Origin of the sequence: Bradyrhizobium sp. CCBAU 051011 (genome assembly GCF_009930815.1) — a bacterium.
Classification (GTDB): domain Bacteria; phylum Pseudomonadota; class Alphaproteobacteria; order Rhizobiales; family Xanthobacteraceae; genus Bradyrhizobium.
On record NZ_CP022222.1, the window covers coordinates 7,882,798 to 7,998,140 of the forward strand.

Here is a 115,343-nt window from a genome sequence, read left to right on the forward strand (position 1 = left end):
GACGGGACGTTTCCATATTCCTGGAGCATGTCCTCCGGCGGGGCGAATTCTGCGTCATCCGGGGCGCTCTGGCGGGGCGGCTTTAACACGGAAGTTGGCTAGCGAAAACGCGACAAAGGCATGACTGCACTGATTAAAACCAAAGTCTTATGGGGGTCATAAGGCGAGCTTACGCCGCGGCAATGGCGCCCTGAAGCTGGTCGCGAACCCTGGTCCCGATGGCCCGGTAGATCGCGGCATGCGGCCCGGCCGGCTCGCTCACCACCACCGGATTACCTTCGTCCGAGGTGGTGCGGATCGACATGTGCAAGGGGATCTCGCCCAGGAAGGGGACACCCAGCCGTTCCGCTTCATGCCGCGCGCCGCCATGGCCGAAAATGTCCGAGCGCGTGCCGCACTCCGGGCACTGGAAATAGCTCATGTTCTCGACAATGCCGAGCACCGGCACGTTGACCTTCTTGAACATCGCAAGGCCCCTACGCGCGTCGATCAGCGAGAGGTCCTGCGGGGTCGAGATGATCACCGCTCCCTTCAGCGGCACGTTCTGCGCCAGCGTCAGTTGCGCATCGCCAGTGCCGGGCGGCATGTCGACGACGAGAATATCGAGCGTGCCCCACGCGACATCGCGCAGCATCTGGGTGATCGCCGACATCACCATCGGTCCGCGCCAGATCATCGCGGTGTCTTCCTCGACCAGGAAACCGATCGACATGATCGACAGCCCGAAGCGCTTGATCGGAATCATCTTCCTGTTGTCGTCGAGTTGCGGCTTCTCGCTGATGCCGGTCAGCCGCGGCACCGACGGGCCGTAAATGTCGGCGTCGAGCAGGCCGACGCGCGGGCCGAGGTCGCGCAGGCCGAGCGCCAGGTTGAGTGCGGTGGTCGACTTGCCGACGCCGCCCTTGCCCGAGGCGACCGCAATGACGGCGGCAACGCCTGGAATTTCGGCTTGCCGGGACATCGGCGAGGCCGCGCCTTGCGGGGGACGATGGGCAGAAGCGGGTTGCACGCCGTGTGAATGCCGGTGCGCCGCGGGCGCCGCCTGCGGCGACCCCGGCTTGCGCTCGGCGGTGAGCGCGATCATGGCGGTGCTGACGCCGGGAATTGCGCGCACCGCCGCTTCGGCCTGCGCGCGCACGCTTTCCCAGGCTCTCGCTTCGGCGGCGTCGACATTGATGGAGAAGAACACCTTGCCATCGGTGACCGAAATCGCCGACAGCACGTTGGCATTGGTCAGGGGCACGCCACGGGGCGAAGCCACCTGCTTAAGGGAATCGAGAACCTGTTGCTGCGTTACGCTCACTCGCGCATCTCCTGAAGCCCCTGCGGCTCCGATTAAGAACCGGGCCCTACTCGCTTGTATCGACGCGCTTTCTTGACGCGGCCCGATCCGCCCACGGAGCAAATCCGCGAGCGGGGCTGCGTTCCAAAACGCCTTGCCCGTCCGATGCGACCCAATAGAGCGGTTCAGCGCAAAAGGCTACCTCGCGCCCACGTCGTCCTGCCGCTCGGCGGGGGCCGCAGCGGTCTCTTCCTTGGCGGCCTCGTAGTTCAGTTCGATCATGACGCCGTTGGGGTCATTGACGAAGATCTGCCAGAGGTCGCCGCCCGGAACCTGCCGGGAGTCGTAGGCCATGCCCTTCTGTTCCAGCCGCTGCTTCATGCCATCAAAGCCGTAGCTCGCGAACGCGACATGGTGGACGACGCCGGAATCCGGCTTCTGCGGTTCCTCGGTCTTGGAGATATCGACGAGGTGCACCACCGCCTTGCCCTCGCTGTACATCCACGCCCCGGGGAATGCGAAGTTGGGCCGGGCGCCCTTTTCCAGGCCCAAAATGTCCTCATAGAACCGTACCGTATCGGCAAGGTTGCGGGTCCGGATATTGAAATGATCGAGCACGCCGACGCTGACGCCCATGCGATGTCACTCCCTTTTTTGTGAGGTTCTTGAGGGACCTATCCTAGCACGAATCCGGCCCCGCCAACCAACGAAGGCGTTGCCCTCCCCTGCGCAGCGGGTATGGTGCGGCTCCTCCAAAAACATCGTCCGGCCGGCCCAACGTCGCCGGCCAAAACTCCAAGGTATCGCACATGGCTAAAGTCGCTTTTCTCGGTCTCGGCGTAATGGGTTTCCCCATGGCAGGCCATCTGGTGAAAAAAGGCGGCCACGAAGTGACCGTGTACAACCGGACCGGAGCCAAGGCGAAGGAATGGGCGGACAAATTCGGCGGGCGCACCGCGCCGACGCCGAAGGCGGCCGCCGAAGGTCAGGATTTCGTAATGTGCTGCGTCGGCAATGACAACGACCTGCGTGCGGTCACGATCGGCACCGAGGGCGCGTTTGCCGGCATGAAGAAGGGCGCCATCTTCGTCGATCACACCACCGCCTCCGCCGAGGTCGCCCGCGAGCTCGATGCCGCCGCCGTCAAGGCGGGCTTCAAGTTCATCGACGCGCCGGTGTCCGGCGGTCAGGCGGGTGCGGAAAACGGCGTGCTGACAGTGATGTGCGGTGGCAACGAAGACGCCTATGCCGCTGCCGAGCCGATCATTTCCGGCGCCTACGCAAGGATGTGCAAACTGCTCGGGCCCGCCGGCGCCGGCCAGCTCACCAAGATGGTCAATCAGATCTGCATCGCAGGCCTGGTCCAGGGCCTGTCCGAGGGGATTCACTTCGCCAAGAAGTCGGGGCTCGACGTCCCCTCGGTGATCGAGACCATCTCCAAGGGCGCGGCGCAGTCCTGGCAGATGGAGAACCGCTACAAGACCATGAATGACGGCAAGTTCGACTTCGGCTTTGCGGTGGAATGGATGCGCAAGGACCTCTCGATCTGCATCGCAGAGGCTCGCCGCAACGGCGCCAACCTGCCGGTGACCGCCCTCGTCGACCAGTTCTACGCCGAGGTCGAGAAGATGGGTGGCAAGCGCTGGGATACGTCGAGCCTTTTGGCCCGGCTGGAGCGCTGAGTTAAAGAATCAGGTTAAGGCGACGAGCCAGACCCCCGCTTCTTGTCCTGTCGGAAGCGGGGGTTCCCTCCACTCGACTGGTTAATTTTAACTTCCCGTTAACGAGAATTTTTAGCTCTTTAAGTCATCGCTTAATGATTTCGCTGCACAGATAGACAATGCAAGAGCCCGCGCGGTTCGCGGGCAGGATTTGTGTTGTTCGATGAGTAACGCGGCAGAAAAGCCTGAGGTTGTCCAGCTTCCGGCGGAAGCGCAGGTCGCACCACCGGTGAATACGCGGCGCGTGGCAGCACAACGGGTGCGCGAGGCGCGCGATCGGTTAACGTCGACCAGCGGAACGCGCCCCGCTTTCGATACCGAGCTGCTCCGGCAATACGCCCAGACCCGGGTATCGGCTTCCTTCGTCGTCATGCTGCTGGTGGTTGCGACCGGCGTGCTGTTCGGCCTCTGGAAGTATATCGTGCCGGCCGCGGTCTGGACCTTCGGCATGCTCTGCATCCATGCCGCGATCATCCGCAACTGCAAGCGTTTCCTTCGCGAGCAGCCCACGCTTGCCGAAACGCGCAAATGGCAGACGCGGTTCGTGCTGCTCGACCTGCTCTACGGCCTGTGCTGGACTGCGATCCTGCTGCATCCGGCCGGCCTCGACACCGTCTCGAACACGATGATGATGTTCCTGATGCTGCTGGTGATCGCGGTGTCGAGCATGCTGGCGGCGACACTGCCGATCGCGGCGGTGGCGGCAACCGCGCCGGTGACGGCCGCGATCGCGCTCAACTTCGTGATGGGCGGCACTTTCGATAATTACGCCCTCGCGCTGCTGGCGGTCGCCGCCGAATGCTATTTTGCGCTGCTGGCCCATCAGCTTCATTCGACGACGCTGCAGACCCTGGAAGCGCGCGCCGAAAAGGACGCGCTGATCGGCGAGCTCGAACAGGCCAAGGCGATCTCGGACGAAGCGCGGCACCGCGCCGAATCCGCCAACGTCGCCAAGTCGCGGTTTCTGGCGCAGATGAGCCACGAGCTGCGCACGCCGCTGAACGCGATCCTCGGATTCTCCGAGGTGATGAAGAGCGAGATTTTCGGCGCGCACGCGGTGGCGGTCTACAAGGAATACTCCGCCGACATCCACCATTCGGGCGTCCACCTGCTCAATCTCATCAACGAGATTCTCGATCTGTCGCGGATCGAGGCCGGCCGCTACGAACTCAACGAGGAAGCGGTGGCGCTCGTGCACGTCGTCGCCGACTGCCATCATCTCTTGAAGCTGCGCGCGAGCAGCCGCGGCATCACGATCCACGAGGTGTTCGAGCACGGCATGCCCCGGATCTGGGGCGACGAGCGCGCCACGCGTCAGGTCGTGCTCAATCTCATATCCAACTCGATCAAGTTCACCCCGCCGGGCGGCGACATCTGGCTCAAGGTCGGCTGGACCGCATCCGGCGGCCAATATCTCAGCGTCAAGGACACCGGCTCCGGCATTGCCGAGGACGAAATCCCGATCGTGCTGGCCTCGTTCGGCCAGGGCTCCAACTCGATCAAATCAGCCGAACAGGGCGCAGGCCTGGGCCTGCCGATCGCCAAGAGCCTGATCGACATGCATGGCGGCACCTTCACGCTGAAATCGAAACTGCGGATCGGCACCGAAGTCATCGTCACCTTCCCGCCGGAGCGCGTGATGAGCGCGCTGGCGCCGATGGCTGAGGAGGCCCCGCCCCTGCAGCCGGAACCGGCCGTCACGGCGGCCGACGAGAAGCGCCGGGCGCGTCACAAACCGATCATGAGTGCCGGCACGGGACTATGACCGCAAGCGCTTGCGCAAGGGATGTAAACCACTTCACTATCCACGAATGAGCAAAGAAACGCCGTGTATCGCAGTCTGTATGATGGATCCCAAAACCAAACTCTGCTTCGGCTGCGGACGAACGTTGCCGGAGATCGCGCGCTGGCACCGCATGGAAACGGCGGAGCGACTGGCCGTAATGGAAGGGCTTGCGGCGCGCATGGCGGACGCCGGTCTGGTGCCGATACCGCCGCGCAGCGAACGCGGCTGACTACCGGACCAAGCTGCGGAGGCGCCAGGTGATCCGCATCCTGCTCGTTCTGGCGATGCTCGCGGCCACCGCCGGCGCTGTCGTCGCCTATGGCGATCCCGACCAGCTCGCGCGCGCCGGCAACTCGGTATCGAAAATGCTGCGGCAACGCAGCCTGGAGCCGGCGCCCGCCGTGGAGATCGCGCGCGGCAGAGCCGGCGAATTCGCGCTCCACGCCAAGATCAACGGCGTCAAGGCGCCGATGGTGATCGACACCGGCGCAACCTCGGTGGTACTGACCTGGGAAACGGCGAAAGCGATCGGCCTGCCGATCGAGATGCTCGAATATAATGTCGATGTCGAAACCGCCGGCGGTCACACCAAGGCGGCGCGGCTGACGCTCGATCGTCTCGCAGTCGGCGCGCTCGTCGAAAAATCGATCCCGGCGCTGGTGGTGCCGCGCGGGCAGATGAAGACCAACCTGCTCGGAATGAGTTTTCTGGATCGCCTGGAAAGCTGGGGCGTGCAGGCCGACAAGGTGATGCTGCACGGCTATCCCGACGTCGCCGGCCGGAGCAAGCGCCGCACGGCGGCGAATTAGCGCGTCGGCTCATAGTTGATCATGTCCGCTTGGCCTCCAAGACGGCGCAAAAGCAGACATGCCGATATCGACGCGATGGGCCAATAGGTGACATCAGTCCGGACTGAATGCAGGGCTCTGGGAGCTGCATTTCCTGCAGCATCCGGACTGATGCGCACCGTTGCTCTGATCGCTCAAGAACGCACTTCGAAGATCATGTTGAACGGCGTCTCGGTCGCGCGGCGGAAGCGCTTGAAGCCCGCTTCAGTCGCCACCTGCCGCAATCTGCTTTCACCCGCTTGCGCACCGAGCCCCAAGCCCACTTCCTGAGAGAGTGAGGCTGGCGTACAAATGAATGTCGAGGCGTGATAGAAGATGCATCCCACCGGGTTGAGATTATCCTTGAGATTATCATGAGCAAACGGCTCGACGATCATCCACGACCCATCCTTGGCTAGCGTTTCCTTGACATGCTTGCCTGCACCCACGGGGTCGCCCATGTCATGCAGGCAATCGAAGAACGCCACCAGATCATAGTCTTTCGCCGGAAAATCCTTGGCACTGGCCTGCGCGAACGTAATGCGGTCCCCAACTCCCGCTTCCTGCGCCAAGACCTTCGCGCGTTCAATCGAAGGTTTGTGGTAATCGAACCCGAAGAACTCTGAATTGGGGTAGGCCTGCGCCATCACAATCGTGGAGGCGCCGTGGCCGCATCCGACATCGGCCACCCTGGCGCCAGCTTTCAATTTCGCTTCGACGCCTTCGAGCGTCGGAATCCAGTTCGAAACCAGATTGGCGTTATAGCCCGGCCTGAAGAAACGTTCGGTGCCGGAGAAAAGACACTTCGAATGCTCGTGCCAACCAACGCCTTTGCCAGTTCGAAACGCTTCGGCGACTTTTGGTTCATCGAGATAGGTGGCCTGCACGACATCGAATGCACCGGCAAAGAAAGCTGGCGACCCCTCTTCGGCGAATGCCATGGCTTGTTCCGCCGAGAGTGAGAACGCATTTTTTTCGGGGTGGTAGTCGATGTATCCAGAGGCGGCCTGCCCGGACAGCCATTCGCGCACATAACGCTCATGCAGACCAGTCTTCCTGGCGAGCTCGGACGGAGTGACCACAGCACCATCCGCCATCGCCTTGTAAAGCCCGAGGCGATCGCCGAGCAGTATGCTTGCGCCGCCCAGTGAGATGCCGAGGTCGCCGACCAGCTTTGCTACGAGCGCGTTCAACTTTTCAAGATTTGGTTCACGCATTGCAGCTTTCTCCACTCTTTGAGAACAGCCCCAGCGTTGGTTAAACAAACCTAGGACGACTGACGGATTTCAAATGTGAAGGGGTTCACGGTTCCACGAATGGCCGTGCGCCGACATCGACCATCACCGGATCGATGTACGTTTTGTGCCATAACAGGACCCATGCACCGCATAACGGCACCTCCGCTCATGCGCAGGCGTTCGTCGCCAGAACACCGCATCCGCTAAAGAGATGGCTGCCGCCGGCAAAGCCAAACGGTTAACCCTGTCGGCAAACGCCCTGTACGAGGGTCGGGTTGTTAAGTCAGCCGCCGCCAAGTTGCCTCATTAGATCGGAGAATTTTCACCGGCACAAATTTAAGCCGGAGGACATCATGCTGAGAATGGTGTCGTTGGGCCTCCTCATCCCATTGGGTGTAGGCGTACTGGCGGCAATGGAACTCAGAGCTCCACCGCGTAGTGCAGTGGTGATCGTCCAGCCCCTCGCCGAGACAGGCGCAGGCATTTCCGATTCACATGGTGCGCTGGCGAAGGCTGATCGACTTGAAAGTACCGCTGCGAGCAGCGAGACGCCAGCACAGCCTGCTCTAGTCGACGAACGCATTTCTCCGTCGGAAGGCGTCAGTATCGGTTCTTCGGAGCCCCCGAGGGTGATCAACCGCCATCGGCACGATCCCAAATCAAAGAAGGTCGCTACTGCTGCCCCTCCTAAGCCGAAGCCAAAGCCAACCGATATCAAGCGAACTACCATTTCCGAGCGGTCAAAGGCCGCCAGCGCCACCGAACCCTGTCGGCTGAGCGCGTTTGGTGGCTTGCGCAAGGCTTTGAATTCAGTCGACTGCGAAATTTGATTCAGCGAGCATAATTCCTCCTGGAACGGCTTCGGTCGCTCTCTTCAGAACTTGGTGAGCAAGCCCGACCTCAGGCCCAATCCACCCGAAGCGGACGAGGTCTGCTTCGGATCACTCGCGTCGTTTTGGTGTACCGATCACCTCTGGTCTGCCCCGACAAACAGACATCCGCTGTCGCTGTCGGACGTCTCAAAGGTGCCAAGGGCGGAAGTGATGCAGACCCGCGGCGTCGCGAAACGGCGATTGTGCGACATATCGAAAGCGGCTCGGTTACATCACTTCCCTGTCTAAGGAGAGTAGCCGCCGCGCCGGTCCCTCCCCATCTTGGATGCGGGGGAAGCACCTCCTCGTGTGCCATCGGAGATGGGCAATGAGCATGAGAACCTTTTGCACGCTTGCCGCCGCCATCTTTGCCCTGATCGCAGTTCTGCAGTTGATCCGGATTGTGATGGGATGGTCCGTCACCTTGAACGGCGTAGATGTGCCGTTCTGGGCGAGCTGGATTGCAGTTATCGTAGCGGGCGCGTTGAGCTTCGTCGGCTTCCGCGCCGCCATGCGCAGCTAATGGCCAGCAGAGCCTGATCGCGCTAATGCGAAAAAGTCAGGCTTTCTTTGCCGCCTTGCGCGCCTTGTTCGCTTCCTCGATCTCGGGTTCGAGCGATTTCAGGCTCTCGTAGATCTCGGCCAGGACCGTCTTCAGGTCGGAAATGTTCTTCGACGGGAAATCGCGAACCGCGACCTCCTCGAAGTGGATGGCGATCGGGATCAACTCCTCGACTAGTGTGCGCCCCTTCGGGGTGAGGTTGATCGCGACGGTGCGGCCGTTGTCCTTCAGCCGCGCGCGCGTGACGAGGCCACGGCGTTTCATCTCGCCGACCAGCCGCGACAATGTCGATATCTCGATCGTCGTCATCGCTGCGAGATCGCCGAGCCGCTGATCGCCGGTTTCCCACAGCGCGGCCATCACGCGATACATCGGCAGGGTCACGCCATAACCGGCAATGCGCCGGGAAAACAGCTCGCCCATCTGCACGCCGACGCGGTTGAGCAGATACGGAAAGGAATTTGTCAGCCTGTACAAGGTCTTGCAATCCGTGCTGTCGCAATTGTTGCGACCTTCCAATAGCTGGGCGCCGATCGCTTTTCAAGGCAATTGTTGCATTTGAAAATTTCCGCTTGACTGATATTTGCAACTGCAACTATTGTTTTGGAAAGTTAAGCCGCCGGAGAAGAGCGGACCGTTCAGTGGAGGAAACCATGTCGCTGGATTCGGCATCCGACGAATTGCGGGAAACGTTCAAGCGCGCGTTGCGGCGATTTCCCGCCGCCGTGTCGGTCATCACATCGTCAGACCAGAACCGCCGCCACGGCATGACGGCAACCGCGGTAACCTCGCTGTCGCTTGACCCGCCTTCCCTGATCGTCTGCGTCAACCAGCAGACGCTGCTGCACGACATCATGCTGCTGGCGCGCCGGTTCTGCGTCAACGTGCTGCGCCGTGATCAGGTCACTCTTTCATCTGCCTTCAGCGGCGCGCTCCCGGCCGAAGAACGGTTCGGGCTCGGCGACTGGATGACCTCTGCAGAGGGCGTCACCTATCTCGCCGATGCCCAGATCAACATCTTCTGTAAGAAGGCAGCCGCCGTCCCCTACGGCACGCACACGATTTTCATCGGCGAAGCCGAGACCGTGAACGTCCGCGATCCGATCGAACCCCTGATCTATCAGGATGCGACCTACTGCTTCTCGGTGCCCCACGACAGCCAGGCTGCGTGAACCCGACCCTGCCGCCGAGCCGCCTTTCAGACAATCGAAGACACGGAGCAAGCCAATGGTTTCAGTCGCCCAGTTGAAGGACGTGCCGGCACAGGCGGCCCCTCGCCCCGACCTTGCCGAGTTGCGCAGCCGCGTGGCGCAGATCGCGCCGCAGATCAAGGCGCGCGCCCACAATACCGAAAAGGCCGGGCGCGTTCCCGAAGAGAACATCACCGCATTGCGCCACATCGGCTATTTCGACATCGTCAAGCCCGCGATGTTCGGCGGCTACGAGTATGATTTCGACGTGCTGGTCGAACTGAACATCGAGCTGGCGAAAAGCTGCGCCTCGACGGCGTGGGTCGGCGGCCTGCTCGCGGCCCATCAATGGCTGATCGCGGGATTTCCGGAAGCCGCGCAGCGCGACGTCTGGGACACTAATCCCGATGCCGTGGCCTGCGGCTCCTACGCGCCGGCCGCCAAGGCGATCGAGGTCGAGGGCGGCTATCGCTTGAGCGGCCGCTGGTCGTTCGCCAGCGGCTGCGACAACGCGCAATGGTCGCTCTGCGCGGCGCTGTTGCCGTCGAAGACAGACAGCGGCCAGTTTGCGCCGGCCTTCCTGCTGGTCCCTGCCTCCGACTACGTCATCGACGATACCTGGAATGTCGTTGGCCTCAGCGGCACCGGCAGCAAGACGCTGGTTCTCGCGGACGTGTTCGTACCGGCGCACCGCCTGTTGTCATTCGCCGACACCACGTCCGGAAAGACGCCGGGCGCCGCACTCTATGCCGCCAACCCGGCCTTCTCGATCCCGATGCTGTCGAACATTCCCTCCTGCCTGGCATCCACCGCGGTCGGCGCCGCCGCCGGCGCGCTGGAGGACTATCTCGCCGTCACCGCGCGGCGCGTCACCCGCGGCGCGGTGGCCGGCCACAACAATCGCATGGCGGAATTTCCAACCATCCAGTTGCGGGTGGCCGAAGCCACAGCCTCCGTCGACGCCGCGCGCGAAGTGCTGCTGCGCGATCTTCGCGACCGTGCGGCAACCATCCGTGCCGGCAACCCGGTCTCGGTCGAGGACCGTATCGTCAGCCGCCGCGGCCAGGCGTTCTCGGTCGCACTCGCGATCCGCGCCAGCGAAGCGCTGAACGCCTCGACCGGCGGGCTAGGCCTCGATCTCTCCAATCCGGTGCAGCGCGCCTGGCGCGACGCCAATGCCGTGGGCCGCCACATCAGCATGAACTGGGACGCGGTCGGCACGATGTACGGCCAGCTCGCGCTCGGACTGACGCCGCAGGGACAGTACTAATCAACATCAGACATCAGCGAGGACGACATGCAGGGCAAGATCGCACTAGAGGAACATTTCGCCATACCGGACACGCTGATGGATTCAGCGGGCTTCGTCCCGGAATCCTATTGGCCGGAATTGAAAGACCGCCTCCTGGATATCCAGGACAAGCGGCTGGCGCAGATGGACCAGCACGGCATCGAAATGATGATCCTGTCGTTGAACGCGCCGGCGGTTCAAGCGATTCCCGACGTCGCCCGCGCCAACGAGATTGCGATCCGCGCCAATGATTTCCTCGCCGAGCAAGTGGCGAAACGGCCATCGCGGTTTCAGGCCTTTGCCGCGCTGCCGATGCAGGATCCGGATCTCGCGATCAAGGAGCTCGAGCGCTGCATCAGGACGCTCGGTTTCCGCGGCGCGCTGGTCAACGGCTTTTCGCAGATTGGCGACGGCAAGCGTCCCGTCTATTACGACCTGCCGCAATACTGGCCGTTCTGGGCCAAGGTCGAAGAGACCGGCCTGCCCTTCTACCTGCACCCGCGCAATCCCTTGCCGGAAGACTGTGCGATCTATGAGGGACATCCGTGGCTGATGGGTCCGACCTGGGCGTTCGGACAGGAAACTGCCGTGCATGCGCTGCGCCTGATGGGATCGGGCCTGTTCGATGCCTATCCGAAACTGAAGATCATCCTCGGCCACATGGGCGAAGGCCTGCCCTACAGCATGTGGCGCGTCGATCATCGCAACGGCTGGGTCAAGGCACCGCCGAAGCACAAGGCCAAGAAGAAGATCTGCGATTACTTCAACGCCAACTTCTTCCTGACCACCTCAGGCAATTTCCGCACGCAAACGCTGATCGATTCAATTCTGGAGATCGGAGCGGACCGCATTTTGTTCTCGGTCGACTGGCCGTTCGAAAACGTCGATCATGCCTCCGACTGGTTCAACAGCGCCAGCATCAGCGAGAATGACCGATTGAAGATCGGCCGACGCAACGCCATCGACCTGTTCAAGCTCGATCTCGGCGAAACCACTGTCGCCGGGAACGGCATCCATCAAGCCGCGGAATAAGCGGTCTCACATGACACCATCACCATCTGGGAGGGATACGGGCATGACTGCGAAGGCAATCGATCTTCACGAGGAACTAGCCGAGGCAAAGGTCGGGAATTTTCACTGGCGCCTCGGCGCCATCATGGGACTGCTGACGCTGTTCGACGGATATGACACGTTCAATCCGGCTTACGTCATTCATTACGTCGCAAAACCATGGGGCCTTCAGGCCGGCCAGGCGGGACTGTTGATCTCCAGCGGGCTGGTCGGATTTCTGATCGGGGCTGCACTCCACGGCATCATTGCCGACCGGTTCGGCCGCCGCGGCACCCTGCTCGGGGGCCTGTGGATTACCAGCATCTTCACCCTGCTCACCGCGACCTCGGCGGACTCGTTCCTGTCGTTCTGCATCCTGCGGATCCTGACCGGCATTGGCCTCGGCGTGCTGTTGCCGCTTGCGACCACCTACATCAACGAGCTGGCGCCGCGGCGCGTGGCCAACACCTTTGCGCTGTGGGGCGTCGCGCTCGGCTGGGCGCTGGGCGGCACGCTCGCCGGTGTCGCCGGCGTGTTTGCGACCCCGGTGTTCGGCTGGACGTCGCTCTACTGGATCGGCTCGCTGTCGTTCCTGCTTCTGCCCTTCATGCACCTGATGCTGCCGGAATCGCCAAAGTTTCTGGCCCTGCAGGGCCGCGTCGACGAAATCCGCGACATGCTGACCAGGCTGCGGCCCGAGCGCGCCAATGTCTACAAATCGGCTGAGATTGCCGTGGGAGAGTCCGAGAAGCCGGTCAATTCGGTCGCGACGCTGCTTCAGGCCAAGTATCGCCGGACCACGCTCGCGATCTGGGCGTCGGCATTCCTCAGCCTGTTCTGCATCTTCGGCCTCTCGGGCTGGATTCCGACCGTGATGATGCAGCGTGGCGAGACCTTTGCCGCCAGCTTCGGCTTCGGCGCGCTGATGCAGATCATGTCGTTCGTCGGCGGCCTCGTGCTTGGCCACCTCGTCGACCGGTCCGGCTATAGCCGCGGACTGATCGCGACCTGGTGGGCGTTCGGCGGCCTCGCCGTGCTGTCGCTGGTGGCGATGAACGACCATATCGTCAACATCACCTCAGTCGCCGCCGCCGGCTTCTTCATCATCGGCGCGCAGTTCGTGCTGAACAATTTTACCGCGGCGTCCTATGAGACCGGCGTGCGCGCCACCGCGGTCGGCATGGAGCTCGGGGTCGCGCGGGTCGGCGCCATTCTCGGCCCGTTCGTCGCCGGTGCGCTCCAGCAATATTACCAGAGCCCGACGCCGATGTTCCTGTCGATCGGCATCTCGGCGATCGCCGCCGGCGCGATCATCCTGCTGGCGAAGCGGCCGGCGGCGATCGCTTCCAACAGCCTTGAAGAGACAGCCGGCTTGCGCAAGGTCGCACAACCCGCTTCCTGAGATGAGGCGTCGATGCGGAACGTCCGGCTCCGGGGCGATTGTCGCGGAGCCGGGTTTTAGTTTTGACGCGTTTTCTTCACGCGAACCGGTATCCACTTCGCTCGAAAACGCTACGCTTACGCCGCAACCGGCTCCGATGCGCGATCTTCGACCAGCGCGACCGCATCGCGCAGCACATTGACACCGGCGCCCGGCTTGACGCCCTTCTCCGCGAGATGGCGGCGGAAGGCGCGCGCGCCGGGGACGCCATGAAATGCGCCGACGAAGTGCCGCGTCATCGAATGCAGCTTTGCGCCTTGCGACAACTGGTCTTCGATGTAGGGCAACATCGCTTCGAAGACGTCCTTCATCGACGCGTGCGGCGCCGCCTCGCCAAACAATTCCGGATCGACGTCGAGCAGGCGCCACGGCTCCTGATAGGCCGCCCGCCCCAGCATCACGCCGTCGACATGGTCGAGATGCCGCTTCGCCTCCGCGATACTGCCGATGCCGCCATTGATGATGACGGGCACATCCGGCAGCACGGCCTTGAGCCGGTAGACCCTGTCGTAGTCGAGCGGCGGGATGTCGCGGTTTTCCTTCGGAGACAATCCGTTGAGCCAGGCTTTTCGGGCATGCACGACCAGCGTGTCCGCGCCGGCCGCGACCACACTGCGCGCCAGCACGTCGAGCGCCACTTCCGGATCCTGGTCGTCGATGCCGATCCGGCATTTGACCGTGACGGGAATCCTGACCGCGCGCTTCATCGCAGCCACGCCGTCGGCAACCAGCGCCGGCTCCGCCATCAGGCAGGCGCCGAAGCGGCCATCCTTCACCCGGTCGGACGGACAGCCGACATTGAGATTGATTTCGTCGTAACCGAAATCCTCGCCGATCTTCGCAGCAGTGGCGAGATCATCCGGAACCGACCCGCCAAGCTGTAGCGCCACCGGATGCTCGCTGGCATCGAACCCGAGCAGCCGCCTGCGGTCGCCATGAATAATGGCGCCGGTCGTCAGCATCTCCGTATAGAGCCGCGCACGCCGGCTCATCAGACGGTGGAAGACGCGGCAATGCCGGTCGGTCCAATCCATCATGGGTGCCACAGAAAAGCGATAGTCTTGCAATTCCAATGATTTACCCTACACTCTCAAGAGGATGAAAGAAGAACGTGTGCACTCCCAACTAGACGAAATTGCACACGTTTGTATCCGTTTTGACCTCTCAGTGCACACATAGTGCACACGAAAGCCGGAGTGCACACGCGTGGCGACCTTCACTCAGCTGGCATCTGGAAACTGGCGCGTCCAGGTCCGCCGCAAGACCCGTTATGTGGCCGAGACGTTCCGACGACGCAAGGACGGCGAAGAATGGGCGCTCGAGATGGAGCGCAATATCGACCGCAACGGATCGTCCAAGCCGCGTGCGCTGCGAACGGTTCGAACATTCGGCGACCTGATAGACCTCCATGACCAGGATATGCACGAGGTCGGCAAGCCCCCTCGCCGTTCGAAGGCCGCGGTCATGGAAGCACTCAAAGACGCGCTTGGGACCGTGAAACTACCTCAATTGAACCGCGAGCGCCTGATCGAATTCGGAAGGAAGCGCGCGAAACAAGGTGCCGGCCCCGCGACGCTAGCGATTGACTTGTCTTTCATCAGAACAATCGTATCGCACGCAGCAGCCGTTCATGGAATCGAAGTCTCGGCTGAGGAAGTTCGTTTAGCACGCATTGCATTGAAGCACCTCGATCTTGTGGGCAGAGGGATCGAACGCGACCGTCGGCCTACACAAGACGAAATCGACGAACTCATCGAGTATTTCGAGACCAATCCACGCCAAGTGATCCCGATGGGCCGCATCGTGCGCTATGCGATCGCGACAACTATGCGTCAGGAAGAAATATGCCAGCCGGAGTGGCCTGACGTCGATATCAGGAAGAGGCTTGTCTTGCTTCGAGATCGCAAAGATCCGAGACACAAAATCGGCAATCATCAAAAGGTCCCGCTACTTAACTTAACGGGATATGATGCATGGGAGATTTTGCTACAGCAACGGATCATCACACGAGGCCAAGGCCGCATCTTTCCGCACCATCATAAATCCATCAGCACAGCATTTACCCGCGCATGTGATGAATTGAAGATCGACGACCTGCATTTCCATGATCTTCGTCACGAAGGCACGAGTCGGCTGTTTGAGGCAGGACTTACGATCGAAAAGGTCGCGCTTGTGACGGGCCACAAGGATTGGCGAATATTGCAGCGCTACACCAATCTCAAGCCGGAGGATCTGCACAAACTGCAAAGAGCAGCGCAGCCTTCGATGGAAGAATTCATCGAGACGTTGGCCGCGTCCTAGCAGATCGCCGCCATGAATTATGTGGCCCAGGACTCGTCAAATTGCAGGCTCACTGTGGTTCCTCCATTGGACGACCGTTCCGATAGATCCCGGCTGGAAGATTTCACGGACATCGCGCGCGAGGCGCACACGCTCGCACCATGATGAAGAGCGTGGTCGACCTCTGGCGCCCAGTGCCGGACTACGATAACCACCCGGCGAGACCGAAGTTCACGGCATGCCGGGCCTCGACGACGTCGACCGCTAACGATCGAACCGATGACCGCCGTTGACGACACCGCCTTCACAGCACATATCAAGGTCAATCCGAACGTCCCACAATGCCTGCTTTGGCACTGGGTCCCGCACCGTTCACGGCGCGAATGCTTGTTTTTGATCGGGCGGCGCCGACAACTTGAGCAATTCGTCCTCAAAGCTTCCAAGTCCACGACGACCGGAAGACCCTCTCTACGGGACCGTTAGTCCACCGACGCTCTTCCCACATGGGACGCCCGTCAGAACTAGTCTTGGCCTCAGCGGCGGCGGCATCGTAGGCCGTGCCAGAGATGAACGTATTGAACGGAGGTTCCCGGAGGCTACAGAGCTTCGCGGCGATATTGGGAGCGCGTCCCACCCAGATTAGATCGTTACTATTGCGAACTCCGCCTCGTACCGCGAGCACATCGCTGGTGTCGACGCCAGTACCATGACCCAGCACATGGGTGCCGTCCCGCAAAGCCTCGTACTTTGCTTCAAAGCGAGGCTTTAGGATATTTTTGAACACATAGTTGATCTTCAGGGCGCACTTCACCGCCGATGTGTTCTTCGATCCACCGACGAAGACGCCCATAACTCGATCACCGTCGAAGCTGCGGACTTCCCCGCCAGAGACCTTGATCAGGCGGGACGATGCCGCCAGAAACGCCTTGCATACCCTTGCGGTTACTCTCCTGTCCCACATAGCCAGCTTGGTCGAGTCCGCGAGGTCAGCATAAAGGAAGGTCGCCGAGAGCTTTACCCCTCCTCCAGCAAGCGCAACTGTGTCCGTTGTCGGGACTACCTGGCCGTCCCTAATATTCCAAGCATCCTTCAGGACGCCGCCGACGTCACCTCCGATATCGTCAAGAACTCCCATGTGGCTACTTCAGCGGCCAGGTTGAGCGCAATTGCGCCGCAGCGGCCATTGTTGCGACCCATGGCACAATTGAAAGCATCGTGAGCATAAAGGCGCACTTCAGGAAATCGAACTTCTCTCTCAGAATCGTCGAATTTCGCCAGATCTGCTCGGTCACGTCGTTAACGTGGTCGATGTCGGTTCTCGACGTGAAGCGCTCGCCGAACTCCTTAGCTGACTGCTTTGCGATCGACCGAAAATAGATCATTGAGTTATCGTCGCCGACCAAATGGGGAAAAACGCAGCGATAGACGTAGACGATGCTCGCCACGGCAAGCGCCAGAAATGCCAGGGCAAGGGCTATGACATACCAATGTTCGAAGTCCTCCTTGCGCATGTTGAGGGCTACGAATCCCAGCATGCCCGTGTTGACGGCGAAGAGGAATGAAGCCTTGGCTTCGACCCGCGGAAAAAAGCCCAGAACGCGATCGAGTTGTTTCTCCGATCGTGCGTTTGCGGACTCACTCACCATAGTATTCTTCCCGTGGGCGGGGGCCGATTCGGGGATTCGAAACACGGTTCAATCTCGAAGAAGGCCACACGAAACCGCCACTTTAAAATAGTACCGAAAAGACAACGATATCAACATTTTGTGGCACGGTGGATGATCAGGGTCTTCATCTTGCATTTTCTCGCTAAGAGGTGCAAAAAATGGCCCGTCCCGATACCCTAGCTGATTCGCCACCATCGGTCGCACCGAAGGCGGCATAGGAAGGTGTCGGGCCGAAGTGCTTAGTCGAACAAAGGGTGAATATCGTTGCCCTCGAAGGAGCGTCCCGTGAGCAATTCCTGGAAGTACGACCGCGCCAAAGACGCGATCGACAAGCGTCTGGAAGAAGTGAAGACGGTCGAAATCGTCGACTACAAGCGCGACATGTCGCTGGAGTCGATTCCGACGACCAAGGCCTACCGCGTCGACGGTGTGCACATGTACGCCGACATTTTGAACCTGTCGGACATTCTCGGCACGACCGCCGCCGAGGGCGAGCGCTGCCACAAGCGGGCGCTTCGCTTCCTCAACCTGCATCAGCGGGCGGTTCGCCGGATTCTTGCCCGATGCGATGTCCGGCGCGTCGACTTCCATAACCAGCGCCTTCATTCGCTCGTGACCAAGCCTTACGGCGCGGATGAGGAGAAAAAGCGAGTCTGTCGCGGGGTCGCGATTGGGAAACTGATTATCGACGTGCTCGCCGAGACCGGCGACGACGATGAGGATATTCCGAATGCGAAGGTGCGGATCGGCATCGACACAGGTGTGACGCTCTCCGTCAACAACGGCCGGAGCGGCAACCGCGAGCCGCTGTTTCTGGGGTCTGCCGCGAATCTCGCCGCCAAGCTCGCATCGAACTGGAAAGCCGAGGGAGTCTTCCTGACGAACGTTGCCCGCAAGGCCGCCGGACTGTCGGAAGTCGATGCGGGTACCGAAGGGACGTCTCCCCTCAGCGCCGACGAGATCAAACAGTGCCAGGACGAAGCCAAGCTTGACGTCACTAAGGACGAGATCGTCAAGGAATGGCGGAAAGACAACGAGGAAAACCCCATCGGTTCGTTTGAATTCTCCCGTCCGACGCCACCCTTGCGTAACTTGGATATCTCGGTCCTGACCCCGGCGAACTCGCGACGGATGGAAGCCGTATCGACCTATGCCGACCTCGACGGGTTCACCAAGTACGTCGCCAAGCATATCGACAAGAATGCCGAGGATGTCGTCCGCTGCTTCCATGTAATCCGTTCCGAACTCGATCGCGTCCTTTCGTCCGATTTCGGCGGCCGCCGGATCCGGTTCATTGGGGACTGCATTCACGGGCTTTTGATGGAAGGGACAGCGCACACCACCGATGATGAGGAAACCATCTCAACGGCAACCATTTGCGCCGGGGGGCTGCGAAGCAGCTTCAATCTGGCGCTCGAGCGCCTGGAGGCAAACAAGATCGACATAGACGGGCTGGGTTTGGCCATCGGCTTCGAGTTCGGTGCAATGACGGTCACGAGATTGGGCATGCAGGGCGACCGGGTACGATGTTCCGTCAGCCGCGGCGTGCTGGCGTCCGAGGACGAACAGTGCCGGTGTTCTGGCACGGAAACGGCCATCGGGCAGGAGGCCTACGACGCCGGCAGTGGCGCCGTTCAGAAGCTGTTCGGAAAGAGCCGAAAGATCGCTGGCCTCGATTACGACTCGGCGGTCGATGCCCTTGCAGCCGATGGCGACAAGGTCGCCAAGGCGGCGACTGTTGCAGCCTTCTCGGTATCGGCGCCCGCGATGGCGAAGGCGGTCGAGCAGCCCTTCCGCCCTTACGGCGAACCGGCCTAGATGGCGGACAATCCGCTGAAATTTGTGCGGGACAACGCGAATGCGCACCACGCGGAGCCGATCGACGTCGCCTCCGATTTTGCGACGTTCGACGTCACGCCTCCCATGGTTTCGGGAAGGCCGGCAACTACGTTTCGTGTCCGCGTTGAGCCCGCAGGCGACAGCGTCAGGGTGCGGGAGGAGCGGCCCACACTGCTCCCTTCCGTATGCCCGGAGCGGCACATCAGCCACGATGGCTCGTTCTGCCTGTACTGGCCGGAGATGGAACCGATAACGACGCTCGAAACCGCCGGCGCGGAAGCCTGGTGGAGGAAGCTTTTGGTCTTTCTGAAAAGGCAACAAACAGCCTCCGCGCAGCGCCGATGGCCCGGCAGATCGGATGCCCGTGCTCACGGTCCGGAAGCTGCGCGAAATCAGATGGTGGCCGAAAAGGCCGCTTCGGAACTCGGCCCCCAATTCCGGTGCCTCCTGGATGAAGCACGGCTCTCGTCGGTGCGCAGGAAGGCGGGTGGCGAACCGCGTCTAAGACTGCTCCTCGACGGCCGGCGGCTGATGACGGTGAAGGAGCAAAGCCTTCGACTGATGACCAGGCGCTCGCGGTGCAAATGCGACCATGCCGATGACCTTCGTCTCCCGATTTGTGCGTGTGGTAACCATGAGGAGGCATTGAAGGATCTTACGATCGCGTTGCAACGATGGCGAAAGGCCGAAAGCGACTTCTTCCAGGCGTACAGGGTCCAGGGCGTCAAATGCTGCGGAACGCTCGACGACTGCCCGCTCGCAGCATGAGGACGGCATCGTGATCACGAGATTTCAGGGAGAGCGTGGACGCGCACTGCTGATCGAAGAACTCAGAAAGCACAAGATCGCGATCGGAATCCCCGATCTTCCCGAGGCGTTCGCGGACGCCGGAAAGCTCGAAGCCGTATGCAAGGACCAGTCCCTGATCGAGCAAAACGGTTCGGACAACGATACCTATCTGCTCATCGCCGGGACTTATCGGGTCATAGTCAACGGCAAGGAAGTGGCAAGGCGGTTTGCCGGAGATTCGGTCGGCGAGATGGCTACCATCTCCCCGATCCAGAGGCGTTCGGCGTCGATCGTCTCCGAAGACGACGGCGTCGTTTTGAAGATCACGGAACAGGAATTTTCTGCCCTAGCCGCGCGTTTTCCCGAGGTTTGGCGCCGGCTCGCGCAGGAAGTCGCACGGCGGCTCGAGCAGCGGAATATCTTGATCCGGCCGCCGAACGAAAAGATTCGCGTGTTCGTGATCTCCTCGGTAGAGGCATTGCCCGTCGCAAGGGCCATCGAAAACGCCTTCGCATATGATCCCTTCGCAACTATCGTTTGGGCCAACGGCGTGTTTCGCGTCACGAACTACACTCTGGAGTCGCTCGAGAATGAACTCGACCGGTGCGACTTCGCGATCGCGATTGCCCACCCGGACGACCAGACCAAAGTACGTGACGAGGATTGGCCGACCCCGCGCGACAACGTCGTGTTCGAACTCGGTTTCTTCATGGGACGCCTGGGACGCAGCCGTGCAATCCTGATGGAGCCGCGAGGAACGCGAGTGAAGCTGCCGAGCGACCTGGCGGGCATTAGCACGATACGCTACCGCTTCGATCCGAACGAGGCAGCCGCCAGCATGGGGCCGGCATGCAACGAACTGCGCGATCACATCATGAAATTGGGACGAAATATCTAAATTCAGGATCCGTGGGCGGCCGAAGGGAGGGGAAATGCCGAAGAACATCGTAATCTTCTCCGACGGTACGGGCCAGGACGGTGGCGCGCGCCCGGAGCAACGAATATCGAATATCTACAAGATGTATCGGATTTGCCGGGACCACGCCGACACCGCCATTGACCCGTCGCAGCAGGTGGTCTTTTACGACGCCGGGCTCGGGACCGACATCGGAACGACCGCCCTCACCGCTCCTGTCCGTTTCGTCCAGAAACTTCTTGGATCGGTGACGGGCGCCGGGATCAAGCGAAACATTGCCGACTGCTACGAATTCATCATCAACCACTACCAGCCTGGTGACAGAGTCTATCTGTTCGGCTTTAGTAGAGGCGCGTACACCGTCCGCAGCGTCGCGAACCTGCTGATGCTGTGCGGCATCCCAACGAAGACACCTGCCGGTCCCCTAATGCGGTTTCGAAAGGCCGCGCGCGACATCGCCTTGGAAGCCGTCGACACTGTGCTCGAGCACGGCGCCGGCCACCCTCGCGCAGAATTCGAGGACGAGCGCCTGGAATTGGCACGCCGCTTTCAGGTAAAGTACGGCTCGGGTGATGGATCGGACTCCAATGCCGCCCCCTATTTCATCGGTGTGTTCGACACCGTCGCCGCGCTCGGCGCCAGCGGAATGCGATATGTTATCATCCAGGCAGGGTTGTCAGCCGGCGTGTCGCTTGCGGCGTTCATCGGCGGCTTTATTCCCGCGGTCGGCCTTGCTGCGTTAAGTAGCTGGGCTTTCGGAACGGGATTCATGGTCGCGGGCTTCTTGCTTCAAGTCCTCATCGTGGCCGCTGCAAATGCCCTGTTTTGGTACTGGCAGAACAAGGCCACCACCAAGACCATCATGGATTACCCCGAACCCGGTCAATCGCGATCCCACAAGGCCATATGGAAGGGTGCAAACTTCGATCGTCTGTTGAGCAGGCACGTCTCGTTTGCGCGGGCTGCCAACGCGATCGACGAGACCCGAAAGGATTTCGATCGCGTTAGCTGGGGCGGCAGCGACAAGGGCGCTCCGCACTTTCCTGGGCATGCTCGGCTTGTTCAATGCTGGTTTGCTGGCAACCATTCCGACATCGGTGGATCGTACCCCGAACCGGAATCAAGGCTCTCCGACATCGTACTCCATTGGATGTGTAAGCAAGCAACCTCCGTACCGGACGGCCTGAAAGCCGGCCCGATCTTCGTCAATGGCTCCAAGATGCCGAACACTGGAGATGCGGGCCCTGCCCTCCACATCTTTCCAGCAGCGGACGGTGTGCAGCACTGCGAAGTAGCCGGCATGCGCGACACGCTAGATGCCTTCGCCGAGAAACTCCCCAAATGGGGTTGGCTACAGCGTTATGTCACAACCATGAATTGGGAGATCAAGGTTCGCGATATAACACATGACGCCCCCATTGATCCGACCGTTAAGACCCGAGCAGATTTCGTAGCCGTAACGCAATGCAGCACTGTAGGGCCGTACAGGCCAGAAGCACTCCGCAAGCACGACGATTTCAAGCTACTCTATAATTGACTGCCGCCGCCGCTGTGTGGCGTTGTGCGCAACTTGCATTATGAGAGCAGATTAAGGACGTCGGGCCGCGAGAGTGTACGAATACAGCTTACGAACACGCGCGTTTGGCGCGTGGAAAGGAACAAATGGCGGCAACTTGGTTGGTGAGCCCCCTGATGGCGTTAGTCAGGCCGGCGGTGTCGGCTGTCGCAGGCGATGTTTACCGCCGTTACCGGATTCAGAAGAAGTTCTCTGCAAAGGATCCCAGCGAGCAATCGCCGGTAATGCGGAAGGCGATCTCTGACCTTGATGTGCTGATCGGAAACGAAGGATTGCTGACGCAATCGGTCGCTGGAGTGATCGACGAACTCAAGTCGTCGGGAATACTAGAGCTCATAGCGAGAGACGCATTCTACGAGAGCGACGACCCCGGGGTACGAACATACTTCGAGGCACTGTTTGCCAGGCACTCTCCTGGACTGGATCGGGCAAAGCAGGAAGCCGCGTGCAAGACATTGTATGCGACCATTCGGTTCATGCTGAGGGAAAGCATTCGGCTGCAGGTGAACCCCGACCTGCTCTTCGTCTTCGACACCGAAATGAAGAACACGCGGACGAGACGTGAAGCTACCCCATCCGAACAGATCAAGATCGTAACCTCGGAAATGCGGCCTGACGCGCTCAAGCGGATCGCCTTGGCGGGGCAGACTCTGCTTGATTCCCGATCAGACGCGAGCGGCACGCTCTCCGGCTTGGAAAGAAAGCAATTCCCCGACTGGGTCTATCTTGCTCCAGCAGTTGTTGAACACAAGATCAAGCACGTCTCGGGATGCCTAATGGGGGCGTACGAATATGTCCGCATCGACGGCCCGGCGGAGCGCACCGTCAATTGCGAAATCGACAAGCTATACATTCCCGCACGGCTTTCAGAAGCCGAATTTTCGATCAAGACCCACGACATCAAGGCAATCGGCCTGCCCGAGGTATCGATCGAGGAACTCCTTTCGAACTCCAACCAATGCGCGGTCATCGGCGATCCCGGCGGTGGCAAGTCGACACTGTCGCAGCGGATATGCCTCGACACGCTGCGTAGTGCCCAGCGCGACGGCAAGTCCCCGATGGCCGTCCGCGTCGAGGTGCGCCGTTTCGTACGCCGAGATAATGCCTCATCGAATCAAAGCCTAATCGAATTCATAACGTCGGAAATCTGCAGACAAGCCGAGATCGAAAATGACGACGAGATGGAGATGTTCGTCCGGCATCTGCTCCATTTCGGTCGCATCATTATCGTGTTCGACGGTATCGACGAGATCATTTCGTCACCGAAGCGGCGGCAGTTAATCGACGTCACGCAACAACTCGCCAACCGTTTTCTCCAGGTCCATTTCATATTTACTTGCCGGACCGATTTCTTGGTCACCCCGATACGCGGTGTCCGCCTCTTCGAGCTGCAACCTTTTATCCCTACTGAAATCGATTCTTATTTCCGCTCTGCGAGCAAGCATGTCTTTCAGATGGACGATGTCGAGATCGACCAGCGGGCGCCGGAGTTCTCCAGACAGGCGTACCAATACGCTCCAGAGTTCGTCGTCAATCCGTTGCTGCTGGCACTGATCGTGTGGATCTACAACGTTGCGCAGAGGATACCCGACAACAGGATCGAACTATACCGCGAGTGTTCAGAACTTCTCTTCCGACGCTGGGATAGCTTGAAGGAAATCGACCCGGAACTTCCGGATTCGCACTGGCTATTTCAACTCGTGACAGAGATTGCCCATCGGCTTTACCTTATCGACCGGAAGAGCGAGGGAGATTCCGGCGCGGAGTGGCTTAAGCAGACCGCGCTGAATTTCTTCCGAAAGGTCTACGACGGCGACGTCGAAAACAGAGCGCGTGCCGCGGCGGAACGCTTCGTGGGACATCTCATCGGCCGTTCCTGGGTGTTGCAGGAACGGATCGGTGGAGTCTTCGAATTTACCCATCGGACTTTCATGGAGTACTATTTTGCACGGTGGCTCGACGACGGTTACGACGGCATAAAGACGCTGTTCGACTACGTCGCACGCAGGATCCGGGCCGGCGAGTGGACAGTGCCGATCCATCTGGCCTTCCAACTAAAATGTGCCGGAAAGCTGCGCTCCGCGGAATCTCTGACAGCAGAGTTGCTGCGCCTGATCGAAGAGACCAGGGCGTCTGATGCCGCATGGGAGAATGCGGACGGCGGGGAAAGGCGGCGGCTCAAAGCGGAAGGCAAGGCGCCAACCGTGTTCCCGGAGACGCCGAATGTACTGCAATTCATCGTGGCCAGTATTGGCTACATCCAACCCAGCGAGGCAGCCGTCGTCCGCCTAACGAAAGCTCTCACGAATGCGGTCGCATCCAAGAAGGACGCGAAGGATGAATGGTTTTCGGTCGTCGGCGGAATCGTGGCATCACCGACGCCCTTCCACGACGCGATCGCCGAAGGTGTATATCAGTCGCTGGCGGACGACATCGCCGTCGGGAAAGGTTATACGGTCGGATTCGTCGTCGACTGGCTGTATTCTTGCTACCTCTCGAAGCGAAGCAAGCATGCGGTGCCGTTCAGCGGCCATGTCCTCCGCTTCGAGTGGATCGGCAGGACGTCGACGGGAATATCCGAGACTTTGCGCTCGGTTGGATCGCAGGCAAACATTCGATGTTTCGTCCATCGGTTCGCACCGAGTACGTTAGCCACCGGCAAGCCTTTAGTGGCCTGAACCGATCATGACGAAGTTGCCGATATCGCCTCATCACGTGGCGCACGAGCTTAGTGGCCGAAATCTAAAGTCGGTCCGTCAAAATGATTCCGTATCAACCTGACCAGGGCCGCATGGGCCTTGGTATCGCCAGCGATGAGGCCCAACAATCTCTTGCCGTCGTCAACTTTATCGACACCAAATAGGGGTACCCGTACTCAGCTCAGCTGCTTGAAGGAAATCTTGTATTCTTCCAATTTTGGCGCAGGCATGCCGAGACTCAAGCACCAAATGTTCACGGCGCGCGTCCTTGCTCAGCCGAACCAGCATTAAGGGCACACTCCCCGCCAAGCGCCCTAGATACGCCAATCGCCGCCGCATGCTCCACAACAAAAGCGATAGGTAGCCGAAGCCCCGGCGACCAGAGCGCCGAACAAGATCAATAGGACCGTCCACTTAGCGAAGTGCCCCGCCGTCTAGCCATGAAAATCGCAACTTTGTCTAGCCGCGTCCCGGCCGCGTCTTTTGGCGGTCTTGAGGCTCCGAGATAGGAAAAGGGCGGCCCTCATTACTTTGCTGCCCCTACCCGGAAAGCGCTATCACCCCGGGGCATTGGATCTGCCCAGGCAAAACATCCACCGCGGAGTTAAGGAAGCTCGCACCGACGAACTGCGGGATTACGGCTCAATGTGGAGTTGAACCAAAAGCGGCCAAGTTACCTATTGGGCCTTGACCCAGTGTGACGAGCTGGGTTTGACGAACCTTGGTACCCCCGAAGGTTTCTCCCTTCTCGGAGCGAAACTGCTACGCTAATCGACTTGAAAAAACGAAACGGGGCTGACGTTCAGAGCAACTGACAGCTGTTCGAGAGCGTCGACCGTCGGCGAGTTTTCTTCGCGCTCTATCATCCCAACATAATTTCGATTGAGATTGGCGCGATCCGCGAGTTCCTCCTGTGTGAGGCCGCTCTGCTGCCGAAGCCTTCTGAGATTTCGAGCTACCGTCCGCCGCAATTTCATGCGGCAAGACGGCATCATCAGTTGCGTTTACTCCACCTAGTATACTAGGTATTACGAGGCATCTCTTTTGCACCCAATGCTATGGATTTCGGCAGATGTCTGGTCGAGGAATTCCGCCCATCGAACCCTTTGTCGAGCGAACTGAGCCCGGAGGGAATGGAGCGGGCAAGCGGGTATATCGATTCGGATACAGGCTGGAAGGAACGAAGGAAGTTCTTTCTGCGATCGATATTCCAGCAAAAATGTCGAACTTGCCCTAACCGATGGTTTTTCGGTGGGCACTAAAATGACGCCCACTGGAGATGTCTCGCCGATTCTCAGTGGTCGTGAAGAGATGGAATTTGCGCCGAGTGCCTTTTGGGCTAATGCGTCTGTCGAACAATTGGTGGCTGAGGCTCTTTCCTCGGAAAGCCTCCGTCTAGAAGAAGCCGGTAGCGCCGAGTTAAGCATTCTACAGCAGCGGCTAGAACGCGCGACGAGCCTTGTGAAGGAAGCCATCGAACGTCTAACTAACCCGAGCAAGGCTATTTCCTAACTAGTCTCGACGGCTTTTGCCCTTGGTCGTTCTAATAGCCTTATTGTTGGGGTTTCGAAGACACGCTGCCTGAAGCCTCCTTCGCCGGCCGGCTGGCTCGCCGGAAATCCGCATCGCTATCTAGAAACGCCTCAAGCATAGACGGTACGAGATCGGCCACCTCCTCCCGTGTACCGTAGGTCTCTGCGTAAAAGTCGGCGTAGTCGCGAAGCCGCGCCGCAAGGGTCGGCGTTAGCGTCGTGCTGAGCTTGACCGGGGTTCGGTCGGGCAGCTTCGAAAGCTTCATCAGCATTACCTCGCCTTGGCCGCCGTCTGCATGTCTTGATACGGCTTCAGCACCAGATCCTTTGAAACAATGACGCGCAACGGCCAACCAGGTCGCACTGTGATGGTGGGCTGTACGTCGAGTTGACGTTCGATGAGCCGCTGACCTGCCCTATTGGTCGTCTGCTGAATGCTCTCACGCAGCGCCTTGACGAGATCACTCTCGTCATTACCAAGCGAGAGCTGGGTCCCGATGCCGAGAAGCGTCGCCAGGCCAATTCCCTTGAGCAATTGCCACGTATGGAAATCGACCTCGTCCTCCAGCCCAGCATAGCCCGCCACGTCTGTGGCCGGCAAATTCTCGATCACGATCGAGTTTCCATTCGGCAGGATGAGCCGCGTCCACACAACGAGAGCCCTCTTCTGGCCAAAGGCAACGACGCTGTCGTATTTGCCAACGAGCTTCGTTCCCTGCGGCACCAGGAGATGCTCGCCAGTCACGGTGTCGAAGACGTTTTCCGTTACCTGGGCGATCGTCGATCCCGGCAGATCAGAATTCAAGCCAGTGATTAGGCTCGCCGGAATGATCGATCCCGCCATGATTGCGTAGGGCGACGGCGCGGCTGTGAGGCTGTGAGGGTTGGTCGTTTCCTTGTCGGCTTTGGCGCTAACGAAAGCGAGCTTGCGCGCCTGGGACGACGGAATGATTTCGCTGGAGCGGTCGTTCACTCCGTGGGCCCTTGCAAGGAGATCGGCTGTCGTCGGAGCGTTGTCCGCAGGTGCCGGACGAAATGCCGAAGGCTGCTCAGTGGTTGTGACCGCGGCCGCTGGCTGTTTGCGCCGGTCCTGCTTGTCGGACAAGCGAAACAGGAGGCCCGACTCCTTGGCCTGCTGCGCAATTCGGGCCTGGCGGATCCGCTCTGCCCGTTCAACATCCTGCTCCGGATTAGCCTGGAACGGCGTTTCGGATGGGCTTGCCCCTAGTTTCTTCTCACTCTCGGCGAAGGCGCGACCGACATCGCCGGGCGACGGTGGGCCAAGCTTCGGGGTCAAGTCCTGGTAGGATTTGGGCAGCTTGGTGAGCCCGTCAGCCGTCTGCTTGCGGTCGGTGTTGTACAACTCGGTTCGTTCGGAGGGCTTGAACATCCGAGGCGGACTGAGCGCGATGATCGTAGCACCCGCGATGAACAACGCTGCGACCGCGCAGCCAATCATAAGGGTGCGCTTGTTGAGACGGCGGATCGGCCGCGGCCGTGCCCGCAATTCCAGCCGCTCCGGTGGCACCTTGTCGGAATCCTCGGTCACGATGCGCCTCCAGTGCTGAAGATCTGCGAGACCGGGCGCGCATCGGTGCGGATAATCCGAACTGTGCGCTGAGGATTCTCGCCCAGGCGAAGCTCGGCGGCGCCGAACATCCGGTCGACGATGTAATAAGAGCCTCGCACGCGATAATTGACGAGGTTAGGCCGGCCATCGGCGCCGGCGATGAAGAGCGGGGGCGCTTCGCCTTGGGAGAGACCCGACGGCATCTGAATAAAGACCTTATGGCCATCGTCGAACGCGCGCAGCGGCCGCCACGGCGGATCGTCCCCCTCGATACGGTAGCGGAAGTTCAAACTGTCCAGCCGGACGCCGCGATCAGCGACACGCTGTTCAGTCTCCTGAGCCGCCTGGTTCTGCTTATGCAGCGCGACCAAGCTATCGGTTGGATAGGTCCAGGAGATTGAGGCCATGTAGGTTTGCTTGGTCGAGACGAGCTCGAGGTGGTAGGTGCGCCGGTCGGTCAGGACCACGAGATTGGTCTGAATGTCCGGCAGCGTCGGCTTGACCAGGATATGAACGCGCCGTGTGCTCCCCTGCCCGCTGATCGTATCAGCGATGACCCAGCGCACGGTGTCGCCGGTTGAGACGTCGATCAGCTCTTCGGCCGGCTGCAGCACGATGGTGGAGACCTTTTCCGGGCTGGTGTAAAGCCGATAAAGCGCGCCTTCAGTCCAGGGGTAGACCTGAATGGCATTGATATAGCCTGCCCGGGTCGGCTCGATCCGCGCGGCCTTGTTGGCAGTGGCAACGGCCTGCTCTGGCGGAACCGTTTCGCCTTTCTTGCCTTTGGCCGGCCAAGGCTTGAGCTGGCCAGGCAGGGGCAACACCTTGGGTACCTCCACGACCTGAACTGGCGCAGGCGGATCAGTTTCCGGAAGAGCCTTCTCGAAGCTCAACTCGTCATACGGCGCCTCTAGATTCAGTTTCGTGGCGCAGCCCCCAAGTGTGATGGCCAACGCAAGGATGCTGACCGACGCGCGGCTCTTCATGGCAAAGGACATCATTTTGCGTCTCCGATCAGGTCGCGCGACCAGTTGAGAGAATGAACGTAGAGACCGAGCGGATTTTTCCGCAACGTCTCGGCGGTGGTGGGAGGTTTCAGGATGACCGTTACGACGCCGGTGAAGCGCTCGGTCTTCGTCACCGCGCCGTTCTCAAAGGTGCTCTCCATCCAGCGAATCTCGAAACTGTCGCCGGATGCACGGACGACCGAGATCACGTCGGCGGTAGCGGTTTTCGTGCCGATCTTGGTGAAGGGGTCGGTTTCGCGGGCATACTCGTTGAGCGCCTGTGCGCCGCGATCGGTGACAAAGTCATACGCCCGAAGCCAGTTCATCCGTACAATGACCGGGTCGATCGACAGCGAGCGGACGTTTTCGATGAAGCGCGCCAGGAAGTGCGCGATCTGGGCATCGGACGGCCGGTAGGTCTCGAATGCCGGACCAACCGCGCGCACCTCGCCGAGGCGATCAACCTCGACCACGTACGGCACTACGCTGGACCGGCCGATCAACGCTGTCAGCGTGAGACCCAACACCGTTGAAAGCGCCGTAGCGGCCAGGGCCGCAATCCGCCAGTTGCTGGCCTGGACGCGGGCCGAGCCCATCCGCTCGTCCCAGACCTGCTGCGCCTTCTGGTAGGGCGTAACAGGTTCCGGCGTGTTGCCGTAGCGCACGGACGGACGCTGGAAGGGGTGGAACGCCATGCTTTCAATCCTCTCTCAGCCTTGGACCGGAGGATTGGCTGCCTTTGTCACCTTCTTTCAGGCTCTGGCTGACGACGCGCGCCGCTTCCTTGACGTGCTGCCCCCGGCGGAACTGGCTAGCAAGACCCGACGGCCTGCCACTGGTTGAGGCGGAGCCGTCACCGCCCGGCCCGCCCGAATTCGCTGGCTGGGAACCCTGGCGGGCGGCATCTGCCGCCGAAGTAGCCCCACTTGCCGACGTGCCGGCAAGCGAGGCAGCTGAACGCAGCGCGCCCATTGATCCGCCCGCCGCCATCCGCAAACCGCCGAGCGCCAGCGCACCGCCACCGATCGCGACCGCTGCGGCCCCCGCCACTGTGCCGGCAGCTGCACCCGCCCCAAGTTGAGGCGCGCCCGACACCAGACCTGCGGCAATGCCTGGCCCAAAGATGCCGAGCCCGAACAGTGAGAGCGCGGCGAGCAGCAGGCTCATGGCAGAAACGATATCGACCGGCCGGGTCAGCGTCCTGGAAAGCTCGCCGAAGATGGTCGATCCGATGCCGATGATGATCGCAAGCACCATCACCTTGACGCCGGATGCAATCACATTGCCGAGCGTCTTTTCCGCAAGGAAAGACGTTTTGCCCCAGAGCGCAAACGGCACCAGGATAAAGCTTGCAAGCGTTGTCAGCTTGAACTCGATCAAGGTGACGAAGAGCTGGACCGAGAGTACGAAGAACGCGAGCACGATCACGATCCAGCAGAACAGCAGGATCAGAATCGTCGGCAGGTTGGCAAGCATCTCGAAGCCCGAAAACTGGCCGGTTTCCTCGAGCAGCGGATGCGCCGCGGTGAATCCTGTCGAGGCCACAAAGCCCGGCCGCATCAGATCCGCCGCGCTCAGTGACCCTCCGCTTGCCTTCAGCCCGATGCTTGAGAACGAGCTGAAGACGATGCCGGCAAGCGATTTGAAATTGCCAATGATGAAGGCGAATGCCCCGACATAGAGCACTTTTTTGGCAAGCGTAACCATGATGTGATCGTCGGCCCGCAGGCTCCACGCGAGGCCCGCAAGCGTCAAATCGATCACAACCAGCGTGGAGCTTAGAAACGCAACGTCGCCGCCGAGAATTCCAAAGCCGGAATCGATATAGCGCGAGAATGTATCGGTGAAACGGTCGATGACCGCGAGATCAGCCATGGTCCCCTCCTCTACCGTGAGCCGTTGTAAGCCCGACCGTCTCCGATGAAGCGGGTAAAGCGCTCGCGGCCGGCCTCCGCGGAGGCCTGCTGCTCGACCGCTCGCAAGGCCTCGGCTCGGGCCTGTGTCGCGACCAGCGCTTGGGCCTGCAGCGACTGCTTGACCTGAAGCGCAAGCAGTTCGTTGCCGGACTGCTGGGCCTGCAGGGACCCGACGGCGCCCGAAGAATTGGCCATCAGCGTACGGAGCGTCTGCCCGTCCTGGGCGAGCGCGGAGACAATCGTCGCCTGGGTCACCAGCGTTTGCTTCAGCGCCTGATAGGTGTTGTCCCAGCGAGCTGTCGCGTCCTGCACCATCCGGTCTGAGGACACGGCTGCGGTATATTGGCGAGGATAAAACCGCTGAAGATCACCCTGGGTTTTCTGGACGTCGAAGGAGATGCCTTTGGCTTGGGCGATCAGGCTGTTGATCTCGTTAATCTTCGAAGTGAGTTGGCCAACAACGCTGCTCGGCAGGCTCGTCAGGTTCCTGGCGCCGTTGATCAGCATCTGCGCCTCGTTTTCGAGACTCTTGACCTGATTGTTGATCTGATCCAGTGCCCGAGCGGCAGTCAGAATATTCTGGCTATAGTTCGAGGGATCGAACACGACGATCTGCGCTCCGGGTCGTCGTGACCCACTCACCGTAACCACCAGTGCCAGTCCGATTGCGACGACGCTGGTCGCCAGTTTTCGTGGAACAGTTTTGCCGAGCAGTTTTTCCAGCATCAGATGGACTCCGGACTTGAGGATAAGGATCGCGGGCAACGCGTGTAATCACGCGTCCCTGACTTGTTCGAAGGTGCTGATCAGATTTGCGGCCCACTGTAGATCGCGGGCAGCGAGGTAGCTCTTCGCGAACTGGCCGGGACCGAATTTGGCGAGTAGCGCCTCAATCAGGCGCTGATCCTCGGGCGATGAAGCCGCCGCAAAGGCAAGCGCAACTGGACCGAGCCCAAGCTCGAACAGGCGATTGCCGGCGCGCGATTGCAGGTAGTAGTCCCGCTTCGGAAAGGCTTCCGCGATCAGGCGCACTTGCGTGTCGTTAAGACCGAAACGGCGGTAGGTCTCCGACTGTGAAGGCTCGAGCGCCCGCGGGTTTGGCAGGAATATCCGGGTTGGGCATGACTCAATGATTGCCGGCGCGATCTGGCTGTCGGCAATGTCACTGAGTGACTGGGTTGCGAAGATGACGGCGACGTTTTTCTTACGGAGTGTCTTCAGCCATTCACGTATACGGTCAGCGAACAACGGGTCGTCCAGAAACAACCAGGCCTCATCCAGGACCAGAAGTGTCGGCCGGCCATCAAAACGCGCTTCAAGCGCATGGAACAAATAAGTAAGCACGGGCGTCACCAATCCCGGCAGCGCCATCAGTTCTTCCATCTCGAACGTCAGCACATCGGCGCCGGACAGCCTGTCCGCGTCGGCATCAAGAAAGCGCCCATAAGGCCCTTCCAGCGTATATGGCGTCAGCGCCTGACGCAGTGCGTCGCGTGCCAATAGCGCCACCAGGCCGGTCATGGTGCGCTCAGCAACGGGGGCCGACGCTAGGCTTTTCAAGGCCGACCAGATCGTCTCCTTGACCTCGGGTGTGGTGAGAACCCGTTCATGGGCAAGAACGCCACACAACCAATCAAGCGCCCAGAGCCGCGCTCCCTCGTCGTCGACATCCCGGAGTGGCTGGAACGCAAGCCCACCCTTCACGCCCAGCTCAGACCAGGCGCCGCCGAGCCCAAGCGTCGCCGCGCGGGCCGAGCGACCTTTGTCGAAGATCACAAGCTGGGATCTTTGGTAGCGGCGGAATTGAAGGGCTAGCACCGACAGAAGGACAGATTTGCCGGCACCCGTCGGGCCAACGATCAGACTGTGGCCGACATCGCCGACATGCAGCGTCAGGCGAAATGGCGTTGCACCCTTGGTCTTGGCCAGGAGAAGCGGCGGTCCGTCCAGATGTTCGCAGCGCACCTCGCCTGCCCAAACGGCCGACAAAGGGCACATATGGGCAAGATTGAGGGTATGGACGATCGGCTGACGTAGGTTCGCGTAAGCCTGCCCGGGCAGGCTGCCGAGCCAGGCCTCCACCGCGTTGACGTTCTCCCGGATGGTGGTGAAACCACGGCTATTGATGGCTCGTTCCACCGCGCGAATCTTTTCGTCGGCTGCGTAGGAATCCTCGTCGTGAACCGTAACCGTCGTCGTGATGTAGCCGAATGCTACGAGGTCATCGCCGAGCTCCTGCAGCGCCGCATCCGCGTCCACTGCCTTGTTATCCGCATCGGTGTCGAGCAAGGCCGCCTGCTCGTTGAACATTACTTCCTTGAGAATGGCGCCCAAGGATTTGCGCTTTGCGAACCATTGCCGCCGATAGCGGGACAGTGCTGCTTGGGCTTGCGTCCGGTCGAGCGGCAGAAAGCGTGTGGTCCACCGGTAGGCGACACCAAGCCGGTTCAAGTCGTCGAGCACGCCGGGAAACGTGACGGCGGGAAAGCCCAGAACGGTCACGGTGCGGAGATGGCTGCGGCCGATCGCTGGCGAAAGACCGCCGGTCAGCGGCTCATCGCAAAGGAATGCGTCGAGATAGGCCGGAATTTCAGGAACTTTGACGGGATGCCGCTTTGTCGAGACACAGGAGTGCAGATAGGTCAGCGTGTCCTTGTCGTCGAGCGGGGCAATTTCCGGCAGAATCGACGAGAGCAGATCGATGGCCCTGTGGGTTTCCTGAATGAAGCGCTGGAGATGCTCCTGGTATCCGCCCGACCGCGCGGCGCGTCGCGGCGGTTGACCGTCGCTTGAGCTATCACCTCCCGGAGCATTTTGGTCGGCCACGTGCTGCGAGCGAGCGGCGTGCCCTCGCCGAAATAAGCGAGACAACGGATTCGAGCCAAACGTCTGATTGCCCGGATTTTCCAGAAACAGAGCTTCCAGCCTTGAGACCCGCTCGACCGGCGGCAGATACATCAATGTGAGATGCGCGATGCTCTCAAAATGCTGGCCGGCGCGACGCGAGGGGTCATCCCATGCCGCATCGACTGTTTCCTCAAAGGACGCGCGCCGCTCCTCATCGACCAGCCAGGACACCGCATCGGGAAATTGCGACCGAGGGTAATCCGAGGCCGGGACGCGGGTGGCGTCGAAGAACAGCGCCCAACCTGAGCCAAATCTTTTCAGGACATTGTTGACGCGGGATGCGGCGCTCATCAGTTCCGCTTCGGTGGCGCTGTCGAGATCTGGACCGCGGTAACGTACCGTGCGCTGGAAACTGCCGTCCTTGTTCAGGACAATTCCGGGCGCAATCAGACAGGCCCAGGGCAGCCAGTCAGCCAGCCGATGTGCGTGGGAGCGAAATTCGCGCAGGTTCAGCATGCGAGCCATCCCTTGTGCTTGGTGTGGCGGACAGCGACTTCGACAAAGGCCGGATCGCGCTTGGCAAGCCAGACGGCGATGCCGTGCCCGACGATCCAGAGCACGAGGCCCGCGAGCCAGAGCCTCAAGCCGAGCGCCAGCACCGCCGAAATCGTGCCAAGCAGGATCGCGGCGGCGCGCGGTGCGCCTCCAATCAAAATCGGCTCGGTCAGCGAGCGGTGAAGAACAAGTTCAAAGCCGTCGGGTCGCATCAGATCAGCGCTCCGCCGCCGAACGAAAAGAACGACAGAAAGAACGAGCTGGCCGCAAAGGCGATCGACAGGCCGAACACGACCTGGACCATCTTCCGAAACCCGCCGGACGTATCGCCAAAGGCGAGCGAAATCCCGGTCACCGTGATGATGATGACAGCTACGATCTTTGCGACCGGCCCCTGTACGGATTCCAGAATGCGCTCGAGCGGCGCCTCCCACGGCATGCCAGAACCTGCGGCGCCAGCGGCCGACGCCGTCAGCAACGTGACAATGAAGCCGGCGCCGAAGTCGACGATGACAGGTTGGACGGCATGGCGAAGCCGTCCAAAGCAACCACGCGCGGCTGAGACCTGAAGTCTGAATGTCATGAACTCTCTCCGGATCCTGATCAGAGATGATTGACGAGGTTCGGCAGTCCGGGCGGTATCTCCAGGACGTAGTCGCCTGAAAGATCGAGGCCTTTGACCTCAACGGTTGTCTCGATACGGCGACCGGGGCCTCGGCCCTTGATGAAGACGACGAGGTCGATCGCTTCCGCGACCAGGCGGCGTGGAACGGTCGTTACCGCTTCCTGGACCAGTTGCTCGATTCGATAGAGCGCCGCGCGCGCGGAGTTCGCGTGTACGGTTGCGATCCCACCGGGGTGGCCGGTGTTCCAGGCTTTCAGCATGTCGAGGGCTTCCACTCCCCGGACCTCGCCCACGACGATCCGGTCGGGGCGCAGCCGCAGGGTGGAGCGCACCAGATCGGCGAGCGTTGCGACGCCAGGCTTGGTTCTCAGCGCGACCGCGTCCTTGGCGTCGCATCGAAGTTCGCGGGTGTCCTCGATGATGACAACGCGCTGGTCGAGGCCCGCGACCTCGGCCAGCAGCGCATTGGCAAGCGTGGTCTTGCCCGAGCCGGTCCCGCCAGCGACCAGGATGTTTCGCCCGTCCGCAACCGCCTCGCTGAGGATCCTGGCCATCGCAGGCGAAGCGATCTGCGCCTTGACATAGTCCGACAGATGGAACGTGGTGGTGGCGGGCTTGCGAATGGCAAAACAGGCCGCAAGTGCCACCGGTGGCAACAGCCCCTCGAACCGCTCGCCGGTTTCGGGCAGTTCAGCTGAGACGATCGGAAACGACCCGCTGGCCTCGGCGCGGACGTGACTCGCAACAAGACGGATGATCCGCTCGGCTTCGTGAGGTGTCAGCACTACGCCGGTATCGGCCCGCCCAGAGCCGTGGCGATCGAGCCATAGCCGGCCGTCTGGATTGACCAGAACTTCAACAACATCTGGTTCATCGAGCGCCAAAGCGATTGCCGGCCCCATGGCGGTCCGCAGCATGTTACGGCGACGCTCGCGGGTCTCGGGCGAGAGGAGATCAGACATCGCCGATCCCCCCTCGTCCTTCCGGAGAATGCTCCGGCGGCTCACCCGTTGCCTTAACGGCACGGGAATCGGCTTCGGTTACGGCTGCGGCCTGGCCCAGCGGCGCACCCTCCTCCAGATTCCGCAAAAACAAATCAGGATTGGAGCTGTTGACCCGTTCCATCACGTCGGCCACGAGCCGGCCCCCCGCAGCGACACGTTTGCCGATCTGGGCGACGAACATCTCGAAGCGTTCGCGTCCCAATGCCCGCGCGGCGTCCTGGTCGCCCGACGGCAATGGCGGCGTGATGGTGAGGTAGTAGCGGACAAAGAGCGCAATGGTTTCAGCCGTGATCGAGAGATCGCGCTCGACCTGACCAAACTGCCGGCTCATGCGGTCGAGACGCCGCACCAGGGCTGCATCGCCGTTCTGATCGCGCTCCGGATTAAGAAAACGATCGAGTGCAGCATCGACGATTGCTGACTTGTTGGTTCCTGGTCGGCTCGCCGCCAGCGTGAGGCGTTCGGCAACATGGTCGGAGAGATAGACGGATAGTTTCGGTTTCATGGTTGATCCATCAAAAGGCTGGAAGTAGATCGTCGTCGTCGCGCGTCACCGCATGGGCGCGGCGAACCGTTGCTGACTGGCTGGCGGCCCGCTGCATCTGGCTGCGATCGGAGGCCGCGTCGGAATCGTCTTCAAAGAGGCGTTCCTCTCCTGGAGATGCGTCTCCGACGCCGCGCGCGGGCTCATCGAACGTTGGAAGTTGCGGCTTGAGCCCACCCTCTTCCTCGGAGTCTTGCATCAGATCGCGGAACGGAAGCGCTGCCAGCTTGAGATCGACCTGCCTGAGCTGGTCTTGCCAATCATGGGCTCTCGCGGGTGGGCGATCAGCGTATGGGCCACTATCAAGCCGTGGCGCCGGGAGCAGTCGCCAGGTGAAGTTTGCGTCCTCATAGTGCCGCAGCTTTTTGGCGCGGACAGGTGCGAGGCCGGACACGAGAACGATTGCCTCCTCCTGGGGGAGCTGCATTACCTCGCCCGGTGTCAGTAGCGGGCGCGCCGTCTCCTGCCGATTGACCATAACGTGCCCAAGCCAAGGCGCGAGCCGATGGCCAGCATAGTTGCGTTGCGCACGCAATTCCGTGGCGGTGCCGAGTGCATCTGAGATGCGCTTGGCCGTACGCTCATCATTGGCGGCGAACGCAATCCGCACGTGGCAATTGTCGAGAATGGCGTTGTTCTCACCATAGGCCTTGACGATCTGGTTGAGCGACTGCGCGATAAGGTAGGCACGGATGCCGTAGCCCGCCATGAACGCCAGCGCACTCTCGAAGAAATCCAGCCGTCCCAGCGCTGGAAACTCGTCGAGCATCATCAGGAGCTGTCGCTGCCTCGGCGCCCCGTCATTCGTGTTCAGCGTTTCGGTAAGGCGGCGACCGATCTGATTGAGGATCAGCCTGATCAATGGCTTGGTGCGGCTGATATCCGACGGCGGCACCACGAGATAGAGCGTGACTGGCCTCTCGGCGGCAACGAGGTCGGCGATCCGCCAGTCACAAGCCTCGGTATTGCGGCCAATGGTCGGATCCCGGTAGAGCCCGAGAAAACTCACCGCGGTCGACAGCACGCCGGAGCGTTCATTCTCGGACTTGTTGAGCAGTTCGCGCGCGGTCGCCGCGACTACGGGATGAACTTTCGGTGCGTCCGCCGTGCCAAGATGGTTGGTCGCCATCATGATCCGCAACGTCTTCTCGAACGATTGGGCGGGATCGGCGAGGATTTCGGTGACGCGGGTGAGCGTCTTGCTCTCCTCGGCATAAAGAACGTGAAGGATCACCCCGACGAGCAAGGCGTGGCTGGTCTTTTCCCAATGGGTGCGACGTTCAAGGGCGCCTTCCGGATCGACCAGAATATCGGCGATGTTCTGAACGTCCCGGACTTCGGCAGCACCCTTGCGCACCTCAAGCAACGGATTGTACCGGGCACTGTGTGTGTCGGTCGGGTCGAACAACAAGCAATGCGAGAAACGCGACCGCCAGCCGGCTGTCAGGTTCCAGTTCTCGCCCTTGATGTCATGAACTACGGCCGACGAGGTCCAGGAGAGCAAGGTCGGTAGCACCAGCCCCACGCCCTTGCCCGAGCGCGTCGGCGCAAAGCACATCACATGTTCTGGCCCGTCATGGCGGAGGTAGTCGCCGTCGATGCGGCCGAGGAAAACGCCCTTGGCCTGGAACAGTCCGGCGCCAGCGATTTCCTTGTGTGTCGCCCAACGCGCCGAGCCGTAGGTCGTGACCAGTTGATTTTGCCGGGCGCGCCAGACCGAATTGACGACCGCAAACAGCGCGCCTGCAATTCCTCCACCGGCAGACATAGCGCCGGCGCGCTCGAAGATCTCGGGCGCGTACGCTTCGTAGGCGTACCACCACTCGAACAGCCGCCATGGCAGATAGACCGGATAGCCCGACAGCATGAACCAGGGCGAGCCAAGACCGCCCTGATAGCCGAGCGCGCTGGCCGTCCACTGCGTCGCCCCCCACGTCGAGGCAACAACGAGACCGAAGACAACGGTGATCTGTCCCACGTAGATTTTTGCCGGAAACATTCTCTGCCCCATTCACAGCGCGACGTGAACGGCGTGATGAAAAGGACGAGAACGATGCGCATTCAATCGAAATAAAAATCGTGCCGCGCAACGAAAGCCGCGGTGATCAAATTCGCCGAGAGGAGAACAGCCGGGGTCCGATTTCGGCGTAGATGAGCTAACGCCTCAATAGAATGTGAGCGGTTTGATGATTTTGGATCTCTTGGCGGGGCCGGTACGAAGCAGGACAAATCAGCGCGCGTATCAGTCTCGGGCTCTCCGCGATTCGGCACATGACGAGATCAAGCGGTCGCTTGTCTTGGAGTCTCCACAGGTGCGGATGGTCCTGATCCCTCGCTTCAAGGCGCGAAGTTATACTATTCCCGCGAAACTAGTATAACTCGGCAGGCCTGACGCCTCTCCGCCTCCCCAAGCCTGCGGGATCTGCAAATCTTCATCCAGGACAGTAGTTGACAGGCGGTATTACAATACTAGACAAAGGTTGTCTAGGTTGACAAAGTTGTCTGGTATCCCCACACTGTCGGATGGAGGTCATGATGGCACACAAGGTCCAATCCAGGCCGGCCACCCCTGCGGCCAAAAAGCCAGTCGAGCCAACCGGCACGATGACGATGCTCATGCTGTCAGGCGCTGTGCTGAAGGGCGTTCAGCTTCCTGCCGGAGCTGAGGTCGCAATCGTATCGCAAAAGCCTTCAACGGTAAAAAAAATCCGGGATCGATTTAAGGGCAACTTGCGCACCGTTTGGAAGATCAAAGCAGCTGCAATTTCCGCGACTTCCAGCAAGTGGGACACTGCAATCAATCGGGCAGCGTACGAGCCGGATGCCCGATCGCTCGCAATCCTCGAGGGTGTCCGTATTGCGCAGGAAGATTTGCGCGAAGCCGGCGGCGCCTACGATCTCGATCAGGTCAGAACCCTGATGCATGGCGTATCGCGTCAGGCGATCGACAAGCGCGTGCAGGAAGGCAGCCTGCTCGCGGTCCCTGGCCCGAGCAACCGGCGCAGCTATCCTACCTTGCAATTCAATTCGGATGGGACAGTGGTTGAAGGTCTTAAAGCGGTCAGCGAGGCGCTCCCGACCCGCAATCCCTGGACGATTCTCAACTTCCTTGCGCAACCCGACGATCGATTGTCGGGGCGAAAGCCGATCGATGTCCTCAAGGAAGGCAAGATCAACCTGGTCGTCGAAGCTGCCCAGCGTATCGGCCAGCAGGGAGCGTGAGCGCGCCGCCACCGCCGCCGGATCTGGATTCACGCAAGCCGGAATTGCTCCGGGTGCCGGCCGGCACGATCATCCACCGGTTCTACACGAGCGAATATGAGCCGGTTTTCTTCGATCCCGGTCTGTCCGGCCGGCTGAATGCGCCCGACGGCAGCTACGGCGTGCTCTATTGCGCCAAGGAGCCTTCCGGTGCATTTGCCGAGACGTTTCTGCGTACACCGGGCCGGAGATTGATTGATGCTGACCTTCTCCGTCGCAAGGCTTATGCCCGCTTACAAGTTCGATCAAAGCTCAGCCTGATCAGGCTTGCTGGTCCCGGCCTTGCAATTCTCGGTGCAACAGCCGAGGTCGTTCATGGCGGCCTCCCCTATGCTGTTCCGCAGGTCTGGTCAAAAGCCCTGTTCAACCATCCAATTGCTGCGGATGGTATCGCCTATCATGCGCGACATGACGACGAGGCGCTCTGCTACGCAATATTCGACCGCGCGGGCGCAACCATTACCGAAGTTGGGCGTGAAAATGACCTAGATCAGGACTGGTTCTGGCAGCTTGCGCTAAAATACCGCGTCGGAATGGCGCCCCCCTAACGGATACTTGGCCTCCATTCGGCAACCCTCCCCGGCAAAACCAATTCCGCCAGGAAGCCCCGTTGCCACGGCGCCGATTAGCTCCCCGCCAACACTCCCGGCTGCGCCTTGGGTTCAAATCGCAGTCCCCGAGTTAATCCACAGGACTGGAATCGCGTGCGCTGCAAAATGATATCCAAACAACCTTTAAGTGTGTCATGATACGCCTATTGCATGTTCGGCTCGAGCCGAAGTTTTTTTTCGGGGGCATGTTTTGCAAACGATCATCATTCTATTTGTGCTGACGCTCGCGTTGACGCTGATACTGAAGCTTTTCGTCACACCAAAGTATGGCACTGACGTCGCAAGCCGCTTTCTCGAGCACCTGAAATACATTCCTTCGCAAACAGAGCTCCTGAGTTCGACCACGCTAGGCCGTTGGCTGGCCAACAAGGCAAACAGCGAAGCAATCCGCGGCTATGTTTATCCGGTGCTGTTTCCACTCGACGTTCTCTTCCTGCTCAGTCTCGGCCTCCTGTTAGGCTACGCATCGGGAGCTCTTGGAAGCCGACTGGAATTCCTGTCGAATGTTCCAGCGTGGATCTGGTGGGTGTTTCCGTTTCTCTACATGGCCTCGGACTTGGCCGAAGACACGGCGATCGCGGCCATATTCAAAACCAACATTCCGCTGAAACAGACGGTTCCTACAACGTGTTGCGTGCACTCACCGCGGTCAAGATCGTTGCGATCGCCCAGGCCGGCTTTCTAGCTGCGCTCAACGCACTGCTGTTCTTCTTTCCAGCGCCAAAACCCTTATGACCCACTAAGCGGAGAGTCGCCGCTGCCAGGAATTTGCACTTACTGAACGATTTTTTAGTCGATTGAAGAGGAATTGGCGAGGAGGATCTCATGGGGAAGAGGATTGTTCTGCTTTCCGACGGTACGGGCAATGCGGCCGGCAAGGTTTGGCGTACCAATGTCTGGCGCACTTTTCAATCGCTTGATCTGAAGACATCCGACCAGATCGCGATTTACGACGAGGCGTAGGCACCTCCTCGTTCAAGCCGCGGGCTCTTCTGGGCGGCGTTTTTGGCTGGGGCCTCAAGCGTAACGTGCTGAACCTCTATAAATTCCTCTGCCGGAACTATCGGGACGGCGACAAGATCTACGCCTTCGGCTTCAGCCGCGGTGCCTTCACCATCCGCATTGTGATCGGCCTCGTGTTGAACCAGGGGCTCGTCAAATTCGCCAATGAGGCCGAACTCGACAAGAAGCGTGCCGCCTATCGCGCCTACCGCCACGACAAATATCCGGGCTGGAATCTCCAGTACCCGTTTCGGCTAGCTCAATTCCTGCTCGACAAGCGGTTCTACAAACCCTGCGAGCGCACGGTTGATTCCATCGAATTCGTCGGCGTGTGGGACACGGTTGCCGCATACGGCTTGCCGGTCGACGAAATGACCCGCGGCGTGAACGACTGGCTCTGGCCGCTCGAGCTGCCCAATACGGAATTCAACAAGAAGATCGTCAAGGCGCGACACGCGCTCGCCATCGACGACGAACGCGCCACCTTCCATCCAGTGCTGTGGGATGAGGACCAGACCAACACCGAGCCGAGCGGTGCCGCTCGGGTCACCAGCGGCGAGCAACTGCTGCAGGTCTGGTTCACCGGCGTGCATTCCAATGTCGGAAAGCCCGCGCCAGGGCGAACGCCCGGGCAGCGTTCCCCATTATCGACCCATCCCACGCTTGATCCCGATCGTCCAGGATATCCCCTCGCCGCCCACAGCGCCGGTGACGACCTGGCCCTTGGCACGCTCGAGCACCGGGCGCCATGGCACCAGACTGAAGTCATGCGCACGCTCGATCAGGGCGAAGCGGCCGCTGTTCAGCGTCAGCGTTCGCCGATAAGTTCCAGTCAAGCGATCGCCTGACTTGATCTCGGAGTATCCAAGGCCAGTCTCGCGGGCTATCCGTGCAGCAGTCTCCGCAAGCTCACGACTTTCCAGGGCTTGCAACAGGTTGCGTGCATAGACGACACGACTGCCCTGCTCGCGCGCGAACCCTTGATCAAGCAGCCACTGGCGCCGCGCTTGGAGGGCGACGCCAACCTCTGACCCTAGCCCCGTCGAAGCGAGCGTCTCGGGTACCTTGCCGACCAATTGCCGGTCAAGCCAGGTGGCTCCGACGGCATTGGGCAGCCCCTCAAGTTCCTGCCAGGACAGGACCGTCATCCGCGCCGGCCGCAGCGACCGGTTTGTTTCCTCGAAACGCATCGCGCGATCGAGATGATCGGGCCCGACCTTCCAGCTGCCGTCCGGCAACCGGTCGGCTAGGCCCTGCCGCCGCATCGCCTCAAGTCGGCGAACATGGGTCTGAGCAAATTCAACGGACACCCTCGGGTCGGCGTCGCGATGCCGGTCGATGCTGTAGATGCCACGATGGCGGGATGCGATCTCCGCGATGGTGCGGTCAGCGGGCCGCGGGGCAACATCGCGGGCGCGCAGCTCGACAATCGTGTTGCGGACCAGCGCCTCGTCATCGACATGTCGAACCCCGAGATCGACGTAGTGGGTCCGGCCGTCAATGCCGTCGACGATCGCGTAGCGTCGTTCGCCCAACTCGTCCGAGAACCCTTCCGCGACCAGACGCCCCACGACGCGGACGCCTCGTTGCGGATCGAAGATCGCATGATCGCCAGCGGCGCGATCGAGGCCCGCAGCCTTGAGCTCGCGGTGCATGGTCTTGATGATGTCCCCGCGTTCGCCCATTCGACGCAGGGTCGGTTCGATGTCCCTTGCGACACGCCACCGTCCCGGAGCTGCCTCATCCGCCAGACCCAGGCGTTCCAGCGTCCTGAGCCGCCCGATCCGCAAGGCGTGCTGTCTGGGATCACGTTCCGGTTTGGTGGAGAGGGTAAAGACACCCGCGCTCAAATCCCGCAGGAGAGCGCGATCGAGCCGAGTAAAGTGCTCGGCGCCGACCTCCCGCTCAAGCTTGCGCCACTGATCGAGTTCGCTTTCCGGCCCCAGTTCCCGGGTGATCAGTTCGCTCGCCCGCGTTCGCATGCCGTGTGCGATATAGTCTCGGGCGATCACGAGATCCTGTCCACGGTCGTCCTTGCCACGCACCACAATGTGGCTGTGCGGGTAACCGGTGTTGAAGTGGTCGGCCGCGACCCAGTCGAGCTTCGTGCCGAGGTCCGATTCCATCTGCTGCATCAAGTCGCGCACAAACGGCTTGAGGTCGGCAAGCTCATTGCTGTCTTCCGGAGCGACGATAAACCGGAACTGGTGGCGGTCCTGCGCTCCCCGCTCTGCGAATGCCTTGCCGTCGGCTCGATCGCTGCTGGCGTCATACAACTCGCCAGGATCGCCTTCACGGGTGACGCCGTCTCGTTGGACGTAGCGCAGATGCGCTCTGACGGCGCCGTTGTCGCCCGCCTTGATGCGGACAATGCGCGCCTTGATGACCACGCGTCGCGCACCTGCCCGACGTTGGCTCGCCGACACCGTTCCCTGGGCATGACCGCGGCCGATCCGCGAGCCAGTAAAAGCCGAGCTTTGGTGCTGCCGCCCCGCGCCAGCTTTTGCGACGATCCTGCGCACGCGTTTGACGTAGCCGACGGCCTTCCGGCCGCGGGGGTCACCGATCCGCCCGAGCCGGACCCTGAATTCATCGTCGCCGTCCGACATCGCCGCACTCCGCCCTTCGCGTCGGAGCATGTGCGTGCTCTCCCGCCTTGTCGCAAGACGCAGACGTGTTTCGCCAATCGCGCCAAGGCGCTGTCGCCTCTTTGGCGACAATGCCGTTTCGGCTGGCGACAACTCTTGGATGTGCAGACAATGTACTTAGGCGCGCTTTAGCGCCAGTGCTTTTATCTTGCCCTCCTCGCCCTGCTCAGCCGCTGGTTCCGAGGGCCAACTTCCAGCCAACAGACTCTGGGTACTCGCGGCGATTCGCGACAAAATGCAATACGGGTCATTGTGGTGCATCATCCAATAGCGCCGAACACGTCGGATGGTGGCCGATTCATTGCGAAGAGCCGCCGCGACTTTGGCAGTTGACTTGCGAAGCCCCCCGCTGTTTGCGAGCGAAGCAAGCGCTTGCGATAGCGATCGTTACCCGGAGGGCCGAGACACCCGTAGGGTGGCTCGGTGAGGAGCGAAGCGACGAGTAGAGCGCGGGCCGAAGGCATCGCCAGTATGCCATCAGCACGTCAATATCGCCCTCCTCTGCGAACTCTTGCCTTGTCCAGCAATGATGTGACCACCGCGCGTTGAGCAAAATCGGCAGTCCACAGGCCGCCGATTGAACTCGAAGTATGACGACTTAACCAGGACCCGCATCCCCCAGTATCGGCCCGAACACCTCCCAGCGCTCGCCGTTGAACTTCATCATTTGAAGCTCCTTGCGGACGCGGTAGTCGGTTGGCGAAGTGTTGATGGCGATCCCGTGTAGCGTGAGGTCGCCCGGGACATCCTTGAGCGAGGTCGCCTGTTTCATGACATTTTTCGCGCGTAAGGTCGTCACCGCATCGCTCGAGCACCTGGACCAGAAGCTGCGCGATTTTCCGCTTCTCGAGCGGAGAGTTTTGCGTAAACTACCCCTCGTCGTCGATCACGAAGCCTATTGATCCGGATTCCAGGTCCATATCGGCCGGGCGACGCCCAGAATGTCGCATCTCAATACCGGCCCGAAATACCTGGAATCGAACGAATGAGGGTGCGGCTGCAGCAGGAAGAATTCGCCATCGATCAACCGGATGCAGCCATCCCACGACGGCAGCGGCCGCCCTTCCCGGTCCTTCTCCAGCACTTCGGCGACGACCCTGCCGTTCACAGAGAGAGTGCCTGCACTCTCCCTGGAGCGGCAGACTTCATCGCCCCCGACCGCCGTGACTTGTTTCACCAGCGGCACTTTAGCCGGCAGAATTCCACGCGCGGCCATTAAGGCCTCAAGCAGCGGCGGAGGCCTGATGACCGCGACTTCTTCACGACTGGGCAGGCGGTTCTCCAGGTAATAGAAGCCGAGCGGCGCACTGCCTGAGGCATTGTAGACGATCAGCGGTGCATGAACATATAAGCCAACGAGCATTGCAATATTGGCCGCCGACATCGCCGCCAGCACAGCGATGCGTAAACGCAGATGCCGATCAATCTGCATCGGATGTCGACCTCCGCAGACTGGCCTTCGAATAATCGACGAGATCTTCGATGTGATAGCGGACATAGCGTCCATGCTTGCGGTAGACCGGGCCTCGGCCCTGCACCCGCATTTTCTCGAGCGTGTTCTTGGTGAGCCGCAGCCAGGCTGCGGCCTCCACGGTGTTCAGGAATGGTGGGTCCTGATCTTTCCTTGCCTCTTCTGGCATGTCGATCGTTCCTGTCCGGCATCTCGTCAAAGTGCGAGTGCAAGAGCAAGCGTCGTCCGATTACCGCCTCAGCGGCAGTGGTGAAGAGAGGGAAAAGCGAAATCGCCACCCCTATATGGATCGAGGAGGTCAACGATCAAAGGAGCGACCGGCTAGAGCAATAAATCCCGGTAGCCGCCCTTCATCAACTCGGTCCCCTTGGCGACCAGCCGCCGCGTACGGTCCTTGAGGAACTGGCTCGGTCCTTGCCATTCCTCGGCCACGCGTTTCTCGCCATAGATGGTGATTGCGATCTGCCGGTAGGTCTTGCCGGCCAGGCTTTCATCAAGCGCGATCAGCGCATGATGCAGCCGTTCGTCGACCGCTAATGCCGATCGACCGCCTGGGATCGGCGCCTGCTCGGCAAAGCGGTGGAGACGCTTCAGCAATTCGGTTTGAGCCCCCAAATCGAGCAGGCCGCCGATTTCGAATACCGGCGCAAACGGCAGAGACAACGCCGCGAGGCCACGAATTTCGACGGGCACATGGCTTCCCGGGCCCTTCATCAGGACCAGCGGAACGTTATCGACGCCGATGGCAGCGACCCGGTCGACCCTGAAATCCGACAACGCAAGCAGCGCAGCGCTCTTGTGTTGTTCGGTGCGCTCGGCGGGAAGCTCCGCGCGAAGCCGAATAACCCGCTGCAACGCATCGAGATGCCAGAACGCAGGCGCGCGACGAGCCGGAAACGAGGGATCAGCAAACGCATACAATCCCCACCGCTCGGCACGGGGATAGCGCCGCCGTAACCGCAACAGCCGGGTGCCGTCCTTCAAAGTGACATGCGACAGGCGTCGGGGAACAGAGGCTTGCCAGTCAGCCCGGTAATCCGGATTGCGGCGCAGAAATTCCCAGGCCCAGTCGCTGGGATCGAACGCCGCCGGACCATCGGGGCTGGCGGTGGAACTTGAGGAAGCGGCGGCGGCGTATTTCACGAGAAATGCCCCAACGAATCTCCGACGAGGCGCTATCGTAAAGGCAAAAAATGGCGCGCGACGCCATTTTTGTTTTATTCAGTCCGATTTGTGATCCAAGCGCGCCGCTGTCGCCCTCCTGACCGCCTGATCTCAGCTTTCCAGCTCGGTCCGCAGGGCTTCACGGATCGAGGCGAAAAGGGTTCAGGCCATAGCGGCCTAACGCCGTATTGATCGGCGGCGGCAATCAGCCCGACCACCCGATCGTGCTCAGCAGGAGCGCCGCTAGGCGATAGATTCCCCCGACAGACAGATCCACCCCATCTGGTCGGGAGGCCGCTCGAGATGCGCAATCTTCGGTGACCGAGGAGGCCCGATTTGTCGCCAGCACATCAAGGGCACGAACCGCAATTGCCTGTAACTGCCGGCCTATTATCGGACGGCCCCCAAGCCATGGAGCAACTGTCTCGCGCTTATTTCAAACCGCACGAAATCGAACGCTACGGCGTTCGGCGCCGATGACGAAGCTCCATATCGGCAACAGAGTGGATGACCGCAAGCAACCGCGAAGCCGGCATTCATCTATCGTATCGACGCATCATCAAGCGTCGCGGCCAGCAAATCGCAATGGCCGTTTACCTTCTTCGAAACCTGCAGTATCGAATCTGTAATTGTGGTGTACGCTTCAATCATGCAGGTCGGCGCTCGACTTGCATTGAACCAACCTGAGATCACGGAGGGCAACATGGCCAAGAAAGCGAAGAAGGCAGCCGCAAAGAAGAAGACCGCGAAGAAAAAGACCGCAAAGAAGAAGTAGGTTCTTCCCTACGCACGAGCTGTTCTGAGACACATCAAGGCGCGCGCGGTCCTGTCACCGGGAGACTGAAATTGCCGCGACTTGATGTGGTTCAAAAGCCAGACCACGCGAAGCCGGATCTCGAGGCCCACGCGCTGAAAGTTCCGGCTTTCTTCTTTGATCAGGTCATACGCGGGCTTGAACCAGTCACAACAACGGCCGCGGGCCCAGGAGAGCAACTTTATTCCCGCTCCCTATCCAGCGAGCATTGTCGGCACCAGCTGGGCCAAAAGGATTGCCGTCGAGGCAAGCGTAGAAAGGCTCACAATCAGCAGGCTCAGGCAATTGCGGTCAATTGCCGCCTGCGGATTGGTGAAAAGGCGGAACGAGCTTCGCATTGGCCCTCCGTATCGTTCAGCGCACAGGTGTCCCAATGGGTATAGAACGAGTCGCGCCGCCGCGATCGGCGCAAACTTGACCAGCTGCCCTTGACTCTTGTGCGACTCAGAGACTCGCGGATTCGGCTTCGAATCAAGCCGACGGCGAGCACGTCAACGACGTAAACAATCGTTTAACAAACCCTAGCCTACCGAGATTTTGCACGTGTCGATGCGTGAAACTCGGCACCGAATGCCCTCTCCGCAACGCCGGCGTTGTGCGGCACCGATCTTCCGTTACCAGGCGGCCGCACACGAGACTCCCTTGCCATCTCCAAGGCATGCCATCGACGGCCGGTCGTTACGGCAGTTCACCGAGCGGCGCTGCGTGCGGATCATCGAGATAACGAAAAGCCCCGTCCGGCGGACCGGACGGGGCTCCCCGGGGAAGGCGCCTCAGTCGTTGCTCTTGCGCGCCCGCGACCAGATCAACGTGAAGCCGTCTCCTTCTTCGTCGTTGAAGAGGTTCGCGTAGATCGGCGCGTTGAACGACGGGTCGTCGAGCTTGAGCGAGAGGTAGTCGCGCCCCTCCTCGGAGCGCTTGGACCAGCCGGCTCCGATTTCCGCCCGCCCCACATAGATGCGGTGGCTCGGAGCGTTCTGGTTGGACGAACGGTTGTCTTCAGCGACGATGCGAACGCCCTTCGCCTTCAGGCTGAGGGTGGCAATTTCGCCCTGGAAATCATTGTCGACCTTCTTGAATGAACCGATGGTAGCCATGTCACTTCTCCTGTTGTGGTTCGAGCCCGCGACCACCGCGGCCTCGATGGCGATCTACAGGCCGAAGACGATCGACGACGCACCCGCCAGCGGGCCGAAGCACAGCGGAGGACACCGGGGTTGAGACTTTCTTGTCTCGCGAGGAATGGGCTGCAGCCCAGGGGAAGAACGTCGCAGCGGCGGTGTTGCGGCTCAGGCGATCGAGACGCAGTCGATCTTCGGCCAGATCAAGCCATCAAGAAGGTCCGGTGCGCTCGCGCGCTGAACCGTACCTAACGGAGAAGACGTGGTGGATGGCGTCGTGGCAGAAAAGAAGGTTAGCAGGGTCCGCAAGGGAAGCAACGATGTGCGGCATCGGCGGCGTCGCTGAAACAGAACCAGCCGTTTCAACCAGAGGGTTTTCCGGCTACCGGCTCTTGAGGGGGTCGGCCCGCAAACACGTGCGGACTGGGCGAGTAATTCGAGGAGCGCAGGCCCCCCTTGCGCAAGCTCGACGAGCCTTCGTTCAATGCGCCACCGCGGACGTACCTGTTCGGCGACGAAGACGGGGATGGATTATCCGTTCTGCGCGGATGCCATGACAACGAATTGGGGGCATATCCCGACGGCGATGGTGATAGCCCCGTTGCACAGATATAACGGCCCCGTCTTTCGTCACCACCACGGCGCCAATTTCTTAGAAGTGACGCATCGCGATATGCCGTATACGGTCGATCGAAATTGATCGAGCTCGGCGAGAAGTTTCGCTGCGAGTTGCACGTCGATGAGCAAAGCGGCGCTCAAGCGCCGCCAAACTCCCAGACGGGTATGCCGAGCTTTCTCGCCTTGTCGCGCAAATTGTGCTGGATGCCGTTGCCGGGGAACGCCATCACGCCGATCGGCAGTTCGTCAAGAATGGCGTCATTGCGCTTGAAGGGCGCTGCCTTGCCATGCCTGGTCCAGTCCGGCTTGAATGCGATCTGCGGGACCTTGCGGTTGCCTGCCCATTTGGCGGCGATCAGCTCGGCTCCCTTGGGCGAACCTCCGAGCAGCAGCACCATGTCCGGATGCCTCGCGTGAACCTTGTCGAGACGGTCCCAGATCAGGGAGACGTCGTTGAAATCCAGTCCGCCTGTCAGGGCGATTTTGGGCCCTGGCGGCATCATCGTTTCGGTTTCTCGGCGGCGCCTGGCGGCGAGAAAATCGCGGCTGTCGATGACTGCGGACGTAAGCGTGCGATAATTGACCAGTGACCCGGAACGGGGACGCCAGGGCGAACCGGTGTGCATTTCAAAGTGCTCGGTAGCGAGATCGCGGAACAGCTCCATGGCATTCCGGCGTTCGATCAGGGTGATGCCTTCGGCCGTGAGACGCTCCAGTTCGACCGATCTTACTTCCGAGCCATTCTGCTCGCGCTGGCTCTTCTGCTGCGACTGTTCGTTGTCATCGAGCTCCCGCTCGATGCGGCCGGTCGCGCGGTGGAACAGATTGACGGTCGACCAGAGCAGATCCTCCAGGTCGGGCTCGAGCCTTGTATCCCTCAGCGTTGCGACGAAGGCATCGAAAATATCGGCGACGGCAGCGGTGATGGCCTTGCCTTCGGGGAGCGGCCTCGGGTCGGGTTCATCCTGGAAGGGACGGTGGCCATAGAGCTGAAGCTCGTTGAGGACATGGTCGGTCGGAGATAAGTCGTGCGGCCGTTCGCAGTCGGTATCGTCGTGGTCGGTCGTCATGGTGAGTGGTCCTTTCGCCGGATCGGCCGCGCCCATCGCGGCCTTCGTGGCGATCACCTGACGGCGGGCGGACCGGACCAGAACCCGGAGCGTCTCGTCCCGCCGAAGCCCGAAAAGGGCGTGGCGGAAGCGCAGGGCCGGAGCGGAGCGGAGGATGGCGCAGGTTGCGGCTATTTTGTTTCGCGATGCAAAGGCCCGCAGGGCCGGCGGAAAATAGCCGTGACCGTAGCCATTGCCGGGGCGGACCGCCTGCCGTCCGATCGCCCTCTAGAAGGCCATGGGCGCAACTCTGTCCGGCCAAGGCTGACCGCACCAGGACAGACGATGGTGATACCAGATTCAAGCCGCCTGCCCTATCCCGCGCCTGTGGTCTCAAGGAAGGAAGCGTGCAACGTCATGTGGCGTGAGCTGTGTACATACCGCTGCCCGAAGTTCCTTAAGGCCCAACGCGCGCAAGTCTTCATTGAAGTCGCCAAGACTGGGCGACAGGACAATGCCGTCAATGCCGGCTTCGTCGGCGCGCAACGTCAAGGCCGCCGCCGCGCCCATGCCGGCTGCATCCGCATCGCAGGCAATGTAGAGGCGTCGCAGCGTCGGCGGGAACAGCAGCGCCGCGAGGTGGCTGGCCGAGAGTGCCGCCGCCATCGGCATGGTCCGCAGCACGCAACGAAGCGAGAGCATGGTCTCCAGGCCCTCTCCCGCAACGAGTACGTCATTCGCCACGCCAAAGCGAACGGCATTGCCAAGCAAATCACCCATTGCCCGTCGGGGCGTATCGATCGGCGCCTTGCCAAGGCGGTTCGGACCAAAGCCCTCGGGATCGAGCCAGGTGCGGTGCACCCCGGTGATCATGCCGTCGATATCGGTGACGCAGGCGATCATCGCCGGCCAGATCTCCGGAGGTAGTTCGTCGTCAGAGCTGTGGTAAAAGCAACGCGGCTGATGACGCAGACTGTCGCCATGGTGCACGTCCTCAATTCCACGACGCTGCAGATAGTGCTCCGTGAGAGTTCCCTCGATCGGCCGCGATACCGCAAAAAGCCGCCGTGCCGCTTCCCGCGACCCACGCGGCACCGCTGGACGAACGGGACTTGAGGCATGCTCTGAGGTCAAGCGAGGCAAATTCAGAAACCGCCTCGCTTCGTTGGCAACGTCGCGGAAATCGCGCAGCGCCAGGCGTTCCCGGATGATATCGAGCAAGTCACCGTGTTCGCCGGTCGCGGCATCGGTCCATTTGCCCGCCGGTCCCTTCGGCGACTCGTACAGCCGTACAAACAAGGAGCGGCCCGGCGTATTCCGGACATCGCCGACCAGCCAGTAGCGCCCCTGGCGCCTGCCATTGGAAAGATACTGACGACACACCGCCTCGGCCTCGCGCGCGAGACGGCGTGCCAGTTCGGAAGCCTCGCGCGGCATCACACGGCCTCCCGTTCGCCAATACGCTCGACCGGATACCGTTCGAGCACCCGGGCGAGGACGCAGACGCCACCGGCGTCGGTCGGCACGAACATACGCAGCTTCCAGGAGATGATCTCCGTGAACAGTCCATAGGCCCGCAAACGGTCCCGCATGGTCTCGGTGAAGCCAGATAGCTCGATACGGTGGGCGCCCATAATGCGGACCCGCCGGAGTTTCAGTCCTTCGGCAAGATCGAGAACCGTGCGGCCTTCGAGCAGCGCGGCAAATGCGTCCTCAGGCCCCATTGTCGGTCTTTCCCCGAGAAGCGTGCCGGCGCCCCAGGCCGATGAAACCTTTCGTCCAATAATCCGCTCGCCGGCATCGGTCTGAAGACGGTAGACACGCGTCGACTCGTTCGGCAGCCGCTTCCAGATCGGGAGAAGAAGTCCGGCAACGACGTGGATCGTGCTTTCCGTGAATTCCGGAACTTCGGCAAGCTCGGCCTGCCAGGCTGCGCTGAATCGATCGCGATCCGTCTCCAGCCAATGACCTTCCGCCATGGCCCGCAATGAAACATGATGGCTTTCCATCGGCCGCATCAACCGCACGCGTTGCTCGATCTCGCCATCATCGAGCATCAGGCTCGGCGCCGGCACCTGCACGGCGGCGCGGCCGGACCGTTCGTTGACCAGCAGGACGGTGCGGCGGTCTGAAAGACGGTCGAGGGCGTCCTTCAGGGTCAGCGGCCGGTTGCGCTCGCGCTGGGCAATCGTAAGCAGCCGGGTCTCCGCGCCGGTGGCGGGATGGCGGTAGATCGCACGGCGGCCCGTGACAACGAAGCTTTCTGCCCGCAGCGTTTCCAGCCCCGCGTCATAGATGCCTGAGGCGATGGCGCCTTCGACCCGCGCGGTCAGCAATTGCTCAAATGCCGTGAACAGAACGTTCTGCAGGCCGATGGTCAGTGCCAGCAGACGGTTGAGGAAAGTGGTGATCGGCGGCAGGTCATCCTTGATGCCGTTCGCGTCGACGAGCTTCAGCCCGGTAGCACCCTCGAAGGCCTCAAGGGAGCAACCCTCGACCTTGCCGCGGACCAGAAGCATGTAGAGCTGACGGAGCGCATCGCGGCCGTAACTGCTCTCAAGATTATCTTCGGGCCGAAACAGCCCCTGCCCGCCGGTCTGGCGCTGGCCGCGGGTTATGGCGCCGAGCGTATCGAGCCGGCGCGCGATGGTGGAGAGAAAGCGCTTTTCAGCTTTCACGTTGGTTGCAATGGGTCGAAACAACGGCGGCTGGGCCTGGTTGGTCCTGTTGGTGCGGCCGAGACCCTGGATCGCGGCATCGGCCTTCCAGCCGGGTTCAAGCAGATAGTGCACGCGCAGACGCCGGTTCCGGGCCGACAGTTCGGCGTGGTAGCTGCGCCCCGTACCACCGGCGTCCGAGAACACCAGAATGCGCTTGACGTCATCCATGAACGCTGCGGTCTCGACGAGGTTCGCCGAGCCGGCGCGGCTCTCGACCATAAGACGGTCACCCTTGCGAATGATCCTTCGCGAGCGTCCGGTGACTTCAGCGACGATATCGCTCCCGAAACGCTGAACGATCTGGTCGAGCGCGCCGGGTACCGGCGGAAGCGAAGCCAGTTTCTCGATCAGACGGTCGCGTCGCGCGACGGCATCCCTGCTCTCGACGGGTTGGCCGTCGCGACAGACCGGGCGGGACGAAAGATTGCCTTCGGAATCGGTAAAGGGCTCGTAGAGCTGGACCGGGAAGGAATGAGCCAGATAGTCGAGCACATATTCCCGAGGCGTGATGTCGACCTGGACGTCGTGCCACTCCTCGGTCGGTATCTCCGCGAGCCGGCGCTCCATCAGCGCTTCGCCAGTCGAGACGATCTGGATGACGGCGGCGTGACCCTGATGGAGATCCCGTTCGATCGAGCAGATCAGCGACGGCGTCTTCATCGAGGTGAGCAGATGCCCGAAGAAGCGCTGCTTGGCGGACTCGAACGCCGACCGGGCCGCGGACTTCGCCTGTGCGTTCAGTGTCCCGGTCTCGCCTGTGATGTTTGCCGCGCGCATCGCGGCGTTGAGATTGTTGTGAATGACGCTGAACGCGCCGGCATAGGCGTCGTAAATCCGGATCTGCTCGGCCGTGAGCTCGTGCTCGACCAGCTCGTACTCGACGCCATCATAGGAAAGCGAGCGCGCCGCATACAGGCCGAGCGCCTTGAGGTCGCGTGCCAGAACCTCCATCGCCGCGACGCCGCCCTGCTCGATCGCCTCGACGAACTCGGCCCGCGTCGCGAACGGGAAGTCTTCGCTTCCCCACAGGCCGAGCCGCTGGGCATAGGCGAGGTTGTGGACGGTGGTGGCGCCGGTGGCAGACACGTAGACCACGCGCGCGTTGGGCAAGGCGTGCTGGAACCGCAGCCCCGCGCGCCCCTGCTGCGAGGCGGCCTGGTCGCCGCGCTCACCCTTTCCGCCCGCGGCGTTCTGCATCGCGTGGCTCTCGTCGAAAATTATCACCCCATCGAAGTCGGGACTCAGCCACTCGACGATCTGCCGGACGCGCGAAAGCTTCTCACCGCGCTCGTCGGTCCGCAGCGTAGCGTAGGTCGTAAACAGGATGCCTTCCGACAGTGCGATCGGCGTGCCCTGGCGGAAGCGCGAAAGCGGCGTAACCAGAAGCCGCTCCATGCCGAGTGCGGACCAGTCCCGCTGCGCATCCTCGATCAGCTTGCTCTTGGAAATCCAGACCGTGCGCCGGCGTCCCTTAAGCCAGTTGTCGAGCAGAATGCCGGCAGCCTGACGGCCCTTGCCGGCGCCGGTGCCATCGCCCAGGAACCACCCGCGGCGAAAGCGGACGGCCTTTGAAGCGTCGTCTCGTGCCGCGGCCACGACGTCAAAAGTTGGATCCACAGTCCAGTAACCTGCGAGGCAGGCCGAGTGCGCTTCACCGGCGTAAATGACACTTTCGAGCTGGGCGTCCGACAACAGGCCCCCTGCGATGACGTTCGCCGGGAGATGCGGCCGATATACCGGCTTTGGTGCGACCGAGGCCATTGCCGCGGACTGGACAAGTTTGGTGGGATGGGACTGCGATCCGGAGATACGGATCGATTGCAGGACATATTCTTCGTAAAGCGCATCCGTGAGCCGGACGTCCCCCGGCGCCGTCCAGTCCACCGCATCGTAAGCAAGCTCTACCGGTTCAGAACGAGCGACCGGTGGAGCCGGAAGGCCCTTGCTGGAAAAGCCGCTGACCAGTCGTGGACGCGATGGAGATGTGCCGACCGGTGAAGCAACAGGTTCGGCGAGAGGAAGGCGTGGTGGGACATGATCGAGCACCCATGCCAACAGCGTGGCAACGTCCGGCGCCGTACCGCGAGATGGCGGAAACACGGTCCTGGCTTCGGCCGGCTGCTTATCAATGACGGTGAGCCGCGTATCGATCGTCGTGCCATGCCTGGCGAAGACGGTCCCGGCGATAGCCGCCGAGAAGACGACGCGGCCACGCTCCTGCAAGCGGCTGAAGGCAGATGTCCAGGAGGGATTGTCGGGCGCGACATTGGCGCCGGTTATCGCCACCAGGCGGCCGCCATCACGAAGCCGGGCCAGGGCCGATTCAATATGGCGGAGCGCCGCGTCCGCCATCCGCCGATCGACATTTGCCAGCGCCGAAAACGGCGGATTCGTCAGAACGACGCTCGGTGCGACGCCTCGATCGAGATAATCGTCGATCTGTGCCGCGTCAAAGCGCGTGACGGCAACGCTCGGAAACAGGACATCCAGCAGCCCCGCCCGGCCTTCGGCGAACTCATTCAAAACCAGCGAGCCGCCCGATATCTCGGCCAGTATGGCCAGCAGCCCGGTGCCGGCACAGGGCTCCAGCACGACGTCAGTATGCGTGACACCGGCGGCCCTGCAAGCGACGAAGCCAAGCGGTATCGGTGTCGAGAACTGCTGAAGCTCGACGCTTTCTTCCGAGCGGCGCGTGTGGGTGGGAAGAAGACTGGCTACCTTGGCCAACATCCGCAGCAAGGAGGCCGACGACTGCGCGCTCGCAAGCATCGAGTGGCCGTGCTTGCGCAGGAACAGAACCGTCGCGGCCTCACAGGCCTCATAGGCAGCTTTCCAATGCCAGGCGCCGGCGGCATCCGAGGCGCCGGCGGCCCGTTCCATGGCAGAGCGCAGGATACCCGTGGCATCTATCCGTCTTCCACGTTCGAGATCGGACAGGAGAAGCTGCGCCGCATGGGCGATGGTGGACGCAGCCGTGGCGGTAGCGGAGCATGAGAGGGTCATCATGGGAGGGAGGCCTCGAAGAGAGCGGGAACGGTTGAGCCGCCGGCGCTCTCTCGACCCGACCGGCTCAAACCGTTCCGGCCGCCCTCTGACTCTCATCAACCGCTGGGCCTACAGGCGATGCACGGCCGCGGCGGCCCAAAAAAGCAGAAGCCCGGCACGATGCCGGGCTTCTGTAGACGAGTGAAAACATGGACGCGGATGTGCCTCGCCGTCCCGCGCCGCCGGCTTATTCGGCGGCCACACTGTGTCGCTGAACCTTTTCAGGGCCATCGTGCTCATCTTCTGCGAGGAATTCGGGTAATGGACTCGCTTCCCCGTCTTGCCCCAACGAAGGCGCAGCGCCGGCAAGCCGCAGCGGTGCGGGCAGCCATCCCGTGCCATCGAGGAGACGCTCGGCTTCCCGCGCCATATCGGACTTTTTCAAGTGGTCGATCAGCTGCGCTGACGCCTCACCCTTTGCTTCCCTGACCGCATCCAGAATATGCGACTTGGTAATGCGACCGAGATAGTTGTCGATCGTCGGCCTCCAACCGGCCTGCACCATGTCAAGCCCGACCGCGCGGGCCAGCACGTCAGCCTGGTCGAGCCGGGAAGCGACACCATGAGCCGACACGCGACCCTGATTGTAGCGGTTCGCGGGCTCATGGAGGGCGTTGATGGCAAATGATGCGCAATGGGCAAACAACGACGATTGCGCATGGCCGTCCAATGCGGCGAGCGTATTCCAAAGGTCCTTCTCGTCGTTCGGGAGCCGCGCCTTCCAGGTTTCGTGTCTGGCATCGATAGCGCCGGCCGAGGCACTGTCCTTCAATCCTGGAGCCTGGGCGGGAAACGCCGGGGTACGAATTGAAATCTCAAGGCAACTGCCGGAAGACGCGAACCGATAGAACGTTGCAAGCGCGAAATTGTGCAGCACCGCCAGGAACGCGATTGACGGATGTTGCGCCAGCGCATCCCGTAATGCGAGCGTCCGGTGGGCCGTCAGTTCGGTAATCAACCGGTCCGGCAGCGGTTTTTCCCTTTCGTCCTCCTCTTCGGCCGGTTCGGATGCCATGCCTGCGACGGTAATGGCCGTGCGGTGCGCCGGCTCAGAACCCTTGTTCTCGTCGAAGGGGTGGCCTCCGTCGGCGACGTCGGACTCGACCACCAGCGTTTCATCTTCCGGGCGGACATAGCCGCGATCCGGGACTAGCCGGCCCTCGGAATCGATGCTGATAATGACGCCGGCACGGGCGATATCGGCCGAATCAAAGATCATCGGTTGGTCTTCAAGGCTGAGCAATAACGTCTCGATCTCGCCAAGCCGTTGGTCGACTTCGTCCGGCAGTTCGTTGGCATCCTGATACTCGGTCTCAAGCCTGTCTTGTTCGGCCTTGAGCGCATCGACCGCCGTCTGCTGATCGACGGTAAGCGCCGCCGGCGTTCCTTCAAGTTTCAGCAGGCCGCTGGCATGGCCAAATGGAAAATCGACCGCAACCGAAATCCACTTCCAGCCCTCAACGGCGATCGCATCCGCGGCAGCCTTCAGTTTTTCCGCAACCAGACGATCGAGCAGAGCAACGTCCTGCAACCAGCCGCCACCATCATCCTCGAACAAATCCCGCAGAACCGGACCTCCCGCCTGTTCATAGGCGGCGAGCCCGACAAACCGCGCGCGGCGATCGGATGCGCGGATCGCGTTCTCGGTCAGCATTCGGCGGATCTGGTACGGCTCGTCATATCCAGAACGGCTGACATTATCCCAGACCTGCTCCTGGCGCGCCTGATCGCCGTTGACCGAGAACGCCATCAGTTGCTCGAGCGTCATGCCATCCTCGGCGTAGACCTCCTGCAGTTTCGTCGAGACCGATGCCAGCCGCAGGCGCTGCTTGACGATGGCCGACGTCACAAAATGCCGCGAAGCGATCTCCTCCTCGCTCATGCCGAGATCGCGCAGTGTCAGGAATGCCCGAAATTGATCCAGCGGATGCAGGCCGATCCTCTCGTCGTTCTCCGCGATCGAATCGTCCTCGGCTATGCCACCTTCGCGAACGACGCAGGGGACCGCCTGTGTTTTCGACATCCGCTTCTGCTTCACCAGAAGCTCAAGAGCACGATAACGCCTTCCGCCCGCCGGAACTTCGAACATTCCGGTCTCGGTACCCTCGGCGTCGACGACGGCCCGGACGTTCAGGCTCTGCAGCAGGGTTCGCTGGGCGATGCTTTCAGCAAGCTGCTCGATCGAGACGCCCGCCTTCACCCGCCGCACATTGGACTGGCTCAGCACCAGCTTGTTGAAAGGAATATCTCGCGAAGGCGATAACGTGATCTTCTGGACGGTCTTTGTCATCTGAACTCTCCACGACGGGCGGCCGAGAGCCTCTCTCGACCTCAAACCCGTCGCGGCGCCCCGTACAGCCTCTCACTCTATCTCCACACCATCCACGGATGCCCGATGTGAGCTTGCCGATCTCGCGCGATAGAAGCGGTCGGCAAGGTTGGCACCGAGCCGAAAGACAGCCGGCAGCACTGGCCGCATGCGACGTGAAGCGCACTCGTGCTTACTTCGCAGGACCTTAATACGCATAGCCAGCGCGCCAGAGGTCGCGTGGCCATTGACCAATGCAGACCTCGATCTGCGTTTCACCGGGCGTGCGCCGCAGGCGCATCGCCCCCAATCGACATAGCGTGTCAGACGGAGCGCAGCGCAGTGAACCTGCGGACGCCGAGACCGGTTAACAGCGGCACCCGGCGACGGGGCAGTGATAGCGACCTGTCAAGCGCCAGCGCTTGACAGGGGCCCCTTCGACGAGTGCCCCCGGCGAGGCGTTCCTGTCTCTTGCGCGAGGGATTGTTACCCGAAGGGCCGAGACGAACCGGCTCGGTGTGCGCAGCAAATAAAGCCCGGTCCGCATCGCGGACGCCGCCAAATCGTCAAAACCGAAAACCCGTCTGTTGTGATCATCCGGACCAACCACATCGAAAAAGCCCGCGACGCCGCCTCACCTGCGGCTCGACCAGCGTCATCCTTTGACCGCGCAATCCGGTCGGGCCGGGCCGAGAAGAAAATGTTTGCGCCGATCTACACTCGCGGCAGCTGAACTTCCCTCCCGGACCTTTGCCTCAGCGTCATAGATTCTTATGCAAAGAAGAGGAAAGCGCTTCTTCAATTCTTCAGCACCTGCCCTGGCGCCATCGCTGGTCGCAAACCTGGTCTTCATGAGGCCATCCACCTCGATGGCGTAACCCGAAGCCGGCAATTCGTGGACAGCAGCAACCATTTTGATTCTTCCATAGAGCAAGGCAGATCGACGCAAATTGCTTAGCGCGAGTCGCCCGGATCGCGCCAGCGCCGCTTCGACCGGCAAGAGCGGCGAGCAGTAACGCGGCGAGCTCGAGGATTCGCTTCGGACCATTCAGCGATGGGCGTTCGCGTCATCCGAACAGTTCGTGGGGCTGCCCTGCGCGCGGAGACACGCGCGGTACAGCCAGGGTGCGACGTAGCTGCCTGCCCATACCCCTCGCCCCGCCCGGTCAGCCTCGCGCTGAACAACCGCGTACCTGCCTTTCGAAAATTGCGGCCAATCGAGCGCAAGGCCACTCCGCACCAGCCATTCGCCGAGATCTATTCCGTTCACGGAACAAGTCGCAACCGTGCGACCATACTGATCCTGGGAGAGCGGCGCGCAGGCCACCGGTCGGCCCGCGATGAAAGCATCGAGTTCGTTGGCGGCCTTCGCACCACAGCGGTACGGTCGACTATCATCAGCACGGCAAAGCTGGGTGCTCTCAGGCGTGTCGATTCCCCAAAGGCGAATCCGCTGTCCGCGAATTTCCAGCGTATCGCCACCGATGACGCTGGCCTGACCCGACAATTCTCCAGATAGCGCGACCCTGGACATGACAAGAAGCAGCAGAAAGGCGAGACCGACGGCCGCGCTTGCTCGAAGGCCGGGTACGTCGTTCGCCGCGATGCGACGGCAGGGCCTGCAGCCCGACAACCCCCAAGATTTGCTTTGAAAAAGTTCACTTACCCTATTGTAATTACAATATAAAAACAATCTTTCAAACAATGCTGCAGCCATAACCGCGCCATCAGGATTTGCCATTTGTTCTTCATATGTTCTATAGTGATCGCAAGCCTTCGTCCAGCCATTTGGCGTCTGTCGAGCTGCCGTGAGTTATTTTTTTGCGGTAAGAAGATCGATGACGATGACATTGCGCAAAACCACTGCCGGCTTTCTGTAAACCGAAGGTCGAGACCTTAGGATGCCGGCTTCGCTCAGCAGGCCCGCTGCGCGCCTGCGCGCGGCCGTTCTGTCACGACAGGAGCTTGATGACCCTTTGCATGGAATCGGGATCGTCCAGACACACCGCCCACTCCAACAAAGCCTGCCGAACGGTCGTCGTGAGCACGCCGTGAAGCGCCAGGCGATCAAGAACCAGCGAGCGGTCCGCCTCGCTGCGCGCCACCGAGAGATCGGCAAGCAAGCGCACATCGTAACCAAGCCTCACGGCCTCCAACGCGGCAATAAAAACTTCTTCTTCCAGGAAGGCTCCACCGAGAAAAATCACGCCCACATTCGAAGTCGCGATAGACGTCTTGAATCGCTCGTTTCGCCACAACGACAGACCATCACTTTCTAGCGACGAAATCGAACGAGCCAACTCGGCAGGCAATAGCGCGGCATCGAATTCTCCAATTGCATTCACGTCGACGCCAAGGATTTCAGAGACCGCCGGCAGCAAGGCCAGACTTTCACGCCACCGGGCGATGAACTCGCCCAAAGCGGCGTGAGATCCAACACGTGCGGGATTGATCAGAACGAGCCGGCTGTGCCGTGGGTCCGCCAGCATCTGGTCGACCTATCGTTTGTGAGGTCTGAAAACATGGCCATTACGCTGCGGTCTGAATGGCTTCCGGCCGGCTGAGAACCGGGCCTTCGATGCCGGCTTGACGGTACATGCTCAAGAGCGTCTCGCGAGATCCGTGCAGGACACCGGCAAGCGCCATGGTCTGACCTATCTTTTGGGGAGGCGCGAGACGCTCCAGCGCCCATCCCGCGCGCCGGAGAATGCGTTCCATTCTGGTATCGGTGACAGTCACGATACTGTCTGCGTCCATCAGGCCGAGGCTCTCGATCATCGCAGCAAACAGCATGAAGGTCGCACGATTAAGTCCGTTCCCCGCGAGCTGATCGGCGAGCCTGGTGTCAACGCAAAACCGCGAACTTTCCAGGATCCGGTTATTTCGAGGCGGGCTAGCCCCCGTCAGCAGCTGAGGGAACGTGTCGGCGAGCATCGTAGGCCCGGTTGTAGGAAGCAGCCTGACACAACCAACGACTTCTCGTCCGGCGGACACCAGCAGGAGATAGGTTGGATTCAAGGCATCGAAGACGTCGAGTTCAAGATCACCGGTGACGGACACGGTCCAGCCCAGACGATCCCTGAAAACGCGGCGGCGAAGGCGAAACATCGCGGCCAGCAGATCGAGGTTCAGCCCGAACTGATGTTGCGACAGCGCGATAACGTTCATGTAAATCTCCCGTTTAACAAAGGTGACACACAACCAGAGATCGCTTTTTGCGAAACCTGTTGTATTTTGCAGGTGGGTTAGACATTCGAAGAGGCGCGCAAGGTCCGCTTCGGGATGCGGAGAAACCAAGGAAGGGCGAACCAGAACCCCGCCACGATCTGGAGGGCCACGTTGAGAGCGAACGCGGCCTGATAGGCTACTTGCGGATACTGCCCGGCGTCGGACGACCAGTGCTGAAGCACAAGCCCGGTTCCGATTTGCACCGCGAACGCCGCGCCGATATGAAAAAAGTTCAGAAGCGCGTTGGCTCGCCCGGCGAGCTCTTTCGGAAACTGCTCGCTGAGGATCGCGTAACCGAGAACGGTTGCTGCGCCGACCGCGGCGATGACCGCCCACGGGAAGTACGACGGCAATGGCCATCGCAGGATGAGCGCGAGCTGCGCTGCGACGGCGACCGTCGCGGCGAACCCGAGGAGGGCTTGCGGAGCGATGCCACGCCTGCGAAGTCGATCGGCAGCTATCCCCCACAGCATCGCACCCAGGCTGACCGCGATGGCCATGACGAAGAGATGCCACACCATAGCGGCCCGGTTGAGACCTTCGACATCGGTGAGCCACTGCGCCGCCCATAAGCCCTGCAATGCCCAGGCAGTTCCGATCGTCGTCGCCGACAGCGGCACGAAGCGCCAGAAGCGGGGATCAGTATAGACCTGGTACAGCACTGCAGGGGCCGGGCCGGTTGCGGCCTTCGCGGTGTCGGGAACGACAAGGTAGATCACGGCCGCGCAGCCGACTGTCATGGCAGCGAACAAAGCGAACAGCCCGCGCCATCCGATCAAGGCAAGCAACAGATCGGCTGGCAAGGTCGCCGTAACGGCCCCCAAAGCGCCGAGCATGAGCATGAAGCCATTGAGAAGCGGCAGCCGATCGCTTGGAAACCACACAACGAGGGCTTTCAATCCAGCGTTCAGGGCACCCGCGACACCGAGCCCCATCAACGCCCGTGCTGCCAGCAGCAGAAAAAAATCGTCCGAAACAGCGAACAGTGCCGCACCTGAGGCGGCCGCTACCAGCAATGCGCTCTGGACCCGGCGCGGACCGTATCGGTCCAGAAGCACTCCGACTGGTATCTGCGCCGCAGCAAAGGTCAGAAAGAAAGCCGACGTCAGCAGACCAAGATCGCCGGCCGCAAATCCCAACTCCAATGTCAGCGGAGCAGCGACAAGGCCGTTGATGGTGCGAAACAGATAGGAAAGGTAGTAACCAGCCACGAACGGCAAAAGCACCCGCATGATCAGGACACGATTTTCCAGCAAAATTCGGCTTCCGTTACGGAACGCCGCCAGCCACGCCAGCGCGGCTCGCCCCGGTGAAGGCCGCAGCTCATCATCACGAATATCGCTGCCGGTAGCTGCGTCTGTGCACGGCCCGTCCAGGGTCGGCCGGAAAGTTGTCGGTGCTGCCGTCCTCCCGGACGGCAGCGGCGTTCTGAATCTCGTGGACCCAAGTCGATGCAGCGGAGCCAGTCCCGCAGGCGACGGACACATCGCCAGCAGGATCCCCCTCTACGTTTGCAGAAACAGCCGGCGCCGTGGCGTCAAGCCGGTCCATTGTCTCCTGCATCAGCGGCGTTCCCAGCTGGACACGCCGTTCCACCTGGGCCGCGAATTCGTCGAAACGCGCGGAGCCGAGCCGGCACGCGGCTGGCTGTGTCGCTGCCGGCAACTCCGGGGCAACCGCAAGGTGGAACCGGGCGTGAAGAGAGACGATCTCGCTTACGATGCCGAGATTCCGATCAAGCTGATCAACCTGGCCGCTCAAGTCGGCGAGCCGACCAGCCAGCATGGCAGCGTCAGTTGTGTCATCGGAAGCAAGAAACCGATCGATAGCGGCTTCGACCAGTGCCGATTTTGTGATTTCGCGGCGCTTTGCGGCCATCGTCAACCGCGCGGCTGTTCGCTTTGAGAGATAGACGCCGACCCTGGGTTTCATTGCGGAGCTCGCTTGAAGTCTGATGGAGGAGTGGCTGGCCTGTCCGCGAGCACAAGGCATTTGTGGTTCTCCACCACGCCGTGCGCGCAGAGCCGGGACTGCCGGGCTATCTCGAGCCAAAGCCATGTGTTAGTGCGACACCGAATCGCTCCGCCTTCTGCTGACCCTTCCGCAGCGGAACGAGCAGACGTCACGCTTATCCTGCGATGGGATGCGCGGCCCGAGGTGCATCTGCTGCCGATTGGAGTGCGGCAGACCAGCATCGATCAGAATGGATTTGACGTGATCGATAAAGCGATCCCAACGGACGTGTCGGAGCAAATCCCGATGGCAATAGCTGGAGGACGTGATTTGAACCCTCGGCTTCGGCATCACGACATCATCGACTTGAAGCATCGCTTCTCTCGCTCCTTTCGAAACATGGCGGTTTGACACCGCGCGCCGAACACTCGTGATCGAGACCAGTCAAATAATCTGCAATCACGATTGCCTTGACACCGATAACTATGTCGGAATGCTTGTCAGTCGGGAGGTGTCGATTGTGATAGCTTCACCTTTCGACACCCTCACCCCTCATCATATGGCGGCCAACGTGGCTGCCCGCTTCGGATGGTTTCGGACCTTCGAACAACACGGCTTGCAGACAGGCAGCCCCGATTGCCCGAAGCTGAATCCGGTCAGAGAAATCAACGATCAGTTTGCGAGAACGTGAACTGCGACCTGGCTGCCCGACAGGACGATGCAACGTCTGTACATCGTCATTTTTCAGGTCGGTGCCGTGTTCCTGCATCGTCGTCCTCGACGACCTATGCTGCAGATCAACGCCCGTCCGGACGGATTATCCAGGTTACGGAACCAATCGAGCCTTCAATTGCTCGAGCGAGAAACAGCCGTACCAGACGAGCACCCGTTTGGATGTGTGTCGTCCACTGAGAGGCAACGGCTGCACCGAAGTCTCAAATGATTCGACGCAATACCCATCGACGCAGTCAATCACTCCAAGGTATTCACCAGCAACAACTCGACGAGCGCGATCACCGCAAGGATCACTCGCCGAACGCGTTAGCGCAGCCAACCGCCTCGACATTCACGAGCCAGGGCGCCCTCACATTCCGTCACATCGACGATGACGGATTGTTGCCAGCCTGAAATGAGCACCATGGCGGATAGTCACCGCAAAACTCGAAAAAGTCGTCAAAATATACCAGCCCCAACTTTGTCAGACGAGACATGATCGTATTCAATGCCTCGCTTCCAAAGTGCGGTCCGAACGAGAGGAGATGGTCGTTAACGTCGAGTCCCTCCTCCACCTCCATGGCGGTGAACAAATCACGCAAATCGATTTGCCGCTCAACCAGAGCGTTTCGGCGTACGATCAAGCCGAATTCACTGGTTACGATGACGCTTGAATTATTTGTCATTAGGAAGCGTGACCCCGTCTGGAACAGTAATGATCACATTGTGAATGGGTGTATTTTGGATCGGTTGTATTATCGCGCGCCATTCGGCTCTACCCGTTTGGATCAGCGCAGCTTGGGGGACTGCAAAGTCGACGCGAACCGGACCCGTTCCGCCGGGCTGCCTTGCTCCCGGCAAGGTCACGTACAGGCGGTCGCCTCCGAGCCCCGACGGGATGGCAGTCCCAAAGTTTCTCAACCAGGCGCGCGCCTCTTCCAATGAGGCCCATCTCGAGACTTTGGCGTAGCCGTAGGGAGCGGATCCGGCGGACGCCCCTCGCCCGCGCGGGTACACAGCGTAAAACCCGCCACGTTGCATACTGCGATTGCTGGATTGCAGCTTCACGGGGTCGGAAAGGGCTTCATCAAACCCGCTTCCAGGGTGGTTGGCAAGATGATGGACCTTCAAATCCCTGACCCCTGATTCGGATCGAAATTCATCAGGGGCAACAATTCGATCTGCGGAGCTTTCACCGTGGTGGTGCAGCTTCACGCCCGAAGCGATGCGAGGCATTCTGGCCCTTCCGGTTTCATATCCCAGCCGTTCGAATATGGAGTAAGGCTACCCATCTGCGGCGTGTCGATAGCCGATTGAATAAAATTCGACACCCCTGGCCCGTTATTCCGAGTGAGCCTCCAGGAGATGCACGAGTTATAACAACTGACCACGACGAAACGCCTCCGCCACACAATGCGCGATCGAGCCAGCGTCAAGCTTTCGCCTTGCGTTCTCGAGATGAAACGCGACCGTCCGCGGCGCGATCTGGACGAGTACCGCGATATCGGAAATTGTCTTGCCACAAGCAACCCACGACAAGCATTGTCGTTCACGCTGCGTCAAAGCCGCTCCGTCGAGCGGTTTGCCGAGCTGCCGGTCGATCCGCGCCGACACATGAGCATGAAAATACAATCCGATCAGGCGAAGAACGTCGGTGGTTTCGGCAAGCAGGCGGTCGGTGCCGGCGAATGATTCGGCAGTCGCGAACGTGAACGCGGCAATCCGTCCAAAACCCATCCTGATCGGGACCGTGATGCCGGATTTGATCCCGAAGGTCGTGGCTTCGTCAAAAAACCTTTGCCGTTCTTTTGCTTCGCCTATGATGGGCGCACCACCCCAGGTAAACAAATCGTATTCCTTTGCGGCGCGCTGGACGACCGGGTCGATCTTTTGATAGCGAAGGTCGAAATACCTTTTGGTCCAGGATTTTGGGTAAGAGGACAACAGAGTTGGCGTGTCATCAGCGATACGTAGATAAGCGAATCGTTCAAACCCAAGTCTTCTGATGACGCGTGAGGCCACCCGCTCGAATCCCTCTTCGTCCGTGGCCGTCTCGAGCGCGTCGACGAATTCCTGAAATGCCTCTTCAGTGAGCTTCATCTGGGCTTTCCGGGCGAACCCGACACTCAATGTCCGGTGCGGGCCGAACGAACGAAAACTGACCTACCGTTGCCGGGTAGGGCTATCGCATATGGCCGAGAGCGGAGAGAAGGAAATCGTTGTTCCACCTGGCTTGGAGCATTTTGTGGCTGATGCGGTAGGGACCCGGTGTTGCCTGCAGAGCATTGAGAGCGAGCTTGCGGATAGCGGCGAGATTCTCGGCAGCATGATCCTTGCGGCTGCGGCAGGCATCTTCTTCGAACAGCACATCGAGAACCCAGTGCAGGTTGTTCTCGATGGCCCAGTGGGCGCGCACGACCTCGAGCAGCTTTTTGGGCGACAGCAGGCGCGAGGCCAAAAAGTATCGGACCGTGTGCTTGGCGGCCTTGCCGGCGTTGGCGCGCCAACTGTCGATGCGACCGACGGCAGCGATAGCGGGAAAGCCGTATTGCTTTGCCAATTGTGGTGCCGGGACGACGATAGCCTGCCGCCGTTCGAGTCGGCCGTGAGCGGCTGTCCGTCGCTGGCTTGCCCGCGCTGGCTTTCGGGCGGTGTCGAGCAACGTCTTGGCCGCCTTGAAGAGCCGGCCACGATTGCTCTTGATGGCCAACACGTAGTGCCCCTTGCGGTCGCGGATGGCCTGCGCCGTGTCGGGCCGGCAATGCAAGGCGTCGGCGGTGACAAGAGCGCCGTCCAGATCGAGCAGGGCGAGGACTTCGAGAACGCCGGCAACCTCGTTGCGATTGGGAGCCTTCCGCTGAGCCAATGCCATCCGCGTGCCATCCGCCCAGACATTGACCATATGCAGCGGCGTGGCCTGCCGGCCCCGCGTGAAGGCTCCGCGCAGCGCCTTGCCGTCGATGCTGACCACTCCCTTGACGCCGAAGCTCTTGCTGAACTTGCGCAAAACCTCTTCGAGCCCCCTCGGGTCCAGCGCACGCAAGACGTTGCTGAACGTATCGTGGCTGGGGATGCCGTATCTGAGCTCCAGGAACCGCCGCAACAGCTCCTCCCGGCCTCTGCCGAAAAACTCGAACTCGGTGCAGGTTTTGGCTCCAGCCAGTGTTGCCGCCAAGGCGATGACGAGGATCTCCACCAGATCGTGTCGCACGTTGCTGGCGCGCGGATCCTTGAGCGGTCGAAACAGCCGCTTGAGTTTGCGCATTCCGGTCTCCTTCGGGAATCGAGAGACACCCAAAGAATCCAGTTCCGACAGTCTGGCAACACCCCGCCAGCGCCATATGCGATTCCCCTACGTTGCCGGGCGAGCATCGATTCCTTCTTTTCCCGCCCTTGCAGCTGTGATCGTTACGCCCTCATTCCGGCCGAGCCGGATATATTCGAATGGGATTCTGCGGAATTTTCCAGCTTCGACCGCCAGAGTTTCCTCATATCTAGGCTGAAGGTGGTGCTTCCATCGCTGAGCTCATGACCCGGCGCATTCAAGTCGGCGGCATAACCGAACTCCACGATCATTCCAACCAACGAGATGTCCCGCTGCAAGCGGGGTATTGAGGAAAGCAACTCCTGTCCGGATGCGCCGTGAGACCGAACAATCCGCGCTGTGGGCCTTCGCGCTCGAATGGAATCACATGTGGGGCCGCTCGGGATCTGATTGGTCCCAAGACGTGCCGCAACGTTATCGCGCAGCATGGTCGGGCCGGTGGTCGGTAACAGTCGTACGGAGCCAACGAGGTCTTCTTCGGGCGACATGACGAGCAAGTAGGTCGGCTTGAGCTGTCGTAGATGTCGAATTCGATGTCGCCGCTAACCGGCGCGTCGTAGTCGCGATTATCGAGGACGCGACGCCGCAACTCGAACATCTTGGTCAGCAGATCAAGATGGTGCCCAGCCAGCGTGTGATCGATAGCGACAGCATACATGGATAATGATTCTCAACTATCCGCCCAGAAGAACAGAAAACTGAGCGAGGCTTTCTGATGGCTCATGAGAGCGGGTCGCGGCGCTGAGCAACGTCGCTTTCGAGAGCAATCGCTGTCGCAGCGAGAGTTCAGAGGGCCTCCTCGTTCGAGGACAACAGGTCGTCTGGACAGATCTTCAGCCTGCCTCACCCGGTCGCCTGCTTGGAGAGGCGGACTTCAGCAGCCCATTCGCCATCTCAAGCGCCTCCGCCTCTGAAGCGGCGACCAGCATCGGGTATCCCCAAAACTTCTCTGACACGATCTGGAAGGCTCTCATGCCGAGCCGCTTCGCCCGTGAGGGCTCAACATAGATCAGGGCCTTCACAAATTCGCGCAATCGCGGTTTGTGCTTCTTTGACCAGAGCGCAAGCTTTCTCTGCTCATCCGGATCGTGCTCGTGTTCGTCGATGTCGGCGTTTGCCCCCTGTCCTATGATAACGAACGGCGTGCCACGATCGAGGAGGGCTTCGAAAGCAGCGAAGGCCTCGTCGGTCGTTCCTGCCAGGCCCTGATCGTAAGACAGCCTTACAATCGGAAAAGTCGCGGCATTCAACAGCATCATCACCCCTATCGGTCAGTTTGCGCAGCGTGGTTCAATTCGCGTGCGCATGATCAGTGACGATAGTTTGGATGATGCCTCAACTCATTCATCTAAGGCGCCAAAGCGTTACCCAAAACAGACAATCACTGCGACCGGCAACCAGATGCTGCGTTGCCAGCGCCTTAGTGGCATTTTGGACGAATTCTTGGCCGCTGGCTGAATTGAACAATGGACTGGCCGAATTGCACGATGCGGCGTCCCACTACCCTGCTGTAGCCATTCCGCTGGATCACGACCTACCTGAAATGGCGAAACACGATGCCGAGCTACCTGTTGCCCACTCGTATTTCCAAGCGACTCTCGGATAGGCTGGCAAATCCCTATGCCTCAATAACCCTCCCCCGACCGGTCCTGCAGATTCGCGCCCAGCGTTTGACCAAGGCGCAGCTGCGGGACTTGCTCATCAGCAATCCCCACGATGCGACGCAATGGATCAAGGCCGCAGCCGAGGCCGATATCATTCCCGCACAGATCGTGTGGGGTCAGTTGCTGCTCGATGGGACGCGGGTAGCGCGTGATCCGGCGGCTGCCTTCGTCTGGTTCGAACGCGCCGCCCGATCCGGGGACCTGGACGGACAAAACATGGTCGGCCGGTGCTACGAACAAGGCTGGGGTGTCGAACCGAATCCGAAGCTCGCGACGATTTTTTTCGAGGCGGCCGCGCGAGCCGGCCACGTCTGGGGCCAAGTCAATCTCGCGCAGATGCTGATGCGCGGCGGAAATCCGGAGGATCGGCCGCGGAGTTTCGAGCTCTTTCGGGCAGCAGCTGAAGGGGGCACCTCCAAGGCGAATCTGAAGGCAATGAATTCTCTCGCTCGATTCCTTGAAGAAGGATGGGCAGTGCCGGCCGATCCGAGAGGCGCCTTCTACTGGTACAGCCGTGCAGCTGGGCTTGGCGACCACTGGGCCCAGTACAATCTTGCCACGATCCTGCACGCTGGCGGTGACCTGGCCGGTGCTGATGTTTGGCTGGAACGTGCGGTCTCCGGCGGCGATGACGGCTTTCGCCGGCGCATTGCACCGCTATTGCTGGCGCGCGGCGAACTTGCGCTACGCCGGCACGGCCTCGAGGCACTCAGGCGAATAGCAGCCTCCGGCAGTCCCGCCGACGTGCACGCGTATGCCTCCGCAGTCCGCGAGACAGCGGCCGCATCTTCGGACATCGACAGGGCCAAGAGGCGATCGAAGCAGCCGGAAGGTCATGGACGTGCGGATTCGCGACGGCGTCTTCCGGCGTCGATCAGCGCATGCCTTGTTGGTTATCTCGCCGGCCGTATCGAAGCGATTTCACGCCGCATCACGAAACCATCCAACGCAACATCATCAAGCTCAGTGGGGGCTCTGTGACCATCATCCAAACCTTGCGACCAGCACTTTCCGGACTTGGGGCAGCAGCGAGCCTGGCAAACGGCTTTCTATTCGTTACCGCCGCCAACGCGGAAGGCCAGAACAATCAGCCAACGCCGGCGCCCGCGGACAAGGCTACAGCGCTTCCACCAGTCGAGGTGGACGCTCCTGTTACCAAGCGGCGACGAGCGTCGAACGCCGGCTCGAAGTCGGCCTCGAGGCCTGTCCCGGCCAGCCATCCGAGCAAACCGGCCGAACCGCGTCCGCAGACTGCGTCCTCGGCTCTTTCGCCTGGGAATTCGCTGCAGCGAACCACAGGTCTCAGCCGTCTTTCCGATTCTCTACAAAGCACGCCGCAAACCGTCACTGTCATACCGCGCCTTGTAATCGAGCAGCAGCAAGCAGCCACCATCAATCAGGTGCTGCAATATGTGCCGGGGATCACCGTCGCCACCGGAGAAGGCAATGGTGGCATCAACGGAGATCAGTTCCGCATCCGGGGTTTTGACGCTTCTGGCGATGTGTATGTCGACGGCTTACGCGATTTTGGTTCCTATGTGCGCGATAGTTTTGCAACCGAAAATGTATTGGTGCTGAAGGGACCCTCGTCACAGAGCTTCGGCAATGGCACGACGGGCGGCGTCATTGAGATTGAGAGCAAGAAAGCCCATCTCGGCAACCAATCATCATTCGAGGCCTCGGCTGGGACAGGACCCTACGGACGCGGCATTCTCGATATCAATCGGCAGATCAACGACACCACGGCCTTGAGGATCATCGCCATGGGGAACGGGCAGGATATTGTCGATCGCGACCATGTCTATTCCAACCGGGGCGGTTTCCTCGGCTCGCTAGGACTTGGCCTCGGCACCGACCAATCCCTGATCTTCAACTATCTGCACCAGGACAGCGTTCAACGCCCCGATTTCGGCGTTCCGATCGTCAGCGTGCCGGGCGTCGTCGGGAAGCCCGTGACGGAGTACGGAGTTCCCCGCTCAAACTATTTCGGCCGGGAAAGTGATCGCGACCGCGCGACGGCCGACGTTGCAACCGCTCTCTACAAGGGCGAATTCGGCGATTGGCTCACGTTAACGAACGACACGCGTGTCGGTTACTACACACGTGATCTGAAGTTTACGCCCGCGCTCTGCGCCTCTCCCGGCTTTCCTTTTCCAAGCAGCTGCGCAACGGACGTTCTCGCCGGCAATCTGGCGACGCCCTACACAATCTGGTCCGTCGGCGGGACGAAGCAGGTAAGTCACGGCGGGGAAAACGTAACGACTGCCACGATGCGTTTTGACACCGGGCCGTTTCGGCACAAGCTCGTCGCCGGCTTTGATGTCTATTCCCAACACGCGACGACGGGTTTTTACCTTCCTTCAGGCCCCGAGCCGGCAGGGACTCTTCTCGATCCCGTGTTTGCGAACTCACCCGGGTTTGCACTGACGGTGTCGCCGGGCAATCAATTGTCGGCCACGAGCTGGGATATCGGCCCCTTTATAAGCGACCGCATGTGGTTGACGCCCATGCTCTCGATCCTTGCGGGTGTTCGATGGGATCACTATCGGGTCGACGGCCAGGTAGGCGCGTCTCCGCTTGCGACGACGACCGAGTTCGCCAGCCCAAAAGCATCCCTGATCTTCGAGCCCACCACGCATCAAAGTTACTACTTCAGCTATGCACGTTCATTCACGCCGCCGGGCAACAACATCACTTCGCTGAGTTCATCGCTCGGCCTATCCCAGGCGCCAAGCGCTGCAAACCTTCAGCCGGAAGCGGATACGACCTTCGAGTTCGGTGCGAAGTGGGGCCTGTTCGAGGACCGCCTCGGCTTGACGGCAGCATTGTTCCGCGTCGAGAAGAACAACGCTTCCTATACCGACCAGGCATCGGGAATACAGACGACCACCGACGACAAGGTGCAAGTCCAGGGGGTTGAGCTCGGCTTGACTGGCAAGCTCACGGCGAACTGGGATGTGCAGGCGTCCTATTCATACATGGACAGCAAGATCATCGCGTCGTCGATTAGTCCTTTCACGCCTGTGTCGGCCGCGGGCAATCGGGTCCCGTACGTGTCGCAACATGGCCTGGCGATCTGGACCACATATGACATCGCTCCCCTGCTGCCGAACCTGCCGGGTCATATGCTTGTTGGAGGCGGGCTCAACTATCGTTCGGATTATTACCTCAACAACCTCAACTCGATGCTGATCCCAGCGGCGACCACGATCGACGCAATGCTCTCCTTCGATCCCAACGAGCGACACCATCTCGCGCTCAAGCTCACGAATCTTACGAACAAGCTGACCTACAGCTCTGCTTTCGGTAACGGCTACGCGACTCCCGTTGCAGGCCGCAGCGTCACCCTCACCGCAGCAATCAGATTCTGAAAACACATGCTCATCGAAATCCCAGACCTGCTATCCGCCGACGAAGTCAAGTCCGTACGCAGTATCATCGAAGCCGCTGACTGGATCGACGGACGGGCAACTGCGGGTGAGCTGGCATCGCTCGCCAAACGCAATGTTCAACTTCATGAAGAGTCGCCTCAGGCTCGCCAAGCCGGCGACATCATCCTGCGAGCTCTCGGCCGGAATGCACTATTCAACAGTGCCGCTCTGCCCTTGCGCGTCCTGCCGCCCCTTTTCAACCGATACGACACCGGGATGTTCTTCGATGCCCATGTCGATGGTGCGGTGCGAGCCGCGCCTGGACTCGGCACTCGCATGCGCGCCGACCTGTCTTCAACCCTCTTCCTCACAGCACCCGATGACTACGACGGTGGCGAGCTGATCATCGAAGACAGTTACGGCGTTCACGCCGTAAAGTTGGCGGCCGGCAGCATGGTCCTGTATCCAGCGGGGAGCCTGCATCGCGTGAGCGAGATTACGCGAGGTGCGCGTTTGTCATCCTTCTTCTGGACCCAATCGATGATCAACGACGAGGGGCTTCGGACAGTGCTCTATGATCTCGACCGGGGTATTATTGAACTGCGCAGATCCGTGGCGGGCGATGCGCGAGGTATCCTTATGCTTACAGGCGTCTATCACAATCTTCTGAGACGGTGGGCGGATCTGTGAGAGCGGCTCTGACGCTCTCACACGAACTTGGTTCTACAGTCCAAAACTGTCCACTTCCAACTGGGTTATCGCAATGACTGATATGACAGCTGAACTCGGCGTTCAACTTGCCCGTCAAAAGGCGGCGTTGCTGTGGACGCTCTGTGGACTCGGAAACACGATCTACGCAGCCATCCAAATCCTCACATTCGTGAACCACCAAATCGACAGCTCCGGTACGGCACCGACGGTATTCGATGCGATGGCCCTTTGGTACTTCGGTGTCGTATGCTCGCTATGGATCGTGCCCCCTCTATTTCCCCTCATCACTTCGGGGCGAGCTGCGAATCTGGCCTCGCCCCTCCTGGGTGGCTTTCTGGTCGTCACCAGCGTCGCAGGCGGTCTCTTTGACGGGGTGCGCGACGGCCTTCATATCGCAGCGACAGCTGTCCTTGCCCTAGCTCTGCCCGGGATTTTCGCAATTCGCGCATCTTGGCGATTACTGCGATTTACAGCTGCGCCTGCCCATCTTGTAAAGGAGTCGGCATCCTAGATGGCCCTGAAGCGAGCCGCCACTGCTGGTTTAGATTAGTTCAAAAATGACGCAGTTCTGGCTGGCCGCTCTCTCGTCGATTTGCGATGGTCGACTTTGAATGACTTGGCGGCCAGCCGCCGACACAAGACGTCTGAAAGGCGGCGAGATGCTCTCCCCCTCCCTTGGGACCGACATCGATAGCGTACCCCGCACAATTGCGCTGCGAAGCGGAATGCTATCGAATGAGTGGACCTATGGTCGGCATCGGCATCGCAAGGCTCAGTTGCTGTACTCGCTACGGGGTATTCTCTGCTGCGAGACGGCCAATACCGTTTGGCTTGTACCGCCCGGATGCGCGTTATGGATCCCAGCTCAACTGGCGCATTCGGCTCGCGGCGATGGCCTCGTAGAATGCCACTGCCTCTATATCGAACCGAACTCCGCCAGGAGCCTCCCGAAGACGTGTTGCACCATCTCGATATCACCCCTGGTCCGGGAGTTGATCCTGAAGCTGGCTCAACTTCCGGAATGCTACCCGCTAGGAGGTCGCGAGGACCGGCTGGTGATGACCTTGATGGACGAGCTGTCCGATGCACCGATTAGCAGCCTGAACCTGCCGATGCCAGGAGAGGCGCGCCTTCGGCGTCTCGCGGAGATGCTGATAGCCGATCCAAGTGCGAAGACCTCGTTCGCGAACTGGGCAAGTTCGCTTGGCATGAGCGAGCGCACCTTAAGCCGCCTGCTTCTCCAAGAAATCGGGATGAGTTTCGGACGCTGGCGACACCAGCTTCATGTAATCCTCGCAGTGCAAAGAATCGCGAGTGGTGAAAGTGTAAAAACCGTCGCCCTAGAGCTCGGATACGAAAACGCCAGCAGTTTCGTCAATATGTTCAGGAAGACCTTGGGCAAACCTCCGGTTCGCTACCTGACCGAACATCGTACAATTCTTGTCAGCGGCTGAACTGTGTAAGTCCAAAAAGCCCTAGGGCCGTTCGGGGCAATCCAGGAGATAGGTCGTCGGCCGTGAAGAACGCCGGATTTCAACTCGGGACGAATTGAAGTCGGACCGTGAGCTGGGCGAGGAACTGGCGCAACAAGAGCTCGAGCCAGCGGATGAGACGCCGGAAGTTGTAGCCCGCTGCGGCGAGAACGGCATTGGCGGCATCGCCCTGGCGGTGCCACAGGTAGTTACGCCCCATGCGATGCTCGGATTTGAGATGGCCGATGACCGGCTCGACGGCGGAACGCCGGCGCAGCTCGCGTTTGATCTTTGGCGTCACCCGCCGCTTCTGGCCTGAGATGAACACCCTGAACTTGTAGTCGGGTGGCGCATTGTGGCCGCGATAGCCTTTGTCGAGAACGAGGCGCTCGATGATGTTGCCGATCAGCACCTCCATTTCCGGGATCACGCTTGAGCGTGTGACCATCATAGGGGTTGCCGGGCAGCGCCTTCACATGGGTGACGAACTGGCCGCCTTTGGCGTGCGATAGCGTGGTGGCGACGGAGACCTTGACCCCGAACTCGTAAGGCCGGTGAGCCTTGCCCTTGCCGATGCACTCCACCTCCGGCGCGTGCAGCGAGTAGACCTTGGGGCCCCGCTGGCGCTGCTTCTGGTCGAGCACGCATCGCGCCAGCGCCAGCATGCGGTCGAGCGCGACCCCATCGAACAAGCCGACGTTGCCGTCGAGCTTGCGGGCGATGTCGCGGATGACGCGGCCGAGATAGGTTCGCAGCGTCCTCAAGGCCCGATTGGCGCGCTTGAACTGCTTGGCATGGGCATAGCGCTGGTGCTTGATCAGGGCAAACTTGCCGACTCGCCCATAGGACTGACGCAGCTTGATGCCGGCGCCCTTGGCTAGCCGAACCAGGATCTCGCGGGCCCGGTTCAAGAGCCGCGCATCGGTTGGGAACATCACGTTCTTGGGCTGCACCGTGGTGTCGACGATGACCCGATTGAGGTCGGACGGCTTGATCGCCTCGGTCTTGGTGGCGACCGCAAGGCTCTCCTGCAGCAGGGCTTGCAGCTTCTCCTCGCCCATACGCTGGCGCCAGCGCGTCAACGAGGAGCGGTCGAACACCAGGCGGTGCTGGAAGAACTCCTCGCCGCAGAAGAACTGGTAATAGGGATTCTCCACCCAGCGCTCGCATAGCACCTCGTCGGAGAGGTCGTAGGTGTGCTTGAGGATGGCCAGGCCCGCCATCAGCCGTGTCGGCAGCGGCGGCCGGCCCGGCTTGTCCTCGTAGACCGCGCCGAACCGCTCTTCGAGGAACGACCAGTCGATCGTCCGCGCCAGCTTTACCAGGGCATGGTTCAAGTCGATGATCGCGTCCAGCCGCGAGCGCAGAAGATCGGCTTGGCCGCCGTCGCGTCGTTCCTTTGGCTTCATCGTTCCCTCCGGTCCACCGAAGGAATCATGACCCGCGATTCGACGGAATCCTCAAAAGCAAAATTGCAAGCTTTTGGGCCCCCAAAGCCCGAAAGCTTGCAATCTCAAAACGCCTCTCGCCAGAAAATTCGACTCCCGCTCAATGGCTTGGAAGTTCTTCACGCACGACTAGGTCTCACCGCGCCGACTGGAGTCCCCTCTTCTGTTTGTGCGGCGATTGCGGAACGGCTCATTCATCTATGCCGTGCTGTCTGTGAAAGGATGCAATCGAAAGGTTGACGGATAGCTCGGGTAGCTCAAGGGCGCTTTTACCCGATCAGGGGACAGCGGGACATCGCGCAACCGCGGAGCAGTTTCGCTTGCAAACACATTCGCCAGCGCTGTGGATCATGCCCATCCCGTTACGGCTATTTTGCGCTGCACTCTTTGACTCTTTGCTATTAGCGCCTCCTGGCGGCTGCCGCATCTTCGGTCAAGCATCCGCGTGCAATTACGACGTCCGGTGGCAAAATGAGCTGGCGTCAAGTTTCCGGAACCTTCATAATCGATCACAGGAGGCATCAATTGCGGCCCGATTGGAAGGGCCTGGGCGAGGGATGACTGACCCGGTCGGCGCATGCCCAATCAGAATAGCCTCTCTTCGCGAGTATCATCGTTGGAACTCCGCAAAGCGCATTCAAGCTAGCCATAATCCGCCAGTGTCCAGATCATGCCGCGCAAGTTTCTGCTAGTGTCTCTGCGGATCGCCCAACGCCGGATCACACAATGCCAACCGGCCGTGGTTGCGAGAACCCTTCTCTCGCCCCGTACTGGCCCCACGGCAACACTCGAACGCGGTAGCCCCACGGGCTCTCAATGTCAATCTTGCAAATTCCGTGGTACGATTTCTTGTGTGCGGGCCGATTCCGGTCTGCGCAGTAAGCGATCTCATTTGAGATTTAAGGGAGGGGCATATGGCCAAGAAAGCGAAGAAGACTACCGTTAAAAAGGCCAAAAAGAAGAAGATGAAGAAGTGAGTCTTCAACGACCTTCTGCTCGTTCCTAGCACGATGCCTGCGGCGGCAACGTTTGGATGGTCGACGTCGCTTTGGTCTGAATGGACCGACCAACGGTTGGGCCGGACCGAATGGCGCTTAGGGCACCGTGCAGTCCGGCCCTCAAATTCTTACAGCCTTTCTGCCAGCTCTGCCCTGAGTTGGCCGAGGCTCTAATGTAATCCATTCATCACCGTCACGACTTTCGTTAGCAGGACGCCAGTCGACGTCAGCGCGGCAAGGCTGATAATCATTTGCGCCAGGCAGGTGCGCTTTAGCGTCACCGTTTCTGGATCGGGAAACAACATGACCGGACTCGCCATCGTCAGCTCCGTGAAGCGGTGAACGCGTTTGTAATGGCCGAGAAATAGGGTGAGTCGCGCCGATCGCGATGCAGTATATTTGTTGCTCATGAGGTTGACTCTTCACCGACTCGGCTGCGGCAATCTCGCGGGAACGAATTGAGATGCCGCGCCGAATCGCTTGCCTAAGTTCAGGTAAACAAAAGATTAACGGCTTCCGTCGCACGGCTAAAAGGCCCCGCCCGAGTGGGTTGGGCGGGGCTCGGTGGAGAGAACCTCAGTCGCCGCTCTTCCGCGGCCGCGACCAGAGCAGGGTATGACCTTCGTCTTCATCCTCGAACAGGTTCGCGTAGATCGGCGCGTTGAACGAAGGATCATCGAGCTTGAGCGAAAGGTAGTCACGGCCCTCCTCTGAGCGCTTCGACCAGGCTGCCCCGATCTCGGCCCGGCCAACGTAGACGCGGTGGCTGGGCGCGTTCTCGTTTGTGCGGTTGGGCTCGGCGACGATGCGGACGCCCTTCGCCTGCACGCTCAGGGTGACGATCTCGCCCTGAAAATCATTGCCGACCTTCCTAAAGGAACCGATGTTAGCCATGTCACTTCTCCTTGAATTTTCGAGCCCGCGACCACCGCGGCCTCGATGGTGATCGAGAGGCCGAATGACGATCGGCGACGCATCCGCTCGCGGGCCGGAGCGCAGCGGAGGACGCTAGCCGGAAGACTTTCTTGGCTCGCGAGGAATGGGCGTCAGCCCAGGGGAAGAAAGTCTTAACGGCGGCGTTGCGGCTCAGACGATCGAGGCGGAGCCGGTCTTCGGCCAGATCAAGCCATCAAGAGGCAAGGTGCGTCCATGCGCTGAAAAGCCTTAAGGAGACGGGGCGGCGGACATTGGTTGTCCTGTACAAAAGGTCTAGCGGTTCAGCGAAGAAAGGAACAAACGTGCGGGAGAATTCGGGCGTCGGCCGCCGAAATAGCCGTTAGAGAACGCCCGCGCCGACACTACCAGGCGAATGATCGACATAACGGCCGTGAAGTGCTCTGAGGAGACCGCCTCTCGCTGCGATACCCGTTCTTGGCGATCTCGACGCGCCTAACGATTGAAGAGAACCCTGGGCGCCGAGCCGAAGGGCTATAGCCGTCCTGGCCGCGAGAACTGGTTGACGTTCGGTTCGCCCTTCCCTGACTGACTGAAGCGGGCCAAGCTCGGCCAATACGGTCATACGCGCCCGATTCCGTGTCACCGCACCAAGCGAGGATGGGCACCCCAACGTCCGATATCCAAGAATCACATGAAAACCAGCAACGGCCGCCGGCGTGGCAAAGACTGCCGCCATGGCGGCGCGCAAGACGAATGACCGCGCGATGGCAAAGGTGATCTGATCGATGCGGAGCATCAGCGCGGCGGCAGCGATGCCGACGAGCAACGCAACCGATGGCGCCCGCGCACTAGGAAATCCATCACGCCGGCAGTGAACCTAACTAGGAATGGAAGGGCGTCTAGGCGAGAGCAAAGATCGGAGCAGAATACCCGATGCGAAGGTATTGACGAAGTCCGAGAGCCATTCGCGCGTTCACCATGACCTGGACGCGAGGTTCCACACCAAAGCCGGAAATAGGCTCACTGTCTAACCGCTTCGAGGTGGCGAATGTGCCCGGGTGGCGCGATTGCGTCGGTTACGACGCTTACCCTATGCAGGGAGATTTCGAAATCGGCATGGACGCCGCTCACGCGCCGCTATCCCCAAACTTCCAGACCGGGATGCCGAGTCGTTTCGCCTTGTCGGCGAGATTGCTCTGGATGCCAGTGCCGGGGAAGACCATGACGCCGATCGGCAAGATCTCCAGCATCGCATCATTGCGCTTGAACGGTGCGGCCTTGGCCGTGCTCGGTCCAGTCGGGCTTGAAAGCAAATCGGCCGTGAGCCGCTCGAGTTCGACCGATCTGATTTCCGAGCCGTCCTGCTCACGCTGGCTCTTCCGCTGCGCTTGCTCATTGTCGTCGAGCTCGCGCTCAATGCGCTCTGTTGCACGGTGCAGGTTGACGGTCGACCAGAGCAGGTCATCGAGATCCGGGTCGAGGCGAGTGTCGCTTAGGGTTGCGACGAGGGCGTCGAAGATATCGGCGACAGCACCCACGATCATCTTGCTTTCGGGAAGCGATCTCGGGTCTGGCTCGTCGTTGAAAGCACGGTAGCCAAAGAGCTGAAGTTCGCTAATGACGTGATCAATCGGGGATGAGCCGTGCGTTGGTTCGAAATCGAGGTCGTTGCGATCGGATGTCATGGTCGAGGTCCTTTGCCCGGATCGGCCGCGCCCATCGCGGCCTTCGTGCGATCACCTGACGGCGGGCGGAACGGACCAGAACCCGAAGCGAAGCGAAGGGCCGCAGCGACAGCGGAGGATGGCGAAGTCCGGCTATTTTGGTTCGCGATGCAAAGGCGCGTGGCCGGGCCCCCGCGTAACTTTCTTCGCGGGGTGAACAGCGCCGGCGGAAAATAGCCGGGCGCAGCCATTGGCGGTCCGTTCCGATTGCTGTCCGATCGCCCTCTAGAAGGCCAGGGCACGGCCTCTCCCGGCACCATGGACCTTCCATCGACCTGCCGTGACGACGGCGCCAGCAACGCTGGCTTTAACCCTCCGCCATCACCAAGAAGCGGGCAACGTCCTGCGGCGCGAGCTGAATGCGCATGGCCGCTCGAAGCTCGTGGATGCCGAACGTGCGGAGATCCTCATTAAAATCTCCCAACCGAGGAGACAAAGCGATCGCCACGATACCAGCAGCCTCCGAGCGCTGCCTTAGGACGGCCGTTGCTGCGTCTCCCGCTGCATCCGCATCCCGGACGATGTAGAGGCGACGCAGCGTCGGCGGGAGCAGCATGGCAGCGAGGTGATTGGCCGATAGTGCGGCGGCCATCGGCAAGGCAGGCAGTGCGTTGCGCAGCGACAGGATGGTTTCGATCCCTTCGCCCGCGACAAGCACATCATTCGCCGTACCGAAACGAACTGCGTTGCCGAGCAGATCGCCCATTGCCCGTCGTGGTGTGTCGATCGGCGCGTTGCCGAGCCTAACCGGGTCAAAACCCTCGGGATTGAGCCAGGTCCGATGCGCGCCTGTCATCCGGCCATCGAGATCGGTGACGCGGGCAATCATTGCAGGCCAAATCTCGGTCCGCGCGTCCTCATCGAGCTGATAGTAGCAGCGTGGGTGGAAGCGCAGGCTCGCTCCGTGGTGCGGCTCAAAAATGGCGCGTCCGCGCAAATACGCCTCCACGATGGTCCCGTCGATCGGCCGAGATATCGCGAACAGCCGCCGCGCCGCTTCCGGCGATCCTGCCTTTACTGTTGCGCGGACGGGCTTCGTTGGGAGATCCGGGTGCGCCCGAGGCAGCTCAAGGAAGCGCGTTGCCTCGTTCACGACACCGCGAAATTCTATGAGGCCGCAGGTTTCGCGGATGATGTCGAGGAGATCACCATGTTAGCCCGTGGCGGCGTCGGTCCATTTGCCCGCAGCTCCCTTCGGAGATTTCAGTAACCGCACGAACATCGAGCGGCCAGGCGTGTTGCGGACGTCGCCGACCAGCCAGTAGCGCCCCACGCGCCGACCGTTGGAGAGATAGTGGCGGCATACCGACTCGGCCTCGCGCGCGAGGCGGCATGCCAGTTCGGAAGAATCGAACAGCATCAGGCGGCCTCGCCGTGGGCAGGTTCTTCCGCTGGGCTCAAGGCGAGATCAGGCAAGAACGCGAGCAGATAATCCGCGACTTTGCTGGCCTGCGAAGCGGCGCGGACGATTGCGCGATTGTCTTCGCGGAGCACCTCAAGCCACGAACTAATGTAGTCCGCATGCCGCACGGTCGGCACGATGCCGAGCGAAGCACAGCAGAATGCAGCGGATATTTCCGCGATGATTTCCTCGAAGGCGTATTTCTTGGTGCCGTAACTTCCGGATAGATCCCGGTTGAGACGAGAGGAATGGCCGCTGGCATGACCCAACTCGTGCAGAGCCGTGCGGTGCCAATTGATCGGCCCAAAGTAGGCGGCCGGAAATGGCACCTGAACGTAGTCCTCAGAAGGACAATAGAAAGCTCGGTAACCGCCGATCCGAAGATCGATGCAGCTGGCACTAATCAGCGCTTCGACTTGCGGCTCGATCATGTGAGGTAACGGGAGAGGCGCCATAGTCGACACCTCGGCTGGCAGCCCGTCACATTGGTCGGTATTGAAGACCGTAAAACGTTTCAGAAAGGGAATACAGCGCCCCATAGGATCAGGATGTTAATGCCGCTATATCGCCGATGTGTTGCTGCGTTGTAAGGCATGGCAAGCGGCGCCTTCGCCGCGGCCGTTCCCCACGGCTGGACCCAGGGCACGCACCCCGCCTCTAGCTCGGCAATCAGCCTATTCGTAATCTCGTCATAAAAATTGGTCCGGCTGGGGCTGCTCTGCGAAACTTGATTGTGCCTGAACATCGCGATTCTCCGCGACGGGCACCGCGAGCCTCTCTCGCGGCTATAAACCCGTCACGACAATCAAGGCCGCCACTCTTGGCTCTGGAGATCTCCTCGTCTTGGCCATCGGTGGGTCTCGACAGTGAATGCGATCCAGAGTCCCATCCTTCTCGAAGCCCAGGTCGTGGCCAGACGGTGTCGTTGCTGACCTCCCGGGTGACCACGCTGGCGCTGCCGCCTACCGCGATCACTCTGCTGGGCGCGGGACCCGTGCAGACCGGCTGCTGCTGGCTTGCGGTCTGGCGCCGTACCTGATGGCGGGCGCGTTCGCCGGCGTTACCGTGCATCGCCTCTCGCACCAGTGGATATTGTTGATCGCCAACTTGGCGGCAAGCTGGCCACGATTCCGCTGCTGGTGGGCCTCGGATAATCGATGGTCCAGCTGTGTACGGCGACGGCGCTGGTCGGGGTGGCGGCGGTAATCGCCGAGCTGGCTTATCTGGCGTGCGTACCAACCCTGGTGCACCAGACTCGGCTGGTCCAGGCGCAGAGTTTGTTGAGCTCCGCAGGCGCGCGCATTGGCAGCGGTCCGCTCCTAGCCGGCTGGCTGGTGAGCGCGTTCTCCGCGCCGACTGCGATCCTGGCCGACTCGGCCTCGTTCCTGCTCGCCGCTGCATTGCTGACGCTCGTGCCGATGCGCGCGGCCGCGCGATCAGCGGTCGCGTCGACCAGCTACTCGGCCAAATGGCTGAGGGCTAACCAGTGTGTTCGGCACCCGATTCTGCAGGCAGTCACGTTGGCCACTGGCACCTTCATCTTTTGGTACCGCACATTCGGCGGCTTTCCTGCTGCACCTGACGAAAGATCTGGGTTTGGAAGACGGGACCCGTAGGCATAATGCTCGGTATCGGTGCACTCGGTGGCGCCGTCGGCGCGGTCACCGCACCGTGGGCGGGACGTGCGATCGGCCTCGGGCCGGTGCTGGTCGCGCAGGCGCTCAGCGCTGGAGGCATGAGCTTGGCGGCGCTTCTCACCGGGTCGCGGTGGTGTGCGTGGCACTGTGTCAGTCCCTTTGGTTGGCCAAGGGATTTAGTCAGCGGTGAAGGCCAAGCTAGTCCAATGTTTTGATCACCATAAGCGGTCCCGTCTGCCGGTTAGAGACGCAAACTGTGCGTGTGTCGCAGCGGCGACCGCCAACCACAGCACCAGCGCCGCACCCAGCACGCTGCTGGCCAGCAACGTGGCACGCAGGCCCAATGGCAGCACCCGCCGCCGCCGACCAGCGCGCCCAGTGGCGCCAGCCCCACACCACGCTCCGGATGCTCGCGTTTACCCGGCCCTGTATCCGGTGCCGGGCAAGCGCATATCGAATGGGGACCGGCTGGAATCCGTACAGGACGAGACAAGTGGATAGAGAGTCGTCCGTAAAGAACCCGGATTTCAGTTCGGGACAAGCTGAAGGCGGAGAATGAGCTGGACGAGGGTTTGGCGCAACAGAGCTGCAGCCAGCGGAGGAGACGGCGGAAGTTGTAGCCGGCGGCGGGCGAGGATGGCATTGGTGGCATCGCCCTAGCGGTGCCAGAAATAGTTGCGGCCCAACCGGTGTTCGGACTTGAGATTGCCGACGGCCGGTTCGACGACTGAGCGGCCGCGCAGCTCGCGTGTGGCGTCACCCGCCGCCTCGGGCCAAACGCCCTGAATGTGTAATCGGCTGGCGCATTGTAGCCGCGATAGCCTTTGTCGAAAACCATTCGTCGTAGCGCGTCAGCGGGGGACGATCGAACACCAGGCGGTTCTGGAAGAACTCCTCGCCGCAGAAGAACTGGTAATAGGACTTTCTCATCCAGCACTCCCACAGCCCTTCATCGGAAAGGTCGTGGGTGGGCTTGAGGACGGCAAGTCAGCCGCGTCAGCAGCGGTCGTCGGCCCGGCTTGTCCTGGTAAACCGCCGAACCGTTCCTCGAGGAACGACCAATAGATCGTGCACGCAAACGTCACCAGCATGCTTCATGTGGATGATGCGCCCAGCCGCGAGCGCAGAGGATCGACCTGTCCGTCGTCCCATCGTTCCTTGGGTCGCTATCTTCTGCTCCGATGCGACCACGGAATCACGACCCGCTATTCGCTGGAATCGCAAAAATGAAAATCGCAAGCTTTCCGGCCTTCAAACCCGAAAAGCGTGTAATGTCAAACCTCACGCCGCTACAAAATCGACTGCCGCTCAATGGCTTGGACAGCTCATCACGAGCTACCGCCAGGGACAGGCTTAGGTTCGAATCGTTGTGCGGCTTAGTCCCTGCCGCGCGCACATCAAAATCCTTTCGATGAGCACCTAAGCGCGCGGAGCCGATACCTCTTCTCGAGTCATCGTCTGCGCATCGTAAATTCTGATCTGAAGCATTGGAAAGCGCTTCTTCAGATCTTTGAACCTCCTCCGAATTGATGGACACCTGTAGTAGGCTCGAAGAGCCAGGAGGTGTCGGATGGAAGGACGTCAACGTCGGTCGTTTACGGACGACTACAAGCGGCAAGCGGTTGATCTCGTAGCGTCGAGCGGGCGCTCGATCGGATCTGTTGCCAAGGAGCTTGGGCTGCGCGATTCCGTGCTGCGGCGGTGGATGGAGCAGCGAGGGGCTCGGCTGGAGCCGACGGCGGCGACGCGGCGCCCCACAACGCAGGCGACGCTGCCGTCGGCGGACCACGCGGCAGAGATCGCGCGTTTGCAGCGAGAGAACGAGCGGCTGCGCATGGAGCGCGACATTTTAAAAAAGTCGATCGCGATCTTTGCTGGAACACGGACATGAGATTCCGCTTCATCGAAGATCGCCGCGCCGACTATCCGGTGACGCTCCTGTGCGACGTGCTCGGCGTCTCGCCGGCCGGCTATTATGCCTGGCGCTCGCGCCCGGAGAGCCGACGATCTGCTGCCAATCGTGACCTCGTCGACGACATCAGGCGGGTCCACCGCGACACCCGCGGGCGTTATGGCAGCCCGCGTATCCATGTCGAGTTGAAGGCTCAGGGCCGCGGGGCGAGCCGTGGTCGCATCGAGCGGTTGATGCGGCGTCACGGCATCAGGGCCATCATGGCGCGGCCACGCCGGGTGCGGACCACCGACAGCCGCCACGACCTGCCGATCGCCCCGAATCTGCTCGACCGCAACTTCATCGCCACTGCTCGGAACCAGATCTGGCTGGCCGATATCACCTACATCGAGACCGATCCGGGTTGGCTCTATCTGGCCGCCGTCATGGATCTGTACAGCCGCAGGATTGTCGGCTGGGCGATGGCGGATCATTTGCGCGCCGACCTGCCCTTGGCGGCTTTGCGGATGGCGATCTCGGCGCAGCGGTCAAGTGCCGGCCTGATCCACCATTCCGATCGCGGCGTTCAATATGCCTCGGCGGATTACCGCAAGCTGATGCAATCCGCCGGCCTCAGGGCGTCAATGAGCCGCAAGGGCGACTGCTATGACAATGCTCCGATGGAGAGCTTCTTTCACACGCTCAAGACGGAGCTCGTCCACCACAGGCACTATGCAACACGGGCAGAAGCCACACGGGATATCTTTGCCTATATCGAGGGCTTCTACAATCGGACTCGTCGTCACTCCGCCATCGGCTTTATCAGCCCGATCGAGATGGAGCTAAAAGCAGCTTAACCCTGTCCATTTTTTCGGGGGAAGATCACTTCTGCCCCTGACTTTGCTCCGTCTCTGCTGACAAATTCGGCTTTCAATCGACCATCCACTTCAAGCGCGTAGCCTGGCGTGGGCAGTTCGCGTGCGGCAGCAACCATTTCGTTTCTCCCTCGCATTGGGATTGTTGGAAGATAATAGCCTAAAGCGGGATGGGGTTAGGTTGAATCGATTTGGGATTCCCAAATCAGCTTGTTTCTGATTCACCATGCCGGCTGGGCAGGAGGCCGGCATGGATGGGCAAGCCTTACTCTCTCGACCTTCGGAAGCGCGTGGTGGCGGCGATTGAGGGCGGTATGTCCCGCAATCAGGCAGCCAAGCAGTTTGGGGTCGCGATCAGCACGGCCATTGGCTGGATGCAGCGGCTCGATGAGACCGGCAGCGTTGCTCCGGGGCAGATGGGCGGTCACAAGCCGAAGACGATTTCGGGTGAACACTCGGTTTGGCTGTCGCAGCGGATCAAGAACGACGACTTCACCCTGCGCGGGCTCGTTGCCGAACTTGCCGGGCGCGGCCTGAAGGTCGACTACCACTCGGTGTGGGATTTCGTGCATGCCGACAAGCTCAGCTTCAAAAAAAAGCGTGGTGGCTGGCGAACGCGATCGTCCCGACGTGGCGCGGCGGCGCGTCCAATGGACAAAGTATCAGGACCGCGTCGAAGCTGAGCGGCTGGTCTTCATCGACGAGACCTGGACCAGGACAGACATGGCGCCCCTGCGAGGATGGGCGCCGCGCGGACACAGACTCCCTACCAAGGTTCCCCACGGCCGCTGGAAGACCATGACCTTCCTGGCGGCATTGCGCCGTGATCGGATCGATGCGCCGTGGTTCATCGAGGGACCGATCGACGGCGAGAGCTTTCGGACCTATGTGGCTAAGGTTCTTCTGCCGACGCTTCGTCCCGGCGATATCGTCATCATGGACAACCTCGGCAGCCACAGAAGCCGTGCGCCAGCTCATCCGCTCCGCAGGAGCCAAGCTGTTCTTCTTGCCAAAATACTCACCCGACCTGAACCCGATCGAACAAGTCTTTGCCAAGCTCAAACATTTGCTCCGAAAGGCTGCCACACGAACCGTCGATGCAGTCTGCGCCGCCATCGGCGAGGTCCTTCACACCTTCACACCCGAAGAATGCGCGAACTATCTCAAAAACTCAGGCTATCGAAGCTAATTTCATCACGCTTTAGCGTGAGTCGCTCAAATCGCGCCATCGGCAGAATGTGTCTGTGTGAATCGCGGCGAAGCGGTAGTTTATGAGCAAATGCCTTCCACCTTAGATAGTTCGGAAAATTCCCTTGTTTCTTCGCAGAGATAAGAACGATGGATGCCGCACCTTCCAGCGTGGATCGCGGCACTTGTAAAAGGATTTGCACACTTCGATACCGATCATGCTCATCGCAGATATCGAACATGGCCGCCGCCGATGGGAAACAGCCAGCGATGGAGTGGTCGGGCCCAACAACCGAACATAACGACGAACATAAGTAAGAGCTCAAGAAGCCGCACTTGCGGTGGGGCCTGGACGGCTATCTCGCCGAATTCTGCGCGCGGGCCAGCCGGATCAGCAGCGCCCGCCGGTGGTCTTAGCCGGCTAATTCAAGCGGACCTTTAGTTACTTATGCACGCCAGACAAAGTTCCTATAGATCGACCTTGAGAAGGCCGGTTCGGGAGCTGAACTCCAGTTATACGTTTGAAGTCATTATCGCGTTTTGAGATGCGAACCATTTATGTCCGAAGGCGGTACGGAGGCATGCAGCAACGACGATCGGCATCAACATGGATAGGAGAGAAATTGAGGATCTGCTCGGTTTTGGCTTCCACAGAACGGACATACCAAACACGAAGGCCTATTGGCTGGAGGCCCACGACCACCGCGACTTTGGCCCTGCCCGCCTATTCTACGGTCACCGATTTCGCGAGATTGCGTGGCTGATCGACGTCCGCTCCCATTACGACAGCGGTATGGTAGGCCAAGAGCTGCACCGCAATGGCATAGACCATGGGTGTAAAGGTTGCAGCCATGTCTGGCAGCACAATGGTCACGAGCGAATCTATCGTCGCTTCCGAAGCCCCTGTCGCATCCGTCATCAGGATGATGTTGCCACCACGAGCGGCGACTTCCTGCATGTTTGAGACGGTCTTTTCGAAAACCCGGTCGTAAGGAGCGATCACCACCACCGGCATGCTCTCGTCAATCAGCGCAATCGGGCCGTGCTTGAGCTCGCCGGCGGCATAGCCTTCGGCGTGGATATAGGAGACTTCCTTCAGCTTGAGCGCGCCCTCTAGCGCCAAGGGGAACGACGTGCCGCGGCCGAGATAGAGCACAGCGCGCGATTTGGCGATATCGCGCGCGAGCTCCTCGATCTGCGGTTCGATCGCGAACGCCGCAGTGATCAGCCGCGGAACTTCGCTTAGCTCACCCACGATCTTCAATTCATCGATATCGGACAATTCTCCGCGCCCTTTGCCTGCGGCGATAGCAAGGGCGGCCATTACCATCAGCTGACAAGTGAACGCTTTGGTCGAGGCGACGCCGATTTCCGGGCCCGCAAGTGTCGGCAGCACGGTTTCACTCTCGCGCGCAATCGTAGACGTCGGTACGTTGACCACGGAAATCGTGTGCAGACCCTGCGCCTTGGCGTAGCGCAACGCGGCCAGCGTGTCGGCGGTCTCGCCGGACTGCGAGATGACGATCGCGAGATCCCCCTTGCGCAAAGGCGCGTCTCGGTAGCGGAGTTCAGAGGCGACATCGATCTCGACCGGCATACGCGCCAGCCGCTCGAACCAATACTTGGCAACGTGCCCGGCATAGCTTGCGGTACCGCAAGCCGTAATCGAGATGCGCCTAATGTCATTGAAGTCGAATGGCAATTCGAACGGCAGCGCGATGCGCTTGGCGGCCACATCAACATAACGCGCCAGCGTCTGCCCGACCACTTCCGGCTGTTCGTGAATTTCCTTGGCCATGAAGTGGCGATAGTTCGCTTTGTCTACCAGGAGCGATGACGCGCCGGGCTTCAGCATTTCCCGGTGGGCTACGGCGCCTTTCGAATCATAGATGACGCAGATCGTACGGGTAAGCACGACCCAGTCGCCGTCTTCAAGATAGGTGATTGTATCGGTAAACGGCGCGAGCGCGATCGCATCCGATCCTAAATACATTTCGCCGTCGCCATGCCCGATCGCGAGCGGCGAACCTCTGCGCGCGCCGATCATGAGATCGTTATGACCTTTGAAAAGAAATGCCAGCGCGAACGCGCCGCGCAGCCGCGGCAGCAACGCTTTCACTGCGCCCTGCGGTGAGTAGCCATGCTTTAGATAGGATTCGACGAGATGCGCCACCACCTCGGTATCGGTCTCCGAGGCGAAGATAGCGCCATTCTGCTCTAGCTCAGCGCGCAGCTCGCGGAAATTCTCGATGATCCCGTTATGGACGACGGCGACATTGTCCGTCATATGCGGATGGGCATTGCGCTCAGTCGGCTTGCCATGGGTAGCCCAGCGCGTATGACCGATACCTGTATGACCAGATAGCAGATCGCCGTGCAGCCGCGCCTTGAGATTTTTCAGCTTGCCTTCGGCACGCCGTCGCTCGAGATGGTCCCCTTCAAGCGTCGCGACGCCTGCGGAGTCGTAGCCACGATATTCCAGTCGTTTGAGTGACTCGACAAGCTGCCCCGCCACTGGGCCGCGCCCCAAAATGCCGACAATCCCGCACATGCCGATCAATGTCCTCCAGCCCCAAGGAAATCATCTTCAAAACCGCAGAACTTCTTAACCAAATTCAACTGGTCTGAAGGTATTCAACAGTCGTTGCGGATGGCGACACCGTTAGCGGTTCAACTCTGGAATTCGCTGTCGGAGCAATTAGCCTCGCCGCATGCACACGCGTGCTAGGTCTTAGAAGTTTCAACCAACATCGGTTCGCCCCGCGCCGCTTTGGCGAGCACTATCAAATACCAATAGGAAGCGGCAGCGAGCTCAGCAAGCGAACTGAGGTTTTCGAGGTGCGCCAACTACCCAAGCTCGAGTCCATGGCCCGCGCGACAGCGAGCGATGGCGCAAACAGACTCTTTGTCCGGTAGCGAAGATAGCAATCATAGTCGCAATAAGGCTCATTGGTGGAGATATCTCGCTGGTAGCGTGATCCCAGGGATCGACGACACTCGATGCAAATCGACGGACCGCGTGCCGTCCTGCGATAGAACTTCATAATCGTCGGTGACCTCGTCTTGCTTTCATGCGCCGAGAGCCATTCAGGACGCTCGGGTTCGATTCTCGACGAGACTAAAACGATTGCGATTGATGGCTCAATTCTACGTAAGTAAGCCTTCGATATTGAAACGGTTTGGAAAGCTATACGAAGGTTTGTAAACCACCACTCCCCCGTTAGTACTGATATCAGCGGTCCGCCTTGCGCGGCCAGCTTGCGGATCGCGGTTAGCGGAGACAGTTTGTCATGAACAGCCTCGCGCACTCTGCCGTGCCGCCTAGGCACGCGTGGTCTATTCCAGAGTTAGACGCCAAGTTGTTCATGGGTCGCTCAGTGCCTCGACACAAAGGTTTTTATGATTGGTTGGCATTTCCAAGACGGCTGGCTGCTCAGGGGGGACCGCACTTCGATGCTGCGCGGCGCGCTGGGCTGGCGCCTAAATGAGGCCGCATGTTGAGAGTCAACACCGCCGCGAAGTGCCGTTGCATTGATCTAATCGAAGATACTTGCCGGAGCGCCCGCCGAGCAGTTGACGTGAGCGGTTTGTGAAAAAAGCCATGCGACGCCGTCCTCAACGGTACACTCGGATTCGTATTGGTGATAGTTGGTTGAGATCAATGACAGCCGCGCCGGGCTTCTGTTGAGCCCGTTAAGGTGACGCTTCTGGCTAGTCTGAAGGCGTGCGGCCTGGAATTGCATCCCACCAAAACGAGCAGGCGACAGCATCTGTGTGTAGCTAATATGCTTTGCGAGCGTTCGGGAAGAAAAAAATGCGTCTGCCAGACCGCTCGTAGCGTTCGTGATTCGGAGGAGTCGGATGATCACGCCGGTTCGACGGAATTGGAATCCCAAAGAATTGTTCAATGCTCTGACGCCGGTGATGTTCACCGCCGAGCCATCAGTTCTGCGCGCACGTTGGAGAAAGTTGTGGCCAGAACTGTATACTGAATATGACGCAAGGCATCTGAAAAAGGAGTTGTCCGTCCGCAACTTGATCGCTACCGAGGAGGCTGCGGCATTCTTTGATGCCTGGGCCACGGACGAGGAGCGTCACGCCGAGGGCTTTATACAGATCATGAAGCTCGTCGCTGATGGATCCGAAGAAGATCTTTGGGAGAGATTGGACGCTCGATCACACAATTTTAGTGCAATCAATGAATACCTGAAAGACGAATTCTCTGTGATGGTTATGATAGCTTTTGATGAAATGTGCACCTGCCACGCCTATGCTGCGGATAAGGGTTTCTATGCAGGACTTGGGAGCGATAGATTCGTTCGTTGGCTAAGGGAAGTGACTGCCGACGAGGCAATTCACTCGATGAACGCAGTTAACGTTATCCGCGCCCGATACTCCGATCGCATCGGCGAAGTCGGCACAATCCTCGACGGCCTCACCAGCAGTGTCGCTGATGAGTCAGGCTACGGCGGGACCTTCGTTCTGGATTACTTCGGCGAGAAGTACACGAAGGAGATGCTAGCCAACTGCCGCGCTGCTATCCTGAGAAATGTTGCCAAGCCGCTCACGACTGCAGAGCGAGACGGACGGAGCGGTCGGCCAAGTTGAACTTAACTCTTCGCACCTGCGCGGAGTGATACCGTGAAAGCCACGAACGATGTGGTTTCATCGAGACTTTTTTCTCGCTTGGCAATTGCGTAAGCCGACCATTGCCCCTGAGGAATATCCCGCGAACGATATGGGCTCTTCGGCTGAATCTCTCTGAGAGCCAAGATGACTTGCGCGGCTATCGCTTCAAGAGTTAGTGGACCACCTTCATTGAAGTACGGCCAGGGCAGCGCACAGATAGGACAGTCTATGTCCATTTCTTTTGCTAAGCTGAGGACATAAGAACAATCTCCGAGACCTGTCGGAACAAAGAAGAGTGGCGGTTGCGATCCCGTTGCACGAACGGAAAGCACTTGAGCTGTATTCGGTGTAGCTCCAAATCAATCTTTGATGGAACTTCTTACCTTGGAAGAGAACTGCGGCGCCAAACTTCAACCACGATGTAGCGCTCGGCTGAGAAGCCGCACCGCCAATGAGAGTGCCCGCGAAGCGCGAACAATTGGTCGTGCGCCCGATCCGCGCGATACCCAGAAGCTCCACCCGGTGACGCAGGCTACTCAGAATGCCGTCGCTAGCGATTCGTGCTTTAGCCGTACGCCATCATGTCAAGGACCAACAGACTGCCTTGGACGTGTTTGCAACTCAGGTGACGCGTCTTGCCGATCATGATGCTCGATGAGCCTGCTTTGCTTTTGATTGCGCCGGCCGGTCTGGTTATACCTCGAGCCAGGAGGCTGCGCGTTTGCAGGCCGAGTATCTGCGTGCCAAGTACAATATTTTGATCAATTCGGTGAGAAGAGCGTTGTTACCTGCCTAAGAAGCGGGTCTCGCCGTTCAACCAGTTTTTGGTACCAAGATGTGCTGAAACCCATCGGAAGGGGCCAACTCGGAATACACACCCCGATTGGCGCGACATTCCGGGCCGGCCGTACAAGAAGCTGGATCATCGTGATTTGCGAGGGCATCAAACTATCAGCAAGCATCGGATTTCGGCGCATTGAACCACTCCCCCGAAGCCACCGGCGCTACAGCTAACAACTCATACAGTTGTTCATTAGGCACTTAGGGGGAGGCTGGAGCAAGAGGCGAACTCTTCACAGGAGCGTTCAACTATTCAATCGCCAGAAATGCTAGGGGTGCAGCATGCCCCTCGTGTTCGACCTCAGACGAGCGGCTTGTTTCAATCCACCGGTCTTGTTGCGAAGACAACATCGCGATCGAAAAACCGCAGGGAATGCGCATCGCGCACCCTGGTCTAAATCCTGCACACACAAGCAGCATGGAAGGGGCGTCAGCAACGTCGGCCATTTGGCCTTCTTGCAAGATGGCGCTCGAGTTACGTGTTCGTGAGGTGACATGCAATCGAAGTTTCTTTTTTGGGGTGCCGCAACAGCTGCGCTCGTTGCAAGCGGTGTCGTCAACTCGGCCGATCTTAGGCCGGTAGTAAGTGTCCCACCGGCACTCTGGAGCTGGACCGGAGGATATATCGGCGGGCACGTCGGCGGGGGCTACGGCCGGACATCATTCAGTGACCCCTACGGCCTCTCAATTTATGGCGACGTCGTCAATACCCCTGTGTTCCTCGCCGGAGGACAAATCGGCTACAATTGGCAAACGAATGGGTGGGTTCTCGGTGCCGAACTAGACGCGAGCCATGCTGTCTCCGATGGCACAAACAGCTGTCTTGCCTTCTCAGCCACTGTTGTGATCGCCACCTGCAAGGCAAGTCCAAACGTCTTTGTCACAGGGACCGCTCGCATCGGGTACACCTTTGGGCTTCAGGGCCACACGCTGGCCTACGTCAAGGCAGGCGTAGCCTGGCAAAACAATCGTGGCGATATCGCCAACAACAACGAATTCCGGGACAGGGATTTTGCTGGGTTCCCGCAGCACACGACGCGATTCGGTTACGGTCGTTTCGGTGGGACCGTCGGAGTCGGCCTTGAACAAGCGCTCACGCCTGCTTGGTCGGTCAAATTTGAATACGACTATATGGGCTTTGGCGGGCCGCATCTAGAGACCCCACCGACCATGCAGTTTCCGCCCCTTGCAGTCATTCCCGGCAACACCAGCAGCTTATCCAGCAGCTATCACATCGGAAAGATCGGCCTGAACTACCATTTTGGCGCCGCCCCGAGGGCACTGGAGTGGTCCGATGCGTCGCCGTATTCGGAAAACGGGACCGCCAAAGCGAAGCCGATTGCATACACGGGCGATTGGTCGCTCGAAGGCGGCTCACGGGTCTGGCTCAGCCGGGGAACGTTCCAGTGGGACTACATCCTTGCGCCCTCGATGCCTGGAGATGACGGCATTCCTAGTTCAAGGCTCACCTATCACGGCCTGGACGGCATTTCCGGCGAATTTTTCGGGCGTCTCGATAGTCTCTGGGGGGTATTCCTGAAAGGCAACATTGGCATCGGACGCTTCAACAAAGGAAAGATGAACGACGAAGATTCAAGCGCCACCAGCGACATTGCCTACAGCAACACGTTATCGAGCCAGGCGAATGGAAAATTCATGTACTACACGGCCGATATTGGTTACAATTTTCTGCGCGGCAGCAGCTATAAACTGGGTGGATTTGTCGGATGGACCTATTACGGCCAGAAGTCCGATTCGATGGGATGCAAGCAGACCGCCTCGTCCTCGCCGTACTGGATATGCGGGATGCCGTACCAGCAACAGCTCATTGGCAGTCAAGACGCCAATTGGAATGCACCGCGCATCGGTCTTAGCGCGGAGGCTATGCTTCTTGAGCGCTGGCGCGTGAGTGCCGAGGTTGCCTACCTTCCGTGGACCGACTTCAGTGGTCGCGATAACCATCTCCTCCGTCGCGAGACAGTTTTCTACGATCAGCGCGGGGACGGCGGAGCCGGCGTTCAGGTGGAAGGAACTCTATCCTACTTTCTCACCAGGAATTTCAGCGTTGGCGTTGGAGCCCGGTATTGGGCCATATGGACCAAAGACCACAGCAATGTCACCTTCACCTGCAGCAGCTGCAGCGCTTTGGGTGGCTTTTATCAGCACCTACACTTGCGAAGTACAGCATGGAACGATGGGGCACGTTCTTCCAAGCCTCTTACAAGTTTGACTGAAACACCTCGCTCTAAGCTTCGGAAGCTGAGACCACGATGACGAGAGCACCCGATCCCGTGGCTAGAGCCAGGCGAACGACCGGGAATCAAAGCTGCAAGCTTTTGGGCCGTTCAAGCCCGAAAGCTTGCATCGATAATCGTTTGAACTTCCATGTCAGCGCCGGCGAGATTTGAGGCGTTTGTAACTGCGGAAGTGGACGTCTGAGGCACTTGCGCTATTCGGAAGTTCGATCCCTCCGCCACGGCCAGCAACTCCTAAGCATTAAAAAGGACTGTCCGCCGGGGGATTTCCCGTACCCAACCGGCGGGATAGCCGCCGACTACCGGTTGCCGTTGCGGTTCTGGCCGCACTATACGCCTGCTATGAGCAATGGGTTGCATTTGCACAAGCCCAAAAACAGCAAATGGAAGACGATGACGACGCACGCTGGAGTGCAACGCGCTTCTAAACCGGCCATCAATCAAGCTGGCCTTGTTGATCTCGGCAAGGTGGGGTGCTCTAGCCAGAGTTCTGGGCATCGTCCAGCGAACTTCTCAGGTCCGCAACGGCGCGACAAGGTGCGAGTGGATGGAAACAGAATTTAGCCTGCGGCAAGCGGCAGAGTATTCACCTGCTTACGCGGCTCTAGCCTTGCTGGTCGGCCGTGAAGAACGCCGGATTTCAACTCGGGACGAATTGAAGTCGGACCGTGAGCTGGGCGAGGAACTGGCGCAACAAGAGCTCGAGCCAGCGGATGAGACGCCGGAAGTTGTAGCCCGCTGCGGCGAGAACGGCATTGGCGGCATCGCCCTGGCGGTGCCACAGGTAGTTACGCCCCATGCGATGCTCGGATTTGAGATGGCCGATGACCGGCTCGACGGCGGAACGCCGGCGCAGCTCGCGTTTGATCTTTGGCGTCACCCGCCGCTTCTGGCCTGAGATGAACACCCTGAACTTGTAGTCGGGTGGCGCATTGTGGCCGCGATAGCCTTTGTCGAGAACGAGGCGCTCGATGATGTTGCCGATCAGCACCTCCATTTCCGGGATCACGATCTTGAGCGTGTGACCATCATAGGGGTTGCCGGGCAGCGCCTTCACATGGGTGACGAACTGGCCGCCTTTGGCGTGCGATAGCGTGGTGGCGACGGAGACCTTGACCCCGAACTCGTAAGGCCGGTGAGCCTTGCCCTTGCCGATGCACTCCACCTCCGGCGCGTGCAGCGAGTAGACCTTGGGGCCCCGCTGGCGCTGCTTCTGGTCGAGCACGCATCGCGCCAGCGCCAGCATGCGGTCGAGCGCGACCCCATCGAACAAGCCGACGTTGCCGTCGAGCTTGCGGGCGATGTCGCGGATGACGCGGCCGAGATAGGTTCGCAGCGTCCTCAAGGCCCGATTGGCGCGCTTGAACTGCTTGGCATGGGCATAGCGCTGGTGCTTGATCAGGGCAAACTTGCCGACTCGCCCATAGGACTGACGCAGCTTGATGCCGGCGCCCTTGGCTAGCCGAACCAGGATCTCGCGGGCCCGGTTCAAGAGCCGCGCATCGGTTGGGAACATCACGTTCTTGGGCTGCACCGTGGTGTCGACGATGACCCGATTGAGGTCGGACGGCTTGATCGCCTCGGTCTTGGTGGCGACCGCAAGGCTCTCCTGCAGCAGGGCTTGCAGCTTCTCCTCGCCCATACGCTGGCGCCAGCGCGTCAACGAGGAGCGGTCGAACACCAGGCGGTGCTGGAAGAACTCCTCGCCGCAGAAGAACTGGTAATAGGGATTCTCCACCCAGCGCTCGCATAGCACCTCGTCGGAGAGGTCGTAGGTGTGCTTGAGGATGGCCAGGCCCGCCATCAGCCGTGTCGGCAGCGGCGGCCGGCCCGGCTTGTCCTCGTAGACCGCGCCGAACCGCTCTTCGAGGAACGACCAGTCGATCGTCCGCGCCAGCTTTACCAGGGCATGGTTCAAGTCGATGATCGCGTCCAGCCGCGAGCGCAGAAGATCGGCTTGGCCGCCGTCGCGTCGTTCCTTTGGCTTCATCGTTCCCTCCGGTCCACCGAAGGAATCATGACCCGCGATTCGACGGAATCCTCAAAAGCAAAATTGCAAGCTTTTGGGCCCCCAAAGCCCGAAAGCTTGCAATCTCAAAACGCCTCTCGCCAGAAAATTCGACTCCCGCTCAATGGCTTGGAAGTTCTTCACGCACGACTTGCTGGTCGTAAACTTCTTGGGTCTGGCAATGGTTGCGCTGCTCGCCGTCTTCGGTTCGATCATGGCAGGCTGTAGGCCCTCACCATAAGCGACTCCGCCCGACGGATCAGCGCGTCCAGTCCTGCAAACTCTCGCGCAGCGCTGCGGCGCTCGCCGGGGTCTTCGATTTCAACCACGTCTTCGAGGATCCGCTCTGATAAGGCGCGTCGATCTGCTTCGAGACGATGCCTTCCAAGCCCATGCGGCAAGCGAGCTGGAATACACCTTCACCATTTTCGGTAAGATGGTCGTTGAACTGAATACCCAACTCCGCAGTGTCCAGCAGCCTGGTGAGCTTCTGCTTGCGGTAGATCAGCGGCGTTTCACGAAGGTCAGTGCCCTGATGCATCAGGTCGAATGCAATCAGGACGGCCTCACTGCGGCGTCGGCTCCGAGGCGCATTGAAGTCTGACAGGCCGTCGTCTCGTGGGTCAAACAGCAGCAGCTTCCAGGAACTCATCACCGCCATGATGCCAACACCACTCTGCAACGGTAGCTCAAGGCATGGGTGCCTTTTCTGCGCCGCCCCCGATTCAAAGTCAAAAAACCCCGATCGGATGCGCGTAAAGGCGGGCTTTGGCTTTCCAATTGACCTCCGCCCGAGGATTGACCATCAGTGCGAAGCGCTCGGGCCGGCGCTACAATTGAGAGGCGTCGTCCTCCTCGTCAGGGAAGTTCTCGCGTCCAGGGAGGCGAATTCATACTTTGTAATCGATTGTAACCCGGGGGCTGCTGGATCTACGATAAGCGGTCTTTCGCCAGGCTGATGAGCATGACCCGTCACAACGTCCCATTCGTGGTCTCGCTAGTCTGGCTGCCGCCCTTAGCGGCGGACTGATCTTCCCGCTTTTGCGAGTGCCGGACCAGCCAGTCCCTTCCGGCGACGCTGTAACGGGACATCAATTTGCGACCGATGTAACGCAAACTGCCATGTCGTACGACGCTTTCGAGGGATAGCTGCGATCAGTTGGTCATTTTTGCGCGAAAGATGCGAAACATGAGCGAGATTCTCCGCCAAGCGACGCAAGACAATCGTTATGCGATCATTCATTCGTGGAGCTCTGGTTCAGAGGCGCATGGGGCGTTTCCTCCCTGATTTGGCCGTGTGTGAAGTTCGCGCGGGCTTTTTTTCTGCATTCAGCAAAAGCGCGGCGTTCATACATGTAAAGTGTAAGAGAGCTAGCAAGGGGCGGCCAGCGAATTGATCGTTCGCCGTCGGTTGAACCGCAAAGCGGTCAGGCAGAGTACTTCGTGCTGAGCCGCTACGGTGGCCGCGCAGCGTGCTCCTCCGCGTTTGGGCGCGCAGCCACCTTCCCCGCTGGCGCCAAAGCACTCGAAGTGGCCACACTCGAATTGTCGATCTTCCGGCCCGAGAACAAATGAAACGGGCGAAGTCGTCAGCGTTCGGTATGCGTCGGGGAATTCCTCTCGTGCCCTCTCCAGCGGCATAGGTTGTCGATAAGCTCGATTGAAAAGCGCGCCCAGTTCACGGCTTCCTCCGCCGACATAACGCTGGGGCTGGAAATGCGCCCTGCGGTCGCTACCTAGCCTGTCCCACTCCTATCCGTTTCGCCAATTTAGATAGGTTTGACCGTGTGATTGTATTTGCCGACACCCAAAACAGTCGGGCTGGTGAAACAGGGTTACGCTTGGCACTGCATAGTAACGAGATATCGATCTTGATTAATGCAATGCGTCCGGTGCCGGCGAATAAATTCTGCGATCCCGCGCTTTTTTCGACTGATTTCACCACACCGCATTGTCTACTTTTGCTCGCGGCAACCCAGCCGCCGGTTTTCGATTGCAGTGACGCCAAGTGATCCGGAAGTTCGCCGAGTGCCCGAACGATCTGAGCGCGCTGTGGGTTCGCGCGGACGGCATTGTCCGTATTCTTAATCTGCGCTAGGGGAAACGAACCAAAGGATGAACTGCTGACATATGATGACTCAGGACATGCCCAGTCTAGCAAGAGCGGCCGACAGTGGCTCTGCTGAGAGTCAGGAGGTGGTCCGGCGATTCATGTGGGAAATAAGATCGATCAATTTATGTCTCAAGTGCGGTGTCCGCCAGGCCGCCTCAGCCCGCCAAGGCGAGCGTTACGCGGGGCCATCGCTCGAAGAATTCCAGCAGCGGTTGGCTTTTCTGTTGCCTAACGAGACGGCGCCCTCGGCGCTAAAGCAACGAACGTCTCGATGCCATAGAACTCGGCGATAATGCTTGAGCGCCTCGTCCATAATGGGAGAAGGACCAGGGGCGGCAAGTTCGCGCACGCACGCCCATCGGCAGAATTGAGAGCAAGGGCTGAGATCGGTGAAGCAGCGTCGGCCAGCATGATCAAATTGACCTGTAGTGCGACCATCGTGGTGAAGCGCACGCCACCATCAACTGGTCGTTGGGCCGATGCCCTTCGTCCTCTAAGCTGGACGACACCTGCCCGTCAGTTCGTCGTCAGCTTGCCTGAGTATCATTCGCAAAGGGCCTAAGCAGCCCGAACTCGCTGCGACGAAATGTACGCCGAAGAGACACGCGAATCGCCATGTATGATCGAACCGGGGGCCCATGCACATACGCTAGCGAAGGTGACGAACCGAGTTAATCGGTGGACAGCGACAGCTGTGCCCGCCGTTATCAACCGTATTCTATGGGGGTAGCTCCAGACTGATCGAGTAAAAAGCGAATAACTAGCGATTTCATAGTGCACTCTTCCATCCATACCACGATGATCGGAAGAAATGTGGAGAGTGAGCTTTTCTATGGCTCCGTAATGAAACAGGACGGCCGAGATCGACATCTTGCAAACTCAGTCGGCAACAAATGGCTCGTCCGTTGAAGCTTGTTGGCCCCGGCTGTATTGGCAGTGTATCGCTCCGGCGGAGGCCGCCTTGTGCGGTTTGGCGGTTCGTCTGAGGATTTGACCTTAAGTCTAGCCTTAAGGTCATGTGGCGAATGCAGGTGAAGGTCTTGGGCGCTGAACGTCGGCGCCGATGGAGTTACGACGAGAAGGTTCGTCTGATTGAAGAGACGTTGCAGGCTGGCGAGACTGTGTGCGGCGTCGCGCGCCGACATGGAATGGCGCAGAGCCTGCTGTTCACCTGGCGTCGGCAAACGCGCCAGGGCCGCCTGGGCGGCGAGGCCGTGCCGGCTCTTGTTCCTGTCGAGATCGCCTCCACGCCGGCTCCCGCACCCACGTTCGGGCCGCAGCCGTCTTCGCCTCCTGCGCAGCGTCCAAGGAACGGAATGATCGAGATCGAGCTTGGCGGCGGCTGTCGCGTGCGCGTTGACCGGGAGGTTGACGCCGAAGCGCTGCAGCGAGTGCTTGAGCTTCTGAGGCGGCGATGATCCCGATTCCGAGCGGCGTCAGGGTCTGGATCGCCACCGGTCACACGGACATGCGCCGCGGCATGCAAAGCCTGGCTCTTACGGTTCAGGAGAGCTTGAAGCGCGATCCTCATGCCGGCGATCTTTATATTTTCCGGGGCCGTCGCGGCGATCTGGTCAAGATTCTTTGGCATGATGGGTTGGGCATGTCGCTCTACGCCAAACGTCTGGACCGTGGAAAGTTCATCTGGCCCTCGGCGGTGGCCGGCGCGGTGTCGATCTCAGCGGCACAGATGGCTTATATGCTCGAAGGCATTGACTGGAGAAATCCTCAACTGAGCTGGCGGCCTGCGAGCGCGGGCTGAACGAAGAAGTTGCGGCTGCCGGCATTTTGGGGAGTCACAACGCATTCAATCTGTGATTCACTGCTTCGCATGGATGCTGATGGCGGAGCGATTCCGGATGACATTGCTGCCTTGAAAGAGGCGCTGGCGATCGAGCGCGCGAAGGCGTTAGAGGTTGCAGCGGAACTCGCGGTCGCCCGCGCGAAAGCCTCGGAAGACAGCGCGCTGATCGCCCAGCAGAAGCTACGGATCGCCAAGCTCGAGCGTCAGATCTACGGACAACGGTCGGAGCGATCATCGCGGCTGATCGATCAGTTGGCACTGACGTTCGAAGAGCTGGAAGCCGACGCCACGGAAGACGAATTGGCAGCCGAACGGGCTGCGGCCAGGACGACGACTGTGCGCGGATTTACGCGCAAGCGCGCCGAGCGCCAGACATTCCCTGAGCATCTTCCACGCGAGCGGGTGGTGATCGATCCGCCGACGGCTTGCGCGTGCTGCGGCAGCAATCGCCTGCGCAAACTCGGGGAAGACGTGACCCGGACGCTGGAATCGGTGCCGCGTCAGTGGAAAGTAATCGAGACGGTGCGGGAGAAGTTCAGCTGCCGCGACTGCGAGAAGATCAGCCAGGCGCCGGCGCCGTTCCATGCCGTCGCACGGGGATGGGCCGGCCCCAGCCTGTTGGCTATGATCATGTTTGAGAAGTTCGGCCAGCATCAGCCGCTGAACCGTCAGGCCGAGCGCTACGCTCTCGAAGGTGTGCCGATCGCGTTGTCGACCATGGCCGACGCCGTGGGATCGGTCTGTACGTCGCTTGATCCCCTGCTTCGCTTGGTTGAAGCCCATGTCATGGCGGCTGAGCGTCTTCATGCCGATGATACGACCGTGCCGGTGCTAGCCAAGGGGAAGACCGACACGGGACGGTGTTGGATCTACGTCCGGGACGACCGGCCATTTGGTGGTGCCGGACCGCCAGCGGCGATGTTCCACTACTCGCGCGACCGCAAGGGCGAGCATCCCCAGGCGCATCTGGCCCGCTATGCCGGCATCCTCCAGGCCGACGCCTACGACGGGTATAACCAGCTCTATCTGGCTGGGCGCCATCCTGGACTGATCCGGGAAGCTGCGTGTTGGTCGCACGCGCGGCGCCCGTTCTTTGCCATGGCCGATATCGAGGAGAATGCGCGGCGCAAGGCCGCCGGCAAAAAGGAAATTGCGCTCTCTCCGATCGCGATCGAGGTGGTGCGCCGGATCGATGCGCTGTTTGAGATCGAGCGGTCCATCAACGGCAAGAGTGCCGAGGGGCGCCTGGAGGTTCGTCAGGCTCTGAGCCGCCCCCTGGTGGAGGATCTTCAGGTCTATATGCGAGAGCAACTCGCCAAGCTCTCCCGCGGGCACGACCTGGCCAAGGCGTTCAACTACATCCTGAAGCGATGGGCGGCCTTCACGCTATTCCTGGAGGATGGGCGCGTGTGCCTCTCTAACAACGCCGCCGAACGGGGGCTGAGAGGCATCGCTCTTGGGCGAAAGTCATGGCTCTTCTGCGGATCCGATCGCGGCGGACGACGCGCCGCGGCCATGTACGGCCTGATCGTCACGGCCAAGATGAACGGTGTCGATCCCCTGGTTGGCTGACGTCCTCGCCCGTATCGCCGCCCATCCGGCTCATCGGCTGGACGAACTGCTGCCCTGGAATTGGGCCCTGTCAGCGTCAGCAATCTCAGCCCGAGCGGCATGACCATGCACGTCAACAAGGTCTATCGCGTCACCACGATCAATCGCGTCGCCCAGGACCTCGGCGAAGACGAGGACTGGCTGTCGGACGTCGCCAGCGAAATGGACGCCGAGGACGGCCGCCTCTGGGTCTACGGTGTCGGAGAAGACGGCGTCATGGCCTTCACCGACTTTGGGATCGAGACCTTGATGGAGCTCATCAGGATCCACAAAGAGAACCCTCATCTGCTCAGGCGCCAGGATTAGAAGACGTCTGCGGCCTACGCCGGACGGGTACTTGGCAGTGGCGACTTCAGGAGTGCTGCTACACGCAACCCAACGCGTCCCAGCCGCTTGAATGTAACCGGCATGAGGGCCTCACCTCGCAGTGACGAAGCTTGTCTGCGATACAGGCTGGCAAGAGCTGATCGGTGGAGGTGGCGCGATGGCAAATGCCATGCTTGATGCCAGGCAGGAAGGTGACTCTTATCGCCGCGTTGAGGTGATCACTGGGGAGCGCCGGCGGCGACGGTGGACGAGCGAGGAGAAGGCCCGGATCGCGGCAGAGAGCTTTGAGGAGGGGGCGAACATCTCCGAGGTGGCGCGGCGCAATGGCGTTTCTCGCGGACTGCTCACGGTGTGGCGCCGCCAGGTAGCGGCGGCGCTGGCCGGCAAAGCCCAGAACTTCGTGCCTATCCAAATTGGCGCCGAGAGCGATGGCGGGAGGGTTGGCAAGTCCGAGTGTATTTCGCCGGTACAGACGAAGCCCGTGGAGATTGCCACGCCGCCGGCCAAGGTCTGTGGAGTGGTCGAGATCGAGGTGAACGGGGCGCGCATCCGGGTCGAGCCGGGGGTGGAACTGGCGACGCTTTCGGTGGTGCTATCGGCGCTTCGAGGGATCCGGTGATTGCTCTACGGTCAGACCTCAAGGTGGTGCTGGCGGCCCAGCCGGTCGACTTTCGTAAGTCGGTGCATACGCTGTCGGCGCTGGTGAGCGAAGCACTGCGCGCGAACCCATATTGCGGCGACGTCTTCGTGTTCCGCAGCAAGCGCATGGACAGAGTGAAGCTTCTGGCGTGGGACGGCAGCGGCATGGTGTTGGTAACGAAGTGGTTGCACCAGGGGCGTTTCACCTGGCCGCCGATCCGCGACGGCGTTGTGCATCTCAGTGCGACGCAGCTTGCGATGCTACTCGACGGGCTCGAGTGGACGCGTGTGTCGCCCAAGCCTGTGAAGCAGCCGGCCATTGTCGGCTGAGAAGTGAGGATTTCACTGGAGCATGGGTCGCACGGATGTATCGTCTGGTCATGGCGATTCGCCCCGACACTCTCCCGACCGATCCGGCAGCTCTGACCGAGATGGTGCTCGCGCTTGACGCTGAGAACGAGACGCTGCGCGTAGCAATGCAAACGTTCAAGGACATGATCTTCGGGAAGCGCTCGGAGCGGCTTGCCGCGCTCGTGGCCGAGCAGCTCGCGCTTGAGCTTGGCGATCTTGAGACCGACGTCACGCCGCCTGCAGCTGCCAACGACGATGCAGCTGCGGCAAAGCCGCCCGGCAAGCCACTGCGGAAGAAGGCGCGCCGCAACATCGGCGCGCTTCCAAAGCACCTGCCGCGCTGTGAGCATGTGCTGGAGCCGGAGGCGACCGCATGCCCGTGTTGCCAGGGCCAGCTTCACAAGATCGGCGAGGACGTCAGCGAGGTGCTGGACATCATCCCGGCGATCCTGCGGGTGCTGCGGACGGTCCGTCCCAAGTACGGCTGCCGCCGCTGCACCGATGGTGTGATCCAGGCGAAGGTGCTGCCGCGCCTGATCGAGAGCGGCATGGCTTCGACCGCACTCGTGAGCCACGTGGTAGTCTCGAAGTTCGCCTGGTATCTGCCGCTGTACCGACAGGTGCAAATTCTGGCCGGCCAGGGTGTCCATCTCGACCGGGCGACGCTTGCCGGCTGGGTGAAGCGTGCGGCCTGGTGGCTCAGGAGCCTCTATGCGCTTCAGCTGCGCACGATCCAGACCGCGCCGCGCCTGTTCTGCGACGAGACGCCGATGCCGGTGCTCGATCCCGGACGACATCGCCCGCGCATCTGCCAGTTCTGGGCGCATGCCATGGATGACCGGCCATGGGGCGGTCCCTCGCCGCCGGCGGTGGCCTACGTGTTCGCCGACGGCCGCGGCACGGCGGAGATCGCCAGACAGTTGATGGGCTTTTCCGGCATTCTGCAGGTCGACGGTTATGCCGCCTACAAAGCGCTCGCCCGCGATCATGGCGGCGCGATCCAACTCGCCTTTTGTCTCGCCCACGCCCGCCGCAAATTCGTCGAGGTGTATAAGACGACCCAGTCGCCGTTCGCGCGCGAAGTGATCGAGCGCCTGCAGGCGGTCTATGCCATCGAAGCAGAGATCCGTGGCAGCAGTGCCGAGCAGCGGCTGGCCACCCGCGGCACCAGGTCCGCTCCATTGATGGAGGCGCTCAGGACGCGCCTGACCGCAATGGTCGGCCAGCTCTTCTCCCAATCGAAGCTGGCGGAGGCCATCAACTACGCACTCAATCACTGGGACGGGTTGACGCTGTTTCTCCGCAACGGCCGTGTCGAAGTTGACAGCAACACAGTCGAGCGTTCCATGCGCCCGATTGCGATGGGAAGACGCAACTCATTGTTCAGCGGCAGCGAAGGCGGCGCCGAGAGCTGGGCGATCCTGGCGTCGCTCGTGAACACGGCAAAACTCCATGAGCTCGATCCGCAGGCCTACCTGACCGATGTGCTGGAGCGCATCGTGTCTGGGCGAACCAAGAGCCATCAGCTGCACGAGCTGCTCGCCTGGAACTGGAAGGCGGCGCGCCGGCACACACCGCAGGCAGCGGCATGAGCCCACGTCGCCATAAGGCAGCATCGTCGATGGCGTCAGCCGCGATGTCGCTTGCGGAGCTCGAGCGATGGCTCCAGGATCGCGTCGATCGCCATCCTGCCGCCACCAGCATTCCCATGCTCGACGGCTATACCGCCGCGATCGTGGCCGGACCGGTGTCGATGAGCCCGCTCGATTGGATCTGCCCGCTGCTCGCGATCGATGCCGACGCTTTCAACCATGGCGGCACGCCGGAGTTCGCCGCGATCTCCGCCGTCGCGCTGCGCCACAACGACATCAGCAACACCCTCTCGACTGCCCCCGATCGGTTCGAGCCGATGCACCGGCGCGACCCCAGCGGCAACATCGATGCGCATCCCTGGTGCCAGGGTTTCTATGCTGCGATGCGGCTCAGACTGTCGGCGTGGGCGCCGTTGCTCGACGTCAACAACGTCAATCACGGCCTGCTGCTGCCCATCCTGCTGCATTGTCGCGACGATCAGGCCCGTCCGCTGCTCGGACCGCCACGAAGCGGTCGCAAAACCGAGGATTTCCTCCGTAACGCCTACCTCGATATCCCAGCCGTCGTCGAGGCGCTGCGCCAGCACTGGATGCCCATCCGCTACGCCCGCGACCGCTAATCATCGCGGACGTGGGAGCTCATACCGGTTACGCTTGAATTCACCAAAAAAAGCGCCAAAACGCAGAAATTAACCGTAGATGCGCAGCTCATTGCATTAATCTAGATCTAGATATTCGTTAAATTCAGCAATCCTCGCGAAGCGCTCAGCGAGCTGCTTCGCCCCGAACGTGCACATCAGACTTGGCATCGCTGCACCTCACCTGCGGGTATGGTGGAAGCGGCGAAGACGCATGGTGAAACGGTAAAGACAATGTAGGGAGGCTAACTACGCAATGCCCGGCCAGAGGCGAACATACGCTAAGCTTCCATTTTGGCTCGATTGAGAGCCTATGATCTGTGCTGGCCCCGAGATGGCATGCGAGGCTTGCATCTATCGATGCTACCTTGTGAGATGGATGCCACTGTCGGCCTGATCTTCGGGGCACCCCCAACACACCTGAGAAATCGTGATGAAGCCACGGCGCGCGGCTTCGCCGAAGGATGACGCTGTTGACGAGTTCGGGCTAGTTCCACACTGTGCCACATCCATGAGTAGTTCGATAGATGATAGCTTAAGTGAAATGAAATCAGTGCGGAACGATATTTGGCGTTGTCGTAAGTTGCTTCAAAACGAGTTGCCTGATGAGCAGCGAAAAATCATCGAGCAACGCCTGGCTGAACAGTGTTCGGCTTTCGATCGGCTTTTAGCCACCACATTTCCTTTCACGTTGAGGCTCAAGTCAACTTCAGTGCCTGTGCCGCTCAACAGCTAACTAAACCTAACCAGCAAGAGCCCTATCCTCCTTATCCTCGGCTCACCTGGAATCCAGCCCAGACTGAGTTGATCAATGGAAGTGAAATGCTGGAAAATGCGACGCATGATACCAGGCAGGATGTTGATCGCTATCGTTGACTCGAGTGACCTCGGCGCGCCGGCGGCGACGACGATGGATAGGCGCGGAGAAGGCCCGCATCGTGGAGCAACGTTTTCAGAAGGGTGTGAACATTGCACGCGGTCTTTGGCGCAATCGCGTTGCCCGCGGAAGCCCGCGATCGCCCGCCGCCTTGAGCAAATCCGTCAGCAAGTCAGAGCGGAGAGGCCGCAATCTCCGGAAGCCAATAGACAAAGCAGAGCCAGCTTGAATTTTCAGCATAGGCGCTCCTTTAAAGCGAACGATCTTTGCCGAAAGTGGGAACAGCAGGTGATCGCAGTAACGCCTCATTCACACGTTGACGTTAAGGTTCAATGACCGATCTTACTCCGACAGGATGATCGACTCCTGGCGGAGCAGAGTCATCACCAGCGGCCAGGACCGTGCGATCGCCCACGCGGTCATTTGTTGAATTTATCGCATTGCTATATTTTGGACGATTTTCGGGATGCAATTCACATCAAGGCCGGGGAGCCGATTATGCGATACGATCGGATAGACGCCCGTATCCTCGTAAGCGGCAAGCTGAGGCCGTCAGGCGGCGTGGTTCCATGGCATAAGCGCGTCGATTTCGCTGCTCGGCCAGCCGTTGGCGATACGCTGAAGCGTGAGGGTGAGCCAGGCGAACGGATCGACGTTGTTCATCTTCGCTGTCTGCAGCAGCGTTGCGATGGTCGCCCAGGTTCGCCCGCCGCCGTCGCTGCCAGCGAAGAGGCTATTCTTTCTCGTAATTGTTTGTGGCCTGATGGCGCGTTCGACGATGTTGGAGTCGAGCTCGATGCGACCATCGGTCAGGAAGCGCTCGAAGATGGCACGGCGCGAGACGGCATAGCGGATCGCCTCGGCCAGTTTTGATTTGCCGGAGATCCGCCGCAAGCTCTGCTGCCAGAGGTCGAAGAGATCTGCGACGACCGCTGCGGAGGCTTGCTGGCGCGCGGCAACGCGTGCGTCGGGGCTTTGACCGCGCACGGTCTTCTCGACCTGCCAGAGCTTTGCCATCCGCTCGACCGTCGTCGTTGCCACTCTCGAGCTTCCTGCAACATGCAGCTCGTAGAACTTGCGTCTGCTGTGTGACCAGCAGCCAGCCAAGGTGATGCCATCATTGCCGCGATCGGGTCGCGCCAACTTGTTATAGGCGGCATAGCCATCCACCTGCAGGATGCCGCGATAACCATTGAGATGCCGGACCGCGCATTCGCCGGAGCGGCTGTCTTCGAAGCGATAAGCCACCATCGGGGGACCGCTGCGGCCAAAGGTTCGGTCATCTCTGGCATAGGCCCATAAGTAGGCCGTCTTCGCCGATCCGGAGCCCGGAGCGAGTGTCGGCAAGGTGGTTTCGTCGGCAAAGACCCGTTCGGCCTTCTTGACCTCGCTGAAGATGTAGTCGGCTACGATCTCCAGCTCGAAGCCGAGCTTGCCCATCCATTGCGCCATCAGCTGGCGGTCGAGCCCGACCTTGTCGCGGGCGTAGATGGCCTCCTGCCGGTAGAGCGGCTGGCCATCGGCATATTTGGAGACGGCGATCTGGGCCAGAAGCGCTTCCGTCGGAATGCCTCCTTCAATGATATGGGCCGGGGCCGGCGCCTGGATTACGCCGTCCGCGTTCTTGAAGGCATACTTGGGACGGCGCGTGACGATCACACGGAACTTCGCTGGCACCACATCCAGGCGCTCCGACACGTCCTCGCCGATCAGCACCTTCTGCTTGCCGGCATGCTTAGCCAGCTCTTCCGGCTCAATGACGGTTTCGATCCGTTCCAGATGGGGTGCAAAGCCCTTGCGCCGGCGCGGTGCACGCTTGCCTTCCGCTTGCTCACGGCCCTTGCTGACCTGGGCCTTGATCGCGGCGATGCCGGTCTCGATCTCCTCGAAGACAAAGGCCCGCTGTTCATCGTCGCCGTTCACAGAGCCGAGCTTTTCCGATCGTCGGCCGAACCGGGCGCGGTCGAAGGCCTTCAGGATCTGCGTCAGCCGCTCGATGCGCGCATCGGCATCGGCGTTGCGCGCCCTGAGATCGGCGACTTCGCTCTCCAGAGCATCGGCGCGGGCCGCCTTCTCGGCCATGGCAAGCACCATGGCTTTCAACATCTCTACGTCATTCGGGAGGTTGAGATCGGGCGGCGTCATTGGCCCGACCAGAGCACATTTTGCCCCGTTTCTCTTGCCCTTTCAGCTCACTGATTCACTTCGCCGCAGCGCTTTTACCCAACAATCTCCGGCGGCTTGACCGCCACGGTCCGGACCCGCTTCCAGTCCATCCCATCCACCAGTGCCATCAACTGCGCCGGGTTGAGCTGCACCCGATGATGCCCGATCCGCGGCCAGCAGAACTTCGCCTTTTCAAGACGCTTTAAATAGAGGCACACGCCGGACCCATCCCACCATACGATCTTTATTCTGTCGGCTCTTTTGGCCCGGAAGACATAAAGCGCACCGTCGAACGGATCTGAGCCCGCATCGCGCACAAGCGCAACAAGGCCATCGATACCCTTGCGGAAGTCGACTGGATGGCTGGCGAGGAACACCTTCACACCCGAGGGAATCATGCCGAACGCACCGCCCGGATCACCCGCTGCAAGTGCGCCTCGTCGACGTCCACGCCGGCACGCACGACCACCTCGCCAATGGCAATCTCAATCACTGTGCCTGCCACAGACGCCACCACACCCTCGCAACTCGAGTGCCGCGAGCGATAATGCCGCTCGGCCCGAGCATCACGGCGCCAGGCGAACAGCTGCGACGGGTGAATGCCGATCCGGCGGGCGATCGCCGAGACGCTCGCGCCAGGCTCCAGCGCCTCTGTCACAACTTGCGCTTTGAACTCGTCCGACCAGCGTCGGCGAAGCTGCCGCGGCGCTCCCTCAAGACGGTCGGCGACCGCTTCGATCATATGGAAGGTTCTAGTTCCAGAACTAGGCGCAGACATAGAAGCTCACATCGGCTCACAAACTCAGCAGCCGATAGCCGATCGCTTATCCACTCCGCCAGACGGGGTTTCCTTGCCGCTTACGTATCCTCGAGATCGTGCAAAAGAATAACCGCCTAACTTCCGAGGTGATCGGCGCACTGGCGGGGCTTTCTGCTACCGCGTGTCAACGCCGACTGAAGAGACTCCGTTCGGAAGGTATTATCGAGGCCGATGTTTCAATCGTTTCGCCGAAAGCGGTGGGCAGACCTATTCAAATGCTGGTGCTGGTGACCCTGGAGCGAGAGCGTTCAGATATAATCGATAGATTCAAGAAGGCCATCAGATCATCAGTTGAGGTAGTCAACGGCTTCTACGTCACCGGCGACGCGGACTTTGTCCTGTACGTTACCGCGCCCACCATGGAAGATTATGAGGAGTTCACTCGGCGATTCTTCTATGTGAACCCGGACATCAAGAGCTTTAAAACTATGGTCGTATTGGATCGCGTAAAGGCGGGCTTTGCTGTCCCAGTTGAGACACCATCCGGGAATTGACTACACGCTGATGCAGACGCTTCACTCCGCGTTTTGAGGCGTTTCGCGCTCTTCGTGATTTAACGGATGGAACCGCCAATGAATTCGCTCGGCTTGTCCATATTGATGAAGAAGGCTTCGAAAAGCTTCCGTGCTCCCTTTTGGTACGACAGCCAGCGATAGAGTCTGCCATACTCGCTACCTGAGCGCACGACCTCCAATTGATCAGCGACCTTTGGTGAGTTGAGCCTCGCCCTTCGTTTGCTCAACCTCACGCAAGAGGGTCCAAGGTCGGTACCTAACCTCGCGCCGATACGTTCAAGCAGCACAATGCTGCCCCCGCTTCGCCGCCTGAGCATCGAAACTGAAATACATGCTGCCGATGCAACGTCGCCAAGCATAAGTCCGCCCCCGAGCCGGGCACGCCGAATGGCAGCCCCCTCCTTTAATCGATCGGCGCGTTTGCTTCCGGACGGAAGCGTGCGCAGGCCAACGCGAATCGCGACTAGGCAAACCGTCACCACCAGTTAATTATCCTGGCCTGGCCGCTGCTTGAAGCTCGCCTACGTCGCTCTCACCGGATCGATGTTGCGCATCCCGCAGTTTCATAGCGGTTTGATATTGGCCATAATGGCGCCATTGCTATTGCGACAATGGGCATCATCGCGCGAACCCGGATAACGGCAGTACTTGTGACTTGCCAGGCGATCCTTGGTTTCCTGATCGATAACACATGATTGACCGGCATCTCAGGTCGCATTCGATCAGAAAAGGCTCGGTGGAGGACCTTGTCTACTCGGATCAGGGGAACCGGGCGCCACGGAGTCACACATAGCTTCTTATCGGAAACGCCCTGCCCCACCCGCTTACTAGATGTGAGCTCTCAGGAGGTTGTCCATCCGGTCCTGAACGAGGAAGCTGAAGTTGTCGAAGCTTTAGCCAATCCCCGGAGAACCGAATGGACACCCATAAGAATGCGCCTCTGACGCCGAAAGGTCGAGAGGCGATGGTACGGAGCGTGATCGAGGGCGGGCTGACGAAGGCCGCAGCCGCGCTCCAGTTCAACGTCACAGCGAAGACGGTCGCCAAATGGGTCAAGCGCTTCCGCGCGGGAGGTGTTGATGGGTTGCGTGATCGCTCCTCACGCCCCCATTCATTGCCAAGCCAGACCCTGCCTGCCACATGCGCTTTAGTCGAGGCGCTGCGCCGTCAACGTTACGTCGGCAAGCAGATCGCGGCCGAGGTCGGCATCTCTCCGGCGACGGTCAGTCGCATCCTGCGACGATTGGGGTTGAACCGATTGCGCAACTTGGAACCGGCCGAACCGGTGCGGCGCTATGAACGTGAACATCCCGGTGAGCTGATCCACCTCGACATCAAAAAGCTCGGCAAGTTCAACCGGGTAGGCCATCGCATTACCGGCGATCGCACCGGTCAGAGCAGCCAGCGTGCCCGCGGCGAAGGGCCGGGCTGGGAATATGTCCACGTCTGTATCGATGATGCTTCCCGGATCGCCTTTAGCAAGGTCATGAAGAGCGAGCGACAGGGCTGCGCCGTCGCCTTCCTCAGGGCCGCAATCGCCTACTACGCAAGCCTGGGCGTCAAGGTCGAGCGGGTGATGACCGACAACGGATCTTGCTACAAATCCGTTGCCTTCCGCAAAGTCTGCAAGCGGCTCGGCCTCAAGCACATCCGCACCAAGCCATATACGCCGAAGACCAACGGCAAGGCCGAGCGCTTCATTCAGACCAGCCTGCGCGAGTGGGCCTATGCCCGCGCGTACAACACCTCAAAAGAACGAGCCGCCGAGCTGCCCAAATGGCTTCACCGCTACAATTGGCACCGGCCGCATGGCAGTATCGGTTCGATGCCGCCGATCAGCAGACTCGCTCTGACCAGGAACAACCTGTTGAGGCTCCACAGCTAGAGCCGAAGGTCATTCTTCAATTGCAAGGCAAACTCGATGAGGTCTCCTGTGGCCTTCCAGCATCTAGCAGACGAGATGCATCACGCGCCTCGAAATCGCACGGCTAGTGCTACAATTCCTCCGTCAAATGGGCGATAGATTCCATTTATGGTTCGACTGCCAAAACTAGTAGGCTTTTCCGGGTTGACAATCTCGGCCTCGAAGACCCCGCTCTGGTCATTCGTCCTGACACTGACATCTTGAAAATCCAAGAATTCACCAGTTGCCGGCGCATATGATTTGTATACGGCTTCCTTTATTGCCAACAACAATTTCGGGCCGAAGCGACTGCTGGACCACTCCTTGCGCTCGATTTCCTCGCAGGTGCATACGAACGGCAAAATGTCCGCTTCGAGCGGTTCTTGATCTTCAATGTCCAATCCCAGAGCGAGCACATTCTTGGAATTTCCGGCAACAGCTCCGCAATCAGACGAAGAGTGTGAAATGCTCCCGACGACCCCCGAAGGCCAAAGAGGAGCCCGATCCACTCTCGACAAAATCGGAACGGGAGCGAAACCCAATTTGCGCAGGGCCTCATGAGCGTGATGCCGTCCCCAGGCGAACTCACGCCGACGACGAAGCGAGACGTTCCCCAACATGTCGTCTTCAGCGGGAAATGGAAGGGGAAACGGGTCATATATTGATCCGCCGGAAAAGCTGATGTCGTGTGCCAAAGCTGCACCGATAGCAGCCCCTAACGTCGTGAGCGTTTTCATAGATTGGGCGAACCTTGTTCTGGAAAAGTGTGAAGCTGCAAATCTGAGCTTGCTTTTCGGTAGCTAACCTGAGACCGCAGGCCACTCAAGGCCCTCAGCGTCAAAGACGAGGTCATGCTCTGCGACGCTCGATATTTCGACGGCAGGATCGGACGGATCGAGCGTGCATCGGACGAGCTCTGAGCTGACGCGACCAGCTTTCGAGATCGCCAGCCCTCGCGCGCCACACCTCGCTGGCCGAATTGCATCACCATTGTCGGGGCTGTCGCAGAGTGCTCAGAGTGAATGGGTACGGCTTTGAACAAACGGTGAGGGAGAGATCGGGGCGGATTGGTACTTTGCTTGTGGACCTCGAGCAGAATTATGTCGTCTATGTGCAATCTAACGTGTGGGGCCGACCCTCCATTATGATGTCGACCCACGAGGGCGACTTTGTGATGCGCGCACGTGCAACGAGCTCCATTCCTTTCGCTCACTGCATTTGATCCGTGCCGCGACCGATGAACTCGAGCACCGACTGCGCCTTGTGGATCTCACGTGCGATGCAATTGAAGATCCGGGTCGCAGATTCAAGTGTGACGACAAGTCCAACCCTCTCGCATGATAGCTCAAAATGGTGCGCAACCTGTTCGTTGGTGGGTGCAATGCCACTTTGCAGCGAGCTCATCGCTAATGATGCGAGCATGTGCTCGACCACGTCTTTTTCGGCCTGAGTCAAGAAATGCTTCCTTCTGAATGTTGGCTCGCCTGTTATCGACGTTGTGGTCGCCCTCGAAAGACCGCCAGCCGCTCCGCCTCCCGCGCCCTGTGTTGCCTCGAGGGTCACATCATGCGCCTCACGAAACTTGGCGCGAGACAACTTCCGTCGATTTCCAGGATCTACTTCTGGCGCTGCGGGAGGCAGAGCAAGGCTCAAAGACGACTTTGCGCATACGATTCCGAAGGTTCGAGACATTTGCCAGATCCGCAGCCTCCCCTATAGGGCGCTTCGCCGTGACACGAACTCAAAAACTGTGGCGTCGACTTCTGCACGCGTAGCTGGATCCGCAAGTACACGAACATTGTGACCGTGCCGGCGCAACAGCCGGGCCGCGGTGAGCAGTAGCCTGAGGTTTCCCAACGTTCCGTGCAAAACAAGGATAGCGCAAGACTTCACAGAGATTTAAGCTCCTTCGCAGTGGTACCGCACTTCTAAGAAATACGGCGCGCTCGCCACTTGCTACAACGATCGGCTGCACGTGCGCGACCCTAAGAAGACCGTAACGTGCCACGCGGCCCAGCCAGTGCGGCGCACGCTTCACCCACATGGGCGACTCTGCCTTACGGGAGGCCGGCCGCCCCAACCGCTTGCACGGACTGATCTAGCTCCCACGTCGCACCACTACGAGCCTTCTTGGATTTGTAGAATCTTCGATCCTTGACTCCGATCTGTTTCGACCTTCCATCACGCGAAGTGACTCAGCCTCTCGAAGACGCACACTGACTGAAAGCGTGCTCGCCAAGACACGAAGCTCTCACTGCTAACGTCCGTGGCACTCAAATTTGAGCTGCAAATGATGGGCTTTGGTCAACATTTTTCAAGCCTACAACCTGACGCAACGTGAGATTCAAGCTGTTTTTGTCGGGCTTGCGGTCTTTCGGGATTTGGGTACCCGATGTGCGGTCTACATTTTTCCGCAAGCAGCCTCGTCGTCAGTCACTTGCTGTTGCAGCCAGCGGCCATGCCGCAACATCAGGCTCATCGACGACGCGTCCGACCTGGATTGATAAGGCGCGGCGAGATCTGGGCCATCGCTTGCGGCAAGAATTATGCAGGCAAGCCGCGCCCACTCGTCATCGTGCAGGAAGGCAGTTTCAATCTCACCGACTCAATCACCACTTGCGCCTTCACCACCTATCCGACGGATGGCCGTTGTTCCGGCTCATCATCGAGCTGAATGGGTGCAACGGCCGCTCGCGACATGCTGACTAATGGTAGACAAAATCACAACCGCTCCCAACGCCAAAGTCGGCAGGCGTGTTGGTCGTCCCATCGACGAGATATCGACGGCTCAATCAGCGATGATGGTGTTCCTCGCATGGCCGTATCACCTAGCAACAATAAGCGAAGTTGTGGCCGCTGCTAAAACCGCCAATCCGCGCATAGGTAGCCTTTATCAGCAGGGAAGGCCCCCTCAACGCTCAACACGAGATCCGGCTAGCCACCCTTGCCTAGCATTAGTGAACCTCCTCCGAATTGATGGACACCTGTAGTAGGCTCGAAGAGCCAGGAGGTGTCGGATGGAAGGACGTCAACGTCGGTCGTTTACGGACGACTACAAGCGGCAAGCGGTTGATCTCGTAGCGTCGAGCGGGCGCTCGATCGGATCTGTTGCCAAGGAGCTTGGGCTGCGCGATTCCGTGCTGCGGCGGTGGATGGAGCAGCGAGGGGCTCGGCTGGAGCCGACGGCGGCGACGCGGCGCCCCACAACGCAGGCGACGCTGCCGTCGGCGGACCACGCGGCAGAGATCGCGCGTTTGCAGCGAGAGAACGAGCGGCTGCGCATGGAGCGCGACATTTTA

Annotated in this window: 96 protein-coding genes and 10 pseudogenes (1 of these 106 running past the window's edge); 47 read left to right on the forward strand and 59 right to left on the reverse strand. The window is 60.3% G+C overall.

What is annotated here, in order from left to right:
• Positions 1-169: 169 nt before the first annotated feature.
• Both ACH79_RS37310 and ACH79_RS37315 read right to left on the reverse strand, forming a co-directional pair.
• Positions 170-1,303 carry an Mrp/NBP35 family ATP-binding protein gene (locus tag ACH79_RS37310; RefSeq protein WP_161855361.1) on the reverse strand — a complete coding sequence of 378 codons (1,134 nt, stop codon included), beginning with the start codon at positions 1,301-1,303 and terminating at the stop codon, positions 170-172.
• 177 nt (positions 1,304-1,480) lie between these two features.
• Positions 1,481-1,918, reverse strand: a complete 438-nt coding sequence (locus ACH79_RS37315; RefSeq protein WP_161855362.1) for a VOC family protein — start codon at positions 1,916-1,918, stop codon at positions 1,481-1,483.
• A gap of 173 nt (positions 1,919-2,091) precedes the next feature.
• Here ACH79_RS37315 and ACH79_RS37320 point away from each other — a divergent pair, with 173 nt between their 5' ends.
• The 4 genes from ACH79_RS37320 (at position 2,092) to ACH79_RS37335 (ending at position 5,598) form a co-directional block, all read left to right on the forward strand.
• Positions 2,092-2,964, forward strand: coding sequence for an NAD(P)-dependent oxidoreductase (locus ACH79_RS37320; protein WP_161855363.1), 873 nt, complete (start codon positions 2,092-2,094; stop codon positions 2,962-2,964).
• A gap of 202 nt (positions 2,965-3,166) precedes the next feature.
• A complete protein-coding gene (locus tag ACH79_RS37325) occupies positions 3,167-4,768 on the forward strand; it encodes a HAMP domain-containing sensor histidine kinase (RefSeq protein ID WP_161855364.1) in 1,602 nt (533 codons plus the stop codon).
• Positions 4,769-4,814: 46 nt separating this feature from the next.
• Positions 4,815-5,018 carry a DUF1289 domain-containing protein gene (locus tag ACH79_RS37330; protein ID WP_161855365.1) on the forward strand — a complete coding sequence of 68 codons (204 nt, stop codon included), beginning with the start codon at positions 4,815-4,817 and terminating at the stop codon, positions 5,016-5,018.
• 28 nt (positions 5,019-5,046) lie between these two features.
• The gene (locus tag ACH79_RS37335; protein WP_161855366.1) at positions 5,047-5,598 is read left to right on the forward strand and encodes a TIGR02281 family clan AA aspartic protease; all 552 of its coding nucleotides are present in this window, start codon (positions 5,047-5,049) and stop codon (positions 5,596-5,598) included.
• 173 nt (positions 5,599-5,771) lie between these two features.
• Here the strand turns inward: ACH79_RS37335 and ACH79_RS37340 are convergent, their stop codons facing one another.
• The gene (locus tag ACH79_RS37340; RefSeq protein WP_161855367.1) at positions 5,772-6,833 is read right to left on the reverse strand and encodes a class I SAM-dependent methyltransferase; all 1,062 of its coding nucleotides are present in this window, start codon (positions 6,831-6,833) and stop codon (positions 5,772-5,774) included.
• 374 nt (positions 6,834-7,207) lie between these two features.
• Here ACH79_RS37340 and ACH79_RS37345 point away from each other — a divergent pair, with 374 nt between their 5' ends.
• A complete protein-coding gene (locus tag ACH79_RS37345; protein WP_161855368.1) occupies positions 7,208-7,684 on the forward strand; it encodes a hypothetical protein in 477 nt (158 codons plus the stop codon).
• 370 nt (positions 7,685-8,054) lie between these two features.
• Positions 8,055-8,249: a hypothetical protein gene (locus ACH79_RS37350; RefSeq protein ID WP_161855369.1), complete on the forward strand. Its 195-nt coding sequence runs from the start codon at positions 8,055-8,057 to the stop codon at positions 8,247-8,249.
• Positions 8,250-8,285: 36 nt separating this feature from the next.
• On the opposite strand, the gene ACH79_RS37355 is transcribed toward ACH79_RS37350, so the two are convergent.
• Entirely contained in the window at positions 8,286-8,765 is a 480-nt protein-coding gene (locus tag ACH79_RS37355; protein ID WP_202639110.1) for a MarR family winged helix-turn-helix transcriptional regulator, read from the reverse strand.
• Between the two features lie 176 nt (positions 8,766-8,941).
• Here ACH79_RS37355 and ACH79_RS37360 point away from each other — a divergent pair, with 176 nt between their 5' ends.
• The 4 genes from ACH79_RS37360 to ACH79_RS37375 are packed head-to-tail and all read left to right on the forward strand — an operon-like array spanning position 8,942 to position 13,221.
• Entirely contained in the window at positions 8,942-9,460 is a 519-nt protein-coding gene (locus ACH79_RS37360; RefSeq protein WP_161855370.1) for a flavin reductase family protein, read from the forward strand.
• A 55-nt stretch (positions 9,461-9,515) separates the two neighbouring features.
• On the forward strand, positions 9,516-10,748 hold the full coding sequence (locus ACH79_RS37365) for an acyl-CoA dehydrogenase family protein (RefSeq protein WP_161855371.1): 1,233 nt from the start codon (positions 9,516-9,518) through the stop codon (positions 10,746-10,748).
• A 27-nt stretch (positions 10,749-10,775) separates the two neighbouring features.
• Complete coding sequence (locus tag ACH79_RS37370) at positions 10,776-11,801, forward strand: amidohydrolase family protein (protein WP_161855372.1); 1,026 nt, start codon at positions 10,776-10,778, stop codon at positions 11,799-11,801.
• Positions 11,802-11,844: 43 nt separating this feature from the next.
• Entirely contained in the window at positions 11,845-13,221 is a 1,377-nt protein-coding gene (locus tag ACH79_RS37375) for an MFS transporter (RefSeq protein WP_161855373.1), read from the forward strand.
• Between the two features lie 116 nt (positions 13,222-13,337).
• On the opposite strand, the gene dusA is transcribed toward ACH79_RS37375, so the two are convergent.
• The gene (dusA, locus tag ACH79_RS37380; protein ID WP_246738283.1) at positions 13,338-14,297 is read right to left on the reverse strand and encodes a tRNA dihydrouridine(20/20a) synthase DusA; all 960 of its coding nucleotides are present in this window, start codon (positions 14,295-14,297) and stop codon (positions 13,338-13,340) included.
• Between the two features lie 169 nt (positions 14,298-14,466).
• Between dusA and ACH79_RS37385 the strand changes: the two genes are divergently transcribed.
• Positions 14,467-15,561: a site-specific integrase gene (locus ACH79_RS37385; protein ID WP_161855375.1), complete on the forward strand. Its 1,095-nt coding sequence runs from the start codon at positions 14,467-14,469 to the stop codon at positions 15,559-15,561.
• Positions 15,562-15,970: 409 nt separating this feature from the next.
• On the opposite strand, the gene ACH79_RS37390 is transcribed toward ACH79_RS37385, so the two are convergent.
• Together ACH79_RS37390 and ACH79_RS37395 are read right to left on the reverse strand one after the other, a co-directional pair.
• Positions 15,971-16,675 carry an adenylate/guanylate cyclase domain-containing protein gene (locus ACH79_RS37390; protein WP_161855376.1) on the reverse strand — a complete coding sequence of 235 codons (705 nt, stop codon included), beginning with the start codon at positions 16,673-16,675 and terminating at the stop codon, positions 15,971-15,973.
• A 4-nt stretch (positions 16,676-16,679) separates the two neighbouring features.
• Entirely contained in the window at positions 16,680-17,186 is a 507-nt protein-coding gene (locus tag ACH79_RS37395) for a Pycsar system effector family protein (RefSeq protein ID WP_161855377.1), read from the reverse strand.
• A 306-nt stretch (positions 17,187-17,492) separates the two neighbouring features.
• On the opposite strand from ACH79_RS37395, the gene ACH79_RS37400 reads away from it, so the two are divergent.
• From ACH79_RS37400 to ACH79_RS37420, 5 genes are all read left to right on the forward strand, one after another.
• A complete protein-coding gene (locus ACH79_RS37400; RefSeq protein WP_161855378.1) occupies positions 17,493-19,025 on the forward strand; it encodes a transcriptional regulator in 1,533 nt (510 codons plus the stop codon).
• Positions 19,026-19,814, forward strand: coding sequence for an E2 domain-associated cysteine-rich protein (locus ACH79_RS37405; RefSeq protein WP_161855379.1), 789 nt, complete (start codon positions 19,026-19,028; stop codon positions 19,812-19,814). It begins immediately after the preceding gene.
• Between the two features lie 10 nt (positions 19,815-19,824).
• Positions 19,825-20,733: a TIR domain-containing protein gene (locus ACH79_RS37410; protein ID WP_161855380.1), complete on the forward strand. Its 909-nt coding sequence runs from the start codon at positions 19,825-19,827 to the stop codon at positions 20,731-20,733.
• Between the two features lie 34 nt (positions 20,734-20,767).
• Positions 20,768-22,288 carry a DUF2235 domain-containing protein gene (locus ACH79_RS37415; protein WP_161855381.1) on the forward strand — a complete coding sequence of 507 codons (1,521 nt, stop codon included), beginning with the start codon at positions 20,768-20,770 and terminating at the stop codon, positions 22,286-22,288.
• Between the two features lie 125 nt (positions 22,289-22,413).
• Entirely contained in the window at positions 22,414-25,005 is a 2,592-nt protein-coding gene (locus tag ACH79_RS37420; protein WP_161855382.1) for an NACHT domain-containing NTPase, read from the forward strand.
• A gap of 788 nt (positions 25,006-25,793) precedes the next feature.
• On the opposite strand, the gene ACH79_RS37425 is transcribed toward ACH79_RS37420, so the two are convergent.
• Complete coding sequence (locus ACH79_RS37425) at positions 25,794-26,021, reverse strand: helix-turn-helix domain-containing protein (protein ID WP_371419319.1); 228 nt, start codon at positions 26,019-26,021, stop codon at positions 25,794-25,796.
• A 268-nt stretch (positions 26,022-26,289) separates the two neighbouring features.
• On the opposite strand from ACH79_RS37425, the gene ACH79_RS37430 reads away from it, so the two are divergent.
• Positions 26,290-26,538, forward strand: a complete 249-nt coding sequence (locus ACH79_RS37430) for a hypothetical protein (RefSeq protein WP_161855383.1) — start codon at positions 26,290-26,292, stop codon at positions 26,536-26,538.
• 40 nt (positions 26,539-26,578) lie between these two features.
• Here ACH79_RS37430 and ACH79_RS37435 read toward each other — a convergent pair whose 3' ends face one another.
• The 12 genes from ACH79_RS37435 to ACH79_RS37490 are packed head-to-tail and all read right to left on the reverse strand — an operon-like array spanning position 26,579 to position 38,625.
• Positions 26,579-26,830, reverse strand: coding sequence for a DUF2274 domain-containing protein (locus ACH79_RS37435; RefSeq protein WP_246738284.1), 252 nt, complete (start codon positions 26,828-26,830; stop codon positions 26,579-26,581).
• Entirely contained in the window at positions 26,830-28,107 is a 1,278-nt protein-coding gene (locus ACH79_RS37440) for a TrbI/VirB10 family protein (RefSeq protein WP_202639111.1), read from the reverse strand. The genes ACH79_RS37435 and ACH79_RS37440 overlap by 1 nt, the downstream gene beginning before the upstream one ends.
• Positions 28,104-29,129, reverse strand: coding sequence for a P-type conjugative transfer protein TrbG (trbG, locus tag ACH79_RS37445; protein ID WP_246738285.1), 1,026 nt, complete (start codon positions 29,127-29,129; stop codon positions 28,104-28,106). The genes ACH79_RS37440 and trbG overlap by 4 nt, the downstream gene beginning before the upstream one ends.
• Positions 29,126-29,830 carry a conjugal transfer protein TrbF gene (gene trbF / locus ACH79_RS37450; RefSeq protein WP_161855384.1) on the reverse strand — a complete coding sequence of 235 codons (705 nt, stop codon included), beginning with the start codon at positions 29,828-29,830 and terminating at the stop codon, positions 29,126-29,128. The genes trbG and trbF overlap by 4 nt, the downstream gene beginning before the upstream one ends.
• 4 nt (positions 29,831-29,834) lie before the next feature.
• Entirely contained in the window at positions 29,835-31,010 is a 1,176-nt protein-coding gene (gene trbL / locus ACH79_RS37455; RefSeq protein WP_161855385.1) for a P-type conjugative transfer protein TrbL, read from the reverse strand.
• An 11-nt stretch (positions 31,011-31,021) separates the two neighbouring features.
• Positions 31,022-31,777 carry a P-type conjugative transfer protein TrbJ gene (trbJ, locus tag ACH79_RS37460; protein ID WP_161855386.1) on the reverse strand — a complete coding sequence of 252 codons (756 nt, stop codon included), beginning with the start codon at positions 31,775-31,777 and terminating at the stop codon, positions 31,022-31,024.
• A 48-nt stretch (positions 31,778-31,825) separates the two neighbouring features.
• Positions 31,826-34,414, reverse strand: coding sequence for a conjugal transfer protein TrbE (trbE, locus tag ACH79_RS37465; RefSeq protein ID WP_161855387.1), 2,589 nt, complete (start codon positions 34,412-34,414; stop codon positions 31,826-31,828).
• Complete coding sequence (locus ACH79_RS37470) at positions 34,408-34,665, reverse strand: VirB3 family type IV secretion system protein (RefSeq protein WP_161855388.1); 258 nt, start codon at positions 34,663-34,665, stop codon at positions 34,408-34,410. Before ACH79_RS37470 ends, trbE begins: the two co-directional genes overlap by 7 nt.
• Complete coding sequence (locus ACH79_RS37475; protein WP_246738286.1) at positions 34,665-35,036, reverse strand: TrbC/VirB2 family protein; 372 nt, start codon at positions 35,034-35,036, stop codon at positions 34,665-34,667. The genes ACH79_RS37470 and ACH79_RS37475 overlap by 1 nt, the downstream gene beginning before the upstream one ends.
• A 20-nt stretch (positions 35,037-35,056) precedes the next feature.
• On the reverse strand, positions 35,057-36,040 hold the full coding sequence (gene trbB / locus ACH79_RS37480) for a P-type conjugative transfer ATPase TrbB (RefSeq protein WP_161855389.1): 984 nt from the start codon (positions 36,038-36,040) through the stop codon (positions 35,057-35,059).
• Complete coding sequence (locus ACH79_RS37485) at positions 36,033-36,587, reverse strand: CopG family transcriptional regulator (RefSeq protein ID WP_161855390.1); 555 nt, start codon at positions 36,585-36,587, stop codon at positions 36,033-36,035. Before ACH79_RS37485 ends, trbB begins: the two co-directional genes overlap by 8 nt.
• Positions 36,588-36,597: 10 nt before the next feature.
• Complete coding sequence (locus ACH79_RS37490; RefSeq protein ID WP_161855391.1) at positions 36,598-38,625, reverse strand: conjugal transfer protein TraG; 2,028 nt, start codon at positions 38,623-38,625, stop codon at positions 36,598-36,600.
• 632 nt (positions 38,626-39,257) lie between these two features.
• On the opposite strand from ACH79_RS37490, the gene ACH79_RS37495 reads away from it, so the two are divergent.
• From ACH79_RS37495 to ACH79_RS37510, 5 genes and pseudogenes are all read left to right on the forward strand, one after another.
• Complete coding sequence (locus ACH79_RS37495) at positions 39,258-39,848, forward strand: hypothetical protein (RefSeq protein WP_246738287.1); 591 nt, start codon at positions 39,258-39,260, stop codon at positions 39,846-39,848.
• Positions 39,849-39,901: 53 nt separating this feature from the next.
• Entirely contained in the window at positions 39,902-40,435 is a 534-nt protein-coding gene (locus tag ACH79_RS37500; protein WP_246738288.1) for an RES family NAD+ phosphorylase, read from the forward strand.
• Between the two features lie 253 nt (positions 40,436-40,688).
• A complete protein-coding gene (locus ACH79_RS37505; protein ID WP_161855393.1) occupies positions 40,689-41,183 on the forward strand; it encodes a hypothetical protein in 495 nt (164 codons plus the stop codon).
• Between the two features lie 140 nt (positions 41,184-41,323).
• On the forward strand, positions 41,324-41,461 hold the full coding sequence (locus ACH79_RS45280; protein ID WP_371419320.1) for a hypothetical protein: 138 nt from the start codon (positions 41,324-41,326) through the stop codon (positions 41,459-41,461).
• Between the two features lie 29 nt (positions 41,462-41,490).
• A pseudogene (locus tag ACH79_RS37510) lies at positions 41,491-42,048 on the forward strand (phospholipase effector Tle1 domain-containing protein); the annotation flags it as partial.
• Between the two features lie 96 nt (positions 42,049-42,144).
• Here the strand turns inward: ACH79_RS37510 and rlxS are convergent.
• The 6 genes and pseudogenes from rlxS to ACH79_RS37540 form a co-directional block, all read right to left on the reverse strand.
• Positions 42,145-44,109, reverse strand: a complete 1,965-nt coding sequence (gene rlxS / locus ACH79_RS37515; RefSeq protein WP_161855394.1) for a relaxase/mobilization nuclease RlxS — start codon at positions 44,107-44,109, stop codon at positions 42,145-42,147.
• A gap of 637 nt (positions 44,110-44,746) precedes the next feature.
• A pseudogene (locus ACH79_RS37520) lies at positions 44,747-44,981 on the reverse strand (branched-chain amino acid ABC transporter substrate-binding protein); the annotation flags it as partial.
• Between the two features lie 62 nt (positions 44,982-45,043).
• Entirely contained in the window at positions 45,044-45,580 is a 537-nt protein-coding gene (locus ACH79_RS37525) for a S26 family signal peptidase (RefSeq protein WP_202639112.1), read from the reverse strand.
• The gene (locus ACH79_RS37530; protein ID WP_161855395.1) at positions 45,570-45,788 is read right to left on the reverse strand and encodes a helix-turn-helix domain-containing protein; all 219 of its coding nucleotides are present in this window, start codon (positions 45,786-45,788) and stop codon (positions 45,570-45,572) included. Before ACH79_RS37530 ends, ACH79_RS37525 begins: the two co-directional genes overlap by 11 nt.
• 152 nt (positions 45,789-45,940) lie before the next feature.
• Positions 45,941-46,762: a DUF2285 domain-containing protein gene (locus tag ACH79_RS37535; protein WP_161855396.1), complete on the reverse strand. Its 822-nt coding sequence runs from the start codon at positions 46,760-46,762 to the stop codon at positions 45,941-45,943.
• A 1,608-nt stretch (positions 46,763-48,370) separates the two neighbouring features.
• Positions 48,371-48,694, reverse strand: a complete 324-nt coding sequence (locus tag ACH79_RS37540; protein WP_161855397.1) for a DUF736 domain-containing protein — start codon at positions 48,692-48,694, stop codon at positions 48,371-48,373.
• Here ACH79_RS37540 and ACH79_RS44870 point away from each other — a divergent pair.
• The gene (locus tag ACH79_RS44870) at positions 48,693-48,818 is read left to right on the forward strand and encodes a hypothetical protein (RefSeq protein ID WP_256380285.1); all 126 of its coding nucleotides are present in this window, start codon (positions 48,693-48,695) and stop codon (positions 48,816-48,818) included. The two genes, ACH79_RS37540 and ACH79_RS44870, sit on opposite strands and share 2 nt — an antisense overlap.
• Before the next feature lie 426 nt (positions 48,819-49,244).
• Positions 49,245-49,418 carry a hypothetical protein gene (locus tag ACH79_RS37545; RefSeq protein WP_161855398.1) on the forward strand — a complete coding sequence of 58 codons (174 nt, stop codon included), beginning with the start codon at positions 49,245-49,247 and terminating at the stop codon, positions 49,416-49,418.
• 55 nt (positions 49,419-49,473) lie between these two features.
• Here the strand turns inward: ACH79_RS37545 and ACH79_RS37550 are convergent, their stop codons facing one another.
• The 15 genes from ACH79_RS37550 to ACH79_RS37615 all read right to left on the reverse strand — a co-directional run bounded on the left by ACH79_RS37550 (position 49,474) and on the right by ACH79_RS37615 (position 68,937).
• On the reverse strand, positions 49,474-50,442 hold the full coding sequence (locus ACH79_RS37550) for a DUF2493 domain-containing protein (protein ID WP_371419321.1): 969 nt from the start codon (positions 50,440-50,442) through the stop codon (positions 49,474-49,476).
• Positions 50,443-50,778: 336 nt separating this feature from the next.
• Positions 50,779-51,822 carry a toprim domain-containing protein gene (locus ACH79_RS37555; protein ID WP_161855399.1) on the reverse strand — a complete coding sequence of 348 codons (1,044 nt, stop codon included), beginning with the start codon at positions 51,820-51,822 and terminating at the stop codon, positions 50,779-50,781.
• On the reverse strand, positions 51,822-56,111 hold the full coding sequence (locus tag ACH79_RS37560; protein WP_161855400.1) for a strawberry notch-like NTP hydrolase domain-containing protein: 4,290 nt from the start codon (positions 56,109-56,111) through the stop codon (positions 51,822-51,824). Before ACH79_RS37560 ends, ACH79_RS37555 begins: the two co-directional genes overlap by 1 nt.
• A gap of 226 nt (positions 56,112-56,337) precedes the next feature.
• On the reverse strand, positions 56,338-58,440 hold the full coding sequence (locus ACH79_RS37565) for a ParB/RepB/Spo0J family partition protein (RefSeq protein ID WP_161855401.1): 2,103 nt from the start codon (positions 58,438-58,440) through the stop codon (positions 56,338-56,340).
• A gap of 673 nt (positions 58,441-59,113) precedes the next feature.
• Positions 59,114-59,371 carry a hypothetical protein gene (locus ACH79_RS43385; protein WP_202639379.1) on the reverse strand — a complete coding sequence of 86 codons (258 nt, stop codon included), beginning with the start codon at positions 59,369-59,371 and terminating at the stop codon, positions 59,114-59,116.
• A gap of 135 nt (positions 59,372-59,506) precedes the next feature.
• Positions 59,507-60,199: a thermonuclease family protein gene (locus ACH79_RS37570; protein ID WP_371419322.1), complete on the reverse strand. Its 693-nt coding sequence runs from the start codon at positions 60,197-60,199 to the stop codon at positions 59,507-59,509.
• Positions 60,200-60,410: 211 nt separating this feature from the next.
• Entirely contained in the window at positions 60,411-60,947 is a 537-nt protein-coding gene (locus ACH79_RS37575) for a hypothetical protein (protein ID WP_161855402.1), read from the reverse strand.
• A 40-nt stretch (positions 60,948-60,987) separates the two neighbouring features.
• A complete protein-coding gene (locus tag ACH79_RS37580; protein WP_246738289.1) occupies positions 60,988-61,755 on the reverse strand; it encodes an acyl-homoserine-lactone synthase in 768 nt (255 codons plus the stop codon).
• Positions 61,704-62,918 carry a nitrate/nitrite transporter gene (locus tag ACH79_RS37585; protein WP_161856772.1) on the reverse strand — a complete coding sequence of 405 codons (1,215 nt, stop codon included), beginning with the start codon at positions 62,916-62,918 and terminating at the stop codon, positions 61,704-61,706. The genes ACH79_RS37580 and ACH79_RS37585 overlap by 52 nt, the downstream gene beginning before the upstream one ends.
• A gap of 97 nt (positions 62,919-63,015) precedes the next feature.
• Complete coding sequence (locus ACH79_RS43390) at positions 63,016-63,564, reverse strand: hypothetical protein (protein WP_202639380.1); 549 nt, start codon at positions 63,562-63,564, stop codon at positions 63,016-63,018.
• Positions 63,565-64,733: 1,169 nt separating this feature from the next.
• The gene (locus ACH79_RS37595; protein ID WP_161855404.1) at positions 64,734-65,039 is read right to left on the reverse strand and encodes a hypothetical protein; all 306 of its coding nucleotides are present in this window, start codon (positions 65,037-65,039) and stop codon (positions 64,734-64,736) included.
• A 688-nt stretch (positions 65,040-65,727) separates the two neighbouring features.
• A complete protein-coding gene (locus ACH79_RS37600) occupies positions 65,728-66,453 on the reverse strand; it encodes an autoinducer binding domain-containing protein (protein WP_161855405.1) in 726 nt (241 codons plus the stop codon).
• Positions 66,454-66,535: 82 nt separating this feature from the next.
• Complete coding sequence (locus ACH79_RS37605; protein ID WP_161855406.1) at positions 66,536-67,618, reverse strand: ISAs1 family transposase; 1,083 nt, start codon at positions 67,616-67,618, stop codon at positions 66,536-66,538.
• A gap of 143 nt (positions 67,619-67,761) precedes the next feature.
• On the reverse strand, positions 67,762-68,166 hold the full coding sequence (locus tag ACH79_RS45285; protein WP_371419488.1) for a hypothetical protein: 405 nt from the start codon (positions 68,164-68,166) through the stop codon (positions 67,762-67,764).
• 345 nt (positions 68,167-68,511) lie between these two features.
• The gene (locus ACH79_RS37615; RefSeq protein ID WP_202639113.1) at positions 68,512-68,937 is read right to left on the reverse strand and encodes a hypothetical protein; all 426 of its coding nucleotides are present in this window, start codon (positions 68,935-68,937) and stop codon (positions 68,512-68,514) included.
• 297 nt (positions 68,938-69,234) lie between these two features.
• Here ACH79_RS37615 and ACH79_RS37620 point away from each other — a divergent pair, with 297 nt between their 5' ends.
• The 6 genes and pseudogenes from ACH79_RS37620 to ACH79_RS44490 all read left to right on the forward strand — a co-directional run bounded on the left by ACH79_RS37620 (position 69,235) and on the right by ACH79_RS44490 (position 74,878).
• The gene (locus ACH79_RS37620) at positions 69,235-70,323 is read left to right on the forward strand and encodes a tetratricopeptide repeat protein (RefSeq protein WP_161855408.1); all 1,089 of its coding nucleotides are present in this window, start codon (positions 69,235-69,237) and stop codon (positions 70,321-70,323) included.
• Entirely contained in the window at positions 70,320-72,713 is a 2,394-nt protein-coding gene (locus tag ACH79_RS37625) for a TonB-dependent siderophore receptor (protein WP_246738290.1), read from the forward strand. The genes ACH79_RS37620 and ACH79_RS37625 overlap by 4 nt, the downstream gene beginning before the upstream one ends.
• 6 nt (positions 72,714-72,719) lie before the next feature.
• On the forward strand, positions 72,720-73,403 hold the full coding sequence (locus tag ACH79_RS37630; protein WP_161855410.1) for a Fe2+-dependent dioxygenase: 684 nt from the start codon (positions 72,720-72,722) through the stop codon (positions 73,401-73,403).
• A 73-nt stretch (positions 73,404-73,476) separates the two neighbouring features.
• Complete coding sequence (locus tag ACH79_RS37635) at positions 73,477-73,935, forward strand: hypothetical protein (protein WP_161855411.1); 459 nt, start codon at positions 73,477-73,479, stop codon at positions 73,933-73,935.
• A gap of 214 nt (positions 73,936-74,149) precedes the next feature.
• Positions 74,150-74,317, forward strand: a pseudogene (locus ACH79_RS45290) (AraC family ligand binding domain-containing protein); the annotation flags it as partial.
• Positions 74,318-74,416: 99 nt separating this feature from the next.
• Complete coding sequence (locus ACH79_RS44490) at positions 74,417-74,878, forward strand: helix-turn-helix domain-containing protein (protein ID WP_246738291.1); 462 nt, start codon at positions 74,417-74,419, stop codon at positions 74,876-74,878.
• A gap of 79 nt (positions 74,879-74,957) precedes the next feature.
• Here the strand turns inward: ACH79_RS44490 and ACH79_RS37645 are convergent.
• The 6 genes and pseudogenes from ACH79_RS37645 to ACH79_RS37670 all read right to left on the reverse strand — a co-directional run bounded on the left by ACH79_RS37645 (position 74,958) and on the right by ACH79_RS37670 (position 82,110).
• Positions 74,958-76,305: pseudogene (locus ACH79_RS37645) on the reverse strand (IS5 family transposase).
• Positions 76,306-77,512: 1,207 nt separating this feature from the next.
• The gene (locus ACH79_RS37650; protein WP_161855413.1) at positions 77,513-77,752 is read right to left on the reverse strand and encodes a hypothetical protein; all 240 of its coding nucleotides are present in this window, start codon (positions 77,750-77,752) and stop codon (positions 77,513-77,515) included.
• A 166-nt stretch (positions 77,753-77,918) separates the two neighbouring features.
• On the reverse strand, positions 77,919-78,236 hold the full coding sequence (locus ACH79_RS37655) for a DUF736 domain-containing protein (protein WP_161855414.1): 318 nt from the start codon (positions 78,234-78,236) through the stop codon (positions 77,919-77,921).
• A 1,130-nt stretch (positions 78,237-79,366) separates the two neighbouring features.
• Positions 79,367-79,924 (reverse strand): annotated as a pseudogene (locus tag ACH79_RS37660) (hypothetical protein).
• 346 nt (positions 79,925-80,270) lie between these two features.
• A pseudogene (locus tag ACH79_RS37665) lies at positions 80,271-81,323 on the reverse strand (toprim domain-containing protein).
• Positions 81,323-82,110: pseudogene (locus tag ACH79_RS37670) on the reverse strand (ArdC family protein). Before ACH79_RS37670 ends, ACH79_RS37665 begins: the two co-directional pseudogenes overlap by 1 nt.
• A gap of 412 nt (positions 82,111-82,522) precedes the next feature.
• Between ACH79_RS37670 and ACH79_RS37675 the strand changes: the two are divergent.
• The gene (locus ACH79_RS37675; RefSeq protein ID WP_161855416.1) at positions 82,523-82,981 is read left to right on the forward strand and encodes an MFS transporter; all 459 of its coding nucleotides are present in this window, start codon (positions 82,523-82,525) and stop codon (positions 82,979-82,981) included.
• Positions 82,982-83,758: 777 nt separating this feature from the next.
• Here the strand turns inward: ACH79_RS37675 and ACH79_RS37680 are convergent.
• Entirely contained in the window at positions 83,759-83,932 is a 174-nt protein-coding gene (locus tag ACH79_RS37680; protein WP_161855417.1) for a hypothetical protein, read from the reverse strand.
• Positions 83,933-84,572: 640 nt separating this feature from the next.
• On the opposite strand from ACH79_RS37680, the gene ACH79_RS37685 reads away from it, so the two are divergent.
• A protein-coding gene (locus ACH79_RS37685; RefSeq protein WP_246738128.1) for an IS3 family transposase occupies positions 84,573-85,750 on the forward strand; the annotation gives its coding sequence in 2 pieces (ribosomal slippage) (positions 84,573-84,870 and positions 84,870-85,750; 1,179 coding nt in all).
• On the opposite strand, the gene ACH79_RS43395 is transcribed toward ACH79_RS37685, so the two are convergent.
• Positions 85,747-85,887: a hypothetical protein gene (locus tag ACH79_RS43395; protein ID WP_202639115.1), complete on the reverse strand. Its 141-nt coding sequence runs from the start codon at positions 85,885-85,887 to the stop codon at positions 85,747-85,749. The two genes, ACH79_RS37685 and ACH79_RS43395, sit on opposite strands and share 4 nt — an antisense overlap.
• Before the next feature lie 135 nt (positions 85,888-86,022).
• Here ACH79_RS43395 and ACH79_RS37690 point away from each other — a divergent pair.
• Positions 86,023-86,957, forward strand: a pseudogene (locus tag ACH79_RS37690) (IS630 family transposase).
• On the opposite strand, the gene ACH79_RS37695 reads toward ACH79_RS37690, so the two are convergent.
• Both ACH79_RS37695 and glmS read right to left on the reverse strand, forming a co-directional pair.
• A complete protein-coding gene (locus ACH79_RS37695) occupies positions 86,932-87,198 on the reverse strand; it encodes a hypothetical protein (protein WP_161855418.1) in 267 nt (88 codons plus the stop codon). The pseudogene ACH79_RS37690 and the gene ACH79_RS37695 overlap by 26 nt on opposite strands.
• A 482-nt stretch (positions 87,199-87,680) precedes the next feature.
• Complete coding sequence (gene glmS / locus ACH79_RS37700; protein WP_161855419.1) at positions 87,681-89,507, reverse strand: glutamine--fructose-6-phosphate transaminase (isomerizing); 1,827 nt, start codon at positions 89,505-89,507, stop codon at positions 87,681-87,683.
• Positions 89,508-90,817: 1,310 nt separating this feature from the next.
• Between glmS and ACH79_RS37705 the strand changes: the two genes are divergently transcribed.
• Positions 90,818-91,564 carry a hypothetical protein gene (locus ACH79_RS37705; protein WP_246738292.1) on the forward strand — a complete coding sequence of 249 codons (747 nt, stop codon included), beginning with the start codon at positions 90,818-90,820 and terminating at the stop codon, positions 91,562-91,564.
• Between the two features lie 2 nt (positions 91,565-91,566).
• On the opposite strand, the gene ACH79_RS45295 is transcribed toward ACH79_RS37705, so the two are convergent.
• Positions 91,567-91,917, reverse strand: coding sequence for a thioesterase domain-containing protein (locus ACH79_RS45295; RefSeq protein WP_161855420.1), 351 nt, complete (start codon positions 91,915-91,917; stop codon positions 91,567-91,569).
• Positions 91,918-92,920: 1,003 nt separating this feature from the next.
• On the opposite strand from ACH79_RS45295, the gene ACH79_RS37715 reads away from it, so the two are divergent.
• Positions 92,921-94,699 carry an outer membrane beta-barrel protein gene (locus ACH79_RS37715; protein WP_246738293.1) on the forward strand — a complete coding sequence of 593 codons (1,779 nt, stop codon included), beginning with the start codon at positions 92,921-92,923 and terminating at the stop codon, positions 94,697-94,699.
• A gap of 621 nt (positions 94,700-95,320) precedes the next feature.
• Here the strand turns inward: ACH79_RS37715 and ACH79_RS37720 are convergent.
• Together ACH79_RS37720 and ACH79_RS37725 are read right to left on the reverse strand one after the other, a co-directional pair.
• Positions 95,321-96,670, reverse strand: coding sequence for an IS5 family transposase (locus tag ACH79_RS37720; RefSeq protein WP_161853446.1), 1,350 nt, complete (start codon positions 96,668-96,670; stop codon positions 95,321-95,323).
• Positions 96,671-96,947: 277 nt separating this feature from the next.
• Complete coding sequence (locus ACH79_RS37725; RefSeq protein ID WP_161855421.1) at positions 96,948-97,349, reverse strand: hypothetical protein; 402 nt, start codon at positions 97,347-97,349, stop codon at positions 96,948-96,950.
• A gap of 2,477 nt (positions 97,350-99,826) precedes the next feature.
• On the opposite strand from ACH79_RS37725, the gene ACH79_RS37730 reads away from it, so the two are divergent.
• The 8 genes and pseudogenes from ACH79_RS37730 (at position 99,827) to ACH79_RS37765 (ending at position 105,745) form a co-directional block, all read left to right on the forward strand.
• Positions 99,827-100,219, forward strand: coding sequence for a transposase (locus tag ACH79_RS37730; RefSeq protein ID WP_161851827.1), 393 nt, complete (start codon positions 99,827-99,829; stop codon positions 100,217-100,219).
• Positions 100,216-100,563, forward strand: coding sequence for an IS66 family insertion sequence element accessory protein TnpB (gene tnpB, locus ACH79_RS37735; RefSeq protein ID WP_161851828.1), 348 nt, complete (start codon positions 100,216-100,218; stop codon positions 100,561-100,563). Before ACH79_RS37730 ends, tnpB (ACH79_RS37735) begins: the two co-directional genes overlap by 4 nt.
• Positions 100,564-100,632: 69 nt before the next feature.
• Positions 100,633-102,280: pseudogene (locus ACH79_RS37740) on the forward strand (IS66 family transposase).
• Positions 102,277-102,522, forward strand: a complete 246-nt coding sequence (locus ACH79_RS37745; protein ID WP_202639116.1) for a hypothetical protein — start codon at positions 102,277-102,279, stop codon at positions 102,520-102,522. The pseudogene ACH79_RS37740 and the gene ACH79_RS37745 overlap by 4 nt, the downstream one beginning before the upstream one ends.
• Before the next feature lie 178 nt (positions 102,523-102,700).
• Complete coding sequence (locus ACH79_RS37750; RefSeq protein WP_141343522.1) at positions 102,701-103,162, forward strand: transposase; 462 nt, start codon at positions 102,701-102,703, stop codon at positions 103,160-103,162.
• The gene (gene tnpB / locus ACH79_RS37755; RefSeq protein ID WP_069279868.1) at positions 103,159-103,512 is read left to right on the forward strand and encodes an IS66 family insertion sequence element accessory protein TnpB; all 354 of its coding nucleotides are present in this window, start codon (positions 103,159-103,161) and stop codon (positions 103,510-103,512) included. Before ACH79_RS37750 ends, tnpB (ACH79_RS37755) begins: the two co-directional genes overlap by 4 nt.
• 50 nt (positions 103,513-103,562) lie before the next feature.
• Positions 103,563-105,125 (forward strand): IS66 family transposase, encoded by a 1,563-nt coding sequence (locus ACH79_RS37760; protein ID WP_161856372.1) that lies wholly within the window; start codon positions 103,563-103,565, stop codon positions 105,123-105,125.
• Positions 105,122-105,745 carry a UPF0149 family protein gene (locus ACH79_RS37765; protein ID WP_246738294.1) on the forward strand — a complete coding sequence of 208 codons (624 nt, stop codon included), beginning with the start codon at positions 105,122-105,124 and terminating at the stop codon, positions 105,743-105,745. The genes ACH79_RS37760 and ACH79_RS37765 overlap by 4 nt, the downstream gene beginning before the upstream one ends.
• A 1,447-nt stretch (positions 105,746-107,192) precedes the next feature.
• On the opposite strand, the gene ACH79_RS37770 is transcribed toward ACH79_RS37765, so the two are convergent.
• From ACH79_RS37770 to ACH79_RS45300, 3 genes and pseudogenes are all read right to left on the reverse strand, one after another.
• Positions 107,193-108,785 carry an IS66 family transposase gene (locus ACH79_RS37770; protein ID WP_161851783.1) on the reverse strand — a complete coding sequence of 531 codons (1,593 nt, stop codon included), beginning with the start codon at positions 108,783-108,785 and terminating at the stop codon, positions 107,193-107,195.
• Positions 108,786-108,859: 74 nt separating this feature from the next.
• Positions 108,860-109,204 carry an IS66 family insertion sequence element accessory protein TnpB gene (gene tnpB / locus ACH79_RS37775; protein WP_071916490.1) on the reverse strand — a complete coding sequence of 115 codons (345 nt, stop codon included), beginning with the start codon at positions 109,202-109,204 and terminating at the stop codon, positions 108,860-108,862.
• A gap of 170 nt (positions 109,205-109,374) precedes the next feature.
• Positions 109,375-109,548 (reverse strand): annotated as a pseudogene (locus ACH79_RS45300) (transposase); the annotation flags it as partial.
• Between the two features lie 134 nt (positions 109,549-109,682).
• Between ACH79_RS45300 and ACH79_RS37785 the strand changes: the two are divergent.
• Positions 109,683-110,120 (forward strand): Lrp/AsnC family transcriptional regulator, encoded by a 438-nt coding sequence (locus ACH79_RS37785; RefSeq protein ID WP_246738296.1) that lies wholly within the window; start codon positions 109,683-109,685, stop codon positions 110,118-110,120.
• A 937-nt stretch (positions 110,121-111,057) separates the two neighbouring features.
• Positions 111,058-112,026 carry an IS481 family transposase gene (locus tag ACH79_RS37790; RefSeq protein WP_161855422.1) on the forward strand — a complete coding sequence of 323 codons (969 nt, stop codon included), beginning with the start codon at positions 111,058-111,060 and terminating at the stop codon, positions 112,024-112,026.
• Between the two features lie 80 nt (positions 112,027-112,106).
• Here the strand turns inward: ACH79_RS37790 and ACH79_RS37795 are convergent, their stop codons facing one another.
• Together ACH79_RS37795 and ACH79_RS37800 are read right to left on the reverse strand one after the other, a co-directional pair.
• A complete protein-coding gene (locus ACH79_RS37795; RefSeq protein ID WP_161855423.1) occupies positions 112,107-112,781 on the reverse strand; it encodes a 4'-phosphopantetheinyl transferase in 675 nt (224 codons plus the stop codon).
• A gap of 472 nt (positions 112,782-113,253) precedes the next feature.
• Positions 113,254-113,499 (reverse strand): hypothetical protein, encoded by a 246-nt coding sequence (locus tag ACH79_RS37800; protein ID WP_245319843.1) that lies wholly within the window; start codon positions 113,497-113,499, stop codon positions 113,254-113,256.
• Positions 113,500-114,438: 939 nt separating this feature from the next.
• Here ACH79_RS37800 and ACH79_RS43400 point away from each other — a divergent pair.
• Both ACH79_RS43400 and ACH79_RS37815 read left to right on the forward strand, forming a co-directional pair.
• Positions 114,439-114,753 carry a hypothetical protein gene (locus ACH79_RS43400; protein ID WP_371419489.1) on the forward strand — a complete coding sequence of 105 codons (315 nt, stop codon included), beginning with the start codon at positions 114,439-114,441 and terminating at the stop codon, positions 114,751-114,753.
• A gap of 308 nt (positions 114,754-115,061) precedes the next feature.
• Positions 115,062-115,343 (forward strand): IS3 family transposase gene (locus tag ACH79_RS37815; RefSeq protein ID WP_246738128.1); it runs 896 nt beyond the window's last position. Within the gene, positions 115,062-115,343 belong to an annotated coding region that runs on past the window's edge; the region does not span the whole gene.

Bases quoted from the DNA above. Each gene is read 5' to 3' on its own strand.
- ACH79_RS37315 (WP_161855362.1), bottom strand. From the start codon at position 1,918: ATGGGCGTCAGCGTCGGCGTGCTCGATCATTTCAATATCCGGACCCGC.
- ACH79_RS37320 (WP_161855363.1), top strand. From the start codon at position 2,092: ATGGCTAAAGTCGCTTTTCTCGGTCTCGGCGTAATGGGTTTCCCCATG.
- ACH79_RS37325 (WP_161855364.1), top strand. From the start codon at position 3,167: ATGAGTAACGCGGCAGAAAAGCCTGAGGTTGTCCAGCTTCCGGCGGAA.
- ACH79_RS37330 (WP_161855365.1), top strand. From the start codon at position 4,815: ATGAGCAAAGAAACGCCGTGTATCGCAGTCTGTATGATGGATCCCAAA.
- ACH79_RS37340 (WP_161855367.1), bottom strand. From the start codon at position 6,833: ATGCGTGAACCAAATCTTGAAAAGTTGAACGCGCTCGTAGCAAAGCTG.
- ACH79_RS37345 (WP_161855368.1), top strand. From the start codon at position 7,208: ATGCTGAGAATGGTGTCGTTGGGCCTCCTCATCCCATTGGGTGTAGGC.
- ACH79_RS37350 (WP_161855369.1), top strand. From the start codon at position 8,055: ATGAGCATGAGAACCTTTTGCACGCTTGCCGCCGCCATCTTTGCCCTG.
- ACH79_RS37360 (WP_161855370.1), top strand. From the start codon at position 8,942: ATGTCGCTGGATTCGGCATCCGACGAATTGCGGGAAACGTTCAAGCGC.
- ACH79_RS37365 (WP_161855371.1), top strand. From the start codon at position 9,516: ATGGTTTCAGTCGCCCAGTTGAAGGACGTGCCGGCACAGGCGGCCCCT.
- ACH79_RS37370 (WP_161855372.1), top strand. From the start codon at position 10,776: ATGCAGGGCAAGATCGCACTAGAGGAACATTTCGCCATACCGGACACG.
- ACH79_RS37375 (WP_161855373.1), top strand. From the start codon at position 11,845: ATGACTGCGAAGGCAATCGATCTTCACGAGGAACTAGCCGAGGCAAAG.
- dusA (WP_246738283.1), bottom strand. From the start codon at position 14,297: ATGATGGATTGGACCGACCGGCATTGCCGCGTCTTCCACCGTCTGATG.
- ACH79_RS37390 (WP_161855376.1), bottom strand. From the start codon at position 16,675: ATGGGAGTTCTTGACGATATCGGAGGTGACGTCGGCGGCGTCCTGAAG.
- ACH79_RS37395 (WP_161855377.1), bottom strand. From the start codon at position 17,186: ATGGTGAGTGAGTCCGCAAACGCACGATCGGAGAAACAACTCGATCGC.
- ACH79_RS37405 (WP_161855379.1), top strand. From the start codon at position 19,026: ATGGCGGACAATCCGCTGAAATTTGTGCGGGACAACGCGAATGCGCAC.
- ACH79_RS37415 (WP_161855381.1), top strand. From the start codon at position 20,768: ATGCCGAAGAACATCGTAATCTTCTCCGACGGTACGGGCCAGGACGGT.
- ACH79_RS37420 (WP_161855382.1), top strand. From the start codon at position 22,414: ATGGCGGCAACTTGGTTGGTGAGCCCCCTGATGGCGTTAGTCAGGCCG.
- ACH79_RS37425 (WP_371419319.1), bottom strand. From the start codon at position 26,021: ATGATGCCGTCTTGCCGCATGAAATTGCGGCGGACGGTAGCTCGAAAT.
- ACH79_RS37430 (WP_161855383.1), top strand. From the start codon at position 26,290: ATGACGCCCACTGGAGATGTCTCGCCGATTCTCAGTGGTCGTGAAGAG.
- ACH79_RS37435 (WP_246738284.1), bottom strand. From the start codon at position 26,830: ATGCTGATGAAGCTTTCGAAGCTGCCCGACCGAACCCCGGTCAAGCTC.
- trbG (WP_246738285.1), bottom strand. From the start codon at position 29,129: ATGATGTCCTTTGCCATGAAGAGCCGCGCGTCGGTCAGCATCCTTGCG.
- trbF (WP_161855384.1), bottom strand. From the start codon at position 29,830: ATGGCGTTCCACCCCTTCCAGCGTCCGTCCGTGCGCTACGGCAACACG.
- trbL (WP_161855385.1), bottom strand. From the start codon at position 31,010: ATGGCTGATCTCGCGGTCATCGACCGTTTCACCGATACATTCTCGCGC.
- trbJ (WP_161855386.1), bottom strand. From the start codon at position 31,777: ATGCTGGAAAAACTGCTCGGCAAAACTGTTCCACGAAAACTGGCGACC.
- trbE (WP_161855387.1), bottom strand. From the start codon at position 34,414: ATGCTGAACCTGCGCGAATTTCGCTCCCACGCACATCGGCTGGCTGAC.
- ACH79_RS37470 (WP_161855388.1), bottom strand. From the start codon at position 34,665: ATGCGACCCGACGGCTTTGAACTTGTTCTTCACCGCTCGCTGACCGAG.
- ACH79_RS37475 (WP_246738286.1), bottom strand. From the start codon at position 35,036: ATGACATTCAGACTTCAGGTCTCAGCCGCGCGTGGTTGCTTTGGACGG.
- trbB (WP_161855389.1), bottom strand. From the start codon at position 36,040: ATGTCTGATCTCCTCTCGCCCGAGACCCGCGAGCGTCGCCGTAACATG.
- ACH79_RS37485 (WP_161855390.1), bottom strand. From the start codon at position 36,587: ATGAAACCGAAACTATCCGTCTATCTCTCCGACCATGTTGCCGAACGC.
- ACH79_RS37490 (WP_161855391.1), bottom strand. From the start codon at position 38,625: ATGTTTCCGGCAAAAATCTACGTGGGACAGATCACCGTTGTCTTCGGT.
- ACH79_RS45280 (WP_371419320.1), top strand. From the start codon at position 41,324: ATGGGGAAGAGGATTGTTCTGCTTTCCGACGGTACGGGCAATGCGGCC.
- rlxS (WP_161855394.1), bottom strand. From the start codon at position 44,109: ATGTCGGACGGCGACGATGAATTCAGGGTCCGGCTCGGGCGGATCGGT.
- ACH79_RS37525 (WP_202639112.1), bottom strand. From the start codon at position 45,580: ATGCAGATTGATCGGCATCTGCGTTTACGCATCGCTGTGCTGGCGGCG.
- ACH79_RS37530 (WP_161855395.1), bottom strand. From the start codon at position 45,788: ATGCCAGAAGAGGCAAGGAAAGATCAGGACCCACCATTCCTGAACACC.
- ACH79_RS44870 (WP_256380285.1), top strand. From the start codon at position 48,693: ATGTCACTTCTCCTGTTGTGGTTCGAGCCCGCGACCACCGCGGCCTCG.
- ACH79_RS37540 (WP_161855397.1), bottom strand. From the start codon at position 48,694: ATGGCTACCATCGGTTCATTCAAGAAGGTCGACAATGATTTCCAGGGC.
- ACH79_RS37545 (WP_161855398.1), top strand. From the start codon at position 49,245: ATGGATTATCCGTTCTGCGCGGATGCCATGACAACGAATTGGGGGCAT.
- ACH79_RS37550 (WP_371419321.1), bottom strand. From the start codon at position 50,442: ATGGGCGCGGCCGATCCGGCGAAAGGACCACTCACCATGACGACCGAC.
- ACH79_RS37555 (WP_161855399.1), bottom strand. From the start codon at position 51,822: ATGCCGCGCGAGGCTTCCGAACTGGCACGCCGTCTCGCGCGCGAGGCC.
- ACH79_RS37560 (WP_161855400.1), bottom strand. From the start codon at position 56,111: ATGATGACCCTCTCATGCTCCGCTACCGCCACGGCTGCGTCCACCATC.
- ACH79_RS37565 (WP_161855401.1), bottom strand. From the start codon at position 58,440: ATGACAAAGACCGTCCAGAAGATCACGTTATCGCCTTCGCGAGATATT.
- ACH79_RS43385 (WP_202639379.1), bottom strand. From the start codon at position 59,371: ATGGTTGCTGCTGTCCACGAATTGCCGGCTTCGGGTTACGCCATCGAG.
- ACH79_RS37570 (WP_371419322.1), bottom strand. From the start codon at position 60,199: ATGGCAAATCCTGATGGCGCGGTTATGGCTGCAGCATTGTTTGAAAGA.
- ACH79_RS37575 (WP_161855402.1), bottom strand. From the start codon at position 60,947: ATGCTGGCGGACCCACGGCACAGCCGGCTCGTTCTGATCAATCCCGCA.
- ACH79_RS37585 (WP_161856772.1), bottom strand. From the start codon at position 62,918: ATGCGGGTGCTTTTGCCGTTCGTGGCTGGTTACTACCTTTCCTATCTG.
- ACH79_RS43390 (WP_202639380.1), bottom strand. From the start codon at position 63,564: ATGGCCGCAAAGCGCCGCGAAATCACAAAATCGGCACTGGTCGAAGCC.
- ACH79_RS37595 (WP_161855404.1), bottom strand. From the start codon at position 65,039: ATGACAAATAATTCAAGCGTCATCGTAACCAGTGAATTCGGCTTGATC.
- ACH79_RS37600 (WP_161855405.1), bottom strand. From the start codon at position 66,453: ATGAAGCTCACTGAAGAGGCATTTCAGGAATTCGTCGACGCGCTCGAG.
- ACH79_RS37605 (WP_161855406.1), bottom strand. From the start codon at position 67,618: ATGCGCAAACTCAAGCGGCTGTTTCGACCGCTCAAGGATCCGCGCGCC.
- ACH79_RS45285 (WP_371419488.1), bottom strand. From the start codon at position 68,166: ATGTCGCCCGAAGAAGACCTCGTTGGCTCCGTACGACTGTTACCGACC.
- ACH79_RS37615 (WP_202639113.1), bottom strand. From the start codon at position 68,937: ATGATGCTGTTGAATGCCGCGACTTTTCCGATTGTAAGGCTGTCTTAC.
- ACH79_RS37620 (WP_161855408.1), top strand. From the start codon at position 69,235: ATGCCGAGCTACCTGTTGCCCACTCGTATTTCCAAGCGACTCTCGGAT.
- ACH79_RS37630 (WP_161855410.1), top strand. From the start codon at position 72,720: ATGCTCATCGAAATCCCAGACCTGCTATCCGCCGACGAAGTCAAGTCC.
- ACH79_RS37635 (WP_161855411.1), top strand. From the start codon at position 73,477: ATGACTGATATGACAGCTGAACTCGGCGTTCAACTTGCCCGTCAAAAG.
- ACH79_RS37650 (WP_161855413.1), bottom strand. From the start codon at position 77,752: ATGAGCAACAAATATACTGCATCGCGATCGGCGCGACTCACCCTATTT.
- ACH79_RS37655 (WP_161855414.1), bottom strand. From the start codon at position 78,236: ATGGCTAACATCGGTTCCTTTAGGAAGGTCGGCAATGATTTTCAGGGC.
- ACH79_RS37675 (WP_161855416.1), top strand. From the start codon at position 82,523: ATGGTCCAGCTGTGTACGGCGACGGCGCTGGTCGGGGTGGCGGCGGTA.
- ACH79_RS37680 (WP_161855417.1), bottom strand. From the start codon at position 83,932: ATGAGAAAGTCCTATTACCAGTTCTTCTGCGGCGAGGAGTTCTTCCAG.
- ACH79_RS43395 (WP_202639115.1), bottom strand. From the start codon at position 85,887: ATGGTTGCTGCCGCACGCGAACTGCCCACGCCAGGCTACGCGCTTGAA.
- ACH79_RS37695 (WP_161855418.1), bottom strand. From the start codon at position 87,198: ATGTTCGATATCTGCGATGAGCATGATCGGTATCGAAGTGTGCAAATC.
- glmS (WP_161855419.1), bottom strand. From the start codon at position 89,507: ATGTGCGGGATTGTCGGCATTTTGGGGCGCGGCCCAGTGGCGGGGCAG.
- ACH79_RS37705 (WP_246738292.1), top strand. From the start codon at position 90,818: ATGATCACGCCGGTTCGACGGAATTGGAATCCCAAAGAATTGTTCAAT.
- ACH79_RS37715 (WP_246738293.1), top strand. From the start codon at position 92,921: ATGCAATCGAAGTTTCTTTTTTGGGGTGCCGCAACAGCTGCGCTCGTT.
- ACH79_RS37720 (WP_161853446.1), bottom strand. From the start codon at position 96,670: ATGAAGCCAAAGGAACGACGCGACGGCGGCCAAGCCGATCTTCTGCGC.
- ACH79_RS37725 (WP_161855421.1), bottom strand. From the start codon at position 97,349: ATGGCGGTGATGAGTTCCTGGAAGCTGCTGCTGTTTGACCCACGAGAC.
- ACH79_RS37730 (WP_161851827.1), top strand. From the start codon at position 99,827: ATGCAGGTGAAGGTCTTGGGCGCTGAACGTCGGCGCCGATGGAGTTAC.
- tnpB (WP_161851828.1), top strand. From the start codon at position 100,216: ATGATCCCGATTCCGAGCGGCGTCAGGGTCTGGATCGCCACCGGTCAC.
- ACH79_RS37745 (WP_202639116.1), top strand. From the start codon at position 102,277: ATGACCATGCACGTCAACAAGGTCTATCGCGTCACCACGATCAATCGC.
- ACH79_RS37750 (WP_141343522.1), top strand. From the start codon at position 102,701: ATGGCAAATGCCATGCTTGATGCCAGGCAGGAAGGTGACTCTTATCGC.
- ACH79_RS37760 (WP_161856372.1), top strand. From the start codon at position 103,563: ATGGCGATTCGCCCCGACACTCTCCCGACCGATCCGGCAGCTCTGACC.
- ACH79_RS37765 (WP_246738294.1), top strand. From the start codon at position 105,122: ATGAGCCCACGTCGCCATAAGGCAGCATCGTCGATGGCGTCAGCCGCG.
- ACH79_RS37770 (WP_161851783.1), bottom strand. From the start codon at position 108,785: ATGACGCCGCCCGATCTCAACCTCCCGAATGACGTAGAGATGTTGAAA.
- tnpB (WP_071916490.1), bottom strand. From the start codon at position 109,204: ATGATTCCCTCGGGTGTGAAGGTGTTCCTCGCCAGCCATCCAGTCGAC.
- ACH79_RS37790 (WP_161855422.1), top strand. From the start codon at position 111,058: ATGGACACCCATAAGAATGCGCCTCTGACGCCGAAAGGTCGAGAGGCG.
- ACH79_RS37795 (WP_161855423.1), bottom strand. From the start codon at position 112,781: ATGAAAACGCTCACGACGTTAGGGGCTGCTATCGGTGCAGCTTTGGCA.